111 protein-coding genes and 5 tRNA genes (2 of these 116 running past the window's edge) are annotated in these 113508 nt (G+C 63.0%); 42 read left to right on the plus strand and 74 right to left on the minus strand.

Annotation, left to right across the window (positions count from 1 at the left end; genetic code table 11):
• Positions 1 to 1056 carry the 5' portion of a lysophospholipase gene (locus CFE28_09240; GenBank protein OYU70162.1) on the minus strand. It extends 3 nt beyond the left edge of the window, so 1056 of the gene's 1059 nt are visible here — the first part of the coding sequence; its start codon is at positions 1054 to 1056; its stop codon lies off the left edge, out of view.
• Positions 1057 to 1141: 85 nt separating this feature from the next.
• Between CFE28_09240 and lipA the strand changes: the two genes are divergently transcribed.
• Positions 1142 to 2101 (plus strand): lipoyl synthase, encoded by a 960-nt coding sequence (gene lipA / locus CFE28_09245; protein ID OYU71641.1) that lies wholly within the window; start codon positions 1142 to 1144, stop codon positions 2099 to 2101.
• 4 nt (positions 2102 to 2105) lie between these two features.
• Positions 2106 to 2555, plus strand: a complete 450-nt coding sequence (locus tag CFE28_09250) for a ubiquinone-binding protein (protein ID OYU70163.1) — start codon at positions 2106 to 2108, stop codon at positions 2553 to 2555.
• On the opposite strand, the gene CFE28_09255 is transcribed toward CFE28_09250, so the two are convergent.
• On the minus strand, positions 2546 to 3043 hold the full coding sequence (locus CFE28_09255; protein OYU70164.1) for a damage-inducible protein CinA: 498 nt from the start codon (positions 3041 to 3043) through the stop codon (positions 2546 to 2548). The genes CFE28_09250 and CFE28_09255 overlap by 10 nt on opposite strands.
• An 83-nt stretch (positions 3044 to 3126) precedes the next feature.
• Here CFE28_09255 and CFE28_09260 point away from each other — a divergent pair, with 83 nt between their 5' ends.
• The gene (locus tag CFE28_09260; GenBank protein OYU70165.1) at positions 3127 to 5406 is read left to right on the plus strand and encodes a spermidine synthase; all 2280 of its coding nucleotides are present in this window, start codon (positions 3127 to 3129) and stop codon (positions 5404 to 5406) included.
• Here the strand turns inward: CFE28_09260 and CFE28_09265 are convergent.
• On the minus strand, positions 5403 to 6548 hold the full coding sequence (locus CFE28_09265) for a bifunctional 2-C-methyl-D-erythritol 4-phosphate cytidylyltransferase/2-C-methyl-D-erythritol 2,4-cyclodiphosphate synthase (GenBank protein OYU70166.1): 1146 nt from the start codon (positions 6546 to 6548) through the stop codon (positions 5403 to 5405). The two genes, CFE28_09260 and CFE28_09265, sit on opposite strands and share 4 nt — an antisense overlap.
• A 119-nt stretch (positions 6549 to 6667) precedes the next feature.
• On the opposite strand from CFE28_09265, the gene CFE28_09270 reads away from it, so the two are divergent.
• From CFE28_09270 to hflX, 8 genes are all read left to right on the plus strand, one after another.
• Positions 6668 to 7678 (plus strand): tRNA dihydrouridine synthase DusB, encoded by a 1011-nt coding sequence (locus tag CFE28_09270; GenBank protein ID OYU70167.1) that lies wholly within the window; start codon positions 6668 to 6670, stop codon positions 7676 to 7678.
• Complete coding sequence (locus CFE28_09275) at positions 7675 to 8796, plus strand: ATPase (protein OYU70168.1); 1122 nt, start codon at positions 7675 to 7677, stop codon at positions 8794 to 8796. The genes CFE28_09270 and CFE28_09275 overlap by 4 nt, the downstream gene beginning before the upstream one ends.
• Positions 8793 to 10220: a nitrogen regulation protein NR(I) gene (gene ntrC / locus CFE28_09280; protein OYU70169.1), complete on the plus strand. Its 1428-nt coding sequence runs from the start codon at positions 8793 to 8795 to the stop codon at positions 10218 to 10220. Before CFE28_09275 ends, ntrC begins: the two co-directional genes overlap by 4 nt.
• A gap of 65 nt (positions 10221 to 10285) precedes the next feature.
• Positions 10286 to 12517, plus strand: coding sequence for a PAS domain-containing sensor histidine kinase (locus CFE28_09285; protein ID OYU70170.1), 2232 nt, complete (start codon positions 10286 to 10288; stop codon positions 12515 to 12517).
• Positions 12507 to 13898 (plus strand): sigma-54-dependent Fis family transcriptional regulator, encoded by a 1392-nt coding sequence (locus CFE28_09290; GenBank protein OYU70171.1) that lies wholly within the window; start codon positions 12507 to 12509, stop codon positions 13896 to 13898. Before CFE28_09285 ends, CFE28_09290 begins: the two co-directional genes overlap by 11 nt.
• Positions 13899 to 14762: a D-amino acid aminotransferase gene (locus CFE28_09295; GenBank protein ID OYU70172.1), complete on the plus strand. Its 864-nt coding sequence runs from the start codon at positions 13899 to 13901 to the stop codon at positions 14760 to 14762.
• Positions 14763 to 14861: 99 nt separating this feature from the next.
• Complete coding sequence (locus CFE28_09300; GenBank protein ID OYU70173.1) at positions 14862 to 15110, plus strand: RNA chaperone Hfq; 249 nt, start codon at positions 14862 to 14864, stop codon at positions 15108 to 15110.
• Positions 15107 to 16423 carry a GTPase HflX gene (hflX, locus tag CFE28_09305; protein ID OYU70174.1) on the plus strand — a complete coding sequence of 439 codons (1317 nt, stop codon included), beginning with the start codon at positions 15107 to 15109 and terminating at the stop codon, positions 16421 to 16423. Before CFE28_09300 ends, hflX begins: the two co-directional genes overlap by 4 nt.
• Here hflX and CFE28_09310 read toward each other — a convergent pair.
• Positions 16420 to 17238 (minus strand): nucleoside triphosphate pyrophosphohydrolase, encoded by an 819-nt coding sequence (locus CFE28_09310; protein OYU70175.1) that lies wholly within the window; start codon positions 17236 to 17238, stop codon positions 16420 to 16422. The genes hflX and CFE28_09310 overlap by 4 nt on opposite strands.
• A gap of 137 nt (positions 17239 to 17375) precedes the next feature.
• Here CFE28_09310 and CFE28_09315 point away from each other — a divergent pair, with 137 nt between their 5' ends.
• Complete coding sequence (locus CFE28_09315; GenBank protein ID OYU70176.1) at positions 17376 to 17555, plus strand: DUF1508 domain-containing protein; 180 nt, start codon at positions 17376 to 17378, stop codon at positions 17553 to 17555.
• A 44-nt stretch (positions 17556 to 17599) separates the two neighbouring features.
• A complete protein-coding gene (locus tag CFE28_09320; GenBank protein OYU70177.1) occupies positions 17600 to 18082 on the plus strand; it encodes a glutathione peroxidase in 483 nt (160 codons plus the stop codon).
• Here CFE28_09320 and CFE28_09325 read toward each other — a convergent pair.
• Entirely contained in the window at positions 18079 to 18684 is a 606-nt protein-coding gene (locus tag CFE28_09325; protein OYU70178.1) for a hypothetical protein, read from the minus strand. The two genes, CFE28_09320 and CFE28_09325, sit on opposite strands and share 4 nt — an antisense overlap.
• A 117-nt stretch (positions 18685 to 18801) precedes the next feature.
• Between CFE28_09325 and CFE28_09330 the strand changes: the two genes are divergently transcribed.
• Positions 18802 to 19788: a hypothetical protein gene (locus CFE28_09330; protein OYU70179.1), complete on the plus strand. Its 987-nt coding sequence runs from the start codon at positions 18802 to 18804 to the stop codon at positions 19786 to 19788.
• On the opposite strand, the gene CFE28_09335 is transcribed toward CFE28_09330, so the two are convergent.
• Complete coding sequence (locus tag CFE28_09335) at positions 19785 to 20648, minus strand: hypothetical protein (protein ID OYU70180.1); 864 nt, start codon at positions 20646 to 20648, stop codon at positions 19785 to 19787. The genes CFE28_09330 and CFE28_09335 overlap by 4 nt on opposite strands.
• A 393-nt stretch (positions 20649 to 21041) precedes the next feature.
• The gene (locus tag CFE28_09340) at positions 21042 to 22331 is read right to left on the minus strand and encodes a glucose dehydrogenase (protein ID OYU70181.1); all 1290 of its coding nucleotides are present in this window, start codon (positions 22329 to 22331) and stop codon (positions 21042 to 21044) included.
• A 348-nt stretch (positions 22332 to 22679) separates the two neighbouring features.
• On the opposite strand from CFE28_09340, the gene CFE28_09345 reads away from it, so the two are divergent.
• Positions 22680 to 23984 (plus strand): monooxygenase, encoded by a 1305-nt coding sequence (locus CFE28_09345; protein OYU70182.1) that lies wholly within the window; start codon positions 22680 to 22682, stop codon positions 23982 to 23984.
• On the opposite strand, the gene CFE28_09350 is transcribed toward CFE28_09345, so the two are convergent.
• Genes CFE28_09350 through CFE28_09375 form a run of 6 tightly spaced genes read right to left on the minus strand, consistent with a single transcriptional unit; the run spans position 23981 to position 28833 of the window.
• On the minus strand, positions 23981 to 24583 hold the full coding sequence (locus tag CFE28_09350) for a phosphoribosylglycinamide formyltransferase (protein ID OYU70183.1): 603 nt from the start codon (positions 24581 to 24583) through the stop codon (positions 23981 to 23983). The two genes, CFE28_09345 and CFE28_09350, sit on opposite strands and share 4 nt — an antisense overlap.
• Before the next feature lies 1 nt (position 24584).
• A complete protein-coding gene (locus CFE28_09355) occupies positions 24585 to 25400 on the minus strand; it encodes a phosphoribosyl 1,2-cyclic phosphodiesterase (protein OYU70184.1) in 816 nt (271 codons plus the stop codon).
• Entirely contained in the window at positions 25397 to 26179 is a 783-nt protein-coding gene (locus CFE28_09360) for a LuxR family transcriptional regulator (protein ID OYU70185.1), read from the minus strand. The genes CFE28_09355 and CFE28_09360 overlap by 4 nt, the downstream gene beginning before the upstream one ends.
• 4 nt (positions 26180 to 26183) lie before the next feature.
• The gene (locus tag CFE28_09365; protein ID OYU70186.1) at positions 26184 to 27182 is read right to left on the minus strand and encodes a DNA polymerase III subunit delta'; all 999 of its coding nucleotides are present in this window, start codon (positions 27180 to 27182) and stop codon (positions 26184 to 26186) included.
• Positions 27175 to 27804: a dTMP kinase gene (locus CFE28_09370; protein ID OYU71642.1), complete on the minus strand. Its 630-nt coding sequence runs from the start codon at positions 27802 to 27804 to the stop codon at positions 27175 to 27177. The genes CFE28_09365 and CFE28_09370 overlap by 8 nt, the downstream gene beginning before the upstream one ends.
• A gap of 45 nt (positions 27805 to 27849) precedes the next feature.
• Complete coding sequence (locus CFE28_09375) at positions 27850 to 28833, minus strand: hypothetical protein (GenBank protein OYU70187.1); 984 nt, start codon at positions 28831 to 28833, stop codon at positions 27850 to 27852.
• A gap of 137 nt (positions 28834 to 28970) precedes the next feature.
• Between CFE28_09375 and CFE28_09380 the strand changes: the two genes are divergently transcribed.
• From CFE28_09380 to CFE28_09405, 6 genes are all read left to right on the plus strand, one after another.
• A tRNA-Ser gene (locus CFE28_09380) sits at positions 28971 to 29060 on the plus strand.
• A 164-nt stretch (positions 29061 to 29224) separates the two neighbouring features.
• Complete coding sequence (locus tag CFE28_09385) at positions 29225 to 30193, plus strand: hypothetical protein (GenBank protein OYU70188.1); 969 nt, start codon at positions 29225 to 29227, stop codon at positions 30191 to 30193.
• A 75-nt stretch (positions 30194 to 30268) separates the two neighbouring features.
• Positions 30269 to 31099 carry an alpha/beta hydrolase gene (locus CFE28_09390; GenBank protein ID OYU71643.1) on the plus strand — a complete coding sequence of 277 codons (831 nt, stop codon included), beginning with the start codon at positions 30269 to 30271 and terminating at the stop codon, positions 31097 to 31099.
• A 47-nt stretch (positions 31100 to 31146) separates the two neighbouring features.
• A complete protein-coding gene (locus tag CFE28_09395; protein OYU71644.1) occupies positions 31147 to 31590 on the plus strand; it encodes a hypothetical protein in 444 nt (147 codons plus the stop codon).
• On the plus strand, positions 31587 to 32267 hold the full coding sequence (locus CFE28_09400) for a hypothetical protein (GenBank protein ID OYU70189.1): 681 nt from the start codon (positions 31587 to 31589) through the stop codon (positions 32265 to 32267). The genes CFE28_09395 and CFE28_09400 overlap by 4 nt, the downstream gene beginning before the upstream one ends.
• Positions 32268 to 32523: 256 nt before the next feature.
• Entirely contained in the window at positions 32524 to 34044 is a 1521-nt protein-coding gene (locus CFE28_09405; protein OYU70190.1) for a phosphoesterase, read from the plus strand.
• A 39-nt stretch (positions 34045 to 34083) separates the two neighbouring features.
• Here the strand turns inward: CFE28_09405 and CFE28_09410 are convergent, their stop codons facing one another.
• The 3 genes from CFE28_09410 to CFE28_09420 form a co-directional block, all read right to left on the minus strand.
• Positions 34084 to 34875, minus strand: coding sequence for a ribonuclease (locus CFE28_09410; GenBank protein ID OYU70191.1), 792 nt, complete (start codon positions 34873 to 34875; stop codon positions 34084 to 34086).
• Positions 34876 to 34892: 17 nt separating this feature from the next.
• Complete coding sequence (locus tag CFE28_09415; protein OYU70192.1) at positions 34893 to 36218, minus strand: acyl-CoA dehydrogenase; 1326 nt, start codon at positions 36216 to 36218, stop codon at positions 34893 to 34895.
• Positions 36219 to 36308: 90 nt separating this feature from the next.
• On the minus strand, positions 36309 to 37940 hold the full coding sequence (locus CFE28_09420) for a cyclohexanone monooxygenase (protein ID OYU70193.1): 1632 nt from the start codon (positions 37938 to 37940) through the stop codon (positions 36309 to 36311).
• A 206-nt stretch (positions 37941 to 38146) separates the two neighbouring features.
• Between CFE28_09420 and CFE28_09425 the strand changes: the two genes are divergently transcribed.
• Entirely contained in the window at positions 38147 to 39844 is a 1698-nt protein-coding gene (locus tag CFE28_09425; protein ID OYU70194.1) for an AMP-dependent synthetase, read from the plus strand.
• A 163-nt stretch (positions 39845 to 40007) separates the two neighbouring features.
• Positions 40008 to 41846 carry a peptidase M61 gene (locus tag CFE28_09430; protein ID OYU71645.1) on the plus strand — a complete coding sequence of 613 codons (1839 nt, stop codon included), beginning with the start codon at positions 40008 to 40010 and terminating at the stop codon, positions 41844 to 41846.
• Here CFE28_09430 and CFE28_09435 read toward each other — a convergent pair.
• Together CFE28_09435 and CFE28_09440 are read right to left on the minus strand one after the other, a co-directional pair.
• Complete coding sequence (locus CFE28_09435; GenBank protein ID OYU70195.1) at positions 41843 to 44365, minus strand: oxidoreductase; 2523 nt, start codon at positions 44363 to 44365, stop codon at positions 41843 to 41845. The two genes, CFE28_09430 and CFE28_09435, sit on opposite strands and share 4 nt — an antisense overlap.
• The gene (locus CFE28_09440; GenBank protein ID OYU70196.1) at positions 44362 to 45033 is read right to left on the minus strand and encodes an ABC transporter; all 672 of its coding nucleotides are present in this window, start codon (positions 45031 to 45033) and stop codon (positions 44362 to 44364) included. The genes CFE28_09435 and CFE28_09440 overlap by 4 nt, the downstream gene beginning before the upstream one ends.
• Positions 45034 to 45139: 106 nt before the next feature.
• Between CFE28_09440 and CFE28_09445 the strand changes: the two genes are divergently transcribed.
• Entirely contained in the window at positions 45140 to 45748 is a 609-nt protein-coding gene (locus CFE28_09445) for an arylesterase (protein OYU70197.1), read from the plus strand.
• Complete coding sequence (locus tag CFE28_09450; GenBank protein OYU70198.1) at positions 45748 to 45996, plus strand: SirA family protein; 249 nt, start codon at positions 45748 to 45750, stop codon at positions 45994 to 45996. The genes CFE28_09445 and CFE28_09450 overlap by 1 nt, the downstream gene beginning before the upstream one ends.
• Here the strand turns inward: CFE28_09450 and CFE28_09455 are convergent.
• The 3 genes from CFE28_09455 to CFE28_09465 form a co-directional block, all read right to left on the minus strand.
• On the minus strand, positions 45993 to 46781 hold the full coding sequence (locus tag CFE28_09455) for a ribonuclease BN (GenBank protein ID OYU71646.1): 789 nt from the start codon (positions 46779 to 46781) through the stop codon (positions 45993 to 45995). The two genes, CFE28_09450 and CFE28_09455, sit on opposite strands and share 4 nt — an antisense overlap.
• 338 nt (positions 46782 to 47119) lie before the next feature.
• Positions 47120 to 48250: a carnitine dehydratase gene (locus tag CFE28_09460; protein ID OYU70199.1), complete on the minus strand. Its 1131-nt coding sequence runs from the start codon at positions 48248 to 48250 to the stop codon at positions 47120 to 47122.
• A gap of 63 nt (positions 48251 to 48313) precedes the next feature.
• Positions 48314 to 49090 carry a short-chain dehydrogenase gene (locus CFE28_09465; protein ID OYU70200.1) on the minus strand — a complete coding sequence of 259 codons (777 nt, stop codon included), beginning with the start codon at positions 49088 to 49090 and terminating at the stop codon, positions 48314 to 48316.
• A 133-nt stretch (positions 49091 to 49223) separates the two neighbouring features.
• On the opposite strand from CFE28_09465, the gene CFE28_09470 reads away from it, so the two are divergent.
• The gene (locus CFE28_09470; protein OYU70201.1) at positions 49224 to 50552 is read left to right on the plus strand and encodes a GGDEF domain-containing protein; all 1329 of its coding nucleotides are present in this window, start codon (positions 49224 to 49226) and stop codon (positions 50550 to 50552) included.
• 74 nt (positions 50553 to 50626) lie between these two features.
• Here the strand turns inward: CFE28_09470 and mfd are convergent, their stop codons facing one another.
• Positions 50627 to 54118, minus strand: coding sequence for a transcription-repair coupling factor (mfd, locus tag CFE28_09475; protein ID OYU70202.1), 3492 nt, complete (start codon positions 54116 to 54118; stop codon positions 50627 to 50629).
• Positions 54108 to 54401 (minus strand): succinate dehydrogenase assembly factor 2, encoded by a 294-nt coding sequence (locus CFE28_09480; protein ID OYU71647.1) that lies wholly within the window; start codon positions 54399 to 54401, stop codon positions 54108 to 54110. Before CFE28_09480 ends, mfd begins: the two co-directional genes overlap by 11 nt.
• A 60-nt stretch (positions 54402 to 54461) precedes the next feature.
• On the opposite strand from CFE28_09480, the gene CFE28_09485 reads away from it, so the two are divergent.
• Positions 54462 to 56537 carry an ATP-dependent DNA helicase RecG gene (locus CFE28_09485; GenBank protein OYU70203.1) on the plus strand — a complete coding sequence of 692 codons (2076 nt, stop codon included), beginning with the start codon at positions 54462 to 54464 and terminating at the stop codon, positions 56535 to 56537.
• Here CFE28_09485 and CFE28_09490 read toward each other — a convergent pair.
• From CFE28_09490 to CFE28_09510, 5 genes are read right to left on the minus strand one after another with little or no spacing between them, the layout of a single operon-like run.
• Positions 56521 to 56880 carry a hypothetical protein gene (locus CFE28_09490; protein OYU70204.1) on the minus strand — a complete coding sequence of 120 codons (360 nt, stop codon included), beginning with the start codon at positions 56878 to 56880 and terminating at the stop codon, positions 56521 to 56523. The two genes, CFE28_09485 and CFE28_09490, sit on opposite strands and share 17 nt — an antisense overlap.
• Entirely contained in the window at positions 56877 to 57977 is a 1101-nt protein-coding gene (locus CFE28_09495) for a hypothetical protein (protein OYU70205.1), read from the minus strand. Before CFE28_09495 ends, CFE28_09490 begins: the two co-directional genes overlap by 4 nt.
• Before the next feature lie 4 nt (positions 57978 to 57981).
• Positions 57982 to 58983: an ADP-glyceromanno-heptose 6-epimerase gene (rfaD, locus tag CFE28_09500; GenBank protein OYU70206.1), complete on the minus strand. Its 1002-nt coding sequence runs from the start codon at positions 58981 to 58983 to the stop codon at positions 57982 to 57984.
• Positions 58980 to 60440, minus strand: a complete 1461-nt coding sequence (gene rfaE2 / locus CFE28_09505) for a D-glycero-beta-D-manno-heptose 1-phosphate adenylyltransferase (protein ID OYU70207.1) — start codon at positions 60438 to 60440, stop codon at positions 58980 to 58982. The genes rfaD and rfaE2 overlap by 4 nt, the downstream gene beginning before the upstream one ends.
• Before the next feature lie 45 nt (positions 60441 to 60485).
• Entirely contained in the window at positions 60486 to 61331 is an 846-nt protein-coding gene (locus CFE28_09510; protein OYU70208.1) for a 3-deoxy-8-phosphooctulonate synthase, read from the minus strand.
• Positions 61332 to 61472: 141 nt separating this feature from the next.
• Here CFE28_09510 and CFE28_09515 point away from each other — a divergent pair, with 141 nt between their 5' ends.
• Positions 61473 to 62471 carry a cysteine synthase A gene (locus CFE28_09515; GenBank protein OYU70209.1) on the plus strand — a complete coding sequence of 333 codons (999 nt, stop codon included), beginning with the start codon at positions 61473 to 61475 and terminating at the stop codon, positions 62469 to 62471.
• Positions 62462 to 63307 carry a 3-mercaptopyruvate sulfurtransferase gene (locus tag CFE28_09520; protein OYU70210.1) on the plus strand — a complete coding sequence of 282 codons (846 nt, stop codon included), beginning with the start codon at positions 62462 to 62464 and terminating at the stop codon, positions 63305 to 63307. The genes CFE28_09515 and CFE28_09520 overlap by 10 nt, the downstream gene beginning before the upstream one ends.
• Here CFE28_09520 and CFE28_09525 read toward each other — a convergent pair.
• Positions 63304 to 64404 carry an amino acid ABC transporter substrate-binding protein gene (locus CFE28_09525; protein ID OYU70211.1) on the minus strand — a complete coding sequence of 367 codons (1101 nt, stop codon included), beginning with the start codon at positions 64402 to 64404 and terminating at the stop codon, positions 63304 to 63306. The genes CFE28_09520 and CFE28_09525 overlap by 4 nt on opposite strands.
• A gap of 84 nt (positions 64405 to 64488) precedes the next feature.
• Here CFE28_09525 and metC point away from each other — a divergent pair, with 84 nt between their 5' ends.
• Positions 64489 to 65658, plus strand: coding sequence for a cystathionine beta-lyase (gene metC, locus CFE28_09530; GenBank protein OYU70212.1), 1170 nt, complete (start codon positions 64489 to 64491; stop codon positions 65656 to 65658).
• A gap of 55 nt (positions 65659 to 65713) precedes the next feature.
• Positions 65714 to 67120 (plus strand): aldehyde dehydrogenase, encoded by a 1407-nt coding sequence (locus CFE28_09535; protein OYU70213.1) that lies wholly within the window; start codon positions 65714 to 65716, stop codon positions 67118 to 67120.
• A 61-nt stretch (positions 67121 to 67181) separates the two neighbouring features.
• Here the strand turns inward: CFE28_09535 and CFE28_09540 are convergent.
• The 12 genes from CFE28_09540 to CFE28_09595 form a co-directional block, all read right to left on the minus strand.
• Positions 67182 to 67258 (minus strand) — tRNA-Arg (locus CFE28_09540).
• A 25-nt stretch (positions 67259 to 67283) separates the two neighbouring features.
• Positions 67284 to 67589 (minus strand): ETC complex I subunit, encoded by a 306-nt coding sequence (locus tag CFE28_09545; GenBank protein OYU70214.1) that lies wholly within the window; start codon positions 67587 to 67589, stop codon positions 67284 to 67286.
• Between the two features lie 32 nt (positions 67590 to 67621).
• Positions 67622 to 67698 (minus strand) — tRNA-Pro (locus CFE28_09550).
• 67 nt (positions 67699 to 67765) lie between these two features.
• Positions 67766 to 68206 (minus strand): hypothetical protein, encoded by a 441-nt coding sequence (locus CFE28_09555; GenBank protein OYU70215.1) that lies wholly within the window; start codon positions 68204 to 68206, stop codon positions 67766 to 67768.
• Positions 68203 to 68982, minus strand: a complete 780-nt coding sequence (locus CFE28_09560; protein OYU70216.1) for a glutamine cyclotransferase — start codon at positions 68980 to 68982, stop codon at positions 68203 to 68205. Before CFE28_09560 ends, CFE28_09555 begins: the two co-directional genes overlap by 4 nt.
• 81 nt (positions 68983 to 69063) lie before the next feature.
• Positions 69064 to 69699 (minus strand): DNA-binding protein, encoded by a 636-nt coding sequence (locus tag CFE28_09565; GenBank protein ID OYU70217.1) that lies wholly within the window; start codon positions 69697 to 69699, stop codon positions 69064 to 69066.
• Between the two features lie 152 nt (positions 69700 to 69851).
• Positions 69852 to 69926 (minus strand) — tRNA-Glu (locus CFE28_09570).
• 101 nt (positions 69927 to 70027) lie between these two features.
• Entirely contained in the window at positions 70028 to 71824 is a 1797-nt protein-coding gene (gene recJ, locus CFE28_09575) for a single-stranded-DNA-specific exonuclease RecJ (GenBank protein ID OYU70218.1), read from the minus strand.
• A 4-nt stretch (positions 71825 to 71828) separates the two neighbouring features.
• A complete protein-coding gene (glpX, locus tag CFE28_09580; GenBank protein OYU70219.1) occupies positions 71829 to 72782 on the minus strand; it encodes a fructose-bisphosphatase class II in 954 nt (317 codons plus the stop codon).
• A gap of 50 nt (positions 72783 to 72832) precedes the next feature.
• A complete protein-coding gene (locus tag CFE28_09585) occupies positions 72833 to 74122 on the minus strand; it encodes a homoserine dehydrogenase (protein OYU70220.1) in 1290 nt (429 codons plus the stop codon).
• Positions 74119 to 75339 (minus strand): aminotransferase, encoded by a 1221-nt coding sequence (locus tag CFE28_09590; protein ID OYU70221.1) that lies wholly within the window; start codon positions 75337 to 75339, stop codon positions 74119 to 74121. The genes CFE28_09585 and CFE28_09590 overlap by 4 nt, the downstream gene beginning before the upstream one ends.
• Positions 75340 to 75454: 115 nt before the next feature.
• The gene (locus CFE28_09595) at positions 75455 to 75775 is read right to left on the minus strand and encodes a hypothetical protein (GenBank protein ID OYU70222.1); all 321 of its coding nucleotides are present in this window, start codon (positions 75773 to 75775) and stop codon (positions 75455 to 75457) included.
• A 414-nt stretch (positions 75776 to 76189) separates the two neighbouring features.
• On the opposite strand from CFE28_09595, the gene CFE28_09600 reads away from it, so the two are divergent.
• A complete protein-coding gene (locus tag CFE28_09600) occupies positions 76190 to 77947 on the plus strand; it encodes a class I poly(R)-hydroxyalkanoic acid synthase (GenBank protein OYU71648.1) in 1758 nt (585 codons plus the stop codon).
• Here CFE28_09600 and CFE28_09605 read toward each other — a convergent pair.
• From CFE28_09605 to CFE28_09635, 7 genes are all read right to left on the minus strand, one after another.
• Positions 77937 to 78716, minus strand: a complete 780-nt coding sequence (locus CFE28_09605; GenBank protein OYU70223.1) for a hypothetical protein — start codon at positions 78714 to 78716, stop codon at positions 77937 to 77939. The two genes, CFE28_09600 and CFE28_09605, sit on opposite strands and share 11 nt — an antisense overlap.
• A gap of 147 nt (positions 78717 to 78863) precedes the next feature.
• Entirely contained in the window at positions 78864 to 79361 is a 498-nt protein-coding gene (msrB, locus tag CFE28_09610) for a peptide-methionine (R)-S-oxide reductase (protein ID OYU70224.1), read from the minus strand.
• 30 nt (positions 79362 to 79391) lie between these two features.
• Positions 79392 to 79790 carry a GNAT family N-acetyltransferase gene (locus CFE28_09615; GenBank protein ID OYU71649.1) on the minus strand — a complete coding sequence of 133 codons (399 nt, stop codon included), beginning with the start codon at positions 79788 to 79790 and terminating at the stop codon, positions 79392 to 79394.
• Between the two features lie 59 nt (positions 79791 to 79849).
• Positions 79850 to 80827: an N-acetyl-gamma-glutamyl-phosphate reductase gene (argC, locus tag CFE28_09620; protein ID OYU70225.1), complete on the minus strand. Its 978-nt coding sequence runs from the start codon at positions 80825 to 80827 to the stop codon at positions 79850 to 79852.
• Between the two features lie 87 nt (positions 80828 to 80914).
• Positions 80915 to 81400 carry a 30S ribosomal protein S9 gene (locus tag CFE28_09625; protein OYU70226.1) on the minus strand — a complete coding sequence of 162 codons (486 nt, stop codon included), beginning with the start codon at positions 81398 to 81400 and terminating at the stop codon, positions 80915 to 80917.
• 5 nt (positions 81401 to 81405) lie between these two features.
• Positions 81406 to 81879 (minus strand): 50S ribosomal protein L13, encoded by a 474-nt coding sequence (locus CFE28_09630; protein ID OYU70227.1) that lies wholly within the window; start codon positions 81877 to 81879, stop codon positions 81406 to 81408.
• Between the two features lie 169 nt (positions 81880 to 82048).
• The gene (locus CFE28_09635; GenBank protein ID OYU70228.1) at positions 82049 to 83080 is read right to left on the minus strand and encodes a heme A synthase; all 1032 of its coding nucleotides are present in this window, start codon (positions 83078 to 83080) and stop codon (positions 82049 to 82051) included.
• Between the two features lie 151 nt (positions 83081 to 83231).
• On the opposite strand from CFE28_09635, the gene CFE28_09640 reads away from it, so the two are divergent.
• Together CFE28_09640 and CFE28_09645 are read left to right on the plus strand one after the other, a co-directional pair.
• Positions 83232 to 83483: a GlsB/YeaQ/YmgE family stress response membrane protein gene (locus CFE28_09640; GenBank protein OYU70229.1), complete on the plus strand. Its 252-nt coding sequence runs from the start codon at positions 83232 to 83234 to the stop codon at positions 83481 to 83483.
• Positions 83484 to 83514: 31 nt separating this feature from the next.
• On the plus strand, positions 83515 to 83712 hold the full coding sequence (locus CFE28_09645; GenBank protein OYU70230.1) for a hypothetical protein: 198 nt from the start codon (positions 83515 to 83517) through the stop codon (positions 83710 to 83712).
• A 15-nt stretch (positions 83713 to 83727) separates the two neighbouring features.
• Here the strand turns inward: CFE28_09645 and CFE28_09650 are convergent.
• The 7 genes from CFE28_09650 to CFE28_09680 all read right to left on the minus strand — a co-directional run bounded on the left by CFE28_09650 (position 83728) and on the right by CFE28_09680 (position 87870).
• A tRNA-Pro gene (locus tag CFE28_09650) sits at positions 83728 to 83804 on the minus strand.
• Between the two features lie 50 nt (positions 83805 to 83854).
• Complete coding sequence (locus tag CFE28_09655) at positions 83855 to 84310, minus strand: MerR family transcriptional regulator (GenBank protein ID OYU70231.1); 456 nt, start codon at positions 84308 to 84310, stop codon at positions 83855 to 83857.
• 12 nt (positions 84311 to 84322) lie between these two features.
• On the minus strand, positions 84323 to 84625 hold the full coding sequence (locus CFE28_09660) for an integration host factor subunit alpha (GenBank protein ID OYU70232.1): 303 nt from the start codon (positions 84623 to 84625) through the stop codon (positions 84323 to 84325).
• Between the two features lie 85 nt (positions 84626 to 84710).
• A complete protein-coding gene (locus CFE28_09665) occupies positions 84711 to 85715 on the minus strand; it encodes a 3-oxoacyl-ACP synthase (GenBank protein ID OYU70233.1) in 1005 nt (334 codons plus the stop codon).
• Positions 85684 to 86748: a phosphate acyltransferase gene (locus tag CFE28_09670; GenBank protein OYU71650.1), complete on the minus strand. Its 1065-nt coding sequence runs from the start codon at positions 86746 to 86748 to the stop codon at positions 85684 to 85686. The genes CFE28_09665 and CFE28_09670 overlap by 32 nt, the downstream gene beginning before the upstream one ends.
• 76 nt (positions 86749 to 86824) lie before the next feature.
• Positions 86825 to 87226: a DNA-binding protein gene (locus CFE28_09675; GenBank protein OYU71651.1), complete on the minus strand. Its 402-nt coding sequence runs from the start codon at positions 87224 to 87226 to the stop codon at positions 86825 to 86827.
• 113 nt (positions 87227 to 87339) lie between these two features.
• Positions 87340 to 87870 carry a ubiquinol-cytochrome C reductase gene (locus CFE28_09680; GenBank protein OYU71652.1) on the minus strand — a complete coding sequence of 177 codons (531 nt, stop codon included), beginning with the start codon at positions 87868 to 87870 and terminating at the stop codon, positions 87340 to 87342.
• A gap of 99 nt (positions 87871 to 87969) precedes the next feature.
• Between CFE28_09680 and CFE28_09685 the strand changes: the two genes are divergently transcribed.
• Positions 87970 to 88458, plus strand: a complete 489-nt coding sequence (locus tag CFE28_09685) for a cell envelope protein SmpA (GenBank protein OYU70234.1) — start codon at positions 87970 to 87972, stop codon at positions 88456 to 88458.
• An 89-nt stretch (positions 88459 to 88547) separates the two neighbouring features.
• Here the strand turns inward: CFE28_09685 and hppA are convergent, their stop codons facing one another.
• From hppA to CFE28_09755, 14 genes are all read right to left on the minus strand, one after another.
• Positions 88548 to 90677, minus strand: a complete 2130-nt coding sequence (gene hppA, locus CFE28_09690) for a sodium-translocating pyrophosphatase (protein ID OYU70235.1) — start codon at positions 90675 to 90677, stop codon at positions 88548 to 88550.
• A gap of 194 nt (positions 90678 to 90871) precedes the next feature.
• Positions 90872 to 91345, minus strand: a complete 474-nt coding sequence (locus CFE28_09695; protein OYU70236.1) for a hypothetical protein — start codon at positions 91343 to 91345, stop codon at positions 90872 to 90874.
• Positions 91346 to 91378: 33 nt separating this feature from the next.
• Positions 91379 to 92299, minus strand: coding sequence for a thiamine-phosphate kinase (gene thiL, locus CFE28_09700; GenBank protein OYU71653.1), 921 nt, complete (start codon positions 92297 to 92299; stop codon positions 91379 to 91381).
• Positions 92286 to 92738, minus strand: a complete 453-nt coding sequence (locus CFE28_09705) for a N utilization substance protein B (GenBank protein ID OYU70237.1) — start codon at positions 92736 to 92738, stop codon at positions 92286 to 92288. The genes thiL and CFE28_09705 overlap by 14 nt, the downstream gene beginning before the upstream one ends.
• Positions 92735 to 93199: a 6,7-dimethyl-8-ribityllumazine synthase gene (locus CFE28_09710; protein OYU70238.1), complete on the minus strand. Its 465-nt coding sequence runs from the start codon at positions 93197 to 93199 to the stop codon at positions 92735 to 92737. The genes CFE28_09705 and CFE28_09710 overlap by 4 nt, the downstream gene beginning before the upstream one ends.
• 27 nt (positions 93200 to 93226) lie before the next feature.
• Positions 93227 to 93817, minus strand: a complete 591-nt coding sequence (locus tag CFE28_09715) for a riboflavin synthase (protein OYU70239.1) — start codon at positions 93815 to 93817, stop codon at positions 93227 to 93229.
• A complete protein-coding gene (locus CFE28_09720) occupies positions 93818 to 94465 on the minus strand; it encodes a deaminase (protein OYU70240.1) in 648 nt (215 codons plus the stop codon).
• The gene (locus tag CFE28_09725; GenBank protein ID OYU70241.1) at positions 94455 to 94928 is read right to left on the minus strand and encodes a transcriptional regulator NrdR; all 474 of its coding nucleotides are present in this window, start codon (positions 94926 to 94928) and stop codon (positions 94455 to 94457) included. The genes CFE28_09720 and CFE28_09725 overlap by 11 nt, the downstream gene beginning before the upstream one ends.
• A gap of 40 nt (positions 94929 to 94968) precedes the next feature.
• A complete protein-coding gene (gene glyA / locus CFE28_09730; protein OYU70242.1) occupies positions 94969 to 96264 on the minus strand; it encodes a serine hydroxymethyltransferase in 1296 nt (431 codons plus the stop codon).
• A gap of 202 nt (positions 96265 to 96466) precedes the next feature.
• Complete coding sequence (gene hemA, locus CFE28_09735; GenBank protein ID OYU70243.1) at positions 96467 to 97693, minus strand: 5-aminolevulinate synthase; 1227 nt, start codon at positions 97691 to 97693, stop codon at positions 96467 to 96469.
• Positions 97694 to 97842: 149 nt separating this feature from the next.
• Positions 97843 to 98727, minus strand: coding sequence for a 3-hydroxyisobutyrate dehydrogenase (mmsB, locus tag CFE28_09740; protein ID OYU70244.1), 885 nt, complete (start codon positions 98725 to 98727; stop codon positions 97843 to 97845).
• A 54-nt stretch (positions 98728 to 98781) separates the two neighbouring features.
• Positions 98782 to 99564 carry a methyltransferase gene (locus CFE28_09745; GenBank protein OYU70245.1) on the minus strand — a complete coding sequence of 261 codons (783 nt, stop codon included), beginning with the start codon at positions 99562 to 99564 and terminating at the stop codon, positions 98782 to 98784.
• A 28-nt stretch (positions 99565 to 99592) separates the two neighbouring features.
• Positions 99593 to 100642, minus strand: a complete 1050-nt coding sequence (locus CFE28_09750) for an enoyl-CoA hydratase (protein ID OYU70246.1) — start codon at positions 100640 to 100642, stop codon at positions 99593 to 99595.
• A complete protein-coding gene (locus CFE28_09755) occupies positions 100639 to 101778 on the minus strand; it encodes an acyl-CoA dehydrogenase (protein ID OYU70247.1) in 1140 nt (379 codons plus the stop codon). Before CFE28_09755 ends, CFE28_09750 begins: the two co-directional genes overlap by 4 nt.
• A gap of 104 nt (positions 101779 to 101882) precedes the next feature.
• Between CFE28_09755 and CFE28_09760 the strand changes: the two genes are divergently transcribed.
• Complete coding sequence (locus CFE28_09760) at positions 101883 to 102899, plus strand: delta-aminolevulinic acid dehydratase (GenBank protein ID OYU70248.1); 1017 nt, start codon at positions 101883 to 101885, stop codon at positions 102897 to 102899.
• Here CFE28_09760 and CFE28_09765 read toward each other — a convergent pair.
• Positions 102896 to 103414, minus strand: a complete 519-nt coding sequence (locus CFE28_09765; protein ID OYU70249.1) for a GNAT family N-acetyltransferase — start codon at positions 103412 to 103414, stop codon at positions 102896 to 102898. The genes CFE28_09760 and CFE28_09765 overlap by 4 nt on opposite strands.
• Complete coding sequence (locus CFE28_09770) at positions 103411 to 104268, minus strand: oxidoreductase (protein OYU70250.1); 858 nt, start codon at positions 104266 to 104268, stop codon at positions 103411 to 103413. Before CFE28_09770 ends, CFE28_09765 begins: the two co-directional genes overlap by 4 nt.
• Before the next feature lie 79 nt (positions 104269 to 104347).
• On the opposite strand from CFE28_09770, the gene CFE28_09775 reads away from it, so the two are divergent.
• The 6 genes from CFE28_09775 (at position 104348) to CFE28_09800 (ending at position 111700) form a co-directional block, all read left to right on the plus strand.
• Positions 104348 to 105250, plus strand: a complete 903-nt coding sequence (locus tag CFE28_09775) for a chemotaxis protein MotB (GenBank protein ID OYU70251.1) — start codon at positions 104348 to 104350, stop codon at positions 105248 to 105250.
• 84 nt (positions 105251 to 105334) lie between these two features.
• Positions 105335 to 106132, plus strand: a complete 798-nt coding sequence (locus tag CFE28_09780) for an arginyltransferase (protein OYU70252.1) — start codon at positions 105335 to 105337, stop codon at positions 106130 to 106132.
• 81 nt (positions 106133 to 106213) lie between these two features.
• Entirely contained in the window at positions 106214 to 106876 is a 663-nt protein-coding gene (locus tag CFE28_09785; GenBank protein ID OYU70253.1) for a chromosomal replication initiator DnaA, read from the plus strand.
• Positions 106877 to 106956: 80 nt separating this feature from the next.
• Positions 106957 to 109161, plus strand: a complete 2205-nt coding sequence (locus CFE28_09790) for an RNA degradosome polyphosphate kinase (protein ID OYU71654.1) — start codon at positions 106957 to 106959, stop codon at positions 109159 to 109161.
• A 52-nt stretch (positions 109162 to 109213) separates the two neighbouring features.
• Positions 109214 to 110686 carry an exopolyphosphatase gene (locus tag CFE28_09795; protein ID OYU70254.1) on the plus strand — a complete coding sequence of 491 codons (1473 nt, stop codon included), beginning with the start codon at positions 109214 to 109216 and terminating at the stop codon, positions 110684 to 110686.
• A gap of 12 nt (positions 110687 to 110698) precedes the next feature.
• A complete protein-coding gene (locus CFE28_09800) occupies positions 110699 to 111700 on the plus strand; it encodes a hypothetical protein (GenBank protein ID OYU70255.1) in 1002 nt (333 codons plus the stop codon).
• 26 nt (positions 111701 to 111726) lie between these two features.
• Here CFE28_09800 and CFE28_09805 read toward each other — a convergent pair whose 3' ends face one another.
• The 3 genes in view from CFE28_09805 to rnd are tightly spaced (at most 52 nt apart) and all read right to left on the minus strand, a layout consistent with a single transcriptional unit that may run on beyond the window.
• A complete protein-coding gene (locus tag CFE28_09805; protein ID OYU70256.1) occupies positions 111727 to 112365 on the minus strand; it encodes a hypothetical protein in 639 nt (212 codons plus the stop codon).
• A 10-nt stretch (positions 112366 to 112375) separates the two neighbouring features.
• Positions 112376 to 112768: a hypothetical protein gene (locus CFE28_09810; protein ID OYU70257.1), complete on the minus strand. Its 393-nt coding sequence runs from the start codon at positions 112766 to 112768 to the stop codon at positions 112376 to 112378.
• Between the two features lie 52 nt (positions 112769 to 112820).
• Positions 112821 to 113508 carry the 3' portion of a ribonuclease D gene (gene rnd, locus CFE28_09815; GenBank protein ID OYU71655.1) on the minus strand. It continues 488 nt past the right edge of the window, so 688 of the gene's 1176 nt are visible here — the last part of the coding sequence; the start codon falls outside the window, past its right edge; it ends in the stop codon at positions 112821 to 112823.

Below are 113508 nucleotides of genomic sequence, written 5' to 3' on the forward strand. Positions count from 1 at the left end.
TGGACCTGTGCTCGCCTCGCTGCCAGACGGGATGTCTCTGGGTCTCAGATCCTCGCTCACCGGGTTAGGCGCCATGCTTGGCTCTGGCGCCCGTCGATCCTTTCCGACACGTCGCGCGGCCTCCGACTTTGCGGCGATGAAGGTCGCCAGGGCATCGAGCCATGGCGTGCGCCAGGTGTCAGCTTCCAGGCTGAGGGCAGGTCGCGCCCCAGGTATGGGCACGAGGGAGCATGTCCCAATGGCGCCGCAGAGATCGAGGTCTTCTGAGGTCGCGGGGCCGGAGCTGAGGATCAGGGTGGTCTTCCCAAGACCGGTGGCGGACTGCCGGGCCTTGTCCTCAAGGCTCTTGGCCTGTTCGAGCCAGTCGCGGCTTACACCCGACCCTCGCAGATCAGGATTGGCTGTCATCCAGGCGTGGGAGACATGCCCCCGCCACGGATCATGGGTCTTTCCAGCTTGGTAGGCGTCGGGGCTCTCTCTCGTCCAGGCCCTCCATGCCTTGGGCGGCGGAACTGTTGGGGAGGACAGGACAAGACCGTCAACATCCAGACCGCGCTGAACGGACCTGAGGGCCAGAATGGCCCCGCGCCCCTGGCCCAGCAGGATGACCGGTGTTTCACCATTCGGCCTCACGACAATGCGCATGAGCGCCTTTACCGCCGCCAGGTCCGGATCGAAGGATTTGACATGGACACGATCACCCGGCGACGCAGATCGTCCGGACCCACATTCGGACGCCCGGTCCAGCACCCAGACCGAATAGCTTCGCCTTGTCAGGTCCGACGCCGTCTCGAACCAGGCTTCGGCGCATTCTCCAGTATCGGGCAGGATAATCACCGAGGCCCTCGGCGCCCGCCAGGTTGAGGCGACCCCATACCTTTGAGGGGGATTGGCCCCTACCTGGACATACCCCCAGGCCCAGCCTTCCGGTCTGAAGAACCGGCCCGCGAGGTCCGGCGGGGTTCGGCTCTCGGCAAATGGCTGGACGCCTCCCGTGCGGTGACAACCGGCTGCCAGGAGAATAAGCGCCAGGGTCAGGGCTGCTCGACGGAACATGACCCTATCAGCCCAAATTCACCAGGTGATGCAAGGTGTCCCTTTGCCGCTTGATCCGCGCCCGATGAAGGACGATCTATGGTTCATGGCCACAGTCATCGACACGCGAACCGGCGCCCGGGTGCGTCACCCTGAAAAGCAGGCGCGACCCGATACGCCCATGCTGCGCAAACCGGAGTGGCTCAGGGTCAGGGCGCCGGGATCGGCCGGCTACAACGCCACCCGCGAAATTGTCAAAACCCACGGATTGACCACGGTCTGTGAGGAAGCTGCCTGTCCGAATATCGGGGAGTGCTGGACCCAGGCCCACGCCACCATGATGATCATGGGCGAGATCTGCACCCGGGCCTGCGCCTTCTGCAATGTCTCGACCGGCAAACCGGATGCCCTGGATCCCACCGAGCCCGCCCGCGTCGCTGACGCCGTTCTGAAAATGGGCTTGAAGCATGTGGTCATCACATCGGTGGACCGCGACGATCTTGCGGACGGCGGAGCTGCGCATTTTGCCGCTGTGGTCCGCGCCATCCGCAGTACGGCTACACAGACGACGATCGAGATCCTGACACCGGACTTCCTTCGCAAGCCCGTAGAAGCCGCCGAAACCGTGATCGACGCGAAGCCGGACGTCTTCAACCACAATCTGGAGACCGTGCCCCGGCTCTATCTGTCGATCCGACCCGGCGCCCGGTACTTCCACTCCCTGCGCCTGCTTGAGCGGGTCAAGGAACGGGATCCAACCCAGTTCACCAAGTCGGGTCTCATGGTGGGCCTCGGCGAGGCCAAGGAAGAGGTCATGCAGGTCATGGATGACATGCGCTCGGCCGGAATCGATTTCCTGACCATTGGCCAGTACCTGCAGCCAACCCGCAAACACGCCGCCGTGGATCGCTTTGTTACACCTGACGAGTTCAAGGCCTATGAGGAGATAGCCTACGCCAAGGGCTTCCTGATGGTTTCCGCCAGTCCCTTGACCCGGTCTTCCCACCATGCCGGCGAGGACTTTGCGCGGCTCAAGGCGGCGCGGCTGACCCGGGCTGGCGTCTGAAGGCGTGCGGCACCAGGTCACAAGACGGCTGCCCTATGCCCCGGAGCAGCTTTATTCCCTGGTCGGCGACGTGGATCGTTATCCGGACTTCGTGACCTGGATCACCGGAATGCGGACCTGGAACGCCCGCATCGACGAACAGGGGGTCTCATGGGTGGATGCAGAAGCCAAGGTCGGGTTCAGCTTCCTGAAAGAGCGGTTCTCCACACGGGTGCGCCGCGATCCAGGCGCAATGCAGATCGATGTCGGCCTGATCTCAGGGCCGTTTGAGCGACTCAGAAACCGCTGGATCTTCACAGAGGACGGCGAAGGGACCGAAGTGCGCTTTGATATCGACTTCGCCTTCAAGTCGCGGATGCTGGACAACCTGCTTCAGAGCAATTTCGAGCTGGCCGTGGATCGGCTGATGACCTGCTTCGATGACCGGGCGAAAGCCCTGTACGGTCAGGATTGAGCCACCCGCTCCCGAAGGGCTTCCAGGGCGGCCTGGACCGCCGCGAGCTGAATCTCGGACCGGGTTTCAAGCTGGAAGAACTCTTCCCTGTGGTGAAGGCCATGGTTGGTGCGCGCAGTGGCGATGTGGACAGTGCCCACAGGCTTCATCCGCGTCCCGCCGCCTGGCCCGGCGACACCTGTAATGGCGACCGAGATATGGGCGTTGGAATTCTCAAGGGCGCCCTCAGCCATCATCCGGGAGACCGGCTCGGAAACTGCGCCGAGGTCAGCGATCAACTCGCCGGGCACATCCAGCAACTCCTGCTTTGCCCGATTGGTGTAGGTGACAAATCCACGCTCGAAGACATCTGACGCCCCGGGGATATTGCAGATCGCTGCTGCGACAAGGCCGCCGGTGCAGCTCTCTGCCGTGACGATCCGCAGGGACTTGCTGCGGGCCTCGTCCACCAGCAGGCGGGCCAGGGTTTCGATCTCGAGAGAAAACATGGCGTGGGCTCCGAGCAAATTAAGCAAGTGTGAGATAGCACCTGAATAACGCTATCGCCTCTGACACAAGCTGATTCGAGCCCATGACGCTGACAGAAGATCGAACTTCCCCACAGGCTTCGGCTTCCCAGTCGATTTTCGCCCTGACCATTTTCTTCAGCGCGGCCCTGGTCTTCGCCGTCGAGCCCATTATCGGCAAGCTGATGCTGCCCCTGCTGGGGGGTGGCCCATCGATCTGGAACACCAGTCTGGCCTTTTTCCAGGCCATGCTCCTGCTGGGCTACGGCTATGCCCACCTCCTGCAGAAGCTGAAGTCGCTCAAGCTCCAGGCCGTGATTCATCTGGGGCTGCTGGCCCTTGCTGCACTGGTTCTGCCGCTTCACGTCAGCGAATGGTTTGGCCCACCCAGCACGGATCGTCCGGTCCTCTGGCTGCTGGGCGCCCTTACCGGCTCGATAGGCGCGCCTTTCGCCATCCTTTCGGCCACGGCGCCCCTGGTACAGTCCTGGTTCGCCAGGACAGCCCAGGTCAAGGACGGGCCAGAGCCCTACGCTCTTTATGCCGCCAGCAATATCGGCAGCCTTCTGGCTCTTGTGGCCTATCCCGTCGTCATCGAACCCCTGACGGCCCTGCACAGCCAGACCTTCGGATGGAGCCTTGCCTATGGCGGGTTCGTCGCTCTGATCGCCATACTCGCCCTCAGGGTGGTCCGGTCACCTGCAAGGCCTCTGGAGATTTCCGCTCCGGTTGGCGCAGCTCCAACCTGGACGGAGCGGTTGCTCTGGGTGCTGTTGGCGGCGATCCCCTCCAGCCTGATGCTGGGTGTCACCAGCTTTGTGACCACGAACGTCGCCTCGGCCCCGTTTCTCTGGGTCATTCCCCTGGCCCTCTATCTTCTGACCTTCATCCTGGCTTTCTCCACCCGGCAGATACTGTCCCCCGATGGGGTGCTGACCTTTCAGGCAGCAGCAGTCGTGGCCTGCATCGCCTTCGTCGCCTTTGTGCCGGACAATCTGGCCCTGTCACTGATCGCCCATCTTGGGTGCTTCTTCCTCACAGCCCTGGTCTGTCATCAGGCCATGGTGGCACGCAGGCCAGAGCCGGGACGTCTGACCGAGTTCTATCTCTGGATGTCGGTTGGCGGCGTGGTCGGCGGCGGGTTCAACGCCTTTCTGGCGCCGGTCATCTTCAATGATGTCTGGGAGTATCCCCTGGTTCTGGTGGCGTCCTGTCTCGTCCGCCCATGGGGGCAGGGGCCCTTCCTGCGATGGCGCTGGCTGACCCTGGCTCTGGGTCTGGCGGCGGCCTTCACCTTTCCGATCTTCCGGCAGGTGGAAACCCAGTTTGGCGGTGAGGCCATGGGCGTCTTCCGGATTACCGACCCGGACATCGCCCTGCTGATCCCCCGCATTGGCATCGCCACGGCCCTGGTCTGCGCCTTTGTCCTGCGGCGGCGGGCGCAGCTGCTGTTCATCATGGCCCTGGCTATCGCCATCTCGACCCAGATTTCCGGCGTGTCCTCTGAGAGCCAGGCCCGCTGGCGCAGCTTCTTCGGCGTGGTGAAGGAGTCCCACCTGAATGTTCCGGAGATGGGCGGAGACGTCCGGATGATGGTCCACGGCACCACCCTGCATGGAGCCCAGGCCCAGAGCCCGCAATTCCGCTGCCGTCCTCTGGTCTACTACGCGCCAGAGACGCCGATCGGGCAGGTCTTCACGACCATTTCAGCCAGCAAGCCGGCCCTGCGTATCGGCGCTGTGGGTCTGGGGGCTGGCACCGTGTCAGCCTATGTCCGTCCGACCGACCGGCTGACCTTCTTTGAGATCGACCCGCTTGTGGTCAAGATCGCCTCGGACCCCAAACGCTTCACCTATGTCAGCGAGTGCGCCAAGGGGCCGATCGACTATGTGCTCGGGGATGCCCGGCTTACCCTTGCCCGCCAACCCAAAGACCTGTTCGACATACTGCTGGTGGATGCCTTTTCATCTGACAGCGTCCCGGTTCACCTCATGACGGTAGAGGCTGTCCGCGGGTATCTGAGCCATATCAAGCCAGACGGCGTTGTTGTGCTCCACCTCTCCAACCGGAATGTGGAGCTGTTGGGACCAGCCATGGCGGTGGCGCGCAAGGCAGGCGGTGTCGCAAGGGTGCAGAGCCATCAGATCGATCCCAACGCCCCGTCCCTGTGGGAGTCGTCCGAAGACGCATTGATCATCGCCCGGAACCGTGAGGCCCTGGCGGCCTTCGCCGGAGATCAGCGGTGGAAGCCAACCAATCCTGGTCTCGCCAAGCCATGGACTGATGACTACACCAACCTCATCGGCGCCATGATCGCGAAGATCCAGCAGAAGTCGACGGGTTAGGCCGGGAGGTCGACGGTGGCCACGGCCTGTGCCATCAGCCCCTCACCACGCCCGGTGAAGCCCATGCCTTCGGTCGTCGTCGCCTTCACGCTGACCCGGTCGATCTCGATGCCAAGGATTTCGGCAAGACGCTGACGCATGGCGTCACGATGGGGCCGGATCTTCGGCTGCTCACAGACAAGGGTCACATCCACATTCTGGATACGTCCGCCTTTTGCCCTGACGCGGTCAGCGGCATGGGCCAGGAAGCGGTCTGATGACGCCCCCCGCCACTGTGGATCCGAAGGCGGGAAGTGCTCACCAATGTCGCCATCCCCGATGGCGCCCAGCAGGGCGTCGGTCAGGGCGTGCAGACCGGCGTCGGCGTCGGAGTGGCCGATCAGGGTCTGGCTATGGGTGATCTCGACCCCACAAAGCCATACACTATCGCCCGGCCCCCACCGATGGGCGTCCACGCCAAAGCCCACACGGATGGACCGGGCCTGGTGGACAAGTGCTTCCGCCATATCGAAGTCCTCCGGATAGGTCAGCTTCAACAGCCTGGGATCACCCTGAACCAGGGCGATGTTTCCCCCAACTCTCTCAACGACGGATGCATCGTCTGTAGGTTCTTCGGTTGCAGGCCACTCATCGTACGCGCGCCGGAGACTACCCAGGCGAAAGGCCTGAGGGGTCTGGGCCCGCCACAGGCCATTGCGCGAAACGGTTTCAAGACCTGTGTCAGTCCGACGTTTCAAGGTGTCGGCCACAGGCAGGGCGGGGAGGGCGCCGTCGGCATGCCCCATCGCCTCGGTCAGCGCCAGGATGTGGGCAGGTGTGAGCAGGGGCCGGGCGGCGTCATGGACCATGACAATGCGGTCGTCTGGCTGCCTGATGGCCCCAAGGCCTGCCTGAACTGACAGGGCGCGGCTCGCGCCGCCATTCACACATCGCCATCCGGCGAGATGCTTCAGTTCGTCGCCCGCGGCTTCTTCCCACCCTTCGGCGACGACCACGACAATGTCGTCCACGCCGGCGGCGACAAACGCCTCGACTGACCAGGTCAGTACAGTGCGGCCGGCAAGGTTCCGCCAGGGCTTGGGGACGCCCGGCCCAGCCCGGGTGCTGGCGCCGGCGGCGACGACAATGGCGGAAACGTTCATGACCGTTGTTTAGGCCGACCTTCCACCATGTCCAGCCCGCCTGCGTTGCACCCGTAAACTCAGGGCTTTACCCCGGCCACATTGTTGCCTAAAAAGAGGGCGAACGGAGTGACTATTTTATGGGCAAATCGCTCAAGGTTGGTGAGGCAGTCGTCGGCGGCCGCGTGTGGATCGCCCCGATGACGGGAGTCTCCGACCTGCCATTTCGCAGGGCGGCCAGCCGTCTCGGCGCCAGTTATGTGGCCACTGAAATGGTCGCCAGCGCCGACTTCGCCCGCGGACGGCCTGACGTGGTGCGTCGCGCCGCCGTTGGGGAGGGGCTGCCCCTGATGGTTGTCCAGCTGGTCGGGAGGGATCCCGACCACATCGCCAGGGCCGCAAAGCTTGCGGCCGACGCCGGCGCACAGATCATCGACCTGAACTTCGGATGCCCCGCCAAGGAAGTCACCAGCGGCGCTGCGGCCGGCTCGGCGCTCATGCGGGAGCCTGACCTCGCCGGTCGGCTGATGGCGGCCGCCGTCGCTGCGGTAGATGTGCCCGTGACGGTCAAGATGCGCCTGGGATGGGACTCGGCTTCGATGAACGCGGCTGAGCTCGCCAGGACTGCAGAGTCACTTGGGGTGCAGGCTGTCACGGTTCACGGTCGCACCCGTTGCCAGTTCTACAAGGGCCATGCCGACTGGGCCGCCGTTGCAGAGGTCAAGGATGCGGTGAGTATTCCGGTGATCGTCAATGGCGACATACATGACGCGGCCAGCGCCCAACGCGCCCTGGATCTGTCCGGCGCCGATGGAGTGATGATCGGGCGCGGGGTCTATGGCCGGCCCTGGATCGCAGCTGAAATCGAAGCCGGGCTGGATGGCCGCCCCTTCGAGGCGCCGGATCTTCAGGCTCGGCTGGCTATCGTGCTCGAGCATTTTGAGGATTGCCTGTCGTTTTATGGAGCCCGGATCGGGATCCGGGTCTTCCGGAAACATCTGGCGGCCTATGTCGACCAGGCCCCGATGCCCCTGGATGAGGCTGCGCGGAAGTCCGCCAGGCAGGACCTCTGCCGCCTTGATGATCCTGGTGGCGTCATTGCCGGCCTGAAGGCGCTCTGGCGCGAGCCATCGGAGAAACTGGCGGCATGACCTCACGATTCCAGACTTCGGCGTTCGGGCCAGACCTGAGCGCCCTGAAAGCGGCGGCCTTCGACTTTTCACCGGAACCTGCCCTGGTTGTCAGCGCAGACGGCGCCCTGGTTGCAGCCAATGAGGCGGCCGAGAGGCTGTTCGGGCAGGGTCTCAGCCTTCTTTCTCGGGGCCGTTTCGGCGCCGCCCTTCCGCATGGTTCCGCCCTGGTGTCCCTGCTCAATCGGGCCCTTGAAGAGAATGCGCCGGTCCGGGAGCGGGAAGTGGAAATTTCCCTGTTCGGCCTGCCGTCCTTCGAGGCTGACGGCGCCGCTGTGCCCCTGGGGGATGGCTCGGTTCTCCTGACCCTTCACGTCAAGGGCGGCCATCTGGCTGTCGAGCGCGGCGGAGCCGAAGCAGCCGGACTGAGGACCATTGTCGGCCTGGGGCGGATGCTTGCCCATGAGATCAAGAATCCCCTGGCCGGGATCCGGGGTGCGGCTCAGCTCCTGAAAGCTGGGGCCCGGTCAGAGGATACGCCTCTGGCCCAGCTGATCGTCGATGAGACGGACCGGGTGCGGCGTCTGGTCGACCGGATGGAGGCGTTCTCGGATGACGCCCTGCCGGACTGCAAGCCCATCAATATTCACCAGGTCCTGGATCGGGTGCGGGCTCTTGCGGCAAATGGCGTGGCGGACGGACTGGTCCTGCGCGAGCGCTATGACCCGTCCTTGCCCCTGACCCCGGGCGATGAGGATCAGCTGATCCAGGTCTTCCTCAATCTGGTCAAGAACGCTGCCGAGGCCGCCCACTCCCGTGGCGACAATCGCGGTGAGATCGTGATCCAGACCGCCTTCCGACACGGCGTGCGGATACGGGCCACCCAGGGTCAGAACCTCCGTGGGGCGCCTCTGGAAATCCGTATCCAGGACAACGGCCCCGGTGTGCCGGCTCATCTCCGCGAGAGCCTGTTCCAACCTTTTGTAACGACCAAGGCCAATGGCGCCGGTCTTGGTCTGGCCCTGGTGTCAAAGCTGGTCTCCGCTCATGGCGGCCTGATTGATTTCGACTCCGAGCCTGGCCGCACGACATTCCGCGTGCTGCTGCCGATTGTGACCGATGAGGACTCCCTGGCATGAGCTCGAGCAACGCCAACAAGAAGATACTCATCGCCGACGATGACAGTTCGATCCGTCTGGTCCTGAGCCAGGCCTTCACACGACTGGGCTATCAGGTCAGGGCCACCGGCAACGCCACCACCCTTCTGAAATGGGTTTCAGAAGGCGAGGGGGATCTCGTCATTACTGATGTCATGATGCCGGACGAAAACGTGTTCGACGTGCTGCCCCGGATCCGCAAGGAACGGCCCAAGCTGCCCGTCATCGTCATGAGCGCCCAGAACACCCTGCTTACGGCGGTCAGCGCCGCAGAGGTCGGGGCTTTCGACTATGTGTCCAAGCCCTTTGACCTGGACGACATGACCTCGGTCGCGCGGCGCGCCCTGTCGCGACCAGCAGACAGTGAAGCCTCCAAGGCGCAGGCGAGAGCCGTCAGGGATGAGCGCCTGCCTCTCATTGGCCGGTCCGGCCCGATGCAGGACGTCTACAGAACAATTGCCCGCCTGGTAGGGGCAGACCTTACGGTCCTGATCACCGGGGAAAGCGGCACGGGGAAGGAACTGGTCGCCCGCGCCCTGCACGACATGGGACGGCGCAAGGACGGAAAGTTTGTCGTCATCAACCTGGCCGCCGTCCCGAGGGAGCGGGTCGAGGTCGAGCTCTTCGGACGTGAAGACGGCGACTGGGGCAAGCTGGTCGAGGCGGACGGCGGAACCCTGTTCCTGGACGAGATCGGGGACATGCCCCTGGACGCCCAGACCCGGCTGTTGCGGGTCATTGATGGCACAGAGGCGGCGATCAATCCAAAAACCGGCCGACGCCCCAATGCGCGGATCATCGCCGCCACCAACCGGGACTTGAGAGGCCTCATCCAGCAGGGGTTGTTCAGGGAAGACCTGTTCTTCAGGCTGAATGTTGCGCCCCTTCGCCTGCCGCCGCTCAGGGATCGAACTGAAGACATTCCGGACCTGGCAAGAGCCTTCCTGCTGAGGGCAAATCGGGAGGGGCTTCCATCCAAGACCATCGACAGCAGCGCCCTTGAGCGTCTCAAGACCCATTCCTGGCCGGGGAATGTCAGGGAGCTGGAAAATCTGGTGCGCAGGGTATGCGCCCTGTACGGCGAAGACCTGATTACCGCCCGGATTGTCGACAAGGAACTGGCCGAGCATCAGGCTCCGGTGATCGGTCAGGAGGGCCCGCTGAGCCTTGCCCAGTTGGTCGAGCGACACCTGTCGGGCTATTTCGCAGAGCAGCCGGACGGGATTCCGCCTGCTGGCCTCTATGATCGGGTTCTGGAAGAGATCGAGCGTCCCCTGATCCACCTCACCCTCGGCGCGACCCGGGGCAATCAGGTGCGGGCCGCAGAGATACTCGGCCTGAACCGGAACACTCTGCGCAAGAAGATCCAGGATCTGGGTGTCGAAATGCGGTCCGGCCGCCGCTAGACCGTAGCGGTGACGCCACATTGGTGTTGAGTTTGAGGTACAGGTGCGGCTATTATGCCACGCATATGACCTCTGCTACCCACCCACTCGAGGCTCATCTGACCCGGGCCGCCAGGATCTGGCGGCTTGTTCAATCACGCTATGCCCTTGTGGGCGCCTATGTTCTGGCGCTCTTCCTCACCGGCATCGCCATTCTGCTGGCAGCTTCTCCGCCCGAAACCGGGCCGCTTGCCCCGGCCAGCCGAAACATCCTGATCATCCTGGGTCTGAACCTTGGCCTGATCTTTTTCCTGGCGGCGACTGTCGGCATCAGGCTCCTGGAATTGCTTGACGCACAATCCAGCGATGCGGGCGCCAGGCTTCACCTTCGTTTTGTAACGACCTTCGCCTTCGCGGCCATGGCGCCGGCCCTGGTGGTCTTCTTCTTTTCCGGCGTGCTGGTGAACCGCGGGGTTGATGACTGGTTTTCCACCCGCGTGCAGACGGTTGTTGAGAACTCCGCCACGGTCTTCCGTTCCTATATGGACGAGCAGAAGCGCTATGTGAGCGACCACGTCGCCCTGATGTCCGAAGACCTGAACCGGGCCTCCGGCGCCCTGCAGACCAGCCCGGTGACCTTCAGTCACTTTCTGGCGCAGCAGGCTGCGGATCAGGGTTTCCAGGCGGCATACCTGATTGATCGCGAGGGGCGCATCCTTGCCCTGGCTGAAATCGGCAAGGCTCCGGCCTATGCCATTCCCCCGGAGTCCGGCTTCAAGGCCGCTGACGAAGGGGACATATTCGTATCCTCTGACCTGACCCGGAGCCTCTACAGGCTCAAATCCTATGAGGACGCCTATCTCTACCTTTCGCGACCGATCGAAAACGGAATCGTCGAGAACCTGACCGAGGCTGAGGCGTCCCTTGGGTCCTATCGGGAGGCCGCCCAGAGCCGTCAGAGGATCCAGACCGTCTTTGCCCTGTCCTATGCCGAAACAGCCCTGCTGGTGCTGGTGGGCGCAGTCTGGCTGGGGATGGCGGCCGCCAATGCGATTTCCGGACCCGTAAGCCGACTGGTGCAGGCCGCAGGCAAGGTGGCGGGCGGGGACCTTTCAGCCAGAGTCGATGCAGACAACGACCCCGAAGAGATCGCCGTCCTGTCCCACGCCTTCAACAACATGACCCGGGACCTGCAGCATCAGCAGCATGCCCTGACCCTGGCCAGCGATGAGGCGCAACAGCGCAGTCGCTTCATCGAAACCGTCCTGTCCGAAGTGTCGGCAGGGGTGCTGGCTACCGACGGTGATGGACGGATCTCGGCCGCCAATCGTCAGGCGGTTTCCCTGCTGGATCTTCCCGGGGACAGGGGCCACGGCCTGAGTCTGGACGAAGTCGCCCCGGAACTTGTCGGCATAGCCCGCGACGCCGGTCTGGCCGGCATAGCCGAGGGCGAGGTTGATGTGTCCCGCACCAGGGAAACCCGCCGCCTGCGGGTACGGGCCAGCCGCAGCGAGGAAGGTCTGGTTCTGACCTTTGACGACATTACCCGGCTTGTTTCGGCCCAGAGGAACGCCGCCTGGCGCGATGTGGCTCGCCGCATCGCCCATGAGATCAAGAACCCCCTGACGCCCATCCAGCTTTCGGCCGAGCGGATCCGTCGGAAGTTCCGTGGCGGAATTCAGCCAGCCGACCTTGAGACCTTCGATCGATGCACGGAAACCATTGTGCGGCAGGTGGGTGATATCGGCCGGATGGTCGACGAATTCTCATCCTTCGCACGGATGCCAACCCCGACCTTTGCGCCCCACGACCTGTCAGACCTCCTAAGGGAGGCCGTCTTTGCTCAACGTGTGGCCAATCCGGACATGGACATCGTCCTGGCTGAGCCTCACAGGTCGGCCGAAGTGCGCGCCGACGGCCGCATGATCGCTCAGGCGCTGACCAATGTGCTCAAGAATGCTGTTGAGGCTGTCGCTGCTCGAACGGCGAAGAACCCTGACCCCCCCGGCCGGATCACAGCCGAAATCATTCAGGGCGCCGAGGGCGTGACCATCAGGATTGAAGACAATGGCCTCGGACTGCCAGCCAAGGATCGCGACCGGCTTACCGAGCCCTACGTCACTACCCGAGACAAGGGGACAGGCCTCGGCCTGGCGATCGTGAAACGTATCCTGGAAGATCACGGCGGCGAGTTGGTCCTGACTGACGCCGTCAATGGCCCCGGGGCCCTTGCGGTCCTGTCCCTTCCATCAAGCCCCGGCGACCAGGGTGAAACATTGGTCGCAGACACAAGTGTGGAGGCTCCCCATGGCGGCTGATGTCCTGGTAGTCGATGACGAGGCCGATATCCGGGATCTCGTAGCCGGCATCCTTTCCGATGAAGGCTATGACGTCCGTACAGCCAACGATTCAGAGTCCGCCCTGGCAGCCATCCGCGCCCGCAAGCCGGCCATTCTGGTCCTGGACATCTGGATGCAGGGCGGCGGCATGGACGGCCTTGAGCTGCTGGATCTTGTCCGGACCCTCGACGCTGACCTCCCTGTCATCATGATCTCGGGTCATGGCAATATTGAAACCGCTGTCAGCGCTATCAAGCGCGGCGCATACGAGTTCCTTGAAAAGCCGTTCAAGTCGGACCGCCTGCTCCTGGCCGTTGAGCGGGCTCTGGAGTCTGCAACCCTCAAGCGTGAGAACCGCCGGCTGCGGGCGCAGACCATTGTTCCTGACGGCCTCATCGGCAAGTCCATGGCGACCCAGCAATTGCGGGGCCTGATCGCCAAGCTGGCCGGCGCCAACAGCCGCGTCCTGATTTCGGGCCCACCTGGCGCCGGTAAGGAAACCGTGGCCCGCCTGATCCATGGCGCCAGCCCCAGGGGCAAGAGTGAGTTCCTGGCCATCAGCGCAGCAGGCATGACCCCGGAGCGGGTGGATGTGGAACTGTTCGGCGAAGAAGGGGAGGGAGGCCGTCCCGCCAGGATCGGCGTCTTTGAGCGTGCCCATGGTGGCACCCTCTATCTCGATGAAGTCGCCGACATGCCGCGGGAAACCCAGAGCCGCATCCTGCGCGTGCTGGTGGAACAGCGGTTCAGAAGGGTGGGCGGTGCTTCGGATGTCCAGGTGGATGTCCGTGTGGTGTCCTCGACCTGCCGGGACCTTCGCGACGAAATCGCTGCAGGCCGATTCCGGGAGGACCTGTTCCACCGCCTCAATGTGGTGCCGATCTCGGTGCCGGGCCTGGCGGAGCGACGGGAGGATATTCCCGAACTGGTGGATTTCTTCATCCAGAAGATCTGTGACGCCACTGGCATGACCCGGCGCAGGCTCGCCGATGACGCCCTGGCTGCCCTCCAGGTCCGGCCCTGGCCAGGCAATCTCAGTCAGCTGCGGAACAATGTTGAGCGCATGCTCATCCTTGCTGCCGGAGATCCGTCGGACCTGATTACGGCGGAAATGATGCCCGGCGACGTCTCACCGACCACAGCGGGCGGGTCAATCGGGGCTGAGCGGATCATTTCCCTCCCGCTCCGGGACGCCAGGGAGTTGTTCGAGCGGGAATATCTCCACGCCCAGATGCTCCGCTTTTCAGGCAATATTTCGCGGACCGCAGCCTTCATCGGCATGGAACGTTCCGCCCTTCACCGCAAACTGAAATCGCTTGGCCTCTCCAGTGGTCGCGGCGCCGATAACGGGGACGAATAGATGGGCCGGATCGCCTATGTGAACGGACGCTTCGAGCGTCACGCCGAATCCTTTGTCCACATCGAGGACCGTGGCTACCAGCTGGCTGATGCAGTCTACGAGGTCTGGGCCCTGTTTGACGGCAAGCTGGCCGATCCCGAAGGCCACTTCGCCCGGCTGGAACGCAGCCTCTCAGAGCTTCAGATCGACATGCCCATGAGCCGCAAAGCCCTGACCATTGTCCTGCGGGAGACGGTCAGGCAGAACCGGATCCGGGACGGATTGCTCTACCTGCAGGTCAGCCGGGGTGTCGCGCCCCGGGATCATGCCTTCCCCACCAACCCGGTTCCCCCGGCCATCGTGATCACGGCCAAGGCGATTGATCGCGCAGCGGCAGAGGCAAAGGCGGCCAAGGGCGTTTCGGTCATTACGGTGCCGGAAAACCGCTGGGGTCGGTGTGACATCAAGACTGTCGGCCTCCTGCCCAACGCCATGGCCAAGCAGGCGGCCAAGGAACAGGGTGGCGCGGAAGCCTGGTTTGTCGATGAACTGGGCTTTGTCACGGAGGGCGCCTCTTCCAACGCCTGGATCGTCAAGGCCGATGGAACCGTCAAGACCCGGGACACCAACGCCAACATCCTGCGTGGCGTCACCCGATACACACTCCTCGACATACTCCAGGCCGAGGGGATTTCCGTTGATCAGAGCCCCTTCACCCCGGCTGAAGCCCTGGCCGCCAGCGAGGCCTTCATCACCGGCGCCGGCGCGCTCGTCCTGCCGGTTGTCGTCGTCGACGGCAAGCCCGTCGGAAATGGCAAGGTCGGCCCTGTGGCAAGCCGGCTGCGGCGCCTATATATTGAACAAGCCCGTTCCACGGCGATATAGCCAGACGGGACCGATTGCGTCTGTCACAGTGGTCGGCGTATCTGAACTCGCGTGTGTGGGGCGGTTTTCGCCCTCGAAAACAAGAAGAGGCGAAAAGCCATGTCAAACGACAAGAAACAGAACCTGCAGGACACCTTCCTCAACAGCGTCCGCAAGACCAAGACACCCCTGACCATCTTCCTCGTGAACGGCGTCAAGCTGCAGGGCGTGGTCAGCTGGTTCGACAATTTCTGCGTCCTGCTTCGCCGGGACGGCCAGTCCCAGCTGGTCTATAAGCACGCCATCTCCACCATCATGCCGGCAGCCCCGGTCCAGCTCTACGAACCGTCGGAAGATGAGGACGATTGACCTCGCAATTGATTGACCGCGAAGCCCCGATCCAGGGGGCTGTTGTCGTTCATCCCGACCGTGATCCCCGTGGCGCCAGCCGCAGCGGGGCCGCGCGCCTTGAAGAGGCCGTGGGCCTGGCCCTGGCGCTTGACCTGGAAATCCGCGACGCCCTGATCGCCCCCTTGCGCAAACCAACCCCTGCGACCCTGTTCGGGTCCGGCAAGGTCAAGGAGATCGGCGATCTCTGCGAAGCGCTCGAAGTCGATGTCGCCATCGTAGATGACGCCCTGACCCCGGTGCAGCAGCGCAATCTGGAGAAGGCCTGGGGCGTGAAGGTCATCGACCGCACGGGCCTGATCCTCGAGATCTTCGCCCGTCGGGCCCGCACCAAGGAAGGTCGGCTCCAGGTCGAACTTGCAAGGCTCTCCTATGAGCGCTCGCGCCTGGTCCGGACCTGGACCCACCTGGAGCGCCAGAGAGGCGGCTTCGGCGTCATGGGCGGTCCTGGGGAAACCCAGATCGAAACCGACCGACGGCTGATTGCCGAGAAGATCGCCAAGCTGAAGCGCGATCTGGTGGAGGTGCGCCGCACCCGCACACTTCAGCGCGCTGCCCGCCAGAGGGCGCCTGCACCCTCCGTCGCCCTGGTTGGTTACACGAACGCCGGCAAGTCGACCCTGTTCAACAGGCTGACCCAGTCCGATGTGGTCGCCCAGGACATGTTGTTCGCGACCCTTGATCCGACCTTGCGGACCCTAAAGCTGCCGGACGGACGGCCAGCTGTGCTTTCAGACACAGTAGGCTTCATTTCCGACCTGCCCCACGAACTGGTGGAGGCCTTCCGCGCCACCCTGGAAGAGGTCAAGGAAGCCGACGTCATTCTGCATGTGCGCGACATTTCCAGCGAGGAAACCGACGCCCAGGCCCAGGACGTCCGCAAGGTCCTGTCCCGGCTGGGCGTTGAGATGAATGAACGTCGGGTCATCGAAGTCTGGAACAAGCTGGACCTTACCGAGGTGGCTGACAGGGAAAACCTGCGAGGCGACGCCCTCAGATCCACCCCGGCCGCTGTGCCTGTTTCGGCTGTCAGCGGAGAGGGCTGCGACACGCTTCTGGCCATGATCGCCGATCTGGTGGACGAAGCGGCGCCAGTCGGCATCGACATACCGGCGGGGGAGGGTGCGGCCCTGGCCTGGCTTTATCGTCACGGTCGCATCATCAGTCGCAGGGACCGGGAGTCCGGCGAGATATCCCTTGCGGTCAGCCTCAGTGAGCAGGCCCTCGGTCAGTTCGAGCAGTTCTTCCCGGGCCTGGAGCCAAAGCCGATCTAGGGGTTCCCGGCCTTCTCCGCGCGCTTGGCGTCATTCCACAGGGCGTCCATTTCGGCCAGATCCGAGTCCGCGGCCGAACGTCCCCGGGCGCGAAGTCCATCTTCGATGAAGCGGAATCGACGCTCGAACTTGGCGTTGGACTGCCGCAAGGCATCCTCCGGGTCGATATCCAGGGTCCGGGCGATATTGGCGACCACAAACAGGACGTCGCCCAGTTCATCCCGGGTCTTGGCCCGGTCGTCGGCTGCAACCTCAACCTTCAGTTCCTCGACTTCCTCGTCGAGCTTGGCCAGGACCTCATCCACCGTCGGCCAGACAAAGCCGACGCTGGCTGCCCGCTTCGAAAGCTTCACCGCACGGGAGAGAGCCGGCATGCCCTGGGGAATATCGTCCAGCAGTCCGGACTTCGCCGGCTTCATCGCCCTTTCCTGGGCCTTGATGACGTCCCAGGCCGCAACCTGCTCCCCACTGGACCTCGGACCTTCGGACCCAAAGACATGAGGATGCCTGCGGATCATCTTGGCGCAGATGGCCTCGACCACGTCTTCGAACCGGAAGGCCTGCTGCTCCTCAGCCATGCGGGAATGAAAGACGACCTGGAACAGCAGGTCTCCCAACTCCTCGCGCAGGTCGGTCAGATCCTCCCGCTGGATGGCGTCCGCCACCTCATAGGCTTCCTCGACCGTGTAGGGCGCAATGGTCGCAAAGGTCTGCTCCAGGTCCCAGGGGCAACCTGTGTCCCTGTCCCGCAGGCGCGCCATGATGGCCAGCAGTCGGTTCATGGGGTCGGTTTCAGGCTGAGTCGGGCTTTGCATGGGCTCAGAGAACCCCGGCGCCAGGCGGGAGACAAGCCCCCGGATTCAGCGGATATTTTGAAGCCCCGGCCTTGACGGCGCCCTTGCTGAAGGCGAGCCTCTGCCTGGGGACAAGGCGCAGTCAAAAGGAGTGGCAAATGGCCCACAAGTTCGAAATCTACAAAGACAAGGCGGGTGAATTCCGGGTCCGCTTCAAGTACAATGATGAAGTGATGTTCTCGACCGAGGGCTATTCCTCCAAGGCCTCTGCAAAGAACGCCATCGAGTCCATCAAGAAGAATGGTCCGGACGCACCGACCGACGATACGACGGACTGATCACCACATAAGGGGGCTTCGGCCCCCGCCTTTGGAGAGCTGCAGTGACCGGCATCTATGATTTCTCCGTTCGGGCCCCTGATGGCTCGGAGACGCCATTGCGTGACTTCGAAGGCAAGGTGATCCTCATCGTCAATACAGCCTCCAAGTGCGGATTCACGCCCCAATATGAGGGGCTGGAGGCGCTCTATCGGGAGCACAACGATGCAGGCCTCGCCATTCTGGGCTTTCCCTGCAACCAGTTCGGCGCCCAGGAGCCAGGGGACGCCAAGGAAATCGCCAACTTCTGCTCCCTTACCTATGACGTGACCTTCCCGTTGATGGCCAAGATCGACGTCAACGGCCCCAAGGCCGACCCGCTCTTCGCCTACCTGAAAAAGCAGAAGGGCGGGCTGCTGGGCGACGCCATCAAATGGAATTTCACCAAGTTCCTGATCGGCAGGACAGGCAAGGTTCTGGGCAGGTATGCGCCAACCGTGACCCCGGCGGCGCTTGAAGGGGACATCAAGCGGGCTCTGGCGGCCTAGTTTCCGGTTTTGAGCCCCAGGGTCGCCAGCAGGCCCACCAGATACCTCCGGACCTCATCCTCGCCGCCGCCATCGGTGTGGGACACCAGCCGGTTGAGCAGGGCGCCATAGAGCATGTCGTAGATCAGGTCGGCAGGCGCCGCCTCGTCGATGATATCTTCCGTGATCGCGGCCTGCATGAGCCGGGCGAAGATCAGCCGCTGCGGCCGCGCAATGGTCTCATTGAAGAGGAAGGTCAGGTCCGCCCTGGCCTGGGGTTGGGCGATGATTTCCCCCGCCAGCCTGCGGTAGAATGGCGAGAGCATGAGTTTCGGGGTCTGTAGGATGAACCAGTCCAGCCGCGCCCGGAAATCCCGCTCAGCCCAATCCGGCGGGGAGGCGTCATCATCAGCGGTGCGAGCCTCGATCGCCGCCACCAGCAACTGGGGTCTGGATGCCCATCGGCGATAGATTGCGGCGCGACTGACGCCAGACCGCCGGGATATCTGGTCATAGCTGACATTGTCCAGACCGCCTTCGATGAACAGGGTCAGGGCCATATCCAGTATGGCGCGATCCACCGCCGGATTACGCGGGCGTCCTCGCCTGGCTTTGTCGGTCATTCTGCAATCCTCATTGCGCACTGAATGTGTATCGTAATAAGCCTGCGGGCAAGTCTTACCGTAGTTAGGCCATTTGAAAGCAGTTTCGGTGAGGATTTCGCGGACCAAGGAGCCGCCATGACCCTCAACGACGCCATCGCCAGCCTTCGGGGCAAGACAGACCTGACCGCGGACGACGCCCTGCTGATGCGCCGCGCCGTGTTTGCCGGTGATGTTGCGATTGATCGCGAGGAAGCCGACGCCCTGTTTGAACTCAATGCGGGGGCAGGAACCCTGGCGCGGGAATGGCGTGACTTCTTTGCGGAGGCCATCACAGACTTCGTGGTTCGCCAGCAGGCGCCTGCCGGCTATGTGAATGAGACCCAGGCAGGCTGGCTGATCGAGGCCTGCTCACGCCATGGCCGTCTGCGGGAAGATGAGCTGGACGCCTTGGTGCATGTTCTGGAGGCCGCCGACCACTGCCCACAGCAATTGCAGGACTTCGTGCTTTCCAGCCTCAGGAGCCTGGCTCTCTGGCGCCTGCATAATCACCGAAGGCTCACGGCCTCCGACATAGCCCGACTGAAGCGTCTGCTGTTCGCCACAGGCGGGGCAGGGGATATTGGCGTCACCCGCGCCGAGGCTGAGGCCCTGCTGGACATCAATGACGCCCTGGGAGACGCCCGGGTTGAGGGTGATTGGCGCGCCCTGTTCGTCAGCGCGGTCGCCAACAGCGTGCTGTTCCGGTCGACCTGGTCGCCTGTTGCCGAACGGGCGGCGCAGAATGAAGCCTGGGCGCAGGACATCGAGATCAACCCCATGAAGCGCCTGGGTGACATGAGATCCGCCATGGATGGCGTACGTGATGGCTTCGCCGCCCTGGCGACCTGGAACTTCGACAACAAGGCCTGGGCTGATCAGGTCGAGGCCAAGGCCGGCCTGATGGCCGAGGCTGAGGCGGTGACCGAGGATGAAGCGTCCTGGCTGTTCGACCGCCTGGGCCGAAATGGCCGTTTCGACGAGAATGAGCGGGCTCTGGTGGAGTTCATCCGCAAGAATGCGGGCGCCACAGGCCCTGGCTTTCAGGTCCGACTGAACCAGCTGGGCGCTCTGGGTGGTTCCTAGAGCGGAATGACCTTGGGGGCGGAGGAGGGGATGTGGCTTTTCCACACCTTCAGGCGCTCGCGCTCTTCCTCATTGATGTCGGGGTCAAAGTCCTGGCTCTCCGACCGGCTATCTGCCATCCGGCTGAGGAGGGGATAGGATACGTCAAGAAGGTCGTCGGTCTTGGTCAGATCAAATTCCGTCATGCAGGTGACATAGCGAAGGAAGACCTGCGCCTCCTTCACCATCCGGGCATCGTCAAACTTGATTCCAAGATCCAGAAGGGTCTCTGCCTGGGCCCGAAGGGATCGCAGGGCCTGGGCCGGATCGTGATCCTTGAAGGCGATGGCGAATTCCACGATCTTCAACGCCTGCTGCAGCCTGGCCAGATCCGGCATGCGGCCATCGCCAAGGCGCTTCTTTGGGCCGGTGAAGGTTGCGGAGTTGAACCTGCGCCGATCGGGGCCGACATACCGCATGCCCTCAATCCAGTCCCTGGACTTCAGGGTGACAGCCTGCAGGCGACGGGACAGGTCAACCGGGGTGAAGGGGCGGACCAGGAATTCGTGCACGCCGGCGTCCCGGGCGGCAAAGATAACGTCGGCCGTCGCGCTCGACGTCGCGGCTATGATCGGGGCGTGGCGGCAGGCCATATAGCTGCGACGGATCCGGCGCACCAGCTGGAGCGCCGCGCCAGGATCACCGCCTAGATCAATGATGAAGAGCTGCGGGTTGAAATCCTTGGCCAGCTCAAAACCGATATCATTGGTCTCTACGCAGTGGATCTTGCCCGAACAGAACTGCCGCATGGCGTCACGCAGCATCCGCGCGCTGCCAGGACTGGAGTCAACAATCAGCACCCGCTGCAGGCGGGGCGACATCTCATCCTTGAGCTTGGCTTGATTGCGCACGGCGACCGTCGAAAGTTGTACAAGGCCAACCTAAGAGGGAATGGTGAATGAAGTCCTGATTTCGCCAGGGTGGCTAGCTGGACGGACAGGGGAGCTGTCTGTCGCCGCCAACAGACCAATAGAGTTCACGAGCCGGACCATTCTCCTCGTCCTCAACGCCCCGGGCTGCGGACAGCCCAGCGTTTTTGCGTGTGATCGCAGTTCCTGTCCATTGTCTAGGCAGGTTAGAAATGTCACCGACGGGTAGGTGAGGGGAGCGGGCGGGCGCGTAGCCCTGGCAGCGCGCAGAGCCCGAGCGCTGCCCTCTAGACCGCCGCTCTTGGCGCGGCTCTTGACCCTTTAGTCCCGGAACTCACCAAAGACCTACTTCTTCAACGGCCTTAGACGCAGGAGCTCGGCCTTAGGTTCATCTGTGGTGACGTAAATGAAGCCGTCCGGGCCTTGAGCGACCGACTTCATCCGCACGCAGCGATCCATCAGCAGCTTCTCTTCAGCCACCACCCTGCCGGCTTTCATCTCAAGGCGAACCAGTTGCTCGCCCGAAAGGCCGGTAATGAATGCGTTGCCCCTCCAGCCTGGCAATGCTCGGCCCGTGTAGAACATCAGGCTACCGGGGGCGATCGAGGGGTTCCAGTAATAGGCCGGTTGCTCCATGCCCTCCTGGGCGGTCTTGCCGCCATTGATCAAGGTGCCACCGTTCTCGCGGCCATAGCTGATCACCGGGAACCCGTAATTGCCACCGGCCTTGATCCGGTTCAGCTCATCACCGCCGCGCGGGGTGTTCTCCGCCACCCACAGGGCGCCGGTCCTCGGATCAATCGCTGCGCCATGCACGTCGCGGAAACCCAGGGCATAGATCGCTGGATTGGCCGTGGTGTCCTTCACAAAGGGATTATCCTTCGGGATTGAGCCGTCGCGATTGATCCGCAAGACCTTGCCAAGTTGGCTCTGCAGCGACTGTGGGTTGGGTCCACCGGAATCGATCACGGCCGAAGGGATCAACAGCGTTCCGTCGCGGGCTTGCACAATGCGGCGCGGCAAGATGTCAGGACCTTCACGCAGGATCTTCAGATCCTCCAGCGCCATGCCATCAAGTGAGAGCTTCGCACTGGCGATGCGGCCCACAGCCGCCGGATCAGTGTCACTCAGCCGGGTCACGTAGCCCAGATAGAGCGTGCGGTTGTGGGCAAAGTCACGGTCCAGGCTCACATCATACATACCTGACAGCCGGGCGTTCTGGATTGCCGGAGAGCCCGCAAGGGGCTCGGAGGCGACGCCGTTCTGGTCAATGATGCGCAATCCGCCCGCCCGGATCGAGATCAATGCCCGACCGTCTGGCAACACCGCCAGGCCCCAGGTTCGATCAACTTTTGCCACCACGTCCACTTCAAAAGCTTGTTTTGAATTGGCGAGCGGTGCTCGGGTCTGACCCGCGAATGTGGGCGGCGGCGCATAGCCATCGGCGGCATTGCGGTTCTTGCCGCAGAGCGCCGTGATCCGGGCGTTCTCAGCGGGCGATCCTGCGACGCCGGCATAATCTGGTCCTGGAAGATAGTTGGGCGTAGTGGCCTGCGACCAGGCCGTAGTGAGGTGGGTGAAGGCCAGGCTGATCGCCAATCCGGTCGTCATTAGATGTTTTCTGGCGATGACCATAGCTGTGTCCCCACTATCCCGCGTCGAGCCTGCGGCCCTCACACATATCAGCTTAGTGCGAGTTAGCCGACGCTGAACACGTGCTTGTAAGACCCTTGCTGGTGCGCTTGCCGGGCGGCTGTGGTTCCTGGCTTGCGCAGATCAGGGTGGGGAGGCCGCACTGAACGGGAACAATATCCATCCTTCGCCTAAGGAATATTATCAGAAATATTCTCGACACAGAAGTCGCCATCCCAGGAAAACACCCCTTGTGACGCAGCGGCACGTCAGGCTTCGCCTTGCGGGGCGAATTCCGGACAACTAGCCTAGCCCCGAGGCCGTTCAGCGGCAAACGGGAGACGAAGTTCCATGAAGGCCTGCATCATCGGCGCCGGTTGCTCCGGGTTCACGACGGCAAAGCGACTGAAGGATGTCGGCGTCGACTATGACTGCTTTGAAGCGTCGGACGACATTGGCGGCAACTGGTACTTCAAGAACCCCAACGGGATGTCAGCCTGCTATTCAAGCCTGCACATCGACACCTCGAAATGGCGCCTGGCCTTCGAGGATTTTCCGGTGCCGGCGGACTGGCCGGATTTCCCGCATCACAGCCAATTGCTGCAATATTTCAAAGACTACGTGGATCACTTTGATCTTCGCCGCACCATCACCTTCAACACCGCCGTCGTTCACGCCGGGCGCAACGCCGCTGGGCTCTGGGAGGTGAAGTTATCCACAGGCGAAACAAGGACATACGACGTACTCTTCGTATGCAATGGACATCACTGGAGCCCGCGGATGCCGGATTATCCCGGGCATTTCGACGGGCCGATCCTGCACAGCCATGCCTATAACGATCCCTTCGATCCGGTAGACATGCGCGGAAAGAATGTCGTGGTGGTGGGCATGGGCAATTCGGCCATGGACATCGCCTCGGAGCTGGCCCAACGCCCCCTCGCCCGCACCCTGACCGTTTCAGCCCGTCGCGGCGTCTGGGTCCTGCCCAAGTACATGAACGGCAGACCGGCGGACAAGGCGGCCCTTCCGCCCTGGTTCCCCCGCAAGCTGGGTCTGTCCATGGCTCGCAAGGCGATCAAGAAGTCCCTGGGCGCCATGGAGAGCTATGGCTTGCCCAAGCCGGACCACGAACCCCTGGAGGCTCACCCCTCGGTAAGCGGGGAATTCCTCACCCGGGCCGGCTGCGGCGACATCAAGTTCAAGCCTGCAATCAAGGCCCTGGAAGGCAAGCAGATCCGGTTTGTCGATGACACGGTCCTGGATGTTGACGTCCTGGTCTGCGCCACCGGCTATGACATGAAGTTCCCGTTCTTCGACGATCCAGGCCTGATCCCCGACGCCGATCATCGCCTGCCGCTCTATAAGCGGATGATGCACCCCGACATTCCGAACCTGTTCTACATGGCCCTGGCCCAGCCCCTGCCCACCCTGGTGAATTTTGCCGAACAGCAAGCCAAGCTGGTCGCGGCCTATCTCACCGGCGCCTACAAACCGCCATCGCCCAGCGAGATGCGGGCCATCATCGCCAAGGACGAGCAGATCCACCTGGGTCAGTACTACAAGGCTCAGCGCCACACCATCCAGGTGGATTTTGGTATCTATGTCTCTGATCTGATGAAAGAAATTGACCGTGGATCCGCGCGCGCCAAGGCTTAGTCCGGCAGGGTCAGGTCACCGGATATAATACGGGACAGTACTGCAACATAAGCCTTTGGCTCGATTTCGGCGACACGAGCCTCCAGCGTGACTGCCGTGTCTTCCGACAAGACACCGACGACGGCGCGTTCGATCACGGCACCATGATCATAGATCTCATCCACCAAATGGATGGTGGCGCAGGTCTCAGTAATGCCAGAGGCGATGACGGCCTCATGGACACGGCGGCCATACATCCCCTCCCCGCCGAATTCGGGCAGGGGGCCCGGATGGATGTTCAGGACCCGGTTGCGGAACCGGCTGAGGGTCACCGGGCCCAGGCGACGCAGATAGCCGGACAGGATGACGAGGTCGACGTCCGCCCCGGACAGGGCATCGCACAGGGCCTGGTCCGCGGCCTGTGCGTCGGCAGCGGTCGGGATCACCCTGCAGGCAAGGCCCCTGCCCCGCGCATATTCCAGCGCCTCGGCCTTGCCGGTGTTGGTGACCAGCAGGCGGGGCTCGGCCTCCAGCTGGCCCGCCGCGCAGGCTTCGACAATGGCGCGAAAGCTGGTGCCGTTCCGGCTGGCGAGAAATCCGAGCTTGAGAGGCCTGGTCATGTCAGACCGCAACCGGGACCTGGAACCGCATACCGTCATAGGCCGGTTCGATATGCTCCGGCAGCCGGGACTTGAGGTCCTCATAGTCCAGATCGATATGCATGTTGGTCAGGATCGCCCGGCGAGGCTTGACCCGCTCGATCCACTCCAGGGTCATATCCACATGGGCGTGGGTAGGATGAGGTTTCCAGCGCAAGGCGTCGACAATCCACACATCCAGGTCCGCCATTGCGGCAAAGGCCGCCTCGTCCAGACCGACCACATCGCTGGAATAGGCCACGCCGCCAAAGCGGTAGCCGACCGAACGTATGCCCCCGTGATCCTGATCGAAGGTGACGACGGGAATAGCGCCGGAGGGCCCCTCAACGCTCCAGTGTTGACCATGTCCCGGGATCAGGCGCCGGTCAGCAATGCCGGGATAGCCCCCCTCCCCCTCAAAGATGTAGCCGAAGCGGCGCATCATCGAGGCCGTGGTCACCGCGTCCATGTGGCAGGGAATGCGGGCCCTCTGGCGGATGAAGAAGGCGCGGATGTCGTCAATACCGTGGGTCTGGTCGGCGTGGTCGTGGGTCAGAAGCAAGGCGTCCAGCCGCTTTGCGCCCGCCAGGGCTGTCTGGATACGCAGATCCGGGGAGGCATCTACCAGGACTGTCGTCTGGGCTTCGGGCTCACCGCCCAGCCGACGGACCAGCATGGAGCACCGCGAACGCAGGTTCTTCGAATTGGCGGGATCGCAGACCCCCCAGTCGCCGTCAGCCCTCGGTACGCCCCCCGAGGAGCCGCTGCCGAGAATGGTGAATTCCAGCATGCCGGTCATGCGACGGGTCCCGGTATCCTGTCGAACAGGGCGAAGAAGGCCGCCTGGGTCCGGGCCTCAGCCTCGGCAAAGCTCCAGCCCCGCAGTTCCGCGGTCTTTGCCAGGACGGCCGGCAGGTAGGCCGGTTCATTACGGCGACCGCGATGGGGAACCGGCGCCAGATAGGGGCAGTCGGTCTCGACGATGATCCGGTCCTCCGGCATGGCGCGGACGAGGGCGCGGACATCCTCCGCCGCCTTGAAGGTGGCTATGCCCGAAATCGAGAACCAGGCGCCGAGGGCCGCAGCCCGCGCGGCCAGTTCCGGGCCGGAGGTGTAGCAGTGCATCAGCATCCGGAACGGTCCTGCGGCATATTCCTCTTCCAGGATGTCGCCCATGACCTCGTCAGCCTCCCGGGTGTGGACCACCAGCGGAAGCCCAGTGGTCCTGGCTGCAGCTATGTGGGCGCGGAAGACCCTGGCCTGGATATCCCGGGGGCTGAGGTCATAGTGGAAGTCGAGACCGGTCTCGCCAATCCCGACTACCCTTGGATCCGCCGCCATGGCGATCAGCCGCTCAGCCTGCAGGTCAGCCTCATCCTTGGCCTCGTGGGGGTGGACGCCCACTGTGCACCATATGTCGGGATGGTCAGCCAGGGCCCGGACCTTGTCCCAGTGATTGATGCGATCGCTGATATTGATCATCAGCTCGATCCCGGCGGAGCGAGCCCGGGCTATGACCTCATCGCGGTCCTCATCGAACTGCGGCGCGTGGAGATTGACGTGACTGTCGATCAGCATGGGATCAGGCCCGGGCCGCCGCACGCAGCTCGGTCAGAGCGGTAAAAAGGGCGTCGGTGCGGTCCAGATTCACGCCCTCGACCTCCCGGGGAAGGCGCTGAAGGGTTTCCCAGGCGCGGACCCAGGGATCCAGACCGGCGACGCTCTCCTGGGCCCAGGCCTGGACCTTGTCGTGGATCCTGTCCGCCAGACGCTCGAACAGCAGGTTGAAGGTCGCCGCGCCCTCCGCACCCCGGAACCGGTCTGCCAGGGCCAGGGCCATGGCGTCGTCCACTTCGGGCAGATCGGCCAACAGGGTTTTGGCCGCGTCGTCCAGGGCGACAGCGCCAGCCTGGGCCAGACGCCAGGCCCTGCCCGGAGCGCCGCCAGACATGCGGGCCAGGCGGATGGAGTCCTCAATGGAAGCCCCAGCCCTGTCTCCCACGAATTTTGCTGTCTCCGCTTCCCCCATGGCGCTGAAGCCCAGTCGGCGGCAGCGGGACCGGATGGTCGGCAGAAGTCCGCCCGGCGAATGGGAGACCAGCAGCAGGACACCCTGCGGCGGGGGTTCCTCGAGGGTTTTGAGCACCGCATTGGCGGCGTTCATGTTGAGGTCGTCGGCGGCATCAATGATCGCCACCCTATGGGGGGCCGAAGCGGGCGACTTGGAGAAGAATTCCGAGAGCTTGCGGGCCTCATCCACCGGGATCACCCGCCGGGGCTTGCCGTCCTCGCCAACCCGCTCAAGCACCAGAAGGTCCGGGTGAGACCGGGCCATCATCTGCCGCGACACGGGGTGGGACGGGTCTGCGCCCAGTATGCCGTGGGATGGGGCGTGAGGCGCCCCCAGCAGGCGCCGGGCGGCGCGGAAGGCGAAGGTGGCCTTGCCAACCCCCTCCGTCCCGGTCAGCAGCCAGGCGTGATGGAGCCTCCCCCTCGACCGGGCGTCTTCAAAGGCCAGTTCGGCGGCGTCATGACCCTGAAAATCGAAGACGTCGCGGGGATGGGGAATGTCCTCAGCCATGTAGCCGGTCCTGAACGGCGGACCAGATCAGGGCCTCCACCTCATCCAGCGACCCAGCCGCCGAGATCACGGCGCAACGGGCGGGCTCCTTTGCCGCGATGTCCAGGAAGGCCTGCCTCAGACGGAGATGAAAGGCTTCCCCCTTGGATTCAAAACGCATCTCCGCCCCGGCCCGGTCCATGGCCCTGGCCAGGCCGATCTTCGGGTCAAGATCAAGCACAAGGGTCAGATCTGGCCGCACGTCCTCGAGAACATGGGTTTCCATGGCGGCGATTAAGGCCGGGTCCACACCGCCGGCCGCGCCCTGATAGGCCCTGGTGGAGTCGGCGTATCGGTCACAGACGACCCATTTTCCGGCAGCCAGGGCCGGGGCGATGACCCGCTCGATATGATCCCGTCGGGAGGCGTACATGAGCAGGGTCTCGGTCACCGGGCTCCAGCGGTCGGCCGAGCCGCGCAGGACCAGATCGCGGATGGACTCAGCGCCCGGGGATCCGCCGGGTTCGCGGGTCGCCACAACCTCCCGTCCCTGTTCCGTCAGGCGCGCAATAAGGCGCCGGATCTGGGTGGATTTCCCGACCCCCTCCCCGCCTTCCAGGGTGATGAACTTTCCGCGCTGCACGACCCGCAAATTGGCCGGTTCGGCCGGAAAGTCCAGCCGGTGTTATCAGTTGGGCCGCAGGATCCGTGCGTCGGGATAGCCCAGGGCGGCCACCGTCTCGCGAAGGGCGCTGGCGCCAGCCTCCTGCTCGCCGCCAGACACCAGCACGCGATAAAGGGTCACGCCGTTGACGCTCACCGGCTCCACAGTCGCCTCGGCGGTTTCGCCCAATTGGGCCGCGATGCGTGCAGCCTTGGCGGAGTCTGCAAAGGCGCCGGCCTGAATGCGGTAGCCGTTGGTCAGGACGGGCGCGATCGAGCCCGTCGCCGCCGACGCAGCCTGGGGTATGGCTGCGGGCGCTGCTGCAGACGCCGCGGATGGCAGTGCTGCCGGCAAGGCGGCCGACGCAACAGCAATCGGCGCCGCCGTGACTGCCGCAGCGGTCACGACGGACGACGCTGAAGGCGCAGAAACGCTGAACCCGTCATTGGCTGGCGTGGTCTGAGGTCTGGCCGCCATTTCGCCCAGGGGCGCTGGGCCAACATAACGCACCCGGACGTGGGCCAGCCCCTTGCTGTCATAGCCCAGCTCGCGGGCGGCGGCCTGGGACAGGTCGATCAGGCGTCCGGCCACATAGGGCCCCCGGTCATTGACCCGCACCTGCAGCTTACGGCCATTGTCCAGATTGGTGACTTCCACAATGGACGGCATCGGAAGGGTAGGATGCGCCGCCGAAATGGCGTGCATGTCGAAGATCTCGCCGTTCGCCGTGGACTTGTTGTTGAAGGCGTCGCCGTACCACGAGGCCGTGCCCGTCTCATCATAGTTGGGCTGTTCCTTGGGCACATACCAGATGCCCGCAACCTGATAGGGATCGCCAACCTTGTAGCGGCCGCCAGCCCCGCTGGGCTGGGCGGCTTGTCCAAGGCCCGGAGTCCAGGCGGCGTATTTCGGCTGAGGCGTCGCGCAGGCGCTCAGGGCGGCCCCGGCCAGGAGGATCAGGGTCAGGCTGCGGCCAGAGGCTGGAAGTCGGGACGGGACCTTGGACATTTTGCACGCTCCAACGGGAATCTTGAGCCCTGAGCATGCCCAAAGGAGTTTGCACTAGGGTTAATTTCCCGGCCGGAAATCTTAAGCATAAGGGCCCCTTCCCCGCCGGGCCAAACCCCTGCTATAGCCGCCATCCCGGACGGGTGGCCGAGTGGTTTAAGGCAGCGGTCTTGAAAACCGCCGTAGGTGGAAGCCTACCGTGGGTTCGAATCCCACCCCGTCCGCCAGACCGGCTGAATTTTCTTGAATAACTCCACCGCCACCGACCTTACGCGTATTAATATCTGGCAAGATATGCCAACCGTATACGTTGTGTTTTGATGCGTCTGCGCCGTGGTCTTGCATATGTACCTTGCCGGATCGTGTGACGGACTAACCGGTACCCTGCACCATGGATCTCACAGTCGCTGACGAAGATAGAATCGCCGAAGCCTTCTTCCCATATGACAATTTGCGGATTGAGGAACTCAAGGCACAAGGGCGTTTGTTGGTTCACTATACTAGCGTCGCCGTCGCCCACAGCATCTTGGAGAACCGGGAGATATGGATGCGCAATGCGCAGACCATGAACGATTACTCTGAAATCAAACACGGCTTGGCTTGCTTAGAAGAAGCTAGAAAAAGAGGGATTACAGAAAAACTAGGAGCTGCGCTCGACGCCACACACGCGGGTGTTTGGTCGGAGACTCAAAGACTATTCAATTCGTGGCTACCTGCAATGTTTCACAACACTTTTATTGCATGTGTATCCGAGCACCTAGGCCCGATCAATCAAGAAGACACATTGGGGCGACTTTCCATGTGGCGGGCTTATGGTGGAGTCAATGGGGTCGCTCTAATTCTCAACCCCAGATTCTTATACAACCCTGACATGGGATCAATAGCTACAAGCCCGGTGCTGTACGCTGATGCAGACGAATTCTGCGTTCAATTTACATCTATGATCCAAGGGCTTGAAAATATCGCAGATCTGTTAGCGCGATCGCCAGCAAATCAAATAGCGAACTTGGCATTCAATGTTCTTAAATACAGTATTATTTGCACGAAACATCCTGGATTCGCCGAAGAAAAGGAATGGCGCGTAATATATAGCCCCGATATGGGAGCAAGCAAATATGTAAGGGAGTCAGTCGAAATTATCTGCGATCTTCCGCAAGTTGTGCAAAAAATTCAACTTAGAAATGATCCCAATAATAACATAATTGGTCTTGATCCGAGTGAATTGATCGAATCAATAATAATTGGTCCCGTTAAATTCCCCATGACCGTGCGAGAAATACTGTACAAAGATATGTTGATTTGCGGGTTTAGTAATATCAATACGCGGATTCGTGAGTCCAACATACCACTTCGAATTTAGGGGTAATTGTGCGACCGATAGACCATGCGCTCCCTCCTCCTCTTCTCCCTAACTCTGGCCTTTGCCACTCCGGCCCTGGCCCAGCCGGTCAGCCTGCCCAGCGCAATCTACACTGACCCGCCTTCAGACCCCGCTCACCCGGCGCGGATGGTCGTGCTGCACATTCCCAGCGGCGGGGTGCAGATAAACGGCGTCGCCTACCTGGCTGCGGGCGCCGGCCCCCATCCGACCCTGGTGATCTGTCATGGCCTGCCCGGCAATGAGAAGAATCTCGACCTGGCCCAGGCCGTGCGGCGGGCCGGCTGGAACGCCATCACCTTCAATTATCGCGGGTCCTGGGGCAGCCCGGGCAGTTTCCGCTTCGCCCAGAATCCGGAAGACGCCAGGGCCGTTCTCGCCTTCCTGCGGGATCCGCAGAACGCCGCCAAGCTGGGCGTGGATGCGAAGCACATCGCCATGGTGGGTCACAGCATGGGCGGATGGGTGACAGCCCTGGTGGGCGGTCAGGACTACGGCCTTGCCGGGGTCGGCCTGATCTCAGCTGCCAATATGGGCCGAGAGCGGGGCCAGAACCGCGCCCAGGCCGCGGCCTTCATGGCCGACAATATGGAGGCTTTGGCCGGTGTCACTGCCGAGAGCATGGCCGAGGAGATCAGCGCCAACCGTGAGGCCTTTGACTTTACCCATCAAGCCAAGGGGCTTGCCGCAAAGCCTGTCCTGATCCTGACGTCGAACGACGGCCTGGCGCCCCAGGCCGAGGAACTGGCCAGGGCGATCCGTGAGGCCGGCGGCGCGAGGGTTCAGGTCCTTCATCAGGCCACCGACCATGGCTGGTCTGACCGGCGCATTGCGCTCCAGGCGGCTGTGATCAACTGGTTGCAGTCGCTGGGATCGATGGCTCACTGATTCAGGTGCCCGCGCCCATGCCGGAAGTCCAAACCGTCCCGGACCAACTGCGCTCGCCTCTCAGCCTTCTGCTGCCGGCGATCATTCCGTCGTGGAATTTCTTTGACGTCATCGCACCTTCTCCGCGGATCGAGATCGCACTGGTCCGATCCCCAGACGAGCCGCCCGAAGACTGGCGGGAGTTCCGCCCAAGGCCTGAGCGGGTCAGCCTGCTGGCCATGATGTGGCGCATGATCTGGAGCCCGGCGTGGAATGAGAGCCTGTTCCTCGTGAGCTGCGCCGAGCGTCTGGTCCAGGCGCCGACCCTCCACAGCCAGGAGGAGATATTCCGGCGGATTGCGGCAGACCTTCGATCCGGCGCGTCGGAGCCACACGATGAAGCATGGCTGGGCTTCCGGCTGGCCTTTGTCCGCCGCCACGATGACGGTCTGACCCGGGAGGTCCTGTTCCAGTCACCTCTCCGACGGCTTGCGGACATCCCGTCCCCATGACCTACGCCGACGCCATCCGGCTTACCGAAGTCCTGCTCTGCCTGACCCTGATCCAGCAGGGCCTTGAGCACCTGCGGGGCGGGAAGACCGAGAAGCTGCTCTTCCTGATCAGGACTGCCTTGACCGTGCCGGTTATCCTTGGCCTGGGCTCTCCCTGGCCCCTGGCGGCCATGGCGGTGCTCAGCCTGTTCATCCTTCACAGGTTTCAGGGCCCCTATAATGGCGGAAGCGACCGCATGGGCTTGCTGGCCCTGTGGTGCCTGACCCTCTCTCGGCTGGCGCCGGGTCAGAACCTGAAAGAGGTGATCTTCGCCTATCTGGGCGCCCAGTTGATGCTGTCCTATCTGATTTCCGGATGGGTCAAGGTGGTCAATCCCGACTGGCGGAGCGGTCGCGCCTTGGCGGACGTGTTCCAGTTCTCCGCCTATCCCGTCAGCGAGGAATTGCGGACATGGGCGGACCGCCCACAGGTGATGTTCGTCATGTCCTGGGCGGTCATGCTGTTTGAGCTTACCTTTCCCCTGACCCTGGTCTCGCCGATGGCCCTGACCTTTGGCCTGGTCATCGCGGCCTTGTTTCACCTGGCCAATGCTTGCCTGTTCGGGCTGAACCGGTTTTTCTGGACGTGGATCTGTGTCTATCCCGCCCTGATCTGGCTGCAGGGTCGTCTGTTCTGATGTGGCGCGGCAGGTCAGTTACAGCTGTTGTATCCCCGATCCCGGATGTCTCTGCGGAGATGGCGCCGTCACGGGACTGAAACATGCCGGGACTACCGACTAGGACGCGCAGACTTGGATGAGTTTCCAGCCTGAGGGAGCGGCGACCTCTTTGGACGTTGCATTCCGGTTCGCGCTTCGAAGTGCGGGGTCGCCAGGCAGGCCCTGCCCAATCATCCAGTCGTCCCACGCGGGGCGGATGGGTCCCTGAAAGGCAGTGACCGTGACGAAGACGATACTGGTTTCCGGCGCCGCAGGCCTCTCGGCTCTCCTGATGTGGGCCAGCCCCATGGCGGCCCATGAAACCCACGTCAGGCCCGAACCCTTGCAGTTCCAGCGGTCCGGACCGCCTGTCCCGGCGAGCGCCCGGTGGCTGGCGGGCGATCATCATGTCCACAGCCGCTTCAGTGTTGGCTATGATGCGAAAACCACCCCGCCTACGCCGATAATGGGCGCAGACGCCGCCTATCCGATACCGATGAACGCCGTCATGGCCCGCCGGTTCGGCCTGTCCTGGATGGTCTCCACCGATCATGGCGGTCCCCTGCACAGCAAGATCAGCCATGACCATGTCTACCCGGAACTGGTGCAGTCGCGGATCGCCGTGCCCGAGTTGATCCAGTTTTTCGGGATGGAATTCAACAGCCCGGCCGCCGACCATTCCAGCATCATCGTTCCAGCAGGGATGGATGAGCCCGGGCGGTTGCAGGCGATCGAGCAAGCCTTTGACGCCAAAGAGGCCTTCCCGGCGGACCCGGCGCGTAACACAGAGCCCCGGATGATCGAGGCGCTGAAGGCGATGAATGCCCAGGATCCCAAGCCTGTCCTTTTCGCCCACCATCCCGCCCGTTCAGCTACCGGACTTGGTCAATACGGGCTGACTTCACCCCAAGAACTGCGCGCCTGGAACGATACCGCGCCGGAGGTGGCCATTGGCATGGAAGGCGCTCCGGGCCACCAGGCCGCAGCCCAGAGCCGCCAGCGTTTCGCGGCCCCTGATCAGGCTGGCAATCTCAGGGATCGGGCCCGAGGCTCCTACGGCAAATTCCCCACCATGGGCGGCTATGACCAGATGACAGCCCGTCTTGGCGGGTTCTGGGACTCGATGCTGGGAGAAGGCCGAAGATGGTGGATAACCGCCAACTCGGATTCCCATGTCCACTGGACCGATGGCGGTTCGGACTTCTGGCCGGGTGAATACGCAAAAACCTACGTCCTGGCTGAACCCAACCCGGCATCCATCCTCACAGGGATGCGCGCCGGGCGGATTTTCGTGACCACGGGCGATCTTGTTTCCCGGGTGGACTTCTCCGCGACCGCCGGGGGCGCCACAGCCATCACAGGGGACGCCCTGACCATGAAGTCAGGTGAAGCGGTCACTGTCACCATCCGCCTGGTCAACCCGAAAACACCCAACGCCAACGGGGACCACCCCGTCCTCGCCAGGGTTGATCTGATCCGGGGAAAGATCACCGGGCCGGTCCGCGACAGGAAGGCAGACCTAAATCCGTCAACCTCGGTCGCCGCACGGTTCACCGCCGCGAACTGGACTGTCGAGGGAGAGGAGATCGTCATACGTCACACCCTGACCGGTATTCGGTCGGACGTGTATATCCGCGTGCGGGGGACCAATGTCGAAGAGACCGAGCCCATGCCTGACACCCAGGGCGAAAGCCCTTGGGCGGATCTCTGGTTCTACACGAACCCGATCTTTCTGGATGTTTCCCCAAGAAAGTAAGGGATTTGATCACCAGCTCGAGTCGCCGGCCTGTCGCCCTCAGTCACAGGACCGGAAATCTCCGGTCCGCGTCACGCAGATGCGCACCTCGGCAAGCATGCGGTCTTCGGCTTTCGCGCGAATTCCGTCCGCCGGCATTCTGTGATTTGCCTGCAGGAAGGCCTGGCGGACATTGTCGACCTGCGAGACCGCCACAGGTCTTGGAAGGGCATAGGCTGCCGGAATGATCACCTTGCTGCGGATGCGCTCGGCCAGCTGGAAGTAGGCATCCGGCGCCAGCCCTGTGCAGGTTCCGTGCTTCTTCCACTCATGTTCCATGAGGCTCGGGCTGGGAAAGAGCTGCGCATAGCGCCCTTTGACGGCGTCTGGCAGAGGCTCTGACCGGCAATCGGCGGGATACCCCCTCCCCTCATATTGCGGCCAGAGTCCGTGGAGGACGAAGCCCTCTTCTCCTGTGCACTGGGCGGGATCGTTGTGCGTCGCGCAGAAGCCCGGCGACCAGGTCAGAGCCAGGATGTAATAGTCAAAGTCAGCGGACCTATCCTGCACGGCCGCCTTGAAGGCCTGCGGCGGGACGCGGCTCAGGGCGATCAACACGACAGCGCCCACAAGAACCAGGCGCGCAGTCGCCCACAGGTCCCGCCTCACCGGCCGCCTGTCGCGCAGATCTGGTCTTGGTCTAGGTGAGCGCATGAAACTGGATCCCTGCCATATCGGCCCCAGACCAGATCGGAGGTCCCGTCCCCGGAGATACCCAGATTGATGCCAGCCATACCCTTCCGGGCAAACATGAAAACGCCTCCCGCCCGGTGGGGCGAGAGGCGCGTTCATACGATCCGGAGAGCGACCTAGCCGTGACGGAAGGTCGCGTGGAGGGACTGGTCTTCCGGCATTTCACGATACTGACGCAGCTCGTTGCGGCCGACCACCATGTGGTGGACTTCATCCGGGCCATCAGCAATGCGCAGGGTGCGGGTGCTGGCGTACATGCGGGCCAGGGGGGTGTGCTGGGACACGCCCAGGGCGCCGTGCATCTGGATGGCCTGATCGATGATCTGGCAGACCCGCTCGGGCACCATGGCCTTGACCATGTGGATCCAGACGCGAGCTTCCTGATTGCCCAGGACGTCCATGGCCTTGGCGGCCTTGAGGACCATCAGGCGCATGGCTTCGATGTCGATGCGGGCGCGGGAAATGATTTCCAGGTTGCCGCCCAGCTGGACGAGAGGCTTGCCGAAAGCGGTGCGGGTCAGGCCGCGGGAAACCAGCAGGTCCAGGGCCTTTTCCGCCGAACCGATGGCGCGCATGCAGTGGTGGATACGGCCCGGGCCGAGGCGCAGCTGGGAGATCTCGAAGCCACGGCCTTCGCCGAGCAGCATGTTGGAGGCCGGCACGCGCACATTGTCGAACACGATGTGCATGTGGCCGTGGGGGGCGTCAGGGTCGCCGAACACGTGCTGGCCACCGATGATCTTCACGCCGGGGGCGTCGGTCGGGACCAGGATCTGCGACTGACGCAGGTGGGGCGGGCCATCAGGGCTGGTCTGGACCATGGTGATCATGATCTTGCAGCGCGGGTCGCCAGCGCCCGAGATGTAGTGCTTCTCGCCGTTGATGATGTACTCATCGCCCACCAGGGTGGCGCGGGTATTGACGTTCTTGGCGTCCGACGAGGCTGAGTGAAGCTCGGTCATGGCGAAGGCCGAACGGATCTTGCCGGCCAGCAGGGGCTCGAGCCACTGCTTCTTCTGGGCCGGCGTGCCGACCCGTTCCAGGACTTCCATATTGCCGGTGTCCGGCGCAGCGCAGTTCATGCACTCCGAAGCCATCCGGTTCTTGCCCAGCTCAACAGCGATGTAGGCGTAGTCGAGATTGGCCAGGCCCTCGCCGGTCTCGGCGTTGGGAAGGAAGAAGTTCCACAGACCTTCAGCCTTGGCCTTGTCCTTGGCGGCTTCGAGCACTTCGAGCTGGCCCGGCGCATAGGACCAGGGGTCGGTCTTGCCCTCTCCGAGACGCTCGAACTCGGCTGACATGGGATTGACGGTCTCGCGGATGAACCGCTTCACGTGGTCCAGAAGGGGCAGAGCCTTTGCGGACATCCGCAGGTCGTTCAGTTCGTCCATCGGATTCAGGCCAAAGCTGGATTCAGCCTTGTCGTTTGTCGCTACGCTCATGTTTCGCTCCCATCGGGTTTCGGATGTTGCCGCTAGCATTGAAGCAAATTGCGACAAAATCAAACAACTGTTTTACTTCTGCAGCTTGGGTTATCCGGGGTGGGCGGCCGAGGCCAGGGCAAAGCCCTCATAGCCTTTCGCCGCAATGTCCGCACAGATCTGGCGATAGGGTCCCACCCCACCAACATAAGGCATGAACACCCTGGGCTTGCCTGGTACATTTGCCCCCAGATACCAGGAGTTTGCCTGGGGATAGAGGGTCATGTCGGCCACCTCATTCACATGGGCGACCCAGCCATTCTCGGCGTCCTGGGTGGCTTCAATCACGCCGATCTGGCGCTGATTGAGATAACCGATGCAGTCCGTGATCCAGTCCACGTGCTGCTCGATGGAAACCATCATGTTGGAAAGGACTGAAGGGCTGCCAGGTCCGGTGACCATGAACAGGTTAGGAAAGCCTGCGACCATCAGGCCAAGATAGGACTTGGGTCCATCCGCCCACTTTTCCCGGAGGCGCTCCCCTTCCCGTCCCTGAATGTCGATATTGTTCAGGGCGCCCGTCATGGCGTCGAAGCCGATGGCGTAGACAATGGCGTCGAACTCATACTCCGCCGATGCGGTCTTCACGCCGGCCGGCGTGATGGCGGTGATACCCCCCTTGGTCAGGTCGACCAGGGTGACATTGTCGCGGTTGAAGGTCTCGTAATAGCCGGTGTCCACGCAAAGGCGCTTGGTGCCGAAGGGATATCCCTTGGGGCAGAGGATCTCGGCCGTCTCAGGATCCTTCACAATGCTGCGGATCTTGTCGTGGACGAATTCCGCCGCCAGGGCGTTGGCGTCCAGATTGACCATGACGTCCATGAATGAGCCGCCCAGGGCAAAGCCGCCGCGGGCCCAGCGCTTCTCGAAGACCGACGCCCGCTCTTCCGGCGTCGCCTCGAGGGCGGAGGCTTCGGATGCCTCTACCGCCACGATCCCGGCGCCGGATTCCCGGGCCAGCTGACGATAGGCGTCGCGGTTGGCTTTCCAGTCGGCCAGTTTTTCCGGATTCTGCGGACCGTTGTGGGCCGGCACGCTGAAATTGGGCGTGCGCTGGAAGACATGCAGGTGAGCGGCCTGGGCGGCGATCTGGGGAATGGACTGGATGGCCGAAGAGCCTGTGCCGATTACGGCGACCCGCTTGCCGGTGAAGTCTACGCCTTCATGGGGCCAGCGGCCGGTGTGGTAGGACTTCCCCTTGAAGGTTTCCACGCCCGGGAACCGGGGGTCATTGGTCACGGACAGGCAGCCCGTGGCCATGACGCAGTACTTTGCGACCACATCATCGCCAGCGCTGGTCTGGACCCGCCAGCGATGGGCCGATTCATCAAAGCGTGCGGAGGTCACACGGGTTTCGAACTTGATGTCCCGACGCAGGTCAAAGCGGTCGGCCACGTGGTTTACATAACGGAGAAGTTCCGGCTGGGTGGCGTAGCGCTCGGTCCAGACCCATTCATCCTCGAGCTCTGGCGAGAAGGAGTAGGAATACTCCTGGCTCTCGATATCCACCCGGGCGCCCGGATAGCGGTTCCAGTACCAGGTGCCGCCAACCCCATCCCCGGCTTCATAGATCTTCGCCGTCAGCCCAAGACCCCGCAGCCTGTGCAGCAGGTAGAGACCGGAAAATCCTGCGCCGACGATGACAACGTCATAGGATTCCTGAGCGGCGACCGAACTGGCCATTGATAGCGTCCTCCCAACACATGTTTGAAGGCACGATAGCCCAGCCAGCGCGCACTAGGCCAGACAGCAATCGCGCCAACGCAATCAGGACTTGCCTTTCTGCCAGCCACGGATGGATACCGCACAGAGTTTGGGCTAGTTTTTCAGATCCCGACCCCGTCACGGAAAAGACGGCTGGCGGGCGATATCATTAGGGAGCGTTCGTATTGCATTATTCGGAATTGAAATCGGCTTGGGCGGAACTGACGGGCCCTGGCGCGCCTTTTGAAATCGCAACCGAGACAGTGCGCGGCAATCCGCTGCGCTGCTACAAGAACGCCCCGCCCAACATCCGCGCCCTTTGGCTCTCCACAGCCGCTTTCGCCGACCGGACCTACCTGGTCTATGAGGGCGAGCGGATCACCTATGGCGAGGCCCACAAGATCGTCGCTTCGGTCTGTAACTGGATGCTGGCCAATGGGGTCAAATCCGGCGACCGGGTCGCCATCGCCATGCGCAACTACCCCGAATGGATGCTGCTCTACTGGGCCTGTGTGTCCATCGGCGTCGCCGCTGTGGGCGTGAACGCCTGGTGGACGGCTGACGAACTGAACTACGCCCTGAAGGACTCGGCCCCCAAGGTCGCCTTCTGTGACGAAGAGCGCATGGCCCGGATCCGGGAAAACCCGTCCATGGCCGACGGCATCACCCTGGTTGGCGTGCGCTGCAAGCCAGCGGACGACATCCTGCCCTGGTCGCAGGTCCTGGCCCAAGGCGGTGACATGCCTGACGCACAGATCGACCCGGACGCAGATGCCTGCATCTTCTACACTTCAGGCACGACGGGCTTCCCCAAGGGTGCTCAGCTGACCCATCGCGGCTGCGTCGCCAACTTGTTCAACATGATGTTCTCCGGACAGGCCACGGCCCTCGCAACACAGCGCGGCACCGGAGTTGTTCCGGATCCGACGGTCGCCCCGCCCATCCCGGTCGCCCTGATCACGACGCCCCTGTTCCACGTCACCGCCAACAATTGCGGCGCCTACGCTACGACGGCGGCGGGCGGAACCATGGTGCTCATGTACCGCTGGGACGCCGGCGAGGCCCTGAAGCTCATCGAGCGTGAAAAGGTCACCGCCATGAGCGGCGTGCCCGTCATGGCCCGGGAAGTCATCACCCATCCTGAATTCGCCACCCGGGACACGTCCAGCCTGCTCAGCCTGGGTGGCGGCGGCGCGCAATTGCCGCCGGATCTGGTCGCCAAGATCGACAGCCAGGTCGCAACCGCCCGCCCGAACACCGGCTATGGCATGACGGAAACCTGCGGCATCATCACCTCGGTCTCCGCCGACTTCTTCGTGGACCGCCCGGACAGCTGTGGCCCGGCCATGCCGAGCTTCGAGGCCAAGTGCGTCGACGACGCCGGCGCCACTGTGCCTTCCGGCCAGGTGGGAGAACTGTGGGTCCGGGGATCGTCCGTGATCAAGGGCTATATCAACCGCCCGGAAGCCACTGCGGAATCCATCACTGATGGCTGGCTGCACACAGGCGATGTCGCCCGGATCGACGAGGACGGCTTCATCTATATCGTCGACCGCAAGAAGGACATGGTTCTGCGCGGCGGTGAAAACATCTACTGCGCCGAAGTTGAAGCCACCCTCTACCGTCACCCGGCTGTGGCTGAGTGCACGGTCTTCGGCGTGCCGGACGATCGCCTTGGCGAAGAAGTCGGTGTCGCTGTGGTCTTCCGTCCCGGCATGAGCGCTACGGCAGACGAGCTGCGCGCCCACTGCATAGCCCTGATCGCCAAGCACAAGGCGCCCCGCTATGTCTGGATCCAGTCCGATCCCCTGCCCCGGAACGCCAGCGGCAAGTTCCTGAAGCGCGAGCTGCGCGAGACCCTGTCCATCGAGTCTGCAGCCTGATCCAAACCCCTGCGCCCCGGCTCGCGGAAGGCTGAGCCGGGGCGTCGCCTTTCCACGCATTCTGTTCTTGAGGCCTCTGTTGAAACCCATTCTGATAGCAGCCGCTCTGGCGGCCGTTTCCGCCCAGGCCCAGGCCCAGACTAGCGCCCCTTCCCCCCTGGCCATGCCGCCAGCTGTAGCGGCCCCCCAAGACAAACCCTATCCAGGCGTCCTCAAGCTCTCGGTGGACGCGACGGATCTGGATCGGCGCATCTTCCGCGCCAGGCAGACCATCCCGGTCGCGGGTCCGGGTCCCATGACCCTGCTGTTTCCCATGTGGTTGCCCGGAAACCATTCGGCGACCGGCCAGCTGGAAAAGCTCGCAGGCCTTATGGTCACGGCCAATGGCAAGCGCCTTGAATGGGTTCGGGATCCGGTAACGGTCGCCGCCTTCCATGTAGACGTTCCAGCGGGGGCCAAGGCCCTGGATCTGGAGTTCCAGTACCTGTCACCCACATCGCCTGATCAAGGCCGGGTGGTGGTCACCCAGGAAATGCTGAACGTCCAGTGGAACAACATGATCCTCTATCCGGCGGGGTATTACTCCCGGCAGATCCAGGTGGAAGCCCAGGTCAAACTACCTTCAGGTTGGAATTACGGCACTGCGCTGGAAGCTTCGGCCACGGCGGGGGATACCGTGACCTTCAAGCCGGTTGCCCTCGACACCCTGGTGGACTCGCCCATGTTCGCCGGACGGCACTTCAGGAAGATCGACCTGGATCCTGGCGGCCGCTCGCGGGTTACGATGAACCTGATGGCCGACGAAGCCTATCAGCTGGAAATGACCCCGGCCCAGCTTCAGGCCCATCGCAACCTGATCGTCCAGGCTGACCGGCTCTACGGCGCCCGGCACTTTGACCACTATGACATGCTGGTGGCCCTGACCGACCGGATGGGCGGCATAGGCCTGGAGCATCAGAGGTCCAGCGAGAACGGCACCAATCCGCGGTACTTCGTGGACTGGGACAAACTGCCAACCACCCGCGACCTCCTGCCCCATGAATACACCCACTCCTGGGACGGGAAGTACCGGCGCCCGGCGGACCTCTGGACCGCCAATTTCAACGTCCCCATGCGGGGCAGCCTCCTCTGGGTCTATGAAGGCCAGACCCAGTACTGGGGCTATATCCTGGCCGCCCGCTCTAACCTGCTGACCAAGCAGGAGGCCCTGGACGCCATCGCCTCCACGGCCGCCCTCTACGACAACCGGGTCGGCCGCGTCTGGCGGCAGATGAGCGATACGACAAATGATCCGGTGATCGCCCAGCGTCGGCCCCAGGGCTGGACCAGCTGGCAGCGCAGCGAAGACTACTATTCGGAAGGCCAGCTCATCTGGCTCGACGCCGACACCCTGATCCGTGAAAAGACCGGCGGAACAAAATCCCTGGACACCTTCGCCAAGGCATTTTTCGGGGTCAATGACGGTGATTGGGGTCAGCTGACCTACAATTTCGATGACGTCGTCAAGACCCTGAACAGCGTCATGCCCTATGACTGGGCGACCTTCCTGAAGACGCGACTGGATGGTCATGGGCCGGGCGCGCCCCTGGATGGCCTGACCCGCGGCGGCTACAAGCTCGTCTATTCCGAAACGCCGACGCCCTATTTCACAAGCGCCGAGACCCGCCGCAAGAGCGCCGACCTGACCTATTCCCTTGGCATGTCCGTGAACAAGGATGGCGACCTGACCGGCGTATTCTGGGAAGGCCCCGCCTTCGACGCCGGCCTGGCGGTGAGTCAGAAGATCGTGGCGGTCAACGGCATGGCCTTCGACCAGGAGCGGCTGAAGGATGCGGTGACCGCAGCCAAGACCACCGGGGTCGTCAACCTGATCGTCAAGGCTGGCGAGCACTTCAAGGTCGTCCAGCTGAACTACAAGGGCGGCCTGCGTTATCCTCGCCTGGAACGCATAGCCGGGACCCCGGACCGCCTCGGGGACATCCTGCAGCCGCGCAAGGACTAGTCGGCCCTCAAGGCTGCTGCCGGACGTTTTGACAGGGCCTGCAGGGACGCCGCCAGTCCGCCAAGGGCGGCGACCCCTGCAGCGCCGCCGACCAGGGCCATGACCCCGCCCCAGTCGACTCCCCAGTGGGCCTTGAAGATCAGGACCACGACGGGCCATGCGGCGGCATAGCCAAGGACGACGCCGGCCCCGCCGGCGATCACGCCTACAGCTCCGTATTCAATCACATAGGCCGTAAGGATCTGGCGGCGGCTGGCGCCAAGGGCCTTGAGTATGGCCGCTTCCCGTGTTCTCGCCTGCGCCCGGGCGGCTATGGCGCCCACCAGCACCAGAAGACCCGCCATGGCCGCTACCCCTGCAGCGCCCCTGATCGCCAGGGCCAGTCGGCCGAAGAGGTCTGTGGCGGCTTCCAGCTGCTCCCGCACCGAGATCACATTGACCTGTGGAAAGGCCTTGCCAAGAACGGCCGTTGCGGCGGCCTCCTGCTGGCGCGACGCCTTGGCGATGGCGACCTGCCGCAAGTTGGCGCCTGCCAGACTGTTGGCGCTGATCACAAGGGGGAAGCTGGCGTTGAAGCCCCCGAAATCCACCTCACGCAGTACGGCGACCCGCGCATCGATTTCACGGCCCAGAAGCGAGACCCTCAGAGCGTCTCCCACCTTGATCCCTGCCCCTCGCGCGGCGTCGACTTCCATGGCGATCAAGGGTGGTCCCGAATAGTCCGACGCCCACCACGCGCCCTCGACAATTCCGGAATTGGGGGGCTCGGCGCCAAGGGCCGACATCGAAATGTCGCGCTCATAGGCCCATCTCTCCCCACGGGGGATTGAAGCCACATCGACAGGCTTGCCCCTCACCTGGATGATCCTGCCCGTCGCGATGGGCGCCCGAAGATAGATGTCGGGGGTTAGTTTCGCGCCAAAGGCCGAAGCTATGGCTTTGTCGAACTCGGCCGCCGCTTCGCCGGGAATCTCCGTAAAGACCATGGCGGGGGCCGTCTGGGGCGCTATTTCAGCGACCTGCTTGAGCAGGCTGGACTGTATCAGGACCACGGCCGCCAGAAGAGCGACGCCAAGTCCGATGGCCGGGGCCGCCGTCCGGGCTGCGGAGCCCGGCCCTGACAGGTTCGCAAGGGCCAGGCGCAGGGCGCCGCGCGTTCCAACCCGCAGCCTTCCAGCCGCCCATGCGCCCAGACTGCCAAGCCCCCAGAGTAGCCCGAAGGACACGGCGACGCCGGCGATCATGACCAGGGCGGCGATCGGGGTTGGGGCCGTAACGATCGCCAGTCCAGCGAGACCCAGCCCCGCCAGTCCGGCCAGAAGGGTTTCGAGCGAAAAAGAGATGCCGGGCTCGACAGTCCTGCGGAACAGGGCGGCGGGCGGTGTGGCCCGAGCCGCTCCCAGGGGCGCAAGGGAGAAGGCTGCTGCGGACAGAACCCCGAATATGCCTGCCTTGATCAGTGGCAGGGGATAGACGGCGAACAGGGCCGGGACCGGCAGGTCCTTGCCAATGGCGGCGCCGAGGATCAAGGGCGCTACGGCGCCGATACCCAGACCAATAGCGACCCCCAGGCCCGCAAGCGCGCTGATCTGCAGGAGGTAGGTATTCCGGATCAGATCGCCATCAGCGCCAAGCGCCTTGAGAACGGCGATCGAGCGTGTCCGCGACGCCAGATAGGCCGAGACCGCCCCATGCACGCCCAAGCCGCCGGCAACCAGCGCAGCCAGGCCGATGAAGCCCAGGAAGTATTCAAGCTGGTCGACAAGTCGGCGAATGCCCGGCGCTGCGTCATTGCGGTCGCGGATCCTGGCGTCTCCCTTGGTGAAGGCCTTGCCGACCTGCGCCCTGGCGGCTTCCAGCGATGCGCCTGGCTTGAGCAGGACTCTCCCCGTTTCTGAAAAGGGCAGGCCCGATGTCAGAAAGCCGCCTGCCTCGACGGCCGCGCCGGAGGTCATGACCCGTGGTCCCAGGGCAAAGCCGCGGGACAGTCTGTCAGGCTCCTGCAGGAGAACGGCCCGGGCGACCAGGGGCATCTGCCCAACCTGGAACCGGTCGCCGATCTTCAGATGCAATCGGTCGAGCAGGGACTGCTCAACGACAGCGCCATAACTTCCATCGGGCGCCCGGGCCAAAGCCGCCCGAAGATCCTGAGCCCCGCGGATCTCGACCTTTCCCGCGAGGGGATATTCAGGCGACACCCCGCGAAGCTCGACCAGCCGGCGGCCCCCATCAGGCGCCTCGGCCATGGCGCGGGTGCTGACGGCCCATGAGGTCTTGCCCAGGACCGAAATCGCTTTGCGTTCCTTTACCGTAAATCGCGTCTGTTCCCGGGTCAGGGACAGGTCCCCGCCCAGAATTTCCCCGGCCTGAGAGGCCAGTCCCCGACGAAAGGCCTCAGCTGTTGACCCTGCTGCGGCGATGGCGGCGACGCCCAGAGCAAGGCATGCCAGAAATATCCGGAACCCCCTGGCGCCAGATCTCAGCTCCCGGCCAGCAAAGCGCAAAGATAGCCAGGTCACAGGACAATTCGCCCGTCACGCATCTGCACGATCCGGTCCGCCCGGGCCGCCAGTGCGGGGTCGTGCGTCACCAGGACAAGGGCGGCTCCGAGTTCGGAGACCATCTCGAACATCAGGTCAGCGACAAGGGCGGCGTTGGCGCTGTCCAGATTGCCGGTGGGCTCATCCGCAAACAGCAGATCCGGCCGACCCGCCAGGGCGCGGGCAAGGGCGACCCTTTGCTGCTCCCCGCCCGACAACTGGTGTGGATAGTGCTCCCGACGGGCGCCCAGTCCGACCTTGCCCAGCCAGGCCCGGGCGGTTCCCTGCGCATCACCCCTGCCGGCGATCTCGAGGGGCGCGGCGACGTTTTCTTCGGCCGTCATGTTTGGCAGTAGGTGAAAAGACTGGAAGACCAGCGACAACCGACCCCGACGCAGGCGCGCCCGGCCGTCCTCGTCCAGGGCGCCAAGCTTTTCACCGAACATCTCAACCTCACCGGATGTCGGTTTTTCAAGACCGGCGGCGACAGAGATGAGCGAGGACTTCCCTGACCCGGAAGCGCCGGTCACCGAGACCCGCTCTCCTGCAGCCACCTCGAGATCCACGTCCCTGAGAATCTCAACCGGCCCTGCCGTCGAAGGCAGGGTCAGACACACCGCGGAAAGGCGAAGGGGGAGATCGGTCACTTCAGGGCTGCCTCGGTCTCGGTTTGAACGGTCAGATCGATGTCGAGACTCCCGCAGGACCGACAATCCTGCTTTAGATAGGCGCGACTGCAGGCTTAGGCGACATATGCTCAGAAGATCTTTTTTTCCGATGTTCCTGGCGAGCGCCGCCTTTCCCGCTCAAGCTGCGTCGCGGAAGATCGTCACCATTCTCGGGGACTCTCTGACGGCTGGTTACGGCCTTGCGACCGCCCAGGCCTTTCCCGCGCAATTAGAGACAATACTGCGTCGTAAGATATCCGGCCTTGTTGTCAGGCCGGCTGGTGTCTCAGGGGATACTTCTGCTGGAGGGCTGGCGCGGGTGGACTTCAGCGTACAGGCAGACACCAGCCTGTGCATTGTCGCCCTCGGCGGCAATGACCTTCTGCAGGGCGTGGACCCAAAGGTCACCGCAGCAAATCTGAAGGCGATCGTCTCCAGTCTGAAGCGCCGGAAAATCCCGGTGCTACTTGCCGGTCTGAAGCCTCCCCCAGTCATCGGGGCAAGTTACGCCCGTGATTTCGCCCGAGTCTTTTCCGATCTCGCCAGGGCCCAGGGGCTGCCCCTCTATCCGGACCTCATGGCAGGGGTTGGACCAGCACTTCGGCAGCGGGACGGGATTCACCCGACAGCGAGCGGCGCCCGCATCATCGCATCGGGACTGGCGCCTTTTGTCCTGAAGACCCTCTCCCGCTGATGCCGGAGATTCCTGAAATCCTTATCGAGGCCAGAGGGCACCACTGTCCCGTTCCAACCCTGCGCCTCCGTCGGGCGGCGGAAGCTGCTCCGGCCGGATCGATCCTGATCCTTTATGCCGATGACCCGATGGCGCGTATCGACGTGCCTCACTTCGCCAGCCAGGCAGGGCTGGAAATCATCCAACGTGAAGATTTGACCTCAGGCTTCTGTTTCAGAATAAGAAAACCTCTGCCTTCTGAGAACTAGGACTCAAGGGGAAGTTCGGGTTGCTTCTCCAGGGCGATCTCGATTTCCGTCGCCAGGGCGCCACCGAAAAACACGGCGTTGACGTTCCAGGAAAGCCAGATCAGCAGGACCACAACCGCTGTGACAGAGCCGTATGTGGCCCCCAGATGGACAATCTGTTCCACATAGAAGGCTGAAGCCCAGGACATGAACAGACAGAGCGCCGCGGCAAAGGCGCCGCCTGCGATTGACGCGATCCAGGCCACGGGCTTGCGGGACATGGCGTAACGGTAGATCAGCCCCATGGCCAGGGTGATGCCGATACTGGCCCAGGTCCATTCGCTGAACAGCCAGGGCAGGCCCTGGAGAGGCCGCACGTCGAAGGCCGCCGCCAGGAACCTCAGATAGAGGAATACCGCCGACAGGACGCTGAGCAGGATGAAGGCCGCGACAAGTACGACCAGCGCCATGAGATTGAAGCCAAAGAAGCCGTGCGGGCGCTCTTCCTCATGGATGAAGGAAAGACCGGCAAGCAGGGCCTTGAAGCCTCGGTGTGAGGCATAGCCGCCGATGATGAGGGCCAGACCGCTCTGTGCCGACACCGCGCGCAGCGGGGCGTCGCCAAGTCGGGTGAGCTCTTCCTGGAACAATCCCCTGGCGATTTCCGGCATGAGCCGCGACAGGACCGTGGCCTGCCGGGAGGCCTCGGCCGGGTCAGCCAGCAGGCCGTAGACGCCCACAAGGATCGCGACCGCCGGGAATACCGCCAGCATGACGAAGAAGGAGACCCCGCCGACATAGAGCATGACGTCCCGGCCCCAGAGTCGTGTCAGGGAGCGGCCAAGAATGGCGAGGATCCATTTGACCCTGCCCACCGGATCCCAGTCGATTGCGGTCGCGGGCCGAGGTGCGGCAGGGGGCTTCATCGGCGCAAGGTGCGCATGACTCCCCCACAAGACAAGGGGGCAAAAATGGAAACGGCGCGCCGGATTGGGGGCGACGCGCCGTCGATGGGGGAGTGTTCCATCTATCCGTCGTCACGTGAGGGACAGGGTTTGTGACGACCGACGCACACACATTCGCAGGGCCGCCCTGAACCGAAGCTGAACAGAAATCGCGCCTTCAATTCATGAGGTTGGAAACCCTAGGCCAGGGCGCCGGAAGCCTTCAGGGCGTCCACGTCAGCAGCCGAGAAGCCCCAGTCCGTCAGAGCCTCGGTGTCATGGGCCCCGATTGCGGGCGGCGGACCCTGGATCTGGCCAGGGGTCGCGGAGAACCGCGGCGCCGGCGCGGGCTGGATCACGCCGGCCACTTCGACGAAGGTCTGGCGCGCCTGATTGTGCGCGTGCTTCGGCGCCTCATCCAGGTCGAGAACCGGGGCGAAGCAGACATCCGTGGCTTCCATCAGTTCGCACCATTCATCGCGGGTCTTGGTGGCGATCACGGCGGCCAGCTTGACGCGCAGATCGTCCCAGCTGTTGCGGTCCATCTGGGCAGCGAAGGCGGGATCCTTGATCCCGGTCTTTTCCAGAAGCAGGGCGTAGAACTGCGGCTCTATGGAGCCGATCGATACCCACTTGCCGTCCGAGCACTGGTAGGTGTCATAGAAATGGGCGCCGCCATCCAGCAGGTTCGCCCGGCGCTCTTCCCTCCAGGCGCCCTGCGCCTTGAAACCATAGAACATGGCCATCAGCGACGCCGCGCCATCGCTCATGGCGCAGTCAATCACCTGGCCCTGGCCGGTCGCACGGGCGTTGATTACCCCGGCCAGCAGGCCGAAGGCGAGATAGAGGGCCCCGCCACCGAAGTCGCCCACCAGGTTGAGGGGCGGAATCGGCTTGTCCTTGGTTCCGATGGCGTGGAGCGCTCCGGTGATGGCGATGTAGTTCATGTCATGGCCGGCGGCGTTGGCGTACGGCCCGGTCTGTCCCCAGCCGGTCATCCGGCCAAAGACCAGCTTTGGATTCCGCGCCAGGGCGACATCCGGCCCCAGCCCCAGGCGTTCCATCACTCCCGGGCGGAAACCTTCGAACACGGCGTCAGCGGTTTCCATGAGCTTGAGGCAGGTTTCGATCGACGCGGGATTCTTCAGATCCAGGGCGACCGAGCGCCGTCCGCGGGCAGTGATGTCAGCCGGGCTGGCCCGGCCTGGGCCCTTGCGGTCGATCCGCACCACATCGGCGCCAAGATCCGACAGCAGCATGCCGCAGAACGGACCCGGCCCGATGCCGGCAAACTCGATGACCTTCAAACCGGAAAGCGGACCCTGTCCCATGATGTTCTCCCTGAGATTTTGCTGAAGTCTAAGCCCCCTGCCCCATGGTCAGGCAAGCCCCGGCTAGCCGCCGCCGGGCAAGGTCTGTCCGTCATCCACGGTAAGCAGAGTCCCGGATATCGCCTTGGCGCCAGGACCGCAGAGCAGATTGAAAGCGCCATTCAGTTCATCGGCGTCCATCAGGCGGCGACGGGGAAAGCCCTTCAGCTGCTTCTGGCCGCCATCGGTTTCCCACCATCCGGCATTGATGTCGGTCAGGATATAGCCCGGCGCGAGAGCGTTCACCGCGATCCCCTTGCGACCCCACTCCCGCGCCAGACTTTTTGTCAGCATGGCGACGGCGGACTTTGAAGCATTGTAGGCGCTCAGCCCCGGCAGGACAGTGTGGCTGGCGACGGAGGCGATGTTGACGATCCTGGCCTTGCCTTGCGCCGCTGTGTCGTTGGCGAACATGAGCCGGGCTGCGGCCTGGGCGGCGAAAAAGACGCCGCGGACATTGACGTCAAAGGTGCGATCCCAGTCCTCGATGCTCAGGTCTATGGCCAGACCTTCGCCGCCCACACCGGCATTGTTGATCAGGATTGAAACCGGCCCGAGACCAGCCTCGATCTCGGCAAAGACCGCCGGAATGGAAGCAGCGTCGGCGACATCCAGTCGAAGAGCCATGGCGCGGCCGCCAGAGGCTGCAATCTCTCCCGCAAGATTCTCGACCATGTCCAGACGTCGGGCCGTAACCGCGACCTGGGCGCCAGCTCCCGCCAGAAGCTTCGCAAAGTGGGCGCCCAATCCCCCGGAAGCGCCGGTGACGATGGCGGTCTGACCTAAAAGGGGCTGATCCATGGATATAGGCTCCAAGTCTGATAATTGCTTCACTGTCGCTGGGCGTCTCGCCCGTATAGTGTAGGCGAGTCCTGATTCACGCTGTTATTTGCGCGGGACCCCCACTGGTGTCGAGTCAAAGGATCACACAGGAATGGCGTCGGGAGTCCATGCGCGAGTTCTGATCGTTGCGCGGGATGACGCCCTGGCTGGACCTCTGTCAGAAGGTCTCGACCGCCTGGGCTGGCGAACGGTCACGGCTCGAGGCCCCTATGCCGCTGTCGCCGCCCTGGGTGATCTTGGGGTTGAGGCGGCAATAGTTGACCTCAACAGCGCCGGAGATGAAGGCCTTGGTCTGGCCCGACGCCTGCGCGCCGCCTGCGCGCCCAGACGCCTGCCGGTCATCGCCATCGGCGATCCTCGACCGGAAAACAACGCCCTGGGATTTGACCTGACCCTTGCAGCGCCGGTTCACCCGGCCCAGGCCGCCCTACGCCTTGAAACCGTGGTGCGGATGGCGATTTCCGAAGAGGAATTCGACCTTCGCCGGGAGACCTTTTCCGACCATGGCCGCCTGCTCGATGAGCCAGACGCCGACCACAGCCTCTTCCGGGTTCTGGCCATCGGGGAGCCGACGCCGCAGTTTCTGGCCCTGTCCAACGCCCTGTCACAGACCGGCGCGGATGTTGTCGGCGCCTTCACGGCCTATACCGCCTTTGACTATCTCCACGAGCGGCCCTTCGACGCGGTCGTCCTGTGGGCCGGGGAGAACAGCCAGGAAGCCCTTTCCATCGCCGCGGGCATGCGACGCAATACCCGGCTTTATCACACCCCTGCCCTGCTCTATATGCGGCACGAGAGCTATGTGACCCTCAGCGAGGCCTATCATCGGGGCGTTTCCGATGTGGCTTCCCCCGACACACCCGAGGTCGAAACCGCCCGTCGGGTCATCGAGCTCGCCCGGAACTTCCGTCGCCAGTCCGCCATCCGCAAGGCCCTTGAAAAGGCCCGTGGCTCTGGCCTCATGGATCCGGCCACCGGGCTCTTCACCCGTGACCTCTTCGCCCATCACCTGCAGCGCCTCGCCCAGAGCGCACGACTGCGCAATCGCCCCTTGTCGGTGTGCGTCCTGAAGGTCGCAGACAGACCTGAGGTCGCTGAGGCGCGCAAGACCACCTGGCTGGACCGCGCCATTCCGCAGATCGGGTCCATGATCAGTCGGCTGGTCCGGGTTGAAGACACCGCGGCGCGGCTTTCTCCCGAGGTCTTCGCCCTGGCCCTGCCCGCCACCTCTTACGAAGCCGCAAAGGCGGCCGGCGAACGGATCGCCGCCGTGATCGGTTGCACGGCCTTTGAAGCTGGCGATGGCAAGCCGCCCTTTGTGGTGGACTTCGATATCGGCGTCGCCGAGGTCCAGGTTCCTGATGGCGTAGTCAAGGCTCTGGAACAGGCCGCAGCCCGGGCCCATCAGAAGGCTGGCTAGGCCCGCCGCCGGATTCGGTAGGCCCTTTTTGGCTGGCGAGAATTTCAGATTGTCTGGTCTCGCGGACGTTCGGCTCAGCCAGCGAGGCGGGCCAGTTCCGCAAGGACCTTTTCAGCCGCATTGAGCCGCTGCACAGGCGTTTCCCACTCGCCCTTCACGACCACCTTCTGGTCGGGACGGATGCGCCAGGCCACCTGGTTCTTCTGGACGAACTGGACCAGGGCCAGCGGATCCTTGAAGGTGTCATTGCGGAAGGTGACCACTGCACCCTTGGGACCGACATCGATCTTGGCGACATTGGCTTCGCGGCACAGGCCCTTGATGGCGACGACCTTCAGCAACTGGGCCGCTTCCGCTGGTAGCGGACCGAACCGGTCAATGAGTTCCGCGGCCAGGGCTTCGCGGTCTCCGGACTTCTCGGCGTCTGACAGGCGGCGATAGAGGGCCAGCCGGACATTGAGGTCGGGCACATAGGCCTCAGGGATGAGCACCGCGGCCCCGGTGTTGATCTGGGGCGACCATCCGCGATCAGAGGTCAGCCCTTCCTTGCCGATCCGCTCCTGCAGTTCGGCCACAGCATCCTCGAGCATCTGTTGATAGAGCTCGACGCCGATCTCGCGGATATGTCCCGACTGCTCCTCGCCCAGCAGGTTGCCACCGCCCCGCTGGTCAAGGTCGTGACTGGCCAGCTGGAACCCTGCGCCCAGACTGTCCAGGGACTGCAGGACCTTCAGGCGGCGCTCCGCCGACAGGGTGATCTGCTTTTCGGCCGGCGTGGTCATGTAGGCATAAGCCCTGGCCTTGGCCCGGCCGACCCGACCGCGCAGCTGATACAGCTGGGCCAGACCAAACATGTCGGCGCGGTGGATGATCAGGGTGTTGGCGGTTGGAATGTCCAGCCCACTTTCCACAATGGTGGTGGAGAGCAGGACATCGTACTGGCCGTCATAGAAGGCGGTCATGACCTCTTCCAGCTGGGTCGGAGCCATCTGGCCATGGCCGACCACAAACCGGACTTCCGGCACCTGCTCGCGCAGGAATTTCTCCAGATCGGTGAGGTCCGAGATCCGCGGCACCACATAATAGGCCTGGCCGCCGCGGTACTTCTCCCGCAGCAGGGCTTCACGGATGACGATGGGATCAAAGGGCGTGATGTAGGTCCGCACAGCCAGGCGATCCACCGGGGGCGTGGCGATGATCGACATTTCCCGAATGCCAGACAGCGCCATCTGCAGTGTCCGCGGGATGGGCGTCGCCGTCAGGGTCAGCATGTGCACGTCGGCGCGAAGCTCTTTCAGCTTCTCCTTGTGCTTGACCCCGAAGTGCTGCTCCTCGTCGACAATAACCAGGCCGAGGTTGTGGAATTCCACCTGTTTGGACAGGACGGCATGGGTGCCGACCACAACCTCGATCTCCCCCTTCTTGAGGTTCTCGCGGGTCTCGGCGGCTTCCTTAGCGGGAACCATCCGCGAAAGCCGTCCGATCTTGATGGGCCAGCCCTGGAAGCGTTCGGTGAAGGTCTTGTAATGCTGGCGGGCCAGCAGTGTCGTCGGCGCGACAATGGCGACCTGCATGCCGCTCATGGCCGCAACGAAGGCGGCGCGCAGGGCGACCTCCGTCTTGCCAAAGCCCACATCGCCACAGATCAGCCGGTCCATCGGCTTGCCGGAGGTCAGATCCTCCAGGATGTCGCCAATGGCTGCGAGCTGGTCGTCGGTTTCCTCATAGGGGAAGCGCGCACAGAATTCGTCGAAGACCCCATGAGGCGGATCCACGGGATCTGTCGACTTCATGGCCCGCTCGGCGGCTATGCGGATCAGGCCCTCGGCCATGTCGCGCAAGCGAGCCTTGGCCTTGGCCTTTCGGGCCTGCCAGGCCGCGCCGCCCAGGCGATCCAGCTGGACGCCATCGCCCTCTGCGCCATAGCGGGTCAGCAGGTCAATGTTCTCAACCGGCAGGTATAATTTCGCCTCACCGCCGTAGTGTAATTCCAGGCAGTCGTGCGGCGCCCCTTGCACCTCAAGGGTTTTCAGGCCCGCATAGCGGCCAATGCCATGGTCAATGTGGACGACCAGATCACCCTGGGTCAGTGACGAGGCTTCCGCCAGGAAGTTGGAGGCCCTGCGCTTGCGGCGGGGTCTGGCCAGTCGGTCGCCGAGGATGTCGGTCTCGGAAATAACCGCCAGATTGTCGGTTTCGAAGCCGGCCTCCAGGGGCAGGACAACCCGCTGGGGTCGCTTCGGGTTCGCGGCCTTGGCGGCGTCCCAGTAAGGCGCATAGGCGACGCCTTCCAGGCCATGATCAGCCAGCATGACGCCCAGTCGCTCGGAAGAGCCCTCTGACCAGGACGCAAACAGCACCCGCTTGCCGGACGCCGCCAACCGGTTGGCGTGATCCGCCGTGGCCTGGAAAAGATTCACCGAGTCCTGCTGGCGTTCGGCCACAAAGGTCCGGCCAAGGCGGGCGCCCAGGTCCATGACATTGTCGCCGCCGGCGGTCTGGAAACCGGAAAAGCGCCGGGTCGCCCGCACAGCCAGGGCCTGGGCCCATTCAGCGTCTGTCAGGTAAAGGGCTTCCGGCGGAAGGGGATGATAGTGAACCTTGCGGTCGGCCTGGGACCGGGCGTCATGGGCGTCGATGATCATCGCCATGCGCTCATCCCGGGCCTCGCCGGCCAGGTGGTCCAGAGCGATCAGGGTGTCCGGCGGCAGATAGTCGAAAAGGGTCGCCATTTCCCCGTAGAACAGGGGCAGCCAGTGTTCCATCCCTGCCCGACGACCGCCCCCGGTGACGGTTTCATAGAGTGGATCTCCGCCCGGCGCGCCAAACGCCTCCACATATCCCCGGCGGAATCGGGAAATGGACTCAGCATCCAGAAGGGCCTCGCTGACCGGCAGCAGCGTCACATCCTTCAACTGCCTGGTGGACCGCTGGGTTTCTGGATCGAAACCCCGGATGGATTCAAGGGTGTCGCCAAACAGGTCCAGACGGACCGGCTCTTCTGCATTCGGCGGGAAGACATCGATGACGCCGCCGCGGATGGCGAACTCGCCCCGTTCCGAGACCGTCGACGCCCGCTGATAGCCATTGATGGCGAAGTAGCGCTCCAGGACGGAAATCTCGACCACGTGCCCAACCCTGGCCGACCATGTGGCGTCCCGGACCGAACTGATGGGAGGCGCGCGCTGGATAATGGCCGGGATGGTGGTCACCAGCAGGGTAGGTCTGGAGCCTGAAATTCCCTGCCCCAGCCGCGCCAGGGTCGTCATGCGTTGGGCCGCGACTCCAGCCGACGGACCTATGCGGTCGTAGGGCAGACAATCCCAGGAAGGAAACGTAATGATCTCAAGGCCTGGGGAGAAGAAGCTCATGGCGTCGACAAAGGCCGACAGCCGCGATCCGTCCCGGGCGACGAACAGGCTCAGGCCACCACGGGCCTTTATGATATCCGCCATGACCAGGGCGTCATAGCCTTCCGGCGCCCCGGCAAGATCAAGCCGCCCCGGATCCTGGGTGACCCGACGCATGTCCGCTGCAGTGACGCCGCGGACGTCCTCAGCCGCCATGATCTTCGCCAAGGTTCATGTAAACCTGATCGCGGAAAGCACGGATTTGCTGAAGGATTTCACCGCTGGCCTCAGGCGGCTCAACCGTCTTTTCCACAATCCACTCGTAGAGATCCTGATCGGGAAACTCCAGCAGGGCCTCAAGCTCGTCCAGCTGGACGGCGTCGAAATCCTGGGCATGGAGATCCACGAACGGCCCCAGTATGAGGTCCGCTTCCCGGAAGCCCCGGCGCCAGGCCCGGAACTTCAATCGCTTTCGTCGTGTCTCGAGATTGTTCAACATGAGGAAGGGGCCGATATAGAGGGGGTCGCCCCCGAACACCAGAGCCCGTCTCCAGACTTCATGCGCCCGCCCGTCCTGTTTCCGCTTTATGCGCCGGTCGCCACATTGAAGGGCGTCGGCGCCCGAATAGCGCCCCTGCTGGAGAAACTGGCGGGGCCGATCGTCCGCGACGTCCTGTTCCTGAAGCCGCACAGCCTGATCCGGCGGCGCCGGACAACTGTGGTCGAGGCGATCGAGGGCGAAGTCGAAACCCTGCTGGTCGAGATCGACGCCTATGTCCGCCCCCGCAGCGCGCAGCAGCCCTGGCGGATCAAGGCCTATGACGGCAGCGGAACGATCGACCTGGTCTTCTTCGGCGCCTATGCCGGTCAGCTGGAGGCGAAACACCCGGTCGGATCCCAGCGCTGGGTCTCCGGCAAGATCGAGCGCTATGGCCTGACCCTGCAGATGTCCCATCCGGATTACATGGTTGCCGCGGACAAGGTCGGCGACATACCCGACATCGAGACTGTCTATCCCGCGACAGCAGGCCTTCCGGCCAGGACTGTCCGGAAATTCGTGCAGGAAAGCCTCAGCAAGGCCCCTGACCTCCCTGAGTGGCTCGATCCCGCATGGAAGGCCCGGGAGGCCTTGCCGGGCTGGAGAGAGGCCCTGACGCAGCTCCATACGCCGAGGTCCGAGAATGACCTCACCGAACAGACACCCCATGCGCGCCGACTGGCCTATGACGAACTTCTGGCGCACCAGCTGGCCATGGCCCAGCGCAAGGCTGCGCGGCGGCGATCTCCCTCAGCAAAAATCACGGCAAGCGCCCTGGCCGACAGGGTCGAGGCCGCCCTGCCCTTCCGCCTGACGGGGGCGCAGATCCGGGCGCTTTCGGAATTACGTGGAGACCTGCAATCCGGGGAAAGGATGAGCCGCCTGCTGCAGGGGGATGTGGGATCAGGCAAGACCGTGGTCTCCATGCTGGCCCTGGCCGATGTCGCCGCTGGCGGCGGTCAGTCAGCCATGATGGCGCCGACGGAGATCCTGGCCCGGCAACACTATGAAACCCTGGCCGCCCCCCTTGCGGCGCAGGGGATCAAGGCCGTCCTCCTGACCGGGCGGGACAAGGGCTCGGGGCGCAATGACAAGCTCGCCGATCTGGCCTCCGGGGCCGCCCAGGTCGCCGTTGGCACCCACGCCCTTTTCCAGACTGACGTGGTCTTTCATAACTTACAGCTGGCTGTGGTGGACGAACAGCACCGGTTCGGCGTGGCGGAACGCCAGAGGCTTCAGGCAAAGGGCGAAGCGGTACACCTCCTGGCCATGTCGGCGACCCCTATTCCCCGCACCCTCGAGCTGACCCTCTATGGCGATCTTGATGTGAGCCGGATCGATGAAAAGCCTCCGGGTCGGACTCCGGTCGTCACCCGCGCCGTGCCCATGACACGGGTTGGCGAAGTGGAAGGCCGCCTGCGTCAGGTGGTCCAGGAGGGGGCCCAGGCCTTCTGGATCTGCCCTCTGGTCTCGGATTCAGAGCTGGTGGACCTGAAGGCGGCTGAGACCCGGGCGGCGGAGCTGCGGGCCCAGATCGGGTCTGGGGTTGGCCTTGTACACGGCAAGATGTCGGGCCCTGACAAGGACGCCGTCATGGCCGATTTCGCCGATGGAAAGATCCAGGTTCTGGTGGCCACAACCGTGGTCGAGGTCGGGGTCAACGTCCCCAACGCCACCATCATGGTCATTGAACAGGCCGAGCGGTTCGGCCTGGCCCAGCTGCACCAACTCAGGGGCCGGGTTGGCCGGGGCCGTCGGGAAAGCGCCTGCATCCTGCTCTATGATCCGCCACTTTCAGAAACGGCACAGAAGCGTCTCGATATTTTGAGGCGAACAGATGATGGGTTCAGGATTGCCGAGACCGATCTTGAATTGCGTGGCGGCGGAGACTCCCTGGGCCTGAAACAGTCCGGATTTCCGGCCTACGTCTTCGCCAACCCCATCGCCCACAGGGACCTGATCCTGACGGCTGGTGACGATGCAAGATTGATCCTGGCGCGGGACCCCGACCTTTCAAGCCAGCGGGGCCAGGCCCTGCAGATCCTGCAGGAACTATTCGACTGGCGACCCGGAACCGTCCTCAAGGACGCGGGATAGGCGGGTCGTAGCAGGCGCTTGCACGGACCACCTTGCCATCGGGACCGAACTCGAAGGTCTCGGCCACGGCCTGACCCCGGTGATTGGCGTACTGGATCGTCAAGGCCTCGTATCCGACCAGTATCCGGTCAAGCTTGAATTCGAGGCCCGGCTGGGCCGCAAGTCCAGCGCCCCAATAGGCCCGCAAGGCGTCAAGTCCCACGACACGGCCAGTACCAACCCTGGCGGCGGCGACGGGGGAGAGAAAGATGACATCCTCGGCATAGTGTCCAAGGATCGCTTCAAGGTCATGGCTGTTCCATGCCTTGATCCAGTGGTCGGCAAACGTCTCGGCGTCGATCATGGCTTGGAGGCTCTCCTCCGCCAGGCCTCGATCCTCGCCTTCGCATCGGCCTCAAGATCTGCGTAGAAGAGATTGTAAGCATGAACCTTCTGGCGATCCGCCCAGGATCCTGAAGGGCGCAACATGCCTGATTTCGGGCGCGCCACCTTCAGCACGCCGTCCTGGCAGGTGGCGGAAATGACCCGACTTAGGAATGGAGGCCGGACACCCCATTCCAGGCCGGTGGCGTTGGCGGCGCCCAGGGCCAGGCGCGCAGGCGCAGACTGGTCGGTCGTTGCTCCCAGAATGGGGTTGAAGCACAGGGGCTTCCGTCCCTTCAAATTCTCCAGATCCCCACCCTGCGCCCAGACAAGGGAGCGATTGTGTATGTCCTGCGCAGCGGCAATGTCCGTGTCGAAAGCCGAAGCCCAGGCCGCCAGACACCCAGGCTCATTTCGCGTCTGACACGGCGCAATGGGCGGCGAATTCGCGGGGGTTACCGCTTCAATCATATAGGCGGCCGCCAGACGGCTGCGGACCTCGGGGCGCATGGCCACCTGTTCTGCAAGCAGTCGGGCTGCCAGGGTGCCACCCTGCTCCACCCCGACGATCAGGAACGGCCGCCCATGATTGTCGTTGGCCAGATAGTGGGCGAATGCCGCGGCCACATCGCCATAGGCGAACTTACGGGCCTCCCTGGCGTCCTCCCGCAGGGTTGTCAGGGTATAGAGGCTGGCCTGCCGGTAACGGGGGGCATAGATCCTCCCTGCCCGCTCGAAGGGACCGACATAGTTCGGCGCGACCACCCGACGGAACCAGCGGTCAGCCTGCTCGTTGTCAATGGGCGCGTTCCAGTGTCGTCCGCCGTCGAAGGTCGTAGGCGAGATGAAGAAGATGTCCGCCTCATGCCGGTCCTGCGAGCCTGCTGGCCTTATGGCCCAGGCTGACGCCCTGGCGTAGTCAGGGGCCGGCGGGGGGCGATAGATCTGGAAGGGCTCCTGCGGATCCAGGGCAGCCCGCAATATGTCGTCGCCCCAGATCATGCCGCCGACGCCGATCAGGGCCGAGACAAGGGCAACGGCTAGGATCAGGGCGCGTCTGGGGCTGGATTGCGGCATGGGCTCAGCGATAGGGATCGTCAGTCGCGAGGTAGTTCTGCACGTAGTCCTTCACACCGTCTTCCAGAGCCGTGAAGGGCTGGTTGTAACCCGCCTCAGCCAGTCGGTTCATGCTGGCCTGGGTGAAGTACTGATACTTGTCCCGGATGGCCTCAGGCATGGGCGTGTACTCGATCTTCGGCGGGCGCCCTGCAGCCTGAAAGACCGAGGTCGCCAGATCAGCAAAGGTGCGCGCCTTGCCCGAGCCCAGATTGAAAACCCCGTTCACATGGGGTGATGCGCCCAGCCAGGCGACCACATCGGCCACGTCCCGGACATAGACAAAGTCGCGCTCCTGGCCGCCATGGGCAATGCCCTCACGGTGCGACTCGAACAGCTGGACGGATTCACCACCCTGGACCTTCGGCCATATCTGGGCGGCGACGGACTTCATGGATCCCTTGTGCTCCTCATTGGGTCCGTAGACGTTGAAGAACTTCAGGCCCACCCACTGAGGCGGCGCATAGCCACGGGAGGCCTGGCGGGCTGCAAAATGATCAAACAGGGCCTTTGACCAGCCATAGGGATTGAGCGGGCGCAGGGCGGCCAGGGAGTCCAGATCGTCCCTGTCTTCAAAACCCAGGGCGCCGTCGCCATAGGTGGCCGCCGATGAGGCGTAGATCATCCTTCTCTGGCGGTCAGCGCACCAGCGGAACAGGTCCCGGCTGAGGGTGAAGTTTGAATGGATGATCTTGTCGGCGTCCGGCTCCATGGTGGAGGACACTGCCCCCATGTGGATGACCAGCTCCACGTCGCGCCAGCGTTGCTCCAGCCAGGCGAACATGTTCTCCGGCGCCACAAAGTCGCCGATCGGGTGCTTGGCGATATTCCGCCACTTGCCCAACTCAGCCTCGTGAAGCCAGTCACAGACCACCACGTCCAGGGACGGATCCTGGGCCAGCTTGGCGACAATGTTCGAGCCGATGAATCCGGCGCCGCCTGTAACGAAGATGATGCGCCGGCTCATGACTTTCCGCCCTCGGTCATCCGGGCGATGGCCGCCGTTGTGGAATAGCCTTCAACGATCTCGGCCAGCCTGACTTCTCCACCCCAGGACTTGACCTCGGCGCCGCCGACCACCTCGCTTTCGGCATAGTCGGCGCCCTTGATCAGTATGTCGGGCCGTGAGGCCTCGATCAGCTTCAGGGGGGTGTCTTCATCGAAGGGCACCACAAGGTCGACACACCCAAGACCTGCCAGCACCAGGGCGCGGCTCTCTAGGTCGTTGACCGGCCGGCCCTCGCCCTTAAGGGCCTTCACAGAGCGATCTGAATTCAATCCCACGATCAGCCTGTCGCACCAGGTCCGCGCCTGATTGAGATAGGCCACATGCCCGCGGTGCAGGATGTCAAAGCATCCGTTTGTAAAGCCGACCCTTTGCCCCCTGGCCCTCCAGCGGGCGACCTCTTCGGCCATGCGCTGTGGAGTGGCGATCTTGACCTCTGCCGAAGCCATGTGAGCCGAGAGGGAGGCTTCGATCATCTCGTCGGGGGTGACCGTGGCCGTGCCGACCTTGCCGACGGCTACACCGGAGGCAAGCATGGCGAAGGTGATGGCGTCTTCCATGGTGGCCTTGGCCGCCAGCGCCAGCCCCAGGGCCGCGATGGTGGTGTCACCTGCTCCGGAGGCGTCAAAGACCTCTCGCGGTACGCCGGGGAAATGCTGGACCGGCTTTCCGCGAACACCCAGGGAGATGCCTTTGGCGGCCCGGGTGACCAGAATGGCCTTGGCCTCGCAAAGGGTCAGGGCATGCTCAAGGGCGGCCTGGATTTCATCATTGGTCCCGGTAGGCATGCCCGTGGCGTAGGCCAGTTCGGCGGCGTTGGGCTTGATGATGTCCACGGGACCGTAGCGCAAGAAACTGCGGGCCTTGGAGTCGACAATGACCATGGCCGCAGCCTCACGACAGGCAGAAATCACCGCGTCGGTTACGACGCCCTTGCCATAGTCGGAGATGATGATGACGCCGGCGCCTTCGGCCACATCCTTCACTGTGCGCACAAGCCTTTGGGCCACATCGCCCTCGGCAAGATGGCTTTCTTCCAGATCAACCCGCAGGAGTTGCTGGTTGCCGGAGACGAAGCGGGTTTTCAGGGTCGTCGGGCGGGAGGGGTCGGTGACCAGAAAGCCCTCTATGCCGGTCTCGCCGCCGATCAGACGCATGGCTTCATGACCCTCGGCGTCGCCGCCGACCATACCCACAAGGGCTACATCCCCCCCAAGGGCGGCGACATTGCGCGCGACGTTGCCGGATGCGCCCAGCATGACCAGTTCGCGGGTGCGCGCCAGAACCGGGATCGGCGCTTCAGGCGAGACGCGATGGACGTCGCCATAGACGAAACGGTCGACCATGATGTCGCCTACGCAGACGACCCGAACCCCTCTGAGGGTTTCGAGCAGCTTCTGGAGGACTGTAAAATCCATTGGCATCAGGGGGTCAGGTCCATGATAATTGCGGCCGCAAAAGCCTTAGCGCACCGCATGGATGGCCTGCAAAGTCTTGAGCAGGTCCTTCGCCGAATCCAGGGGCAGGCAACTGGGGCCGTCACAAAGCGCCCGATCCGGATCGGGGTGGAATTCCAGGAAGATACCGTCAACACCCGCAGCCACAGCGGCCTTGGCGAGAATTGGCACCCCGGAGCGCCGCCCACCTGTGGACGCGCCGTTGGATTTGGGGTTGGCGCCCGGCAACTGCACCGCGTGGGTTGCGTCCATGGTCACCGGCGCACCGAGGTTCTGCATTTCCTCAATGCCCAGCATGTCGACCACAAGGTTGTTGTAACCGAAGGAGGCGCCTCGCTCGCAGAGAATGGTCATGTCTACCCCGACCGCTTCCTTGATCTTGTCCAGGATGTTGCGGCAATCCCAGGGGGCCAGGAACTGGCCCTTCTTCACATGCAGCAGACCGCCGGCATCACGGGTCGCCTTGGCCGCAGCGACCACCAGGTCTGTCTGGCGACAGAGGAAGGCCGGGATCTGCACGATGTCGGCGACACCGGCCACAGCCTCGGCCTGATCGATTTCGTGAATGTCAGTGCAGATCGGCAGGTCAAACTCGGCCTTCACCGCACGCAGGACTTCCAGACCTTTTTCCAGCCCCGGACCGCGATAGCTGTTGATGGAGGATCGATTGGCCTTGTCGAAGCTGGCTTTGAAAACATAGGGCAGACCGAGGTCCGCCGTTACGCCCTTGAGGGTCCGGGCTGTCAGGCGAGCAAGTTCAAGATCCTCAATGACATTGATCCCGGCGATCACCATCAAGGGATGGCCCGTCCCGATGGACATGTTCCATTTCGAAAGGCTCAGGGCAGCCATGGCAAGGGGTCCTCTCTCGGGCGCGCAGCGGCCTTAAGTGGCCCGCGATCGGCCTGATCACAAGTCGGAATTCACAGGAGAAAGGCCTTAGTCCCGGCGCCCCCCTGTTCGAGCGTCAACGGAGGCCCTAGATAAAACCTCATGACAATCGCTCGCAATGTCCTGGAGGCCATTGGCTCCACCCCGCTCATCCGTCTCAACCACGCCAGCGAGGCGACCGGTTGTGAGATACTGGGCAAGGCCGAGTTCATGAATCCCGGCGCCTCGGTCAAGGACCGCGCCGCCCTCTATATCGTCCGCGATGCCGAAAAGCGGGGCCTGCTGCGCCCGGGCGGCCGGATCGTGGAAGGCACCGCCGGGAATACCGGAATTGGCCTGGCCATGGTCGCCAAGGCCCTTGGCTACAAGACCACCATCGTCATTCCCCGCACCCAGAGCCAGGAGAAGAAGGACGCCATCCGGCTTCTCGGAGCGGACCTGGTGGAGGTCGACGCCCTGCCCTACTCCAACCCTGACAACTATGTCCGGTATTCGGGGCGTCTCGCGGCAGAGTTGAACGAAAAGGAACCGGGGGGCGCCATCTGGGCGAACCAGTTCGACAATGTCGCAAACAGACTGGCCCATGTGGAGACCACAGGCCCCGAGATCTGGGATCAGACCGAGGGTAAGGTTGACGGCTTCATCTGCGCTGTGGGGTCAGGCGGGACGCTGGCGGGGGTCGCCCAGGCGCTTCGCGCTCGCAGTCCAAAGGTTCAGATCGGCCTTGCAGACCCCATGGGGGCGGCGCTCTTCCACTACTACGCCCACGGCGAACTGAAGTCTGAAGGCGGCTCGATCAGCGAAGGTATCGGCCAGGGCAGGATCACCGCCAATCTGGAAGGTCTGGCGATCGACAGACCCTACCAGATCGACGACGTCGAAATGCTGCACGCCATATATGACCTCATGGAGCATGAAGGTCTGGTCATGGGCGGCTCCACCGGCGTGAATGTTGCCGGCGCCATCCGTCTGGCGAAGGATCTCGGTCCCGGCCACACCATTGTCACCATCCTCTGCGACCAGGGCGCCAGGTATCAGAGCAAGATCTTCAACCCCGAATTCCTGAGGGAGCGGGGTCTTCCCACCCCGCCATGGCTATGACCGGACCCCTTGTTTCCACAGCCTGGCTTGCCGAACGTCTTGGCGACCCGAACCTGAGGGTTGTTGATGCAAGCTGGTGGATGCCGGCTGAAGCCCGGTCCGGCCAGGCTGAGTTCCTGGAGAGACACATTCCAGGCGCCGTCTTCTTCGACATTGACTCCATTGCCGACAGGACGGTCGACCTGCCCCACATGCTGCCGACACCGACCGCCTTCGCTGGCGCAGTTGGCGAACTGGGGCTTGGTCGTGATGCGACACTGGTTGTCTATGACACCTTTGGAATCCGCGCCGCGGCAAGGGTCTGGTGGTCGCTACGGGCCATGGGATTTGAAAAGGTCCATGTCCTGGATGGCGGCCTGAAGGTCTGGCTGGCCGAGGGACGCCCTGTGGAAGCCGGTCCGGCGTCTCCGAAGAGCGTCTCGGTTGCTCCCGCTTTCAGACCAGATCTGGTCCGTAATTCCGGCGAGGTGCTTGCAGCGCTCGGGTCAGGCGCGGAGCAGGTGGTTGACGCCCGTGCGGCCGCCCGTTTCCGTGGAGAAGCGTCAGAGCCCCGCGCGGGCCTCCGATCAGGACATATGCCGGGCGCGAAGAATACGCCGTTCGACACCCTGCTCAATCCGGACGGCGCCATGAAGTCACCGGAAGCTCTGATGGAAGTCTTTGCTGCGGCGGGCGTCAATCTGGATGCCCCGATCATCACCACATGCGGGTCCGGGGTGACGGCATCGGTCATAGCCCTCGCCCTCGCCCGGCTGGGACGGGAAGCCGCGGTCTATGATGGATCCTGGACCGAGTGGGGCGGCCTTGCAGACATGCCGGTGGTCACCGGCGCCTAGCGGATCGGCGGTGCGTACAGGATGCCCGGCTCCTGGGCATTCCACAGGGCATTGATCCCGCGGCCGAGCTTGAGGTCAGATCCGTCGCCGACATTGCGATTGAAGATCTCGTCATAGGCGCCGACCTGGGCAATCACCTTCAACGCCCAGTCAGGCTTCAGATTGAGCGGGACGCCGAAGCCGCCCTCCTTACCCAGCAGCCGCCTGATCCTTGGATCGGGGCTGTTGACCGCCAGGTCTGCGGCAGTCTTCTGCGTCACCTTGAGCTCTTCTGCGATCATGGTGGCGAAGACCGTCCACCGCACAATATCCGTCCAGACCGGATCTGATTGGCGCACCACGGGACCAAGGGCCTCCTTGGAAATCACGTCCGGCAGGATCACATAGGCCGCCGGATTGTTCATGATCGACCGGGACGAGGCCAGGGCCGAAACGTCTGCAGTGAAGGCGTCGCACCCGTCCGCCTGATACTTCGCCCGGGCGGCGGCGTCGTCGGCGACAAGCACCTCGCGGTAGGTCAGGCCGCGCGCCCGGAACCAGTCGGCCAGGTTGGCCTGGCTCGCTGTCCCCGCCTGAACGCAGATCCGCGCCTGGTTCAATTCTCCTGCGCTGGTCAGGTTGAGGGCTTTGGCCACCAGAAAGCCCTGACCGTCATAGTAGGTCGCTGCCGGGAAGTCGAAGCCCAGACCGCCGTCCCGCTCCATGGTCCATGAGGTGTTGCGGGCCAGAACATCTATCTGGCCGGACGCCAGCGCCGGGAACCGCCTTTCGACCGAGACCGGAAGAAACCGAACGGCCTTCGCGTCGCCAAGGGTCGCCGCCGCAATGGCGCGACAGAAGTCGACATCAAATCCGCGCCAATGCCCCTGGGTGTCAGGATAGGCGAAGCCAGCCAGACCGGGATTCACCCCGCAGACGAGATAGCCCCGCTTACGGACTGCGGTCAGGGTCGGGCTTGATCTGGCCTTTCCATTCTCGAGACTGGAGGCCGGTTTGGTATCGGCGAGGGTTTCAGAGGGGCCATTCCCGGCAGAGATCCTGTCGCAACCTGCCAGCACCAGGGTGATTCCCGCGAGCAGAACGGCCAGCCGGCTCATGTTTGCCTCCTTGATCCCGGCCCCTGCGAGGCTCTAAGTGTCGTGGGCAGTTTCGCCCGTGTTTATTGCGACCCGTCAAGCGGCATGGCTGAAGAAACGCGACTGATCCACTCCGGCCTTCATCCTGACACCGGTAAACCGACACCGGTGACCGTCGCACCCATGATCCAGAAGGGCTCGACTGTTCTTCTGCCGAACGCGGCGGCCCTCTACGACGATGACGCCTTCATCACTTATGGACGCCAGGGCCTTGCCGCCCATGAGGCGCTCAAGGAGGGGCTGCGCACCCTGGAAAACGCCACAGGCGTCGAACTCTATCCCTCCGGCGTAGCTGCGGTGACAGGGGCCATGCTGGCCGTCCTTGGCGCTGGCGATGAAGTCCTGGTCAGCGACAACATCTACAAGCCGACCCGGCGGTTCTGTGACAGGGTTCTGGCCAGGTACGGGATGACGACGAGGTATTTCGACCCGGGCCAATCGCCCGAGGACCTTGTCCGCAGCGCCGGGCCAAATGTCCGCCTGATCGTCATGGAAAGTCCTGGCTCCCTGAGCTTCGAAATGCAGGACATGACGGCGGTCGCCGCCCTGGCCAAGGCCCGCGGCATACTGACCATGGCCGACAACACCTGGGGTGCTGGCCTCTACTACAAGCCTCTGGACCACGGCATCGACATCTCCGTGCAGGCCCTGACCAAATACGTTGGTGGGCATTCTGATGTCTTCATGGGATCGGCCGCCGCCTCGTCACCGGAGATCGCCCGGCTTCTCAGCGACGGGGTGTTGAACCTCGGTTGGGCCGTCTCGCCCGAGGACGCCTACCAGATGCTGCGCGGTCTCCGGACCCTGGCGACCCGCATGGCCAGGCATGACGCCTCTGGGCGCCATATCGCCGGGTGGTTGGCGCAAAGGCCTGAAGTTGCGCAGATCCTGCACCCGGCCCTCCCCGGCGCCCCGGGGCATGATCTCTGGGAGCGGGATTTCACCGGGGCGTGCGGCCTCTTCGGCTTCGTGCTCAAACCGGTTTCCGGCAAGGCCGTCGAAGCCTTCCTGGACGGCATGAAAGTCTTCGGCCTCGGGTTTTCCTGGGGCGGGTTCGAGAGCCTTGCCATCTCCTGTGACGAGCAGCTGGGGCCAAGATCCTTCCTGAAATCCTATGGCGGGCCCCTGGTGCGCCTGCATATCGGCCTTGAGGATCCTGATGACCTGATCGCCGATCTTGAAGCTGGATTTGCCGCCCTGCACAGCGCGGCTTGATCTCCGGCATACTGACCACCAACTCAGAACAAACCAATCCAATCGGGAGACGACCTTGGGACCCTTTCACCTACTGATCGACGGCAAGCTGGAAGCCGGTGACTCCGAAATGTCCGTGATCAATCCGGCCAATGAAGAGGTGCTGTCTGCCTGCCCGCGCGCCTCGATGGCCCAGCTGGACAAGGCGGTCGCCGCTGCAAAGCGGGCCTTCCCGGCCTGGAGCGCCACGCCATTGGACGTGCGGCGAAAGGCCCTTCTCGCCATGGCAGACGCCATCCAGGGCGATGCGCCAAACCTGGCCCGCCTTCTGACCCAGGAACAGGGCAAGCCCATCGGCGACGCCACCGGGGAAGTCTATGGCTGCGCCGCCTTCTTCCGTTACTTCTCAACCCTCGATCTGCCGGAAAAGGTCGTGGAAGACTCGGCCACACGAAAGGTCGTGTCCCGCCGTCGCCCGCTGGGCGTAGTGGCCGCCATCGTGCCGTGGAATTTCCCCCTGATCCTGATGGCCTTCAAGGTTCCCGCCGCCATCCTCGCCGGCAATACGGTGATCCTGAAGCCGGCAGCAACTACGCCGCTTTCGACCCTGCGGATCGCTGAGCTGGTCAAGGACCTGCTGCCTCCGGGCGTCCTCAACGTGATTTCCGACGCCAACGATCTGGGCGCGGCCATCACCTCTCATCCCGATATCCGCAAGGTCTCCTTCACTGGCTCCACCGAGACCGGCAAGAAGGTCATGGCCGGCGCTGCGGAAGCCCTCAAGCGCATCACCCTGGAACTCGGCGGCAATGACGCCGCCATCGTCCTAGAGGGCAACGACCCCAAGGAGACGGCGCCCAAGATCTTCGCCGGGGCCTTCCAGAACTCCGGCCAGGTCTGCATCGCCATCAAGCGGGCCTATGTCCACGAGAGCATTTACGACGCCATGTGCGACGAGCTGGCCAGGTTGGCTGACGCCGCAGTGATGGGGGATGGCCTGCAGCAGGGCGTGACGCTCGGCCCGTTGCAGAACAAGACCCAGTTCGAAAAGGTGCTGGGCCTCATCGAGGACGCCAAGGCCGATGGCAAGATCATCGCCGGTGGCGGCCGGGCCGACGGCAAGGGCTATTTCATCAAGCCGACCATTGTCCGGGACATCACCGACGGATCACGCCTGGTGGATGAAGAGCAGTTCGGGCCCGTCCTGCCGGTCATCAAGATCAAGGACGGTGAAGACGCTCTCTCCCGGGCCAATGCGTCTTCATATGGCCTGGGCGGCTCCATCTGGTCCAGGGACCTGGACGCAGCCATGGACCTGGCCGGACGGATGGACACCGGAACGGTCTGGATCAACAAACACGCTGAACTGGCCCCGAACATCCCCTTCGGAGGCGCAAAGCTGTCAGGCATCGGCAACGAGCTCGGCGAAGAAGGTCTGGCCGAATTCACCCAGATGCATGTGATCAATATGGCCAAGGCCTAGCTTGCGAGGCGGGCGGAGGAAGCTCCGCTCGCCGCCACGGCGCGCTGCAATGCCAGAAAAGTGGCGCGCCCGGCAGGGCTCGAACCTGCAACCCCCTGCTTAGAAGGCAGGTGCTCTATCCAGTTGAGCTACGGGCACTTGGGTTTGGTGTCCAGGCTGGGCCCTAGTGGGTCCAGGGCTGCTTACGCCCAAAGGCGAAATTGTCGGCATAGGCCTTGATGATCTTCCGCGCCGGCTTGGGATCGAAGACCTGGAACGGAATGGCGTGGCGGTCAGCATAGGCGACGGCCTCGTCCTTGGTTTCGAAACTCAGTCTCACCTGACCATCCATATCGGTGGTCTGGGTCCAGCCCATGAGGGCGTCGGCGCGACGGGCGGAGCCCGGAGCGAATTCCAGAACCCAGGACTTGCTCTTGCCCTTGCCCGACTGCATCGCCGTCTTTGCGGGTTGGTAGATTCGCGCGAGCATGGCTTTCCTCGTCGGCTCTCAACTCAGTGACGTGGTCGGGGCGGCAGGATTCGAACCTGCGACCCTCTGGTCCCAAACCAGATGCGCTACCAGGCTGCGCTACACCCCGAGACCACGGTCAGCGGTTGCGATATAGAGGTTTGACCCATCCCGCAATGCGCCGCCTTACTGTCTGGCTATTCAGGTCGCTTTTGCATGAGTTTGAAGACGCCGGATGCGCGCACCACATCATGCCGGCCCACATAGGCCCGACCTTCCACAAAGGCGACATCACGGGTCGCGCGGGTGACATGGCTCTCTCCGAACACCCACTCGCCTACCCTAGCCATATGCAGGAAGTCGACAGACAGGTGGATGGTGACGCTGATCTTGCGGGTTTCGCGGAATACCGCCGCCGCCAGCAGGCCATCCATGAAGGCTGTCAGCATACCGCCGTGCACCAGGCCCAGGCCATTGGCGTGCCGATCCAGGGCGAAAAAGGCCTGACCGGCGCCCTTCTCCCGGCCCTCCTGATAGAAGTAGGGGCCGTTATGACTCGAGAAATGCCCCCTGCCCTCCATCATCCTGAATCCGGGCGGCGGGGTAGGAATTTCGGGCGCGCCGCCTTCAGTGCTCATTTTCCGGGGTCTTTCGGGGGCTTGAGTGAGATCTGGTAGATGTGAGGCCACATCTTTCCTGTGACGAACAGCCGATCCTGGGCTGAGTCGTAGGCGATCCCGTTGAGTACGGCGTCGGGATCTGAGTGCTGAAGGGTTTCGGGAAGGCCTGTGAGGTCAAGCCAGGCGCGCACCTTGCCTGTGGCCGGATCGATTCTTGCGATCTGATTGGTCATCCAGACGTTGGCGAAGATCTCGCCCTTGACCCATTCAAGCTCATTCAGGTTCAGCACCGGCTTGCCGTACGCCGTTACCTGAAGCCGCCGCACGACCTTCAAGGTCTTCGGGTCCAGGAATTTGAGTGTGGCGGTCCCGTCGCTCATGATCAGGTGTCGGCCATTCTGGGTCAGGGCCCAGCCTTCCCCGGAATACCGGAAACTTGAGAGGCGTTTGAGCGTTTTCAGGTCCCAGACGAAACCGATCTCATCCTGCCAGGTCAGGCTGTAGAGACGGTCCCCCCAGTTCACGACCCCTTCCCCGAAAACAGCTGCAGGCGCCTTGCCGGACTTCAGGATTGCGCCATCCTTCAGCCGCACCCGCCGCACTTCGGAGGCGCCCACACGGCCGGTGCTTTCGATAAGGTCGCCCTGGAGGTAGAGCAGCCCTTCGGTGAAGGCGCCCGTGTCGTGGGGAAAAACCTTCTGGATCCCGTAGCCGCCTACAGGAACAGCCGCAAACCCTGCTGACGCCAGGAAAATTGAGATCAGCAGAGCCAATGGCGTTGCGCGCACGACCAATCCTTCCAGACCAGAGAGCTGGCATCTCACCACAATCCCGAAGGATTGAATACCGCGCCTGCGGGAGGCCCTCTCGGCAGGTCAGCCCTGACCGATCGCTTCCATGTCGGCCACGACCAGTCCTTTGGGACCGTCGGAGAACCTGACCATGATGTCATCGCCGGGCTGCAGGTCTTCCACCCCGGCACGACGCAGTGTCTCTATGTGAATGAAGATGTCGCCAGGCTCTCCGTCCCGGACAACAAAGCCGTATCCCTTGGTGCGGTTGAACCATTTGACCTTTGCCCGTTCCAGGGGCCCACGGGCCGGTGCAGGGCCGATATGGCCCCTTGGCGCATAGGCTGGGCGATTGCTGTGGCGATCGTGCCCGCGATCCGGACGGTCATAATCCCGCTGGAAGCCCCGACCTCCGGCGTCCTGCCGACGCTCCGGCAAGGGGGTTGCCGTGCTTTCATCCAGGTTCAGCACTTCGGAGACCTGCCAGCCCTTCGGCCTCTGGACGACATCGCAATTGATGAGGGCGCCCTCAGGCGCGGCTTCATATCCGGCGTTCCTCAAGGATGTGACGTGCAGCAGGACGTCCTTCATGCCCGTGCGGCTGGGATCATCCGGGACGATGAAACCATATCCTTTGCCCGCGTCGAACCATTTGATCCGACCGCTTACGCGGACGGAAGATTCGTCCTGGCCAGAGTCCTCGTAGTCGTAACCAGCCATTTGCCCCTCTGGCGTGCTCTCCCCCGAACCCGTCGGAACATGCCGTTAACAACTCTGTTCCCCTGAAAGGAGAACCGTCAATGGGGGTTTTGGTCACGCCCAGGCGTTTTTAGCCCAAATGGGCGGTATTTGGTGATTTTCCGGAGGCGCGATGGCAGTCCCTAGGGGAGTCGAACCCCTCTCTCCAGGTTGAAAACCTGGCGTCCTAACCGATAGACGAAGGGACCGCAGACGCGAGAGCGGGGTCTATATCCGCGTTCCGGGGGGTGTGCAAGTCAGGCGAAGCATCCTTTTTCACCTAAGTTACTGCAGCAGCCGCCACCGCCCCCTAGCCTACCCGGCGAGGATCAGCGACATCCTCGATCTCCAGCTCCACGCCCTGCCTGCCCTGCCAGTCATCGGGCTTGAGCTTACCCACCACATGCAGGGCGTTTGCGGCGCCCAGAAGCGTCCGCCCGAGTTCGGTGTCTTCAGCGCGCCAGGCCATGGCCTTCAGCTTGCCGCCAGAGCTGTCGGTGAGGGTCACCCGAACATGCCCGCCCCTCAAGGCCATGGGCCGCTCAACCCGGACATCAGCCATGGCGAACAGGGGTTCAGGATTTCCGGGGCCAAAGGGCGCCATTCGCTGGAAGGAATTATAGAGTGGCCGGTCGGCGCCGCGGGACGTAATCAGAGCGTCCACCTCGAGGGCATCCGCCGCTGTCGCAATCTCGCTCTCATCGGCCACATGGTGGCAGAGAAACTCCCGCAGTTCGGGAATGCTGGCGGGCCTGACGCTCAATCCCGCAGCCATGGCGTGGCCGCCGCCGGCCATCAACAGGCCGGCATCGTAGGCCGCCTGGACCGCCCTGCCCAGATTGACGCCAGGCTGGGACCGTCCTGAGCCCTTCCCGACGTCAGCGGCGCGATCGACGCCGATGACGATGACCGGCTTCCGGTAACGCTCCCGCAGCCTGCCCGCGACAATACCGATCACCCCAGGATGCCAGTCGTCACCAGAGACCATGATCATGGGCGCTTCGCCGAAATTGCTCTCGGTCTCTATGCGGGCGACAGCGGCGTCCAGAACTTCGCGCTCCACATCCTTGCGGGAGGCGTTGAGGGCGTCCAGTTCAGCCGCCAGATCCGCAGCCTCCGATGGATCCTCCGTCGAGAGAAGCCGCGCGCCCAGGTCGGCACGACCGATCCGGCCCCCGGCATTGATCCGTGGGCCCAGAACAAAGCCAGCATGGAAGGTTGTCGCTGGCCCCTGGGATTTGGCCACATCAAGCAGGGCCTTGAGCCCGATATTGCCCCAACTGGACATGACCTTCAGACCCTGGGTTGTCAGAGCCCTGTTGAAGCCGGTCAGTTCGGTGACGTCGCAGACCGCTCCCATGGCCGCCAGGTCCAGCCAGGTCCGCAGGTCAGGTTCGGTCTTGCCGTCGAACAGGCCTCGCCTGCGGGCCTCCCGGTTGAGTGCGGCCAGCAGGACGAAGGTCACGCCTGCTGCGGCAAGATTGCCCTGCCCGGACTGGTCGCCCGGCCGGTTGGGATTGACCAGGGCTGAGGCCGGAGGCACCTCGTCGCCGCGCATCAGGTGGTGGTCAATGACCACGACCTCCAGGCCGATCTCAACGGCGTAGGCGATCGCGTCCTGGGCTGCTGCCCCACAGTCCACGGTAATGACCAGTTCCGCGCCTTCAGCCTTCAGGCGGCGGAAGGCGGGCGGGCTGGGGCCATACCCCTCGGTGATCCGGTCCGGCACATAGATGGGCAGGGTCTTGCCCATGGCGCGCATCCAGCGGACCAGCTGGGCGGCGCTGGAGGCACCGTCTACGTCATAGTCGGCAAAGACCACCATGGGGCGGTCGCGGACCACGGCCTCCACCAGGATTTCAGCGGCCCGGTCCATATCCATGAAGCTGGACGGATCCGGGAACAGGGCCTTGAGGGTGGGATTGAGATAGGTCTCGCCAAGGTCCTCGGTTACGCCACGGGCGGCAAGGGCCCGGGCCAGGATCTCCGAGAGGCCTAGCTTTAGCTGATGGTGGCGAACAACCGAGTCATCGGCCGGTCTCTGTCGCCAGAGCCGGCCGGTCAGGGATCGGGTGACTCCGAGATAGCCCGTCGCCCCATCGGTCATGGGATCAGACCGGACGCTTCATCCGGACTTCGCGCACGGTCCGCGTGGCTGAGTTCATCACCAGGGTGTGGGTGTGAACAAAGCCGCCTTCGTAGCGCACGCCGTCCAGCAGGGCGCCATTGGTAACCCCGGTAGCCGCGAAGATGGCGTCGGCCCGGACGATTTCATGCAGGTCGTACTTGCGGTCGAAATCCGTAATGCCAACCCGCTGGCCACGGGCCTTCTCGTCGGCGTTGCGGAAGACCAGGCGGCCCTGGAACTGGCCGCCGACGCACTTGAGCGCGGCGCAGGCCAGTACGCCCTCTGGAGCGCCCCCCTGCCCCACATAGAGGTCAACACCCGTGGTAGGGTCAGCCGTGTTCATCACGCCAGCCACGTCGCCATCGGTGATCAGATAGACCCGGGCGCCGACACTGCGCAGGTCAGCGATGATCTCGGCGTGTCTGGGCCGGTCCATGACGCAAACCGTGATTTCGGAGGGGTCCACGCCCTTGGCGGCCGCTAGAGCCCGGACGTTCTCGCTGGGAGCCTTGTCCAGATCTATGATCCCCGCCGGATAGCCCGGGCCGCAGGCGATCTTGTCCATATAGGTGTCCGGGGCATTCAACAGTGTCCCCTTGGGCGCCCAGGCCATGACGGCAAGGGCATTGGCCATGGCCTTGGCGGTCAGGGTCGTGCCTTCGAGCGGGTCGAGGGCGATGTCGATCTTGCGGGGGCCGCCCTTGCCGACCTTCTCGCCGATGAACAGCATGGGCGCTTCGTCCCGCTCGCCTTCGCCGATGACGATCTCGCCATCCACATCAAGGTCGTTGAGTGCTGTACGCATGGCGTCGACGGCAGCTTGGTCGGCAGCCTTCTCATCGCCCCGGCCCACCATGCTCCAGGCGGCGATTGCGGCGATCTCGGTGACGCGGACAGCGTCAAGGACCAGTCCGCGGTCCAGGTTCTCAGAACTCATTTGCGCCTCTTTCCTTGGTCGACCTCGGGGCCGACAGGTCGTTCAGGTTGTCAGATACGCGCTATGCGAAGAAGTCGCGGCCTGTCCAGGACCGACGGCAGATCAGCAATGCGCTCAATTGCGGCCATCAACACAGATTCGGCCACGGCGTGTGTAGTCAATACGATTGGAACCCCGTCAGCCTTCTCGACAGGCTTCTGAAGGAAGCTTTCAATTGAAACCCCAGCCTCGGCGAGGGTTTCCGACACTGCGGCGATGACGCCGGGCTCGTCCTTGACCATGAACCGCAGATAGGCTCGCCCCATGGACTTGGAGGGATCAACGGGCGTGAAGGGCTTCAGTTCCGAGGCCGGCTTCTGGAAGACAGGGCGCACGGAACGGGTCATGACATCGGCGATGTCAGCCGCCACGGCGGCTGCCGTCGGGCCCGCCCCAGCGCCAGGTCCCTGAACGTAGATACGGCCGGTCCGCTGACCTTCGATGAAGAGCGCGTTGAGGGCGCCTCCAGCCTGGGCCAGGGGGTGAGACATCGGCGCCAGGGACGGATGCACCCGGACAAGGACGCCATCCTCGGACCGCTCCGCCGACGCCACAAGCTTGACCCGGTAGCCCAGGTCCTTGGCCAGACGGATGTCCATCAGGTCGATCTGGTCAATGCCCTCGATCTCGGCGGCGGCGAAGTTCGGCGCGCATCCGAAGGCCAGGGCGGCCAGCAAGGTGATCTTGTGGGCCGCATCAAAGCCGCCAACATCCATGGTCGGGTCAGCTTCGGCATAGCCAAGCCGCTGGGCGTCCGAGAGGACGTCCGCAAAGGCCCGGCCCGTCGCTTCCATTTCCGTCAGGATGTAGTTGCAGGTGCCGTTCAGAATGCCCGCCACGCTGCGGATGTCGTCCCCGACCATGGCTTCGCGCATGATCTTGACCGCAGGCACGCCGCCCATGACGGCGGCTTCGAACAACAGGGGCACACCCTTGGCTTCCGCCAGGCGGGCCAGTTCCGCCCCATGCTCGGCCAGCAGGGCCTTGTTGGCTGTCACCACAGGCTTGCCGGCGTTCAGGGCGGCCTCGACCGCCGCCTTGGCCGGACCATCAGACCCGCCGATCAGCTCGACAAAGATGTCGTTGTCCGGCGACCTGGCCAGTTCCACGGGATCGTCAAACCAGGGCATGTTCGAAATGTCATAGGGCCTGGGCCGCGACCGCGATCGGGCCGAGACGCCGGTCACGACCGCCTGGCCGCCGGTTGGCGAAAACCCCGGACGTTCCCCCAGGAAGGTCAGGAGCCCGGCCCCAACGGTGCCGAGGCCAGCTATGCCAATACGCCAGTCGGTCTTGCTCATTTCTTCGCCATGGAGTTGTGGGCCCGACCGAGGATCTCGTCCGCATTGCTGAGGAACTTCTTGACGTTCCGGGCGGCCTGCCGGATCCGGTGCTCGTTCTCGACAAGGCCGACGCGGACGAAGCCCTCTCCGTACTCGCCAAACCCGACGCCAGGCGCCACGGCCACGCCGGCCTCCTCAATCAGCAGCTTGGAGAACAGCATGGCGCCAGCTTCGCGATAGGGCTCGGGAACAGGCGCCCAGGCGAACATGGAGGCTGGCGGCGAGGGAATGTCCCACCCTGCCCGCTTCATGGTGGTGATCAGCGTGTCGCGGCGCTTCTTGTAGATACCGCGGATTTCCTCGACGCAGTCTTGGGGACCGTTGAGCGCCGTCGCAGCCGCCACCTGGATCGGCGTATAGGCGCCATAGTCCAGATAGGACTTCACCCGGGCAAGGGCGGCGCAGATCCGCTCATTGCCGACCACCATGCCGACCCGCCAGCCGGCCATGGCATAGGTCTTGGACAGGGAATTGACCTCAACGGCAATGTCCTTGGCGCCGTCAACCTCAAGGATTGAAGGCGGCGGATTGTCGTCAAAATAGATCTCTGAATAGGCGATGTCGGAAATGACCAGCAGGTCGTGCTTCTTGGCCAGGGCCACGGCGTCCTTGTAGAAGTCCACATCGACGCACTGGGCAGTCGGATTGGACGGATAGGACAGGATCAGCACGCTTGGCGCCGGGCTGGACTGGCGCATGGCCGCGCTGACGCCGGACAGATAGGCTTCGGGCGACGGCGCCGGCAGGTGACGGATGACGCCCCCGGCCATGATGAAACCATAGGCGTGGATCGGATAGGCCGGATTCGGGCACAGGATGACATCGCCCGGCGCCGTGAGGGCCTGGGCCAGATTGGCGAAGCCTTCCTTCGAGCCAAGCGTGGCTATGACTTCCGTGTCAGGGTTCAGCTTCACCCCGAAGCGGCGGTCGTAATAGCCCGCCATGGCGCGACGCAGACCAATGATACCCTTGGAGGCGGAATAGCGGCCAGCCTTGGGATCGCGGGCGGTTTCGATCAGCTTGGCGACAATATGCTTGGGAGTCGGCATGTCGGGATTGCCCATGCCGAAGTCGATGATGTCGGTGCCCTGGGCGCGCAGGCGCGCCTTGATGCGGTTGACCTCCTCCAGAACGTAGGGAGGGAGGCGTTTGATACGGTGGAATTCAGGAGTCATGTTTTAAAGCTCGGGCCACGGGCTCCGCGGCGATTGGGAGCTGAAGTCGAGCCTGGCATAGCCGTGGATCCGGCCAACGCCAAGCGGGTTCAAGGCTTTTAGCCCCCGCAGGCCCCTATCTCTTGGGCGGCGGGGGCGGCGTAGCTCGCCTCCGGAGTTCGCGGGCGTAGGCTTCAGTCGCCGCGCTTGTTGAGATCAGGCTTGCGGGAACCGGCCCGGCCTGGGCGATCGCCCGGGCTGCAAAGGCTTCGGTCCCCGACAGGGTCCAAGTGGAGTCTGCCGTCGCCTGCTCAAGCGCAAGGCGATCCGCCTGAGTGGCTCGCGCTGCCTGGCCCCAGGCCCTGACGGGGCGCAGGTCGGTTGGCGCAGCCGGAATGTCGGAAAAACTGGGATAGGTCTGCGGCGCGCGGCTGATGGCTGCGACCTCCGGGGCCATCGAATTTCCGGAAGACGCCGTTTCGACCGTCGTACAGGCGCCTGCCAGCAGGCATGAAAGGACAACGACCGCCGCCCGGCCTTCGACTCGACTCGCGAAAATTCTAGTGGACGCGTTCATATCAAGGCCGGTCTTATGCCATGATTGCATCTGAAGAAAGAGCGAGAGCCACAAGCCCGCTGCAAACCAGGGACAACCACCATGTCTGCTCGAGACGGCAAATCGGCGAAGTCGGGCTCCAAGACGGAGAAGTCCAGCAAATCCAAGCCGAAGACCGCCAAGCCGAAATCGGTGAAGGCGCCAAAAACCGAAGCCCCTGCAGCCCCGGAAGTCGAAGCCGGACAGGCTTCAGGTCCGAAGCCGGGGGCCGCAAACGCTTTTGATCCTCAGCGCCTCACGGCAGAGCAGTTGGAGATTGTCGAAAAGCTGTCCGCCAACCTCGCCAGGGCCGCGGTGACGGCCCAGGGCGCCATCGCCGAAGCCGCCCTGCGACAGGCAGAGCGCCCGTCCGCCCTGTCCGCTGACCCCTTCCATGTAAGCTCGGCCCTCACCGACGTCATGGGTCGGCTGTCCGCGCAGCCAGAGCGGCTGGTCCGCGCCCAGGCCGACCTTTTCCAGAAATACATGGAGCTCTGGCAATCAGCGGCCCGCCGGGCGTCGGGCGAGACCGTGTCGCCCGTGGTCGAGCCGGCCAAGGGCGACAAGCGGTTCCTCGACCCCGACTGGAGCGAGAATCCCGTCTTTGACGTGATCAAGCAGTCCTATCTGGTCACGTCGAACTGGCTGAACGCCCTGGTGTCTGACGTGGATGACGTGGAGCCCATGACCAAGCGTCGGGTCGAGTTCTTCATGAAGATGCTCACCGACGCCTTCGCACCGTCCAACTTCCTGGTCTCCAATCCCGCCGCCCTGCGGGAAGCCATTTCCAGCCGTGGCGAGAGCCTGCTCAAGGGCATGGAGAATTTCGCAGAAGACCTGTCCAGAGGCGGTGGCCAGCTTGCCATCAGCCAGACCGACTACGACATGTTCAAGATCGGCGAAAACGTCGCCACAGCCCCGGGCAAGGTGATCTTCCAGAACGAGATCATCCAGCTCCTGCAATTCACCCCGACAACCGAGCAGGTCTACGAGATCCCGCTGGTGATCTTCCCGCCCTGGATCAACAAATTCTACATTCTGGACCTGCGACCCGAGAACTCGATGATCAGGTGGCTGACTGATCAGGGGATCACGGTTTTCGTCGCGTCCTGGGTCAACCCGGACAAGGCCCTCGCCGCCAAGACCTTTGAAGACTACATGCGCCAGGGCATTTACGAAGGCACTGCAGCAGCCATGAAGCAGGCTGGCGTCGATCGGGTGAACACGGTCGGCTACTGCATTGGCGGAACCCTGCTGGCCTCGACCCTGGCTCACATGGAAGCAAAGGGCGACAAGCGCATACAGTCAGCGACCTTCTTCGCCGCCCAGCAGGACTTTTCGGAAGCCGGCGATCTCCTGCTCTTCACCAATGAGGAATGGCTGAAGGATCTGGAACAGATGATGGACGCCGAGGGTGGGGTCCTGCGCGGCCAGTCCATGGCCGACACCTTCAACATCCTGCGTTCGAACGACCTGATCTGGTCCTTCTTCGTCAACAACTACCTGATGGGCAAGGAGCCCAAACCCTTCGACCTGCTGTTCTGGAATTCCGACCAGACCCGCATGCCCAAGGCCCTGCACCTGTTCTATCTGCGCAAGTTCTATGGCGAGAACGCACTGGCCAAGGGCGAACTGGTTATGGATGGGGTCAAGCTTGATCTCTCCACCGTCAAGACCCCGGTCTATGTGCAGTCATCGAAAGAAGACCACATCGCCCCTGCCCGCTCCGTCTATCGCGGAGCGCGGCTGTTCGGCGGCCCGGTCACCTTCACCCTCTCCGGGTCAGGCCACATAGCCGGCGTCATCAATGCGCCTGTGGCGAAGAAGTACCAGCACTGGACCAACTCTGACCTGCCGGTCACGGTCGAAGCGTGGATGGCGGACGCCGTCGAAACCCCGGGTTCCTGGTGGCCGCACTGGGCAGCCTGGCTGCAGGAGCGCTCCGGCGGAATGGTCGCCGCCCGGGATCCGGCCAAGGGCCCCCTCCAGCCCCTTGAGGACGCACCTGGATCCTATGTGAAGGTCACGTCCTAGGTTTGAATACCAGCAGACGAAGGAATACCGCCAGGGCGCCGATCGGCGCCGTGGTGTGTACCATCCAGGGTGACAGGGGGGATGGGCCCCGCTCAAATCCAAAGCCGAACAGGGTCAGCTGATCAGTCACGATCCTTATTGAACCCAGCCTCCAGTCCATCCAGACAGAACCGGCCCCGACAAAGGCGCCCAGCATCCAGAGCAGGCGCCAGGGCAGTCGTCGCGCACGCAAGGCCTGCAGCATGGCCGCAAACATGAAGGCCGGAGTCGCAAGGGTGGCGGCGAAGAAGGCCCATTGTCCCGTCGACTTCGCCGGCCCGAAGAAGCTGGCCTGCGCGTCATCTTCGGGCGTCACCTCAATGGCCGTGATCGAGACCAGCTTGAAAACCTTGCCGACCTTGTAGGGCCTGACGCCTTCTTCGGCTTTGGGGGGTTCCGACAATTCAACCTTGTCCGGCAGCATTGGGCGACCCCGGATGGGGTCATAGACCCTGCGCCAGCCCCGTTGCTCGACCTGCAGGTCAATGACCACCCGCTTCGTGGGGAAGGTATAGAGATAGCTCAGGTTGGAGCGGTCCCAGCGCGCTTTGGCGACTGTCTTGTCCGACGAAATCAGCTTGATCGACCAGGGGGGATCTGCCGGAAATACCGACCTGGCTTCCTCAATGCGGCCAGCATGGGCCGGGTCGGCAAAGAAAGCAGGGGCCAGGCTCCGGTCGATGGCCGGCCAGTCCGCCCGCTGGATCGCGTCAATCGTGGTCCGCCCCATACGGTCGGCGTCAAGATCTGCAACCTGTGGGGCGCAGGCGCACAAGGCCAGGAGCAATCCTGCCACCCAAGCCCAATTCAACCTACCCACCATGCACCCCCGTGGCCGTTTCGAGCGGACCCTAGTCAGGCCGGGCTTTCAGGGCAATCAGGCAGGAATGAACTTCAGGGCGGCGCCGTTGCTGCAAAACCGCTGACCTGTCGGCCGGGGACCGTCGTCGAACAGGTGCCCGTGATGTCCCAGACAACGTGCGCAGTGGTATTCGGTCCTTGGAATGCCGATGGCGAAGTCCGTTTTGGTGGCCAGGGCGCCCTTGATCGACATGAAGAAGCTGGGCCAGCCTGTGCCGCTGTCATACTTTGTCTCGGACTTGAAAAGCGGCAGGTCACAGCCCTGACAGGCGAAAACGCCCTTGCGGTGTTCGTTGAGCAGCGGGCTCGACCCCGGCCGCTCGGTATCTTCATGCCGAAGGACCCTGTAGGCGGCGGGCGCGAGCCGCTTCTTCCATTCGGCATCCGAAAGCTTCCGCCAGAGCGACGAAGCATAGGCGTCAGCGGCAAGGGCTACCACAGGAGTGAAGGAAGCGCCGATTGCAAAGGCGCTGGCCAGAAGATGGCGGCGGTTCAGGTGCGTTGAGGATTCCATACCCATGACTACGCCTGCTGCCGTCTGAAGTTACAAGACCTTTGGCGTCGGATCAGAAGCCTGCCGGTAATAGAGGACGTCCGGGGTCTTTTCCTCGTTGTCCGACCCATCCGTGAAGGTCTCGGGCTGGAAGCCCCGCTTCTCGTAAAAGGCCCTGGCGCGCAGGTTCTGCTGAAAGGTCCAGAGACGACGCTCGCCGCCATCTTCCAGAGCCTTGTCCAGCAGGGCTGGCCCCAGACCATGCCCTTGATGATCTGGGTCGATATAGAGGTGGTCGATCCAGCCCTCGTGGAAACCGATATAGCCGACGACCTCGCCGGCATGCTCTGCCACCCAGACCTCATTGGTCACCATGAACCGGTTCTGCATGAACCAGAGATCCTCTTCGGCGGTGTGCAGCTCGGGAAGAAAACTCAGGGAAACGCGCATGGCGGAGCGATGAACCCGGGCGATAGCCCCTGCATCCTCCGGCCGGGCCAGTCGCAAGCTCAAAGCCCCTCGCCCTCCCGCAGGCCGAGCATGAGGTTCAGGTTCTGGACGGCCGCGCCAGAGGCGCCCTTGCCCAGATTGTCCAGCACGGCCACCAGGCGGGCCTGCTGCCGCTCGACATTGCCGAAAACGTAGAGGTTCATCCGGTTAGTGTCCCGCAAGGCTTCGGGGTCGAGTTCACTGACGTACCCCCCCGCCCCGGCCCTGGCCTGCTGCAGGCGTTCACATTCCGCTGCCCCGGCGACTGAAACAAAAGCCTCCCGATCATAGGCCTTCGCAAGGATGTCGCGCAGGTCCCCCGGCTTGGGTTTGTCGGTCAGCGCCCAGAGGTGGAGTGGAACCTCCACAATCATTCCCTGGGCGAAGCGCCCTACGGACGGTGCGAAGACGGGCGAATGGGAAATGCCGGAATAGGTCTGCATTTCTGCGAGGTGCTTGTGCACCAGGGTAAGCCCATAAGGTCGGAAAGCGTCCCGGGTCCCTGATGTCGGTTCGCCTTCGAATTCCTCAATCAGGCCCTTGCCGCCCCCTGAATAGCCGGAAATGGCGTTGACGGTCACAGGATAGTCTTCGGGGATCAGACCGGCTGTCACCAGGGGCCGCATCAGGGCGATGAAGCCTGTCGGATAGCAGCCGGGATTGCTGACACGGGTCGAGGCGCGGATCGCAGCCCGTTGATCGGCGTCCATCTCGGGGAAGCCATAGGTCCAGCCAGACGCAACCCGATAGGCGGTTGAGGCGTCGATAACCCTGACCTTGCTGGAGGTGATCAGACTGACCGCTTCCTTTGACGCAGCATCAGGAAGGCAAAGCACGACCGCGTCAGCCGCGTTCAGCAGCTCGGCCCTGGCCTCCGGATCCTTGCGCCTCGCAGGATCAATGGAGAGAATATCGAGGTCAGGGCGACCAGCCAGACGGTCACGTATCTGCAGGCCCGTCGTTCCGGCCTCGCCGTCAATGAACACCTTGTGGGTCATGGTCTGATCCTCAAAATCGACCGCAAAAGAAAAAGGGCGCCTCGGTTTCCCGAAGCGCCCCTGTCCTGCACGAAATCTCGCGCGGCTTTAGCGCTTCGAGAACTGGAAGCTGCGGCGGGCCTTGGCCTTGCCGTACTTCTTCCGCTCAACAACCCGGCTGTCGCGGGTCAGGAAGCCGTGGGGCTTCAGAACCGGACGCAGTTCAGGTTCGAAATAGGTCAGAGCCTTGGACAGGCCGTGGCGGATCGCGCCGGCCTGACCCGAGAGGCCGGAGCCCTGGACAGACACGACCACGTCGAACTGGCCGAGACGATCGGTCACTTCGAGGGGCTGGGCGATCATCATGCGCAGCACCGGACGGGCGAAGTAGATCGTCTGGTCGCGGCCATTGATGGTGATCTGACCCTTGCCAGGCTTGATCCAGACCTTGGCGATCGCATTCTTGCGCTTGCCGGTGGCGTAGGAACGGCCCTGGGCGTCGACCTTGCGGACATGGACGACGGCGTCGGGTTGCGGGTTGGACGACATGCTCTGCAGAGCGTCGAAACCGGTGGGAGCGGGAGCGTCGGTCATCTGTCTTACTTGCTCCGCACGTTCTTCGAGTTCAGGGACGCGAAGGCGATGGTCTCGGGGTTCTGCGCTTCATGAGGATGCTCAGAAGTGCTGTAGATGCGCAGGTGGGTCATCTGCTTGCGCGCCAGGGGGCTTTCCTTGGGCAGCATGCGTTCGACAGCCTTTTCCAGGATCCGCTCGGGGAACTTGCCGCCGAGGATCTTGTCAGCCGTACGCTCCTTGATGCCGCCCGGGTGACCGGTGTGCCAGTAGTAGACCTTGTCGGTCAGCTTCTTGCCGGTGAACTTCACCTTGTCGGCGTTCAGCACAACGACGAAGTCGCCGCAGTCAACATTCGGGGTGTAGTCGGGCCGATGCTTGCCGCGAAGACGCATGGCGATGAAAGACGCAAGACGGCCGACCACGGCGTTCTCAGCGTCGATCACAATCCACTTCTTCTCGACGTCGGCGGGCTTCAGGGAAGCCGTCGTCTTCATCATGGGAGCAATCCGTAGGTTAGTTCGCAGGCGACGCCCGCGACGAGAGGCCGGGCAAGTACGTCATGCCCAATGCACTGTCAACACAAGTTGCGCCGGAAAACGCGAAAAAGCCTTATGGCATAAGGGTTTTAGGATATAGGTATTCCAATACCACTTTTAAACTCACCTGCTAGAGTCTCCGGACACGCCAGGCAAAAGCTGTTGCAAGCCCAAGAACAATCGCCGCCGCCACCTGATGCAGCATGCCCAATGACACGGGGACCCTGGCCATCAAGGTGATAACACCAAGCACCGCCTGCAACAGAACGCCAAGGGCAACCGCGACCCCAAGCATTCTCGCCCCGGACGGCAGATAGGCGGACCTGAGCGCCTGCCACCCAGAGATCGCGGCGACCACAAACAGGATATAGGCGCCCAGCCTGTGGTGAAGTTGGACGGCCGCCTGACTGTGCGCAATCGTCCGCCAGAGGTCAGCGCCGGCATAGTCCGCAGGGAACAGGCGTCCATTCATGAGCGGCCAGTCATTGTAGACCAGGCCTGCATCATTTCCGGCGACCAGGGCGCCCAGCAGTATCTGCACATAGACCATGCCCAGAAGGATCAGGGCGCCTCGCCGCCAGGGACTGGGAACATCGACCCTGGACGCACCGGCTGCGGCCTCGAGAGCTGTCCAGACCAAGGCGCCCAGCAGGATGAAGGCAAGACCAAGATGGGTCATCAGGCGCTCGGGCGCCACAGACACCCTTTCGGTCAATCCGCTGGCGACCATCCACCAACCGACAAGGCCCTGCATGCCGCCCAGAATCAAAAGCACGACGCAGCGCCAGATCAACCGCCGGGGAATTTCCCGACGCACCAGAAACCAGATCAATGGCAGGCCGAACGCCAGACCGACCAAACGGCCAAGCAGGCGGTGGGACCATTCCCACCAGTAGATTGTCTTGAAGGCTTCCAGGGACATGCCCCGGTTCAACTGAACGTATTGTGGGATCTGCTTGTACTTGGCGAATTCGCTTGCCCAGTCCTCAGCGTTCAGAGGCGGGATTGAACCGGTCACCGGACGCCACTGGGTAATGGAAAGGCCCGAGTCGGTCAGACGGGTCGCGCCTCCGACAACCACCATGGCCAGTACGAGGGCTGCCACTGCAAACAGCCAGGCAGAGACCGCGGTCGACCGATCTGAACGCAGAAAAGAAGTCATGGGCAAACACGCACCAGAACGCGGGACAAAGCCCGAAAATCATTGCGCGGGTCTAGTCGAGATCACCAGGCGCGTCCACGATTGCGTTGAGGCCCGCACATACTTTCCCGATCGTCTGCTACAAGGGCCCCACCGTTGGAGTAATAGCATTTTGACCGGCGATGGCCCCTTCAGCATCCTGGCGACCGGACTCATCGCCGGCTGGCTAGCACGGCATATTGTTGATCGCAGGCTCAGCCTCTGGGCTTGTCTTTGTCTGGGATTCCTTGGCGCAGTCTGTGGCGCAGGTCTTGCCAGGCTGCTTGATCTGCGCCTCCCGGGTGCAATTGGCTCCCTGGCTCTGGCGACAACAGGATCAATCCTGATCCTGGCCCTGTTCGTGCTCCTGCACCGCAGAAGATGACGGGGCAGGTGCAAGCGCCTATATCGAACCGATGAACGCTCGACTTCGCAAACTCATCGGCAGCTTTGGCATGCTGGTCTTCATCGGCGCCTATGTGTGGGCGGTCACGGCCATTTCCGAATATCTTCCTGACCAGACCTCGATCAAACTGATCTATTTCGCCATCACAGGCATGGCCTGGGGCCTGCCGGTCCTGCCGCTGATCAGCTGGATGAACCGCGGACGCTGAGGGGGAATTCGCCGATGGTCGGAGCGACAGGATTTGAACCTGCGACCCCTTGACCCCCAGTCAAGTGCGCTACCAGGCTGCGCTACGCTCCGACATCGGCGAGCGGCCCTTCTAACGGCTTGCCCGGCTTGGGCAAGTGATTTCAGGTGGCGGGGCGCTTCAAGATGTCGTCCAGCCGCTGCTTTGTGGCCAAAAGACCCGTCAGAGTAAGCCGAAGGCGCATTTCCGACTCCACGCCCAGGCGCGTAATCCGATGGGGATCGGCGGCTTCGGGCTGGTGGAACACCTCGAGCACAGGCACTTCGACTAGGTCGGGCGAGATCGATTCCACTGGAGCTTGCCGGAGCACCCGCTCCAGCCCCTCGTCCTTGTAGAGCTTCTGGACATCCTTGATGGTCAGCTTGTCATCGTGCAGCCGGGCCTTGAGCGCCTGCAGGACAGCCACATCCTGGGGACGATAGAAGCGCCGCCCCCCTGCCCGCTTCATCGGGCGAATGAATGAAAACCTGGTCTCCCAGAACCGCAGCACGTGCTGCGGCACGCCAACCTCATCGGCCGCTTCCGAAATGGTGCGAAAGGCGTCGGGGCCCTTGGCCAACTGCCTCTGGACCTATTTGGCCAAGGCGCGATCCACCCGCGCCTTCATGACCTGGGAGGCTCGGAAGCCGATCACCCGGCGCGGTTCGATGGCCGCCGGTTCACCGGTTTTGGGATTACGGCCCATGCGGGCCCGCTTTGCGCGGACCTGAAAGACACCAAAGCCGGAAAGCTTCACCTGCTCGCCGCGCTCAAGGGCCTGGGCGGCAAGCTCGAGCGTGCGTTCAACCAGCTCGGCGGAATCCTGTCGTGTGAGGCCGACCTCTTCGTGAACGGCTTCACACAGGTCAGCTCGCGTAACTGTCGCGCCCTTCATCACAGTCCCTTTTAGCCCGAGTTCAATCGCACTGATGGACTGATTGTCGCATCAGGTCAAAGACTTCTGACCATCCCTTGATGAATTAGAGGCGAACCACGCAGGCGCCCCAGGTCAGTCCGCCGCCCATGGCCTCAAGAAGAACCAGGTCTCCTGTCTTGATCCGTCCGTCGGCAATGCCGTGGGCCAGAGCGAGGGGAATCGAAGCTGCAGACGTATTGGCGTGTATTGCGACGGTGGAAATCACCTTAGCCTCAGCAATCCCGAGGCGCTTTGCAACGCCTTCGAGAATACGCTGATTGGCCTGATGGGGAATGAACCAGTCGACGTCCGAGACCTGAACACCGGCATCAGCCGCCGCTGCAACCACGGCCTCTGAGATATTGACGACCGCGTGCCGGAAGACCTGATTGCCCTGCATGCGCAGGTGGCCAACCTGACCATTGGTGGAGACACCGCCATCCACATAGAGTAGGTCCTGCTTGGTTCCATCAGCCCGCAGGGCAAAACCCAGCAGTCCCCTGTCGGAAACATCGCCCTGCCCTTCCTGGGGCTCCAGAACAACCGCGCCAGCGCCATCACCGAACAGGACGCAGGTCCCCCGGTCGGTCCAGTCCATAAGGCGGGTCATGGTCTCTGCGCCGATCACCAGCGCGCACTTTGAACGGCCACGGGCGACAAAGCCGTCGGCGGTGGACAGGGCATAGACAAACCCCGAGCAAACAGCCTGGACATCAAAGGCGATGCCGACCGGACAGCCCAGCTTGCGCTGAACCATGGTGGCCACCGCCGGGAAGGTGAGGTCAGGTGTGGTCGTGCCGACAATGATGAGGTCAACATCCTCAGGACTGCGCCCGGCCGCCTCAAGGGCCTTGCGGGCGGCCTCTACGGCAAGATCGGAAACCCCCTGATCAGGCGCCGCCCGGTGCCGCTGACGAATGCCGGTGCGTTCGACAATCCAGGCGTCGGTCGTATCAACGACCTTTGAAAGATCGTCATTGGTGACGATCTCCTTCGGGAGATAGGCGCCGACGCCTGTGACAACGCTTCTCAGAACCTTACGCGTCACCTGACGACTCCTCGACCGCATCTGCCGGCGCGGCCTCCATGGCCGCTGTCAGGCGGGTCATATTACGCTCGATTTCGGCAGCGAAATCGCTCTTGGCCAGATCTATCGCCAGCCCGATGGACTGGCCAAAATCACGGGCGTCCGCGCCGCCATGGCACTTTACAACCAGCCCATTGAGGCCAAGGAGTGGCGCGGCTGGCGGAGGGTTCATCTTGTCCCGGAAAATCCGCAAGGCAGGCCTGGCGAGCAGGGCGCCGAGTTTTGCGCCAAGCGAGGAGGTAAGCGCTGTCCTCAGTTCCTCGACGATATAGCTCGCCGTGCCCTCAGCTGTCTTGAGGGCGACATTGCCTGTGAAGCCGTCGGTAACGACCACGTCTACCGTGTTCTTTGAGAGGTCATCGCCTTCCACGAAGCCGTGATAATCGATATCGAACTTGCCGCTTTTCAGAATGGCGTGGGCGAGCCGGACCTCTTCGTGGCCCTTTACGTCTTCGGAGCCCACATTGAGGATTCCGACCGTCGGTCGGGCCACACCGTGGGCAGCCCGATGGAAGGCTTCACCCATGATGGCGAACTCGACCAGTCTTTCAGCATCGCAGTCGATGTTCGCTCCGGCGTCCAGGACGGTTGAAACACCCTTGCGGCCCGGCCAGGAGACCACCAGAGGCGGCCGTTCAACATCCACGCTCATACGCAGGATGAGACGGGAAATGGCCATCAGGCCACCTGTATTGCCGCAGGACACAGCGGCATTGGCCTCACCGGTTTTCACGGACTCGACCGCATTCCACATTGAGGCGCCGCGTCCGCGTCGCACCGCATTTGCAGGCTTTTCGTCCGAGGCGATAACCTTGTCGGTGTGCCGCACCTCAAAACGCCCGGCCAGCTCGGGATGACGCGCCAGTTCCGGGCCGATCAGGGCCTCGTCGCCGTGGATGATGAAGGTCAGACTGTCCTTGGACTTCTGGACAGCCAGGGCCAGTCCGGGAATCGTCGTTGACGGCCCATGGTCGCCGCCCATGGCGTCAATGGAAATTACCAGGGATCGCGTCACGAAATTGAGTCCATCCCCGTTGTCGTGCTGGCGATCAGGATACAGGGCGAAGCTGAACATGCAAACTGCTGGACCATCATTGATCCTTTTCCTTCAGCTGCTTCAGAACGGAAAACGGCGAAAGGTCAGCTGTTGGCGCGGCATAATCGAAGACGGCGTCCGGCTTTCGTGGAAACGGATCAATCGCCAAAGCCAGATGCTCGAACAGGACATGGGCGAGATCAATCGTATCACCTGCCAGAACATCCGGCGGATCCGGAGCCTCCGGATCGAGATCAACTTCTCCAGCCAGGGTTTCGATAGGCGTATTGGGGCTGCCCTGCGGCACCACCCTCAGCTCGACCTCTCCATCGACAGGCTGAACGAAGGGATCAAGACTGACCCCGCAGACCTGCTCCACCCTGCCGTGGAACCGCCCTGTCAGCTCGGCGCCGTCAAGCCAAGACCGGACGGTAATGCGGGCTTCAAGCTCTGGCATTGATAGCAAACCAAGGGTCCTGGCCCATTCAGCCAGGGTGGCTTCCGGTGGCTGAAGTGAGAGACTCTGCACCCCTCGGGCAAGGTCAGAAAGCCGGATGGTCGACGTCCAGGTCACGGGGCCGCCCACCCGACAACGCCCTTACCAAGGTCCTCGACCGATTGGCCGGCAAGGCCGGATTTCTGCTTCAGAATGTATTCGATCAGGTCATCCAGAGGCGGAGTCTCAACCTCTGCATAGACCGTGCGTTTGACCAGGGCCCGCAGATCCCCGGTTTCCGGAAGCCCGGCAAGCGCCGCGTGATAGTTCTTCACGCGACCGAAAAAGGCCTCGCCGAGGCGACGCATCTTCTTGCCCACTGACAGGTCGCCGACACCCATTTCGCGCAGGGCGTCATCAAGCGCCTGCACATAGGCGTCGAACAGGGCCTGCGAAATCCGGGTGGCTTCAGGGCCCTGATTCACCAGCCGATCCAGGATGAGCACGACGTGCAAGGTGTAGACCTCAAAGCGGCCCTCGACCGAATCGGGAACAGCCAGGGCTTCGTAGATCACAGGCGTTCGTGATTGCTCGACGCAGGCTGCATAAAGCGCTCGACCCGCAACAACAGCTGGTTTTGGTCGGAAAATGCGATCCAAAAGCATGATGGCCTCGTTTTCGCCCTCAGAGGATTCTAAGGGCGGCATTGCAGTAAGGGCCTGCGAGCGATAGGTCAAAGCCCAGGAAAATTGAACAGGTCACCCATGTTCCGACGCGCCGCCGCTTCCGTACTCGCATTGAGCCTTCTGGGCGCCGCCGGTTGCGCGCCCATCACGACCTATTCCGGGTTCCAGGCGATTGAAGCCAATCCCAAGGATGTAAAGGCGGGCGTCGACACAAAGACCTCCGTCAGAGTGCGGCTGGGCTCACCGTCCGCCACATCGACCTTCGATCCCAATGTCTGGTTCTACATTGACCAGATCAAACAGACGGTGGCCTTCCAGAGGCCGGTCACGACCCGCCGGGACGTCACAGCCATCAAGTTCAACAAGGACAGCGAACTGGTCGAGACCGTAAACCAGTACAGCCTCAAGGACGGCAAGCTGATCGCCTTCAACGGTCGGGAAACCCCGACCCGGGGTCGTGAACTTACGGTTCTGGAGCAGCTCCTTGGCACGGTCGGCCGCGGTGGCGGTCTGTTGCCGAACCAGGATGAAGGCGCTCCAGGCAATCGTCCCGGAGATCGGCGCTAGGCGCTCAAAGCCTCTGAAGCCCGCCCACCAAATGAAAACGCCCCGGAGAGTGATCTCCGGGGCGTCTCTGTTTTCAGTTCAGGCCTGACCTAGGCGGCCGAGGCATGAGCCAGGATCGCCAGCAGCAGCAGGGCCACAATGTTGGTGATCTTGATCATCGGGTTCACGGCGGGGCCCGCCGTGTCCTTGTAGGGGTCGCCGACAGTGTCGCCGGTGACGGCGGCCTTGTGAGCCTCAGAGCCCTTTCCGCCGTAGTGACCTTCTTCGATCAGCTTCTTGGCGTTGTCCCAGGCGCCGCCGCCCGACGTCATCGAGATGGCGACGAACAGGCCGGTGACGATCACGCCCATGAGCATGGCGCCCAGGGACGCAAAGCCATTGGCCTTGCCGGCGATCTGGTTGATCGCAAAGAACAGGACAACCGGAGAAACGACCGGCAGCAGGGATGGCACGATCATTTCGCGGATGGCGGCGGACGTCAGGATGCTGACGGCGCGACCATATTCCGGCTTCACTTCGCCGGTCATGATGCCCGGGTTTTCGCGGAACTGACGACGGACTTCCTCAACCACGGCTTCAGCAGCGCGTCCCACGGCGGTCATCGACATGCCGCCGAACAGGAAGGGCAGAAGACCGCCGAACAGCAGACCGACCACGACATAGGGGTTGGAAAGGTCAAACGCGACCGTGCCCAGGCCCGAGAAGAAGGAGCCCGGCGCCGCGGTGGCGGCGAAGAACTTCAGGTCTTCGGTATAGGCGGCGAAGAGCACCAGGGCGCCCAGACCAGCCGAACCGATGGCGTAGCCCTTGGTCACGGCCTTGGTGGTGTTGCCGACGGCGTCCAGGGCGTCGGTGGTGACGCGGACTTCGGGAGGAAGGCCGGCCATTTCAGCAATGCCGCCAGCGTTGTCGGTGACGGGGCCGAAGGCGTCCAGGGCGACGATGAAGCCGGCCAGGGACAGCATGGAGGTGGTGGCGATGGCGATGCCGAACAGGCCCGCCAGGCCGTAGGTCACGATGATGCCAACGATGATCACGAGGGCCGGCGCCGCCGTGGACTCAAGGCTCATGGCGAGACCCTGAATGACGTTGGTGCCGTGACCGGAGACGCTGGCCTTGGCCACCGACTTCACAGGACGGAAGCCCGTGCCGGTGTAGTATTCGGTGATGACCACGATCAGGGCGGTGACGACCAGACCGGCCACGCCGCAATAGAACAGGCTGTCAGCATTGAAGGACTTGTCGCCGACCGTGACGGTGGTGGTGACCAGCTTGTGGATCACATAGTACAGCGCGCCTACCGACAGGACGCCGGTGACGATCAGGCCCTGATAGAGGGCGCCCATGATGTTCTGCGACTTGCCCAGACGCACGGCGAAGGTGCCGATGATCGAGGTGACGATGCAGATGGCGCAGATGGCCAGCGGAAGGACCATCATGTTGGCGACGATTTCCGCGTTGTCGCGGAAGAAGATGGCGGCCAGGACCATGGTGGCGACCGTGGTCACCGCATAGGTTTCGAACAGGTCAGCGGCCATGCCGGCGCAGTCGCCGACATTGTCGCCGACATTGTCGGCGATGGTCGCCGCATTGCGGGGGTCATCTTCCGGAATACCGGCTTCAACCTTGCCCACCATGTCGCCGCCGACGTCGGCGCCCTTGGTGAAGATGCCGCCGCCCAGACGGGCGAAGATCGAGATCAGCGAGGCGCCAAAGCCCAGGCAGACCATGGAGTCCTGCACTTCACGGCTGGTGATGGCCAGGCCAAGCGGGCCAGTCAGGATGGCATAGTAACCGGCAACGCCAAGCAGGGCGAAACCTGCAACCAGCATGCCGGTAATGGCGCCAGAGCGGAAGGCCAGGGACAGGCCGCGGGCCAGGCTCTCGGATGCGCCCTGCGCAGTGCGGACATTGGCGCGCACCGAAATGAGCATGCCCACAAAGCCGGCTGCACCCGAAAGGATCGCACCCGTGGCGAAGCCGATGGCGGGCAGTGTTCCCAGGAAGAAGGCCAGGGCCACCAGGATCACCACGCCGACAATGCCGATGGCGGTGTACTGCTTGTTCAGATAGGCCTGTGCGCCTTCCTGAATGGCGGCGGCGATTTCTTGCATACGCGCATTGCCGGGCGAGGCCCGCATCAGCGATGCTGTCTGTACGACGCCGTAAAGCACCGCCAGTGCGCCGGCGACGATCGCCAGCAAAAGCTCAGGATTCATAGATAGGTCGCCCCTTCAAGACTGCGCGAGGCTGGGCGACGGCGACAAGATTGCGCCCGTCCATTCATTCCCAACCCCATGGTTTCCCCTCATTGTGACCCTCCCGCGAACGAGGGGCCTCATAAAGACGGGGGGAAACTGCCAAACCTGACGGCCCCATGCAACGTCTGACGTGAATCAGGCGAAAACCAATCTCAGGGACGGATCTCGGAACTGCCTCTCGCGTCGGCCATTCTGGGAAGTCCCATGTGCTTTTTCGGCGTCTGGGACTGCACGATGACGCTCTTGACCATACCAGGCCCTGCAATGCGCGTGGCCTCGGCGAACATGGCGGCGATCAGCCGGGGCTCGTCGATGGTCAGATAGTCTTTCTTGCTGGTGAAGGGGGTGCGTGCGCCCAAGCGAACCATGGCATCCCGGAAGTAAGGCTCCTTGGCCTTCATTTTCTCAGGATTGGCGCCCTTGTTCAGATTGATGCGGACATAGGTGAAGGCATAATTCACCAGCCGACCGTCAGCGACGATAGGCATGGCGACGGGCGCCAGGTCGACATACTGCCCGACCTCGGTCTTTTCTTCCTTTTCCTTACCCTTTCCAGAGGCTTGCGCTGAGGTCGCAAGGAGCAGGGCGGCAGTCAGAACAGACAGGAGTTTCATGAACTGATTCATGCCCCTGATTTGGTTTCAGCTTTCTTGCCGGGGTCAGGAATGGGTCCATCCTCCGGACCCCGCCTCCATTCGCCGATCCTCCACCAGGACCTCAAACCCTTCCTCGGTGACTTCACCGATGATGGTCAGGCCCAGCCGGCCCGCATCAGCCGGCCCGACCGTGCAGACCAGCTGATAGTCATCTCCGGCCGTTGCAAGTCGCAGTCGCGCAAGCGCTGCATCCGGCTGCGCCTCTGTCCATGCAAACCCTTGGGGAGAAAGTGGCATCCTGGCCAGATCCAGGCGCATTCCGTGACCGCTCGCCTTCGCCAGATGCCCTGCGTCCGCAATCAGTCCATCCGATATGTCCGCCGAAGAGGTTGCAAACCCGCGGAGTTTCTCGCGAAGATCCAGTCGCGGAACCGGGATATGGGGGCCCTGCCCCAGCCCCCAATCCAGCCAGCCGTCGCCAATCGGGCCGCTTACAACCACCAGGTCACCGATCTGCGCCGAATCACGCCGCACCATCTGGCCGGCGGGGACCCATCCAAGGGCCGTCATCGAGAGGGTCAGAGGCCCTGGAGTTGCGACCGTATCGCCGCCCAACAGGCTTACATTGAAAAGCTCGCCGTCACGGGCAAGACCGTGGGCAAAAGCCTGGCGCTTTTCCCAGCCGAAGTCCCCTGACCAGGCCGTCATGAGAAAGTAGCCGAAGGGTTCAGCGGCCTTTGCGGCCAGGTCTGAGAGATTGGCTCTCATCAGCCGTTGGGCTATCTGCTCCGGATCCTCGTCAGGCCTGAAATGAACGCCACAGACCATGGCGTCCTTGGTGACCACCAGATCCCAGCCGGGCCGGGAGGGAATCACCGCCGCGTCGTCCAGGAGCCCAAGCGCCCCCGGCGCGCCCCGGGTCAGAGGCCGGAAGAGTTCAGCAATCTGGCTGAACTCGTCGGGCGCTTCCTCAGGCCCGGACATCCTGAGCCACGCCGTCCAGCGCGCCATTCACGAAGCCAGGTTCCGGTCCCTCGAAAAAGGACTTCGCCAGCTCGACGTACTCATCAAGAACGACTTCCGACGGCACGTCGGAACGATAGGTCAGCTCAAAGGCTCCCGACCGGAGGATGGCCCGTACGGTTGCGTCCAGTCGCTCCAACCGCCAACCGGAGGCCAGGCGCTTTACGATGGTGGCGTCAATGTCGCGCTGGTGCTCCACCACACCACGAACAACTTCGGCGAAGAAGATCTCGTCCGCCGCCGCCATGGATGGGCTGTCCTCGCCCTCCATCACCCGGTCAAAGCGGTGTTCCGAAAACTCACGGATGACAGCCTCAACCCCGACACCAGAAACCTCCATCTGATAGAGGGCCTGCACGGCGGCCAACCTGGCCACGGATCGTGCCTGTTTGCTGCTCATCGGATATGCCCAAGCAGTCGCTTGCGTATGGTGATCATTTCGAGGGCCGCCTTGGCGGCTCCGCCTCCCTTGTCCAATTCACTGGAGCGGGCCCGAGCCAGGGCCTGCGCTTCGTTCTCAACCGTCAGAATTCCATTTCCGATACAGAGCCGTCTCATGATCGCCAGGTCCATTATGGCCCTGGCGCTCTCATTGGAGACCACCTCGAAGTGATAGGTTTCGCCACGAATGATCGTACCGAGCGCCACATAGCCATCATATCGCACGCCAGCCGGCCGATGGCCGCCCTCTTCCGCAAAAGCGATGGCCGCTGGAATCTCCAGGGCCCCAGGAACGGTCACAACATCGAAGTCGGCATCGTGCGCCTTCAGCATGTCCTGCGCACCCTTGAGCAGTTCGTCGGCCAGATGGTCGTAGAAGCGCGCCTCGATGATGAGGATGCGGGTCTTGTCGGCAAGCATAGTTCAGATCCTGTTGGAAGCGCTGCTTTAGGCGGTTTCGCGCCAACGCGCGAGATAGCGTGCAAGCATGTCGATCTCGAGATTCACCCTGGATCCGACGGCAAGCCTACCCAGTGTCGTCACGTCCCAGGTATGCGGGATGAGATTCACCCCGAAAACGTCATCTTCGATTGAGTTCACGGTCAGGGAAACGCCGTCCATGGCAATGGATCCCTTGGCCGCAATATACCGATGCAGAGGCCTCGGCGCCCGGATCTGCACCCTGTGGGATCCGCCTTCACTGGCGATCGAGACCACTTCTCCGACCCCGTCCACGTGGCCTGACACGATGTGCCCGCCCAGTTCGTCGCCAACCTTCGCCGCCCGCTCGAGGTTAACCGGGCGCCCGACCTGCCAGTCCGCCAAGGTCGTAAGGGACAGGGTTTCATTCGAAACCTCGACAGCAAACCAGCCGGCCGCCTTGTCGACAATCGTCAGACAGCATCCCGAATGACTGACCGAGGCTCCGATATCCAGGGTGTCCACATCATAGGAGGTCTCGATCTCGAACCGGACATCCCGGTTGGTCTCGGCGACGGCGCGAACCCGTCCAACGTCTGTCACGATCCCGGTAAACATCTAGATCCTCTCATACCGCTCCCAGGCGTCGTCACCCAGGAGTTCAAGGCTTGTGCGCCGAAAACGCGGCGCCGACGCCAGATTTGCAAGCGCAAGTGCGCCTAGGGCTGATCTTCCATCCTGCCCGAGCAGGATGGGCGCCCGAAACCATTCCACGCGATCAATCAGATCTTCCGCCAGGAAGCTGGCCGCAATCTGCCCGCCACCCTCCAGGAAAAGGGCATGCAACCCCTGCCCCGCCAAGGCTGAAACCACGTCGCGGGTCGCAGGTCGACCATGCTCTCCCACCTGCAAAACGACCAGGCCCAGGTCCAGCAACTCAGGCTTGGGTGGAGTGCCGGACAAAATGATTGTCTGAACTTCCTTTGCGGTCAGGGCCAGTTTCGACGTCACCGGCAGACGCTGCCGGGAGTCCAGAACAACCCTTGCCGGCTGCCTGCCGGAAAACCCCTCCAGCCTGACCGTAAGTTCGGGGTCGTCTGCCAGGGCGGTCTCTATGCCGACCAGGACAGCGTCATGTTCAGCCCTGAGCCTGTGAACAACGCTCCGGGCGTCAGGCCCCGTGATCCAGCGACTTTCTCCGGAGGCTGTAGCGATCCGTCCGTCCAGCGAGGTCGCCAGCTTGAGGGTCAGCCGACTAGTGCTCATCCTCGCCGCCTTCGTTCAGCCCTTCCTGTCCGAGGAAAGTGGCGAACTCACCGGCCTCACGGAAGTCCCGATAGACCGACGCGTAGCGGACATAGGCTACGTCATCGAGGGCCTTCAGCTGCTTCATGACCATTTCGCCCACCACGGACGACGGCAATTCGGTTTCACCCAGGCTTTCCAGCTGGCGGACGATGATCGAAATCATCCGTTCGATACGATCTGGCTCGATGGGCCGTTTGCGGGTGGCGATCGCAATGGATCTGGCCAGCTTGTCACGCTCGAAAGGCGTCCTGCGACCGGAGCGCTTCAGTATGGTCAGTTCGCGTAACTGGACCCGCTCGAAGGTCGTGAACCGGCCGCCACATTCCGGACAGCTGCGACGACGACGGATGGCCGCGCCGTCTTCCGACGGGCGGCTATCCTTCACCTGACTTTCGGCGTGGCCACAGAATGGGCAGCGCATTATCTAGCCCTCTCGGCCAATCGGAACCCTATTAGAGGGATTAGCTGTAGATCGGGAAGCGTTTCGTCAAGGCGGCGACCTCGGAACGCACCTTGGCCTCGACGGTGGAGTTGTCGCCACCTGCGGCGACACCGTCCAGAACTTCACCGATCCACTTGCCGACCTGAACGAATTCCGCCGTGCCGAAGCCGCGGGTCGTGCCGGCTGGCGTGCCCACCCGAAGACCCGAGGTCTGCATGGGAGGAAGCGGGTCGAAGGGAATGCCGTTCTTGTTGGTGGTGATGCCGGCCCGCTCGAGGGCGATTTCCGCATCGGCCCCTGAAACCTCCTTGGGCGTCAGGTCCACCAGCATGAGGTGGCTGTCAGTTCCGTTGGAGACGATCTTGAACCCAACCTTCTGCAGGCTTTCAGCCAGAGCGCGGGCATTGTCTATGACCTGCCGGGCATAGACCTTGAACTCCGGACGCAGGGCTTCGCCAAAGGCCACGGCCTTGGCGGCGATGACATGCATGAGCGGACCGCCCTGCAGACCCGGGAAGACGGCGCTGTCGATCTTCTTGGCCAGCTTCTTGTCATTGGTCAGGATCAAGCCCCCACGGGGACCCCGCAGGGTCTTGTGGGTCGTCGTGGTCACCACATGGGCATGGGGGAAGGGATTGGGATACTCGCCGCCGGCGACCAGGCCCGCATAGTGGGCGATGTCGACCATGAGCAGGGCGTCAACGCTGTCGGCGATCTCACGGAAGCGACCGAAATCGATGTGCCGGGAATAGGCTGACCCCCCGGCGATGATCACCTTGGGCTTTTCGGCCAGGGCGACCTCGGCGGCCTGATCATAGTCGATCAGGTGGTCCTGGGCGCGTACGGCGTAGGCGACAGGGCGGAACCACTTGCCAGACTGATTGACGCTCTTGCCGTGGGTCAGGTGCCCCCCGGCCGCCAGATCCATACCCATGAAGGTGTCACCAGGCTTCATGGTCGCCATGAAGACCGCCTGGTTGGCCTGGCTGCCCGAGTGGGGCTGCACATTGGCGAACTCACAGCCGAACAGCCGCTTGGCGCGTTCAATGGCGATTTCCTCCGCCACGTCCACCACTTCGCAGCCGCCGTAATAGCGTTTGCCCGGATAGCCTTCCGCATACTTGTTGGTCAGGATGGACCCCTGAACCTCAAGCACCGCCTGGGACACGATGTTCTCGGAGGCGATCAGTTCGATCTGGTCCTGCTGACGCTGTTTCTCGCGCTTCAGCACATCGAAGATATCACGGTCAGTGTCTTCAACTCCCGAGCCAAAGAAGGCGTCGGAAACATTGGCGGTTGCAGCCTGAGTGGTCATGCGGGGGATCTTTCGAGAATCGGGGAGCGCTCTGAGCGGGTGTCTAAACCCATCTCAGATGCACACCAAATGCCGGGAAGGTGAGCGGAGTTAGCCAAACGGCGACCAAGGCGCAACCTTGATCCCCGCAGAGCCCGCAAAGACGGGCTCATGAATTGAATTCTGTCGCGCGGAGCTGTGTTGAAGCTGCGAAATCCTTAGGTCAGGCGGCGTAACCGCCGACCCGCTTGATATTGCAGTGAGCCCAGAGTTTTTCAAGCGCCTCGGCCAGATCATCCATCATGGCGTCCGTGTGGGCCGGCGACGGCGTGAACCGCAGACGCTCGGTGCCACGGGGCACAGTCGGATAGTTGATGGGCTGCACATAGATTCCGTAGTCACTCAGCAGGATGTCCGAAATCAGTTTGCAGTGGACCGGGTCCCCCACCTCGACGGGCACAATGTGACTGACCGACGGCATGACCGGCAGACCGGCCTTGAGAAGGCGAGCCTTCAGCCTTGCAGCGCGCTCCTGGTGAGCCTGACGGACCTCGTCATGCTCCTTGAGGTAGCGGATCGAGGCGACGGCGCCCGCCGCCAGGGCCGGCGGAATGGAGGTGGTGAAGATGAAGCCATCGGCGAAGCTGCGGATGGCGTCGACGATCACGGCGTCAGCGGCGATATAGCCGCCCATGACGCCGAACGCCTTGCCCAGGGTGCCCTCGACGATGTCGATGTCGGCCATCACGCCGTCACGCTCAGCGACACCTGCGCCACGCGGGCCATACATGCCTACGGCGTGCACTTCGTCCAGATAGGTCATCGCGCCATACTTCTTCGCCAGGGCCACAGTCCCGGCCATGTCGGCGATGTCGCCATCCATGGAGTAGACGCTCTCGAAGGCGATGCACTTTGGCGCAGCCGGATCTGCAGCAGCCAGCAGTTCCTCCAGGTGGGCCAGATCGTTGTGGCGGAACACCTGACGATGACCACGGCCATTGCGGATGCCCGAGATCATCGAATTGTGGTTCAGCTCATCGGAGAAGACGATCAGACCAGGCAGGATCTTGTAGAGGGTCGAGAGCGACGCCTCGTTGGAAACATAGCCCGAGGTGAACAGCAGGGCCGCTTCCTTCTGGTGAAGGTCGGCCAGTTCGCGCTCAAGCTCTACGTGATAGTGGGTCGTTCCGGAGATGTTGCGGGTTCCGCCGGAACCTGCGCCCGCATCTTCAATGGCCTGGTGCATGGCGTCGAGGACCACCGGATTCTGGCCCTGGCCCAGATAGTCGTTGGAACACCAGACGACCACTTCGGACTGGGAGCCGTCCGGCTGAGTCCAGGTGGCTGTCGGAAACTGTCCACGGTGGCGTTTCAGGTCAGCGAAAACCCGATAACGACCTTCCTGGTGAACTCGTTCCAGAGCGACTTGAAACGCGGCCTTGTAATCCATGGCTTTCAACGCCGACTTCGACACCAGAACACCTGGTCCTTCGCCGGTTCCCTTGCTTGACGCGGCTTATCGCGCCGTCAGATGGTTATGTCTACATTCTGATGTCGTCGGGCGGCTACTCCGTAGGGCTACTGAGGCCGTTTCTTCCCTCAGACCTCTCCGCGCAGCATCTGAAGGATGGAGGAGAAGTCTCGCCCTCCCCCGCCAAGCCGGTCATACAGGGCGTAAATCGCCTCTGCCTGTGCGCCAAGGGGGGTAGAAGCCCCGGATTTTGCGGCAGCTTCCTGGGCGAGCTTGAGATCCTTCAGCATCATGGCCGTCGCAAACCCGCCTTCATAATTGCGGTTGGACGGCGCCGTCTCGACCAGACCCGGCCAGGGGGCATAAGTGGTCAGGGACCAGCACTGGCCTGAAGATCTGGATGCGATCTCGAAAAACTTGTCTGGCGCCAGGTCAAGCTTTTCCGCCAGGGCGAAGGCCTCACAAACCCCGATCATGGAAATGCCGAGCAGCATGTTGTTGCAGATCTTGGCTGCCTGCCCCGCCCCATGGTCTCCAGCCCTGATCGTGGCCCTGGCCATGGGAGCGATAATGTCCTCGATCCCGGGAAAGTCCGCTTCATTGCAGCCGACCATGAAGGCCAGGGTTCCCGCCTCCGCGCCCGCTGTGCCGCCGGAAACAGGGGCGTCGGCGAACCTGAACCCCTTGTCAGAGGCGGCTTTGGCCACCGATCTCGCGCTTTCGACGTCGATGGTCGAGCAATCAATCAGAAGAGCGCCAGACGGTGCATTTGGTATGACATCCTCACCATAGACCGCCCGCACATGCGGCCCCGCCGGGAGCATGGTGATGACGACCTCGGCGGCCTTCACAGCCTCACCCGCCGAGAGCGCCGGATGACACCCCTGGGCCTCGGCCTTGCGGAGCGCCTGTTCGGAGAGGTCAAAGGCGGTGACGTCATGTCCCGCCTTCACCAGATTGGCCGCCATGCCAGCGCCCATGTTTCCCAGGCCGATGAATGCTATCCGGCTCAAACGACTATCCTCAATGAAGGTCGCCGCTGCGCTCAGGGGCAGCGGCGCCGGGGCCTACGACTTCGGCCGCTGGAACTTGTAGATGAACTGATCGGTGTGGCCGCGAAGGATCGGATCAAAGACCATCTTGGTGTGGTCATCATCCGAATTGGCCAGGACCTTGCTTTCGCCGACGTATTTGAAACCTGCGGCCTCCAGCTGCTGGCGGACCAGGGCCGGATCAATTCGGTGCAGGGTGTTGGCGGTTGCGATCAGGGGCGCGCCGTGTGCGGCGGCGTGGTCCAGCACAATGAAATAGCCGCCCGGCTTCAGCGCATAGAAAATGGAGCGGTTCGCAACGGCGATATTGGCCTTGAAGCGGGTCAGAAACAGGTCGTGATAGTTCTGCGAGGTCCAGATCACATCTGCCTGTTTCGGCAGGCTGATGGCGCCGACATTGCCCTCGACAACCTTGATGTTCTCATTGCCGGGCTCAGCCGCCACAGCCAGGATCGGGTTGGGCTTGGTGGCGTTCGGTGCAGGCGCGTTGACCACGGCGAAGACCGTGCCCTTGGGCCCGACCGTCTTCGAAAAAATCCTTGTGAAGTATCCGCCGCCCGGCAGGAAGTCCGCGACGGTTTGACCCGGCTTGACGCCAGCGAACTCAAGCATTTCGGCCGGCTTGCGATCTGCGTCACGCTTGGTGTCGGCTTCCGGTCGTCCCTTGTCGGCAACCGCGGCGACAACGGCGGCCGAGGGCTTTGCAAAGGCAGGCAGGGTCGTTGCAGAGACGCTGGCGACCAGGGCCAGGACAAGACTCATCTTCATGGGAAACCTCCGGGTTTGATTGTCCGCCATTACCACATGCGGAAGTTGGCGTCTCTCATCAGGCTGGATTCAGGGGCTTCCAGGTCTCACTCTCTGGCAAGGGCGCAAAGATCCCGTCCAGCAAGTCCTCCGATACGCCTGCCAGATCCGCTGGCGTCCATCTTGGCGTATTGTCCTTGTCGACAATCACCGCTCGGACGCCTTCCTGAAAATCAGGCAGGCAGACAACCCGCGATCCGATGCGGAACTCCATTTCCATGTTCTCAGCAAAGGTTTTTGCAGCCACGCCCAGGGACAGTTGCCGGAACGCCACCTTCAGGGTTTGAGGGGACTTGGAGGCCAGAACCGTCAGTTGGGCCTGCGCCCACTCGGTCCCCATGGCCTCAAGTTCGGCAATCATGGCTTCCACCGAAGCCTGCCCGAACACGCGATCGATCTGGTCCTGATGCATGGCCAGGGGCGGCCTTCCGGCATCACTCTCATACTCGGTCAGCAGGGTTTCGACGGCCGCCGGGTCTGCAATCAAGGCTGACTTGAAGACCTCGACCTGATCCGACGGAATGAAGTCGGTCGCCATCCCGATCAGTTCGCAATCCGCCGCCTTGATCCTGGCGCCGGTCAGAGCCAGCCACATGCCTATGTGGCCCGGCATGCGGGGCAGGAACCAGCCGCCCCCAACGTCAGGGAAAAGGCCGATGCCGGTCTCGGGCATGGCGAATGTGGTTCTTTCGGTGGCGACCCGATACCGGGAGGGGGCGGCCAGTCCGACGCCGCCGCCCATGGTCACGCCGTCCATCACGGTGACGATCGGCTTCGGGTATTCGAAGATCAGGTGGTTGAGCTGGTACTCCGTCCGGAAGAACGCCCTGGCAGCCGCACCGTCCCCTGCCCCGCTTTCGGCCAGCATCCGGATGTCTCCGCCGGCGCAGAAGCCGCGCTCGCCCGTATGGTCCAGCAGGACCAGGGTGATGGCCGGATCATCGCGCCAGGCCAGAAGGGCCTGGGTGATCAGGTCACACATCTCCCTTGTCAGCGCATGTAGCGCCTGGGGCCGGTTCAGGCTCAGTCGTCCGACCTTGCCCTCCGTGCGGACAATGACGTCGCTCATTGGCGAAGCAGCTCCCTTGCGATGATCACACGCATGATTTCGTTGGTGCCTTCGAGGATCTGATGCACCCGCAGGTCACGCACGATCCGCTCGAGGGGGTAATCCTTAAGATAGCCATAGCCCCCATGCAGCTGAAGGGCCTGGTTGGCGACCTCAAACCCTGCATCCGTCGCAAACCGCTTGGCCATGGCGCAATACCGGGTTGCGGCGGGATCCTTCTGGTCGAGGGCGTGGGCTGCGCGGCGGACCATCAGTCGGGCCGCATCAAGTTCGGTGGCCATGTCGGCGAGACGGAACTGCAGGGCCTGAAAGTCGGCAAGTGACTGCCCGAACTGCTGGCGGGTCTTGAGATAGACCTGGGCTGCATCAAGGGCGCACTGGGCGCCGCCGAGGGAACAGGAGGCGATATTGATCCGCCCGCCGTCCAGACCAGCCATAGCGAACCTGAAGCCCTCGCCTTCGGAGCCGATCAGGTTCTCAGCCGGGACCCGGCAGTCATCGAAATTGACCTGGGCGGTCGGCTGGGAATTCCAGCCCATCTTCCGCTCCTGGGCTCCAAAGGAGAGGCCCGGAGTTCCCTTCTCCACGACAAGGGCAGACACCCCCTTGGCGCCAGGCCCGCCGGTCCTCGCCATGACCACATAGATGTCGGATACGCCAGCGCCCGAAATGAAGGCTTTTGAGCCGTTCAGGACGAAGTGATCGCCGCCGCGAACCGCCGAGGTGCGGAGACTGGCGGCGTCGGAGCCTGACGAAGGTTCGGTCAGGCAATAGCTGGCGATCAGATCCATGGTCGTCAGCCGGGGCAGGTACTTGCGTCGAAGCAGGTCCGACCCGAAACGGTCGATCATCCAGGACGCCATGTTGTGGATGGACAGGAAGGCAGAAGTCGAAACATCCCCCTCGGCCAGGGCTTCGAATATGATGGCTGCGTCCAGACGGCTCAAATTCGAGCCACCGACATCCTCGGCAACATAGAGCCCGGCAAATCCCAGGCTTGCGGCCTGTCTCAGGACGTCGGTCGGGAAGTGGCTTTCTGCATCCCACCGCGCCGAATGCGGGGCCAGTTCATCCCGCGAAAAATCCCGGGCGAGGTTCTGCAAAGCCGTCTGATCGTCGGTAAGGTTGAAGTCCATTCCGTTCCGCCCCGCCAAAGCCGTTCCAGCAACTGACCCCAGACGGGGGACAAGTCAACGCGACGGCCTTGCATAGCTTCGATGGATAAGTCACAGGCCATTTCATGACCCACACGCCCCTCGCCCCCTACCCCGCCCTGCGTCTGCGCCGCCTGCGTCAGGCAGACTGGATCCGCCGACTGGTCCGGGAAACCGTCCTGACGCCAGCCGACCTCATCTGGTCCATGGTGGTCCATGAGGGTGAAGGCGAGATCGCCGTTCCATCCATGCCCGGCGTTGCGCGGCTCTCGGTGAAGGAGTGCGCCAAGGCGGCCGTTGAGGCGCGCAGGCTGGGCATCCCGGCCATAGCTGTCTTTCCACACATTGATGGCTCGAAGAAGGACGCAACGGGCAGGCTGGCCCTGGATCCCGACGGCGTCGTCGCCCGCGCAGTGAAGGCCATGAAGGACGCGGCTCCGGAAGTCGGCATCATGTGCGATGTCGCCCTGGACCCCTTCACGGACCATGGTCATGACGGCATTATCGAGGGCGGCAGGATCCTGAATGATCCGACCATCGAGATCCTCGTGGCCCAGGCCCTGATGCAGGCCGAGGCCGGCGCAGACATTCTGGCGCCTTCCGACATGATGGACGGCCGCTGCGGCGCCCTGCGCAGCGCCCTGGAAGGCGCTGGCCATCAGGATGTGATGATCATGTCCTATGCCGCAAAATATGCGTCAGCCTTCTACGGTCCCTACCGGGAGGCCATCGGCTCAGGGAAGCTTGGAACCGGCTCGATAGACAATCCAGCCGACAAGAAAACCTACCAGATGGACTACGCCAATTCCGAGGAAGCCCTGCGGGAGGTCGCCCTCGACATCGCAGAGGGCGCCGACATGGTCATGGTCAAGCCCGGCATGCCCTACCTGGATATCGTCTCGCGTGTGGTTGAGGCCTTCAAGGTGCCGACCTTCGCCTTCCAGGTCTCTGGCGAGTACGCCATGATCAAGGCGGCGACAGCCAATGGTTGGCTGGACGAGGATCGCGCCATTCTGGAAAGCCTGGGTGCCTTCAAACGGGCTGGCGCAGCCGGCGTCATCACCTATTTCGCCCCCGTGGCCGCAAGGATGCTGGGGGCCTAGAGTTCGATCAGGAAATAGGTGCTGGGGGCGTCCAATCCGGGGAGATCGATCATTCCCTGGAAGGTGAAGCCGACCTTTTCCAGAACCCGCATGGATGCCTTGTTTTCGGGCTTGGTTATGGCCGCCAGGGTCTTCATTCCCAGTTTGTCATGGGCGTGGGCAATGGTTGCGGCCGCGGCCTCTTGCGCATAGCCCCTGGACCAGGCGGACTCCAGGAAGGCATAGCCGACATCAGGGAAGTCGAGCCCCTCCCGGCGCACCAGACCGCAGAGGCCAAGGCTCTCCCCCGTCTCACGGCTGGTCACACGCCACAGGCCAAATCCATTGTCTCGATAGCTCTGCCCCTGACGGTTCTCGATATAGCCCGCCGCCGCCTCCAGGTCGTAGATCTCGCGATCGCCGATGTTCTGGAGAAACCCGGGCTCATTGAGCAGCTGGAAAATGAACAGGTCATCCCGGCCCGCCTTCAGTTCGTCCAGAATGAGCCGCTCGGTTTCAAGGACCAGCTGGCTCATGGCTTTTCCAGGCGGGCGACAAGGCTGGAGGTATCCCAGCGGTTTCCCCCCAGGGCCTGAACCTCGGCATAATAGCCATCGACGAGTTCGGTCAGGGCAAGCCGGGCGCCATTGGACCTTGCTTCATCCAGGACAAGGCCAAGATCCTTCCGCATCCAGTCAACGGCGAAGCCGAAATCGAACCGCCCCTCGGCCATGGTCCCCCAGCGATTGTCCATCTGCCAGGACTGGGCGGCGCCCTTGGATATTGCGGCCAGGACATCACCCGTATCGAGACCCGCCCGCTTGGCGAAGTGCATGGCCTCCGCCAGCCCCTGCACCACACCGGCGATTGCAATCTGGTTGACCATCTTGGCCAGCTGCCCTGATCCGGCTTCTCCAAGCCTCCGGACTGCCTTGGCGAAGGCGGAAATCACCGGCTCAGCCCTGGCGAAGGCCTCAGCTTCGCCGCCGCACATGACGGTCAATTGCCCGGCCTCAGCGCCCGCCTGGCCGCCAGAGACCGGGGCGTCCACAAAGGCGCGTCCGACATTCTTCGCCTGGACCGCCATTTCCCGCGCCAGTTTCGCGGAGGTCGTGGTGTGGTCGATAATGATCCCCCCTTCGGCCATCGCCGGCAGGGCCAAAGCCACCACTTCGCGCACGTCGTCATCGCGACCGACACACAGGAAGACCATCTCCGCGCCTGCTACGGCCTGGGGGATCGCATCGGCGCTGGCGCCGCTGAAGCTCCGGGTCCACTTCACCGCCTTTTCAGGCGAGCGATTGAAGACGGTGACCTCGTGGCCGGCCTTTGCGAGGTGGCCCGCCATGGGAAACCCCATGACCCCGAGCCCGATAAAAGCGACCTTCATGACCGATCTCCAATCTTCAACACCATCTTAACGACACAAGCGCACCCTGCCGGGGAATCACGGTTAACAGGAGCAAACCATGGCGCTCGGCGAACGGCCCATCCTGATCAAAAAGGTCAAGAAGGTTTCGGGCGGCGGCCACCACGGGGGCGCCTGGAAGGTCGCCTATGCCGACTTCGTGACCGCCATGATGGCCTTCTTCTTGCTCATGTGGCTGATCAATACCAGCAGCCCGGAACAGAAGCGGGGTATTGCAGACTATTTTGCGCCGGCCAGCGTCGCTGAAACCACATCAGGGTCCGGCGGCATCCTCGGCGGAACGGCCCTTGGCGAAGATGGGGCCAAGTCCGCAGGATCCATGTCGGTAATCCAGGAAACCACGCCAGAGGTCAAAGACCCTTCCGAGCAGAAAAGCCGCGACGCCGCCAACGGCACCGCCTCCGAAGCCGCGGCCCAGGCCATGCGCGACGCGATGGCGAAACGTGAAGAAGTCGCATTTGCTTCCGCCGCCGAGTCGATCCGGCAAGCCCTCCAAGACATGCCTGAACTGGCGGAGCTGTCGAAGAACATCATAGTTGATCAGACCCCGGAGGGGCTGCGCATCCAGTTGGTAGATCAGGAGGGCAGATCCCTGTTCGCCCAGGGCAGCCCGGCGCCCAATGACCGCGCCAAGGTCCTGCTGCGGGCCCTGTCCAAGATCATCAATACACTCCCGAACCGGATATCGATCTCCGGGCACACTGCGGTCAGCATGAATGGATCGACTGCAGATACCGACTGGGGCCTTTCATCCGCCCGGGCTGACGCCTCCCGCCGGGTGCTGCAGAGCGCTGGCGTCTCCCAGGACCGCATCTACCAGGTCTCGGGCAAGGCCAATTCCGAGCCCCTCTACATTGATGATCCGACCCTGCCGGGCAACAGGCGGATCGCCATTGTTCTGCTTCGCGAAGCGCCTGTCCTACCGCCAGACAGCGGCATGTAGGCCTGCCTTGGGCCTGGAGGCTTGCATGGAAGGACTCCAAAGCTCTAATTGGGCTCCTGTCGCCCCTAGGTCGATCCAAAGTCCGTGACGCAACATTTTCCGACCCGCCAACTCCGGTTCTTCCTGACCGCACCGGCGCCGTGCCCCTACCTGCCTGACCGCCTGGAGCGAAAGGTCTTCGCCCATCTGCCCCTTTCCGATGGGGCGAACGTCAATGACAGCCTGACCCAGGTTGGCTTCAGGCGCTCCCAGAACATCGCCTACCGCCCAGCCTGTGAAACCTGCTCTGCCTGCGTCTCGGCGCGGATTCCGGCCAGCGACTACCAATTCTCCAGGTCTGAACGAAAAGTCCTGAACCGGAATGTCGACATCGCGCGAAATCTGGTTGAGGCCGAGGCGACCATGGAACAGTTCGACCTGCTCCGCCGGTATCTCGGCGCCCGTCACGCTGACGGTGGCATGGCGGAAATGGGCTGGCCTGATTTCGTCGCCATGGTCGAAGACACAGCTGCCAGAACCCATATGATCGAGTATCGGCAACCCTCAGTAGACAATGGCCCCGGCGACCTGATTGGCTGCGCGCTGGTGGACCTGATGAGCGATGGCCTCAGCCTGGTTTATTCCTTCTATGAGCCCGACATGCCCAAGCGCAGTCTGGGATCACTGATCATTCTGGATCACCTGCAGCAGGCATCCCTGACCAACCTTCCGTACATCTATCTGGGCTATTGGGTCCGCGGCTCGGAAAAGATGAATTACAAGGTGCGCTTCTCACCCATAGAGTTGCTTCGCCCCCAGGGGTGGACCTTGATGGCGGCGCGGGATCTCGAGGAAACCTCACCCTCCATTCACTCACAGGAATGGACGGCAATATCCCCATAACTCTGCCTGTGCGGCGTCGACCTTGCAGGGTCAGGTCCATAGAATGGCGATGTGTCCGTCGATCTGAAAACTCCGCAGCAGATGCGTCTGAACTTCCGACGCCCGCCAGCCTATCTTCCGGATGAGTTTTCCGTCGGCCCAAGCAACCGCGACGCTGTCGCACGCCTTCGAGCCTGGGAAACCTGGCACAACGGAAGCCTGGCCCTGATTGGGCCCGAAGCCGCAGGCAAGACCCATCTTGCGCGGGTTTGGGCCGAACGCGTTGGCGCCTACATCTGCCCGGAAGGTTTGCGGACACTTACCGCCCATATTGACGGACCGATTGTCGTTGAGGACGCGGACAGGGCCGACATTCCGGAACTCCTGTTTCACCTGCTCAACCGTGCAGCCCAGACAGGTCAACCCCTGCTTTTGACGGGACGTACCCTCCCCGGCACATGGCCAGCCCAGATTCCGGACCTACGTTCCCGCCTGAACGCAATGCAGGTGGTCGAGCTCTCCCCCCCTGACGACGAGGTCCTGACAGACATCCTGCGCTCATTCTTCAAGAGCCGGAACATTCGTCCCTCAGAGGACATCTATCCCTACCTCATGGCCCGAATGGAGAGGTCCATCGCTGCAGCGAGAGATCTCGTGGACCGGTTAGACGAGGCTGCTGACGCCATGGGCCGTCCGGTATCCAGGGCGCTTGCCAGGGAGGTTCTGGGAGACGATACCGAAAATCTTGACCTTTTTGAGGGATGACACCGTGGCGTCACGGTTTGCGCGCCATATATCTGGCGACCAGCCTTGGCGGATTTGAGCGAACCGGAGCTTCCTTTCAGATGACGATTGTTTCGCAGGTCGATCAAAAATCAGCCGCGCCGATCAGTCCCAGTCTGGTCCTGGATCCTGATCTGGCCACCTCGCCCCAGCGATTCTTCAATCGTGAACTCTCCTGGCTGGCCTTCAACGAGCGGGTGTTCGATGAGAGCCGCAATCCGCGGCACCCCCTTCTGGAGCGCCTGCGGTTCCTCTCGATTTCCGCCAACAATCTCGACGAATTCTACATGGTGCGGGTGGCGGGCCTGAAGGCCCAGGTCCGCGAAAGCGTCCGGGTGCTCAGCCAGGATGGCATGACCCCTGCCGAGCAGCTTGAGCAGGTCAACGCCCACGCCGCACAGTTGATGACCCATCAGCAGGACCGCTGGCGGGACCTGGCCCGGGAACTGGCGGGTGAAGGCATGAAGGTCGTTTCCTCCAACGAGGTGACGCCTACGGAAAAGGCCGCAATTGAAGAGACCTTCCTGTCAAAGGTCTTTCCGGTCCTGACGCCTCTGGCCATTGACCCTGCTCACCCGTTCCCGTTCATCCCCAACCTTGCCTTCTCTCTCGTCATGAAGATCAGACGCAAGGCGGACGGCCGTCTTCTCTATGCTCTGGTCCCCATTCCGGCCCAGGTCGCTCGCTTCTGGGAGATCCCGACGGCTGGACGGCGCAAAAAGGGTGAGCACAGGTTCATCACCCTCGAGGGTCTCGTTGCGCTGTTCTATGACAAACTCTTCCCTGGCTGTGATGTCGCTGGGGTTGGGGTTTTTCGCCTGATCCGCGACTCCGACGTCGAGTTCGAGGAAGAAGCCGAAGACCTGGTCAGGGAATTTGAAGCCGCCCTCAAGCAGCGCCGTCTCGGCTCAGTCGTTCGGGTCGAAATAGAAGCTGCAATGCCCAAGGAGTTGCAGGATTTCATCTGCCACAACCTGCATGCCCGAAAGGATGACATCATCCTGATCGACGGCCTGCTCGGTCTGGACGAACTCAGCCAGTTGATCCCGGCCGACCGGTCAGACCTGAAGTTCAAGGCTTTCGAACCCCGCTTCCCCGAGCGGATCCGCGATCACGCCGGCGACTGCTTCGCTGCAATCCGTGAGAAGGACATTCTTGTCCACCACCCCTTCGAGAGTTTCGATGTGGTGGTGCAATTCCTGCGGCAGGCGGCCCGGGATCCAAACGTCCTGGCCATCAAGCAGACCCTTTACCGGACCTCGAAGGATAGCCCCATTGTCGCCGCCCTGATCGAGGCGGCCGAGAACGGCAAGAACGTCACCGCCCTGGTGGAAATCAAGGCGCGGTTCGACGAAGAAGCCAACATGAAGTGGGCCCGCGACCTCGAGCGCGCCGGGGTGCACGTGGTCTTCGGCTTTGTCGAGTACAAGACCCACGCCAAGCTCTCGATCGTGGTGCGCAAGGAAGGCGACGCCCTGCGGACCTATTGCCACTTCGGCACGGGCAATTATCACCCGGTGACCGCGCGCATCTACACCGACCTGTCGCTGTTCACATCGGACCCGGCCATGGCGCGGGATTCGGCGCGGCTGTTCAACTACATCACTGGCTATGCCCGTCCCGACACCTTGGAAAAGCTGTCCTTTTCTCCCCTGACAATGAAGCCGGATCTGCTGGCTCTGATCGCCAGCGAGGCCGCCAACGCAAGGGCCGGAAAACCAGCAGCCATCTGGGCGAAACTCAACGCCCTGGTCGACCCGCAGATCATCGACGCCCTCTATGCTGCAAGTCAGGCTGGAGTTCAGATCGAGCTGGTCATCAGGGGCATTTGCTGCCTCCGGCCGGGACTTGCGGGTCTGTCCGAGAACATCCAGGTCAAGTCCATTGTTGGGCGCTTCCTGGAGCATGCCCGGATCGTGGCCTTCGCAAACGGCGCTCAGATGCCTTCCTCGGAGTCCCGTGTCTTCATTTCATCGGCAGACTGGATGTCCCGAAATCTGGACCGAAGGGTTGAAGCCTTGACCCCAGTGGAAAATCCGACGGTTCACCAGCAGGTTCTGCAGCAGATCATGGTCGCCAACCTGAAGGACGAGGCCCAGAGCTGGAGCCTGGACGCAGCAGGACGCTATGCCCGCGATCCATCCTGGGATCATCCCGGAGCTTTCTCGGCGCACGAATACTTCATGACCAATCCCAGCCTGTCAGGGCGGGGCCAAAAGGTGAAGGATATGCCGCGTGCGATTGATCATGTGGCTTCACGGGCCTAAACCTCTCCGGCCCGGGCGCCTTCCCTAATCCGGGCCCGACCAGGAACACACCTTGCCGCGAAGCCGACGACAGGCAGCCGTAATTGATATCGGCTCGAATTCCGTCCGCCTGGTGATCTATCGCATCGAAGGCCGTGCGATCTGGACCTTGTTCAATGAAAAAGCCCTTGCAGGTCTTGGACGGGATCTCGCCTCAAGCAGGCGTCTTTCCCCTGAAGGGGTCGAGACAGCCCTGAAAGCCCTCCGCCGTTTCAAGGTGGTCCTGGGAGGCTGGGAGACCAGAGACATTGCGGTTGTCGCCACAGCGGCCGTTCGGGACGCCAGGGATGGCATGTCATTTGTCCAGAGGGTGATGGATGAGACCGGTCTTCAGGTGCGCATCCTGTCTGGTGAAGAAGAGGCGCGCTATGCAGCATTGGGCGTTGTCGCAGGGCATCCGAATGCGGCTGGAATCGTCGGCGACCTCGGGGGCTCCAGCCTTGAGCTGACCCCCTTGAGTGCGCCGGGTGCGGGGGTGACACTCCCTCTGGGCCCATTTGCACTGGGAGCCCCCAGACCTATTGATATCGACAAGGTTCGCCGCAAGACGGAAGCCGCCTTGTCGCCCCTGGCGAAGGGCTTTTCGACGGCGGAATTCCATGCCGTTGGGGGCGCATGGCGTAACCTCGGCCTGCTCCACATGGCCATGGCCGACTACCCGCTTCACGTGGCCCATCAGTACGAGATGAGTCGATCTGACGCGATTGATGTGGCTCGCTTCGTAGCCCGGCAGTCCCGAAGCTCCCTTGAAGGCATTGACGGCCTCTCGAAGAAACGTTTCGACACCCTGCCCTACGCCGCCGTGGTGCTGGAGGCACTGATCGAAAAGCTGGCTGTCCAGAGAGTGGTCGTCTCAGCCTTCGGCCTCCGGGAGGGGCTGCTGTTTGAAGCCATGTCGCCGGAAGCCCAGGCAACCGACCCGCTTATTGAAGGTTGCGAGGCCCTGACATCCTCACCCGGGGCCTTCTCCCCTATTGGTCCGTCACTGGAAGCCTGGGTCGCGCCGATATTCCGGGAACTGGAAAACCTCTTCGGCGACCGCGACCCCACCCTGATCGCGGCGGCCTGCCGCCTTGCCGACCTCGGAGCCCGTCTCCACCCCGATCACCGTGCGGACCTGGCCTTCGACCAGGTCCTGCGGGCGCCCATAGCGGGCATGTCCCATGCAGAACGCGCCTTCCTGGCCTGCGCGGCGTTCTCGCGCCATACATCGGCGACATCCCATCCCGAGCAGAATGTGGTCGCAAGGCTGTTATCCCCGGATCGTCGCCTGCGCGCCCGGACCCTCGGCGCCGCTGTCCGGCTTGGATGCGATATCGCGGGGCGCAATCCGGAACTGCTTTCCCACCTGACCATCACCCTGACACCCGAGAAGCTCGCCCTGCGCGCGGACTCTGGCTGGGAAGACATGCTGCTCGGCGAACAGACCATCAAGCGCGCTACAACCCTGGCCCAGGTGCTGCGGGTCAAGCTGGACCTCGGATAAGGACACGCCTCCATGCAGTTGCTCATCGGCGCTCAAGCCCTGAACCGCATTTCTGATCGGGCAGCCGGCCTGCTTCGGGACCTTGAGGTTGTCACACTGGCTGCGCCCGGGAGGTTTGAACGGAACGGCCAGGAGATCCCGACCTCCCAGATTGACCCGGACCTGATCTGGTCCAGCCTGGACCTCTACAAGAACGGCATGCTGCCCGATCTGCTGCGCGTGGTGCTCAAGGGCGCCAAGGGACAGTGGATGCAGACCTTCAATGCCGGCCTGGATGCGCCGGTCTTCCGCGCCATCATGGAAAAGGGTGTCCGGATCACCAAGTCCGACGCCCAGTCTGTCCCGATAGCTGAGTATGTGGTTGGACACGCCATCAGTCTGATCCTGCCCATAGCAAGACAGGCCGAGTTGCAGGGCCAGAAGGTATGGGCCCCGACCCCGTACAAGGAGATCGGCCAGACCCGCTGGACCCTGATCGGGTATGGCGCCATCGGCAAGGCGATCGCTGTCAGGGCAAAGGCCTTCGGGGCGCATGTGACGGTCCTCAGGCGGCAGGTTGCTCCGGATCCTCTGGTTGATCGGGTTCTGGGGCTGGAGGCTCTTGGTGAGGTTCTGCAGGACTCCGATGTTGTGGTTCTTGCCTGCGCCCTGACGGATGAAACCCGGAACCTCGCTGACGATTCATTCTTCAGCGGTCTCCAGGCTGGATCCATCCTGATCAATATCGGCCGTGGAGGCCTTGTGGACGAGGACGCCCTCAGGCGTGGCCTGGCTGAGGGCCGCCCAGCCCATGCCGTGCTGGATGTTTTTCAGACAGAGCCCCTGCCGGAAGATCACTGGATCTGGAGTCACCCCCAGATTCGGGTCTCGGCCCACACGTCCAATTCAGGAGAAGGCGTTCTGGAACGGGGAGATGAGCTGTTTGTCGCCAACCTGTCCCGCTACCTGTCTCGCGAGGCCCTCCTGAACGAAGCTTCACGGGAAGAAGTCGGCCTTACGAACATCGTCCCCTGAGACGATGCCATCCTGAAGGCTGGGGCTCAAGCGCCTTGCTCCGAGCCTAGCAATGCCGCGTCGGCGCGAGCCTGGAGCACGCCTTCCTGGCGCTTGAGATAGACCGCTGCAAACACGAGAATTGCCAGGCCAAGGGCCAGGGTCGCCCAGGCCAGAATTCCGGCCATGCTGTTGAAAAGGCCACCAAATCCATAGGCGCCATAGCCCACGACCGCCGCCCAAAGCATGGCGCCTGCGCCGCTGAAGGCCATGAAGCGCCGAAATGGCATGCGATAAATTCCGGCCAGGATTGATTGATAGACCCGCAGGACCGCCATCAGTCGTCCAAACAGCAGGATCTTGCCCCCATGAAACTGGAAAAGGTATCCGCCCAGGCGCATGCGTGCGGGAGTCAGGCCTACGTGGTGGCCGTGGCGCATCAGAACGGGATATCCGCCACGCCGACCGATCCAGTAACCGACCATGCCCCCGAGACAGGTCGCCAGGGCTGCGACCAGTACAATGTCTACGATGTCGATCTTGTGGGTGTGCTGGGCATAGACGGCAGCAGCGATCAACGCCGCCTCCCCAGGCAGCGGAATTCCAATCGTCTGAAAGAAGATCAGGCCGAAAACAGCCAGGTAGCCATACTGGGCTACGAAATCCGACAAATGAATAATGGTCACTGGAAAGCTCTCAAATCCTGACCACGGTCTTACCGATTGGCGCGAGAGAAATCACGGCAAGTTTCAGGTGCTGCAGACCAAAAGGTATGCCGATGATCGTCACGCAAAGCCCGACGCCCAGAATGATGTGGTTGATGGCCAGGTACCAGCCGCCAAGTACGAACCAGACAACATTCAGCAGCAGGCCGAGCGCCCCTGTCCCCAGGTCGGATTCACCGCGGTCCGCCCGGGAGATGACCTGACGTCCAAAGGGCCAGGCGCTGAAGCTGGCGATCCGGAAGGCTGCTAGCGCCCAGGGAAGGCCGATGATGGTGATCGCCAGAAGGACTCCAGACAGGCACCACAGCAGGCCGGAAACCCATCCGCCAAGGACAAACCACAGGATATTGAGGATGAAGCGCACGACAGTCTCCGGAATGTCCCCTCAGATGGGCTCATGCCGGAGGCGTTGCAAGTCACATCGCCTGCGGCTTGGGCGCGCGCCTGACTTCAACAACCCGCACACGGGTTCCATCCAGCACCAGGGCCAACTCCCCGCGCTTCAGACGCAGGGCGTCCTCGCCAAAGGCTTCAAAGCGCCAGCCTGTGAGCGCCGGCGTGGCCGCATCATCGTCATTGGCGATCATTTCGAGGTCTGACACCGTCGCAATCAGCTTGGACGCGACGCCAGCATCCTCGGCCCGCGCCTTCAGAAGCACCTTCAGAAGTTCCACGACGGCGCCGGCGGCCGGCGACGGAGAAGTCCTGGGCTTTTCGACGACTGGCGCATAGGCCTCGGGGTCCTTGAGGGCTTCACGGATCGCCTCAAGCAGGTCAGGTCCGAACCGCGAACCGGAAAAGCCCTTGGGAACCGATCTCAACCGGTCGATCTGGCCAGCGTCTGTGGGCGCCTGGGTCGCCAGTTCGTCGATGGCGTCATCCTTCAGGATCCGGCCGCGAGGCTGATCGCGCTGCTGGGCTGTCCGCTCACGCCAGGCTGCCACAGCCTTGTAGACGGCCAGGTACTTGGCCGTGTGCTTACGGGGCCGCAGACGCTTCCAGGCATTCTCGGGCTCAACGTCATAGAGCGCCGGATCACAGAGATTCTGCATTTCGTCGGTCACCCAGGCCAGCCGGCCCTCTTTCTCGAGGCGCTGTTTGAGC

This window comes from Alphaproteobacteria bacterium PA2, from assembly GCA_002256425.1.
In the GTDB taxonomy this organism is placed as follows: domain Bacteria; phylum Pseudomonadota; class Alphaproteobacteria; order Caulobacterales; family Caulobacteraceae; genus Phenylobacterium.

Excerpts from the sequence above, each read along its gene's own strand:
- lipA (OYU71641.1), top strand. The coding sequence starts at position 1,142 with ATGGCCACAGTCATCGACACGCGAACCGGCGCCCGGGTGCGTCACCCT.
- CFE28_09255 (OYU70164.1), bottom strand. The coding sequence starts at position 3,043 with ATGTTTTCTCTCGAGATCGAAACCCTGGCCCGCCTGCTGGTGGACGAG.
- CFE28_09260 (OYU70165.1), top strand. The coding sequence starts at position 3,127 with ATGACGCTGACAGAAGATCGAACTTCCCCACAGGCTTCGGCTTCCCAG.
- CFE28_09265 (OYU70166.1), bottom strand. The coding sequence starts at position 6,548 with ATGAACGTTTCCGCCATTGTCGTCGCCGCCGGCGCCAGCACCCGGGCT.
- CFE28_09270 (OYU70167.1), top strand. The coding sequence starts at position 6,668 with ATGGGCAAATCGCTCAAGGTTGGTGAGGCAGTCGTCGGCGGCCGCGTG.
- CFE28_09275 (OYU70168.1), top strand. The coding sequence starts at position 7,675 with ATGACCTCACGATTCCAGACTTCGGCGTTCGGGCCAGACCTGAGCGCC.
- ntrC (OYU70169.1), top strand. The coding sequence starts at position 8,793 with ATGAGCTCGAGCAACGCCAACAAGAAGATACTCATCGCCGACGATGAC.
- CFE28_09285 (OYU70170.1), top strand. The coding sequence starts at position 10,286 with ATGACCTCTGCTACCCACCCACTCGAGGCTCATCTGACCCGGGCCGCC.
- CFE28_09290 (OYU70171.1), top strand. The coding sequence starts at position 12,507 with ATGGCGGCTGATGTCCTGGTAGTCGATGACGAGGCCGATATCCGGGAT.
- CFE28_09295 (OYU70172.1), top strand. The coding sequence starts at position 13,899 with ATGGGCCGGATCGCCTATGTGAACGGACGCTTCGAGCGTCACGCCGAA.
- CFE28_09300 (OYU70173.1), top strand. The coding sequence starts at position 14,862 with ATGTCAAACGACAAGAAACAGAACCTGCAGGACACCTTCCTCAACAGC.
- CFE28_09310 (OYU70175.1), bottom strand. The coding sequence starts at position 17,238 with ATGCAAAGCCCGACTCAGCCTGAAACCGACCCCATGAACCGACTGCTG.
- CFE28_09315 (OYU70176.1), top strand. The coding sequence starts at position 17,376 with ATGGCCCACAAGTTCGAAATCTACAAAGACAAGGCGGGTGAATTCCGG.
- CFE28_09325 (OYU70178.1), bottom strand. The coding sequence starts at position 18,684 with ATGACCGACAAAGCCAGGCGAGGACGCCCGCGTAATCCGGCGGTGGAT.
- CFE28_09330 (OYU70179.1), top strand. The coding sequence starts at position 18,802 with ATGACCCTCAACGACGCCATCGCCAGCCTTCGGGGCAAGACAGACCTG.
- CFE28_09335 (OYU70180.1), bottom strand. The coding sequence starts at position 20,648 with ATGTCGCCCCGCCTGCAGCGGGTGCTGATTGTTGACTCCAGTCCTGGC.
- CFE28_09340 (OYU70181.1), bottom strand. The coding sequence starts at position 22,331 with ATGGTCATCGCCAGAAAACATCTAATGACGACCGGATTGGCGATCAGC.
- CFE28_09345 (OYU70182.1), top strand. The coding sequence starts at position 22,680 with ATGAAGGCCTGCATCATCGGCGCCGGTTGCTCCGGGTTCACGACGGCA.
- CFE28_09350 (OYU70183.1), bottom strand. The coding sequence starts at position 24,583 with ATGACCAGGCCTCTCAAGCTCGGATTTCTCGCCAGCCGGAACGGCACC.
- CFE28_09355 (OYU70184.1), bottom strand. The coding sequence starts at position 25,400 with ATGACCGGCATGCTGGAATTCACCATTCTCGGCAGCGGCTCCTCGGGG.
- CFE28_09360 (OYU70185.1), bottom strand. The coding sequence starts at position 26,179 with ATGCTGATCGACAGTCACGTCAATCTCCACGCGCCGCAGTTCGATGAG.
- CFE28_09365 (OYU70186.1), bottom strand. The coding sequence starts at position 27,182 with ATGGCTGAGGACATTCCCCATCCCCGCGACGTCTTCGATTTTCAGGGT.
- CFE28_09375 (OYU70187.1), bottom strand. The coding sequence starts at position 28,833 with ATGTCCAAGGTCCCGTCCCGACTTCCAGCCTCTGGCCGCAGCCTGACC.
- CFE28_09385 (OYU70188.1), top strand. The coding sequence starts at position 29,225 with ATGGATCTCACAGTCGCTGACGAAGATAGAATCGCCGAAGCCTTCTTC.
- CFE28_09400 (OYU70189.1), top strand. The coding sequence starts at position 31,587 with ATGACCTACGCCGACGCCATCCGGCTTACCGAAGTCCTGCTCTGCCTG.
- CFE28_09410 (OYU70191.1), bottom strand. The coding sequence starts at position 34,875 with ATGAACGCGCCTCTCGCCCCACCGGGCGGGAGGCGTTTTCATGTTTGC.
- CFE28_09415 (OYU70192.1), bottom strand. The coding sequence starts at position 36,218 with ATGAGCGTAGCGACAAACGACAAGGCTGAATCCAGCTTTGGCCTGAAT.
- CFE28_09420 (OYU70193.1), bottom strand. The coding sequence starts at position 37,940 with ATGGCCAGTTCGGTCGCCGCTCAGGAATCCTATGACGTTGTCATCGTC.
- CFE28_09430 (OYU71645.1), top strand. The coding sequence starts at position 40,008 with ATGCCGCCAGCTGTAGCGGCCCCCCAAGACAAACCCTATCCAGGCGTC.
- CFE28_09445 (OYU70197.1), top strand. The coding sequence starts at position 45,140 with ATGCTCAGAAGATCTTTTTTTCCGATGTTCCTGGCGAGCGCCGCCTTT.
- CFE28_09450 (OYU70198.1), top strand. The coding sequence starts at position 45,748 with ATGCCGGAGATTCCTGAAATCCTTATCGAGGCCAGAGGGCACCACTGT.
- CFE28_09455 (OYU71646.1), bottom strand. The coding sequence starts at position 46,781 with ATGCTCTATGTCGGCGGGGTCTCCTTCTTCGTCATGCTGGCGGTATTC.
- CFE28_09460 (OYU70199.1), bottom strand. The coding sequence starts at position 48,250 with ATGGGACAGGGTCCGCTTTCCGGTTTGAAGGTCATCGAGTTTGCCGGC.
- CFE28_09465 (OYU70200.1), bottom strand. The coding sequence starts at position 49,090 with ATGGATCAGCCCCTTTTAGGTCAGACCGCCATCGTCACCGGCGCTTCC.
- CFE28_09470 (OYU70201.1), top strand. The coding sequence starts at position 49,224 with ATGGCGTCGGGAGTCCATGCGCGAGTTCTGATCGTTGCGCGGGATGAC.
- mfd (OYU70202.1), bottom strand. The coding sequence starts at position 54,118 with ATGGCGGCTGAGGACGTCCGCGGCGTCACTGCAGCGGACATGCGTCGG.
- CFE28_09480 (OYU71647.1), bottom strand. The coding sequence starts at position 54,401 with ATGTTGAACAATCTCGAGACACGACGAAAGCGATTGAAGTTCCGGGCC.
- CFE28_09485 (OYU70203.1), top strand. The coding sequence starts at position 54,462 with ATGCGCCCGCCCGTCCTGTTTCCGCTTTATGCGCCGGTCGCCACATTG.
- CFE28_09490 (OYU70204.1), bottom strand. The coding sequence starts at position 56,880 with ATGATCGACGCCGAGACGTTTGCCGACCACTGGATCAAGGCATGGAAC.
- CFE28_09495 (OYU70205.1), bottom strand. The coding sequence starts at position 57,977 with ATGCCGCAATCCAGCCCCAGACGCGCCCTGATCCTAGCCGTTGCCCTT.
- rfaD (OYU70206.1), bottom strand. The coding sequence starts at position 58,983 with ATGAGCCGGCGCATCATCTTCGTTACAGGCGGCGCCGGATTCATCGGC.
- rfaE2 (OYU70207.1), bottom strand. The coding sequence starts at position 60,440 with ATGGATTTTACAGTCCTCCAGAAGCTGCTCGAAACCCTCAGAGGGGTT.
- CFE28_09510 (OYU70208.1), bottom strand. The coding sequence starts at position 61,331 with ATGGCTGCCCTGAGCCTTTCGAAATGGAACATGTCCATCGGGACGGGC.
- CFE28_09515 (OYU70209.1), top strand. The coding sequence starts at position 61,473 with ATGACAATCGCTCGCAATGTCCTGGAGGCCATTGGCTCCACCCCGCTC.
- CFE28_09520 (OYU70210.1), top strand. The coding sequence starts at position 62,462 with ATGGCTATGACCGGACCCCTTGTTTCCACAGCCTGGCTTGCCGAACGT.
- CFE28_09525 (OYU70211.1), bottom strand. The coding sequence starts at position 64,404 with ATGAGCCGGCTGGCCGTTCTGCTCGCGGGAATCACCCTGGTGCTGGCA.
- metC (OYU70212.1), top strand. The coding sequence starts at position 64,489 with ATGGCTGAAGAAACGCGACTGATCCACTCCGGCCTTCATCCTGACACC.
- CFE28_09545 (OYU70214.1), bottom strand. The coding sequence starts at position 67,589 with ATGCTCGCGCGAATCTACCAACCCGCAAAGACGGCGATGCAGTCGGGC.
- CFE28_09555 (OYU70215.1), bottom strand. The coding sequence starts at position 68,206 with ATGAGCACTGAAGGCGGCGCGCCCGAAATTCCTACCCCGCCGCCCGGA.
- CFE28_09565 (OYU70217.1), bottom strand. The coding sequence starts at position 69,699 with ATGGCTGGTTACGACTACGAGGACTCTGGCCAGGACGAATCTTCCGTC.
- recJ (OYU70218.1), bottom strand. The coding sequence starts at position 71,824 with ATGACCGATGGGGCGACGGGCTATCTCGGAGTCACCCGATCCCTGACC.
- glpX (OYU70219.1), bottom strand. The coding sequence starts at position 72,782 with ATGAGTTCTGAGAACCTGGACCGCGGACTGGTCCTTGACGCTGTCCGC.
- CFE28_09585 (OYU70220.1), bottom strand. The coding sequence starts at position 74,122 with ATGAGCAAGACCGACTGGCGTATTGGCATAGCTGGCCTCGGCACCGTT.
- CFE28_09590 (OYU70221.1), bottom strand. The coding sequence starts at position 75,339 with ATGACTCCTGAATTCCACCGTATCAAACGCCTCCCTCCCTACGTTCTG.
- CFE28_09595 (OYU70222.1), bottom strand. The coding sequence starts at position 75,775 with ATGGCCCCGGAGGTCGCAGCCATCAGCCGCGCGCCGCAGACCTATCCC.
- CFE28_09605 (OYU70223.1), bottom strand. The coding sequence starts at position 78,716 with ATGGGGCGGACCACGATTGACGCGATCCAGCGGGCGGACTGGCCGGCC.
- msrB (OYU70224.1), bottom strand. The coding sequence starts at position 79,361 with ATGGAATCCTCAACGCACCTGAACCGCCGCCATCTTCTGGCCAGCGCC.
- CFE28_09615 (OYU71649.1), bottom strand. The coding sequence starts at position 79,790 with ATGCGCGTTTCCCTGAGTTTTCTTCCCGAGCTGCACACCGCCGAAGAG.
- argC (OYU70225.1), bottom strand. The coding sequence starts at position 80,827 with ATGACCCACAAGGTGTTCATTGACGGCGAGGCCGGAACGACGGGCCTG.
- CFE28_09625 (OYU70226.1), bottom strand. The coding sequence starts at position 81,400 with ATGACCGACGCTCCCGCTCCCACCGGTTTCGACGCTCTGCAGAGCATG.
- CFE28_09630 (OYU70227.1), bottom strand. The coding sequence starts at position 81,879 with ATGATGAAGACGACGGCTTCCCTGAAGCCCGCCGACGTCGAGAAGAAG.
- CFE28_09635 (OYU70228.1), bottom strand. The coding sequence starts at position 83,080 with ATGACTTCTTTTCTGCGTTCAGATCGGTCGACCGCGGTCTCTGCCTGG.
- CFE28_09645 (OYU70230.1), top strand. The coding sequence starts at position 83,515 with ATGAACGCTCGACTTCGCAAACTCATCGGCAGCTTTGGCATGCTGGTC.
- CFE28_09660 (OYU70232.1), bottom strand. The coding sequence starts at position 84,625 with ATGAAGGGCGCGACAGTTACGCGAGCTGACCTGTGTGAAGCCGTTCAC.
- CFE28_09665 (OYU70233.1), bottom strand. The coding sequence starts at position 85,715 with ATGCGGTCGAGGAGTCGTCAGGTGACGCGTAAGGTTCTGAGAAGCGTT.
- CFE28_09675 (OYU71651.1), bottom strand. The coding sequence starts at position 87,226 with ATGCCAGAGCTTGAAGCCCGCATTACCGTCCGGTCTTGGCTTGACGGC.
- CFE28_09680 (OYU71652.1), bottom strand. The coding sequence starts at position 87,870 with ATGCTTTTGGATCGCATTTTCCGACCAAAACCAGCTGTTGTTGCGGGT.
- CFE28_09685 (OYU70234.1), top strand. The coding sequence starts at position 87,970 with ATGTTCCGACGCGCCGCCGCTTCCGTACTCGCATTGAGCCTTCTGGGC.
- hppA (OYU70235.1), bottom strand. The coding sequence starts at position 90,677 with ATGAATCCTGAGCTTTTGCTGGCGATCGTCGCCGGCGCACTGGCGGTG.
- CFE28_09695 (OYU70236.1), bottom strand. The coding sequence starts at position 91,345 with ATGAATCAGTTCATGAAACTCCTGTCTGTTCTGACTGCCGCCCTGCTC.
- thiL (OYU71653.1), bottom strand. The coding sequence starts at position 92,299 with ATGTCCGGGCCTGAGGAAGCGCCCGACGAGTTCAGCCAGATTGCTGAA.
- CFE28_09705 (OYU70237.1), bottom strand. The coding sequence starts at position 92,738 with ATGAGCAGCAAACAGGCACGATCCGTGGCCAGGTTGGCCGCCGTGCAG.
- CFE28_09710 (OYU70238.1), bottom strand. The coding sequence starts at position 93,199 with ATGCTTGCCGACAAGACCCGCATCCTCATCATCGAGGCGCGCTTCTAC.
- CFE28_09715 (OYU70239.1), bottom strand. The coding sequence starts at position 93,817 with ATGTTTACCGGGATCGTGACAGACGTTGGACGGGTTCGCGCCGTCGCC.
- CFE28_09720 (OYU70240.1), bottom strand. The coding sequence starts at position 94,465 with ATGAGCACTAGTCGGCTGACCCTCAAGCTGGCGACCTCGCTGGACGGA.
- CFE28_09725 (OYU70241.1), bottom strand. The coding sequence starts at position 94,928 with ATGCGCTGCCCATTCTGTGGCCACGCCGAAAGTCAGGTGAAGGATAGC.
- glyA (OYU70242.1), bottom strand. The coding sequence starts at position 96,264 with ATGACCACTCAGGCTGCAACCGCCAATGTTTCCGACGCCTTCTTTGGC.
- hemA (OYU70243.1), bottom strand. The coding sequence starts at position 97,693 with ATGGATTACAAGGCCGCGTTTCAAGTCGCTCTGGAACGAGTTCACCAG.
- CFE28_09745 (OYU70245.1), bottom strand. The coding sequence starts at position 99,564 with ATGGCGGACAATCAAACCCGGAGGTTTCCCATGAAGATGAGTCTTGTC.
- CFE28_09750 (OYU70246.1), bottom strand. The coding sequence starts at position 100,642 with ATGAGCGACGTCATTGTCCGCACGGAGGGCAAGGTCGGACGACTGAGC.
- CFE28_09755 (OYU70247.1), bottom strand. The coding sequence starts at position 101,778 with ATGGACTTCAACCTTACCGACGATCAGACGGCTTTGCAGAACCTCGCC.
- CFE28_09760 (OYU70248.1), top strand. The coding sequence starts at position 101,883 with ATGACCCACACGCCCCTCGCCCCCTACCCCGCCCTGCGTCTGCGCCGC.
- CFE28_09765 (OYU70249.1), bottom strand. The coding sequence starts at position 103,414 with ATGAGCCAGCTGGTCCTTGAAACCGAGCGGCTCATTCTGGACGAACTG.
- CFE28_09770 (OYU70250.1), bottom strand. The coding sequence starts at position 104,268 with ATGAAGGTCGCTTTTATCGGGCTCGGGGTCATGGGGTTTCCCATGGCG.
- CFE28_09775 (OYU70251.1), top strand. The coding sequence starts at position 104,348 with ATGGCGCTCGGCGAACGGCCCATCCTGATCAAAAAGGTCAAGAAGGTT.
- CFE28_09785 (OYU70253.1), top strand. The coding sequence starts at position 106,214 with ATGCGTCTGAACTTCCGACGCCCGCCAGCCTATCTTCCGGATGAGTTT.
- CFE28_09790 (OYU71654.1), top strand. The coding sequence starts at position 106,957 with ATGACGATTGTTTCGCAGGTCGATCAAAAATCAGCCGCGCCGATCAGT.
- CFE28_09800 (OYU70255.1), top strand. The coding sequence starts at position 110,699 with ATGCAGTTGCTCATCGGCGCTCAAGCCCTGAACCGCATTTCTGATCGG.